Origin of the sequence: Aeromonas sp. FDAARGOS 1406 (genome assembly GCF_019048565.1) — a bacterium.
Classification (GTDB): Bacteria; Pseudomonadota; Gammaproteobacteria; order Enterobacterales; family Aeromonadaceae; genus Aeromonas; species Aeromonas caviae.
Genome location: NZ_CP077378.1, coordinates 3425001 through 3538105, shown reverse-complemented (window position 1 = coordinate 3538105; position 113105 = coordinate 3425001). Strand labels below are relative to the sequence as shown.

General features: G+C 62.9%; 94 protein-coding genes, 15 tRNA genes, 2 rRNA genes, 2 pseudogenes and 1 riboswitch (2 of these 114 cut by a window edge). Of the genes and pseudogenes, 30 read left to right on the top strand and 83 right to left on the bottom strand.

All coding sequences use genetic code 11. The annotated features are described in order from the left end of the window. Nucleotides 1-826 carry the 5' portion of an ATPase RavA stimulator ViaA gene (gene viaA / locus I6L36_RS16825; RefSeq protein ID WP_109112367.1) on the bottom strand. 629 nt of this gene lie to the left of the window's left edge, so 826 of the gene's 1455 nt are visible here — the first part of the coding sequence; it begins with the start codon at nucleotides 824-826; the stop codon falls past the left edge of the window. Between the two features lie 95 nt (nucleotides 827-921). Further along, nucleotides 922-2535, bottom strand: a complete 1614-nt coding sequence (locus I6L36_RS16820) for an ATPase RavA domain-containing protein (protein WP_041211041.1) — start codon at nucleotides 2533-2535, stop codon at nucleotides 922-924. Nucleotides 2536-2750: 215 nt separating this feature from the next. Between I6L36_RS16820 and I6L36_RS16815 the strand changes: the two genes are divergently transcribed. Both I6L36_RS16815 and rimI read left to right on the top strand, forming a co-directional pair. Beyond that, the gene (locus I6L36_RS16815) at nucleotides 2751-3188 is read left to right on the top strand and encodes a DNA polymerase III subunit psi (RefSeq protein WP_049635924.1); all 438 of its coding nucleotides are present in this window, start codon (nucleotides 2751-2753) and stop codon (nucleotides 3186-3188) included. A gap of 74 nt (nucleotides 3189-3262) precedes the next feature. After that, nucleotides 3263-3712, top strand: coding sequence for a ribosomal protein S18-alanine N-acetyltransferase (rimI, locus tag I6L36_RS16810; protein WP_103261185.1), 450 nt, complete (start codon nucleotides 3263-3265; stop codon nucleotides 3710-3712). 73 nt (nucleotides 3713-3785) lie between these two features. Here the strand turns inward: rimI and I6L36_RS16805 are convergent, their stop codons facing one another. Further along, complete coding sequence (locus tag I6L36_RS16805; RefSeq protein WP_109112366.1) at nucleotides 3786-4328, bottom strand: hypothetical protein; 543 nt, start codon at nucleotides 4326-4328, stop codon at nucleotides 3786-3788. Between the two features lie 181 nt (nucleotides 4329-4509). Here I6L36_RS16805 and I6L36_RS16800 point away from each other — a divergent pair, with 181 nt between their 5' ends. Continuing rightward, nucleotides 4510-6300 carry a long-chain fatty acid--CoA ligase gene (locus I6L36_RS16800; protein ID WP_109112365.1) on the top strand — a complete coding sequence of 597 codons (1791 nt, stop codon included), beginning with the start codon at nucleotides 4510-4512 and terminating at the stop codon, nucleotides 6298-6300. A 60-nt stretch (nucleotides 6301-6360) separates the two neighbouring features. Here I6L36_RS16800 and I6L36_RS16795 read toward each other — a convergent pair whose 3' ends face one another. From I6L36_RS16795 to I6L36_RS16775, 5 genes are all read right to left on the bottom strand, one after another. Beyond that, a complete protein-coding gene (locus I6L36_RS16795; protein ID WP_039039404.1) occupies nucleotides 6361-7575 on the bottom strand; it encodes an aldose 1-epimerase family protein in 1215 nt (404 codons plus the stop codon). A 216-nt stretch (nucleotides 7576-7791) separates the two neighbouring features. Further along, nucleotides 7792-8484 carry an aspartate/glutamate racemase family protein gene (locus I6L36_RS16790; RefSeq protein ID WP_109113254.1) on the bottom strand — a complete coding sequence of 231 codons (693 nt, stop codon included), beginning with the start codon at nucleotides 8482-8484 and terminating at the stop codon, nucleotides 7792-7794. Between the two features lie 91 nt (nucleotides 8485-8575). Next, nucleotides 8576-9778, bottom strand: coding sequence for an ISL3-like element ISAeme19 family transposase (locus tag I6L36_RS16785; RefSeq protein WP_080988673.1), 1203 nt, complete (start codon nucleotides 9776-9778; stop codon nucleotides 8576-8578). A gap of 153 nt (nucleotides 9779-9931) precedes the next feature. Beyond that, on the bottom strand, nucleotides 9932-10522 hold the full coding sequence (locus I6L36_RS16780; protein ID WP_010672906.1) for a LysE family translocator: 591 nt from the start codon (nucleotides 10520-10522) through the stop codon (nucleotides 9932-9934). Between the two features lie 102 nt (nucleotides 10523-10624). Further along, nucleotides 10625-11221: a LysE family translocator gene (locus I6L36_RS16775; protein ID WP_039039402.1), complete on the bottom strand. Its 597-nt coding sequence runs from the start codon at nucleotides 11219-11221 to the stop codon at nucleotides 10625-10627. Between the two features lie 116 nt (nucleotides 11222-11337). On the opposite strand from I6L36_RS16775, the gene I6L36_RS16770 reads away from it, so the two are divergent. The 3 genes from I6L36_RS16770 to I6L36_RS16760 all read left to right on the top strand — a co-directional run bounded on the left by I6L36_RS16770 (nucleotide 11338) and on the right by I6L36_RS16760 (nucleotide 14985). Further along, nucleotides 11338-12711, top strand: a complete 1374-nt coding sequence (locus tag I6L36_RS16770) for a PLP-dependent aminotransferase family protein (protein ID WP_109112596.1) — start codon at nucleotides 11338-11340, stop codon at nucleotides 12709-12711. Nucleotides 12712-12740: 29 nt separating this feature from the next. Continuing rightward, on the top strand, nucleotides 12741-13205 hold the full coding sequence (locus I6L36_RS16765; protein WP_041211035.1) for a hypothetical protein: 465 nt from the start codon (nucleotides 12741-12743) through the stop codon (nucleotides 13203-13205). Between the two features lie 142 nt (nucleotides 13206-13347). Continuing rightward, nucleotides 13348-14985, top strand: coding sequence for a hypothetical protein (locus tag I6L36_RS16760; RefSeq protein WP_109112597.1), 1638 nt, complete (start codon nucleotides 13348-13350; stop codon nucleotides 14983-14985). A 36-nt stretch (nucleotides 14986-15021) separates the two neighbouring features. Here I6L36_RS16760 and I6L36_RS16755 read toward each other — a convergent pair whose 3' ends face one another. The 3 genes from I6L36_RS16755 to I6L36_RS16745 form a co-directional block, all read right to left on the bottom strand. After that, on the bottom strand, nucleotides 15022-16335 hold the full coding sequence (locus I6L36_RS16755) for a sodium-dependent transporter (protein WP_041211033.1): 1314 nt from the start codon (nucleotides 16333-16335) through the stop codon (nucleotides 15022-15024). Nucleotides 16336-16747: 412 nt separating this feature from the next. After that, nucleotides 16748-18061: a sodium-dependent transporter gene (locus I6L36_RS16750; protein ID WP_109112598.1), complete on the bottom strand. Its 1314-nt coding sequence runs from the start codon at nucleotides 18059-18061 to the stop codon at nucleotides 16748-16750. A 209-nt stretch (nucleotides 18062-18270) separates the two neighbouring features. Continuing rightward, nucleotides 18271-19110, bottom strand: coding sequence for an isopenicillin N synthase family oxygenase (locus tag I6L36_RS16745; protein ID WP_010672899.1), 840 nt, complete (start codon nucleotides 19108-19110; stop codon nucleotides 18271-18273). 200 nt (nucleotides 19111-19310) lie between these two features. On the opposite strand from I6L36_RS16745, the gene I6L36_RS16740 reads away from it, so the two are divergent. Then, a complete protein-coding gene (locus tag I6L36_RS16740) occupies nucleotides 19311-19874 on the top strand; it encodes a DUF2799 domain-containing protein (RefSeq protein WP_042015786.1) in 564 nt (187 codons plus the stop codon). Between the two features lie 54 nt (nucleotides 19875-19928). Here the strand turns inward: I6L36_RS16740 and I6L36_RS16735 are convergent, their stop codons facing one another. Both I6L36_RS16735 and I6L36_RS16730 read right to left on the bottom strand, forming a co-directional pair. Beyond that, on the bottom strand, nucleotides 19929-20750 hold the full coding sequence (locus I6L36_RS16735; RefSeq protein WP_109112599.1) for a Cof-type HAD-IIB family hydrolase: 822 nt from the start codon (nucleotides 20748-20750) through the stop codon (nucleotides 19929-19931). Nucleotides 20751-20985: 235 nt separating this feature from the next. Then, nucleotides 20986-22223 (bottom strand): annotated as a pseudogene (locus tag I6L36_RS16730) (MFS transporter). 148 nt (nucleotides 22224-22371) lie between these two features. Between I6L36_RS16730 and I6L36_RS16725 the strand changes: the two are divergent. Next, nucleotides 22372-22995, top strand: coding sequence for a metalloregulator ArsR/SmtB family transcription factor (locus tag I6L36_RS16725; RefSeq protein WP_052816511.1), 624 nt, complete (start codon nucleotides 22372-22374; stop codon nucleotides 22993-22995). 309 nt (nucleotides 22996-23304) lie between these two features. Next, the gene (locus I6L36_RS16720; protein WP_010672894.1) at nucleotides 23305-23781 is read left to right on the top strand and encodes an Lrp/AsnC family transcriptional regulator; all 477 of its coding nucleotides are present in this window, start codon (nucleotides 23305-23307) and stop codon (nucleotides 23779-23781) included. Between the two features lie 136 nt (nucleotides 23782-23917). Here the strand turns inward: I6L36_RS16720 and I6L36_RS16715 are convergent, their stop codons facing one another. From I6L36_RS16715 to I6L36_RS16705, 3 genes are all read right to left on the bottom strand, one after another. Beyond that, the gene (locus I6L36_RS16715; RefSeq protein WP_109112600.1) at nucleotides 23918-24235 is read right to left on the bottom strand and encodes a hypothetical protein; all 318 of its coding nucleotides are present in this window, start codon (nucleotides 24233-24235) and stop codon (nucleotides 23918-23920) included. A 148-nt stretch (nucleotides 24236-24383) separates the two neighbouring features. Continuing rightward, on the bottom strand, nucleotides 24384-24614 hold the full coding sequence (locus tag I6L36_RS16710; RefSeq protein ID WP_052816514.1) for a hypothetical protein: 231 nt from the start codon (nucleotides 24612-24614) through the stop codon (nucleotides 24384-24386). Nucleotides 24615-24649: 35 nt separating this feature from the next. Continuing rightward, nucleotides 24650-25075, bottom strand: coding sequence for a MarR family winged helix-turn-helix transcriptional regulator (locus I6L36_RS16705; protein ID WP_029313694.1), 426 nt, complete (start codon nucleotides 25073-25075; stop codon nucleotides 24650-24652). 175 nt (nucleotides 25076-25250) lie between these two features. Between I6L36_RS16705 and I6L36_RS16700 the strand changes: the two genes are divergently transcribed. From I6L36_RS16700 to I6L36_RS16685, 4 genes and pseudogenes are all read left to right on the top strand, one after another. Next, a complete protein-coding gene (locus tag I6L36_RS16700; protein ID WP_109112601.1) occupies nucleotides 25251-26255 on the top strand; it encodes an NADP-dependent oxidoreductase in 1005 nt (334 codons plus the stop codon). A 178-nt stretch (nucleotides 26256-26433) separates the two neighbouring features. Further along, nucleotides 26434-26874, top strand: coding sequence for an NUDIX hydrolase (locus I6L36_RS16695; RefSeq protein ID WP_216986744.1), 441 nt, complete (start codon nucleotides 26434-26436; stop codon nucleotides 26872-26874). Nucleotides 26875-27047: 173 nt separating this feature from the next. After that, the gene (gene chrA / locus I6L36_RS16690) at nucleotides 27048-28190 is read left to right on the top strand and encodes a chromate efflux transporter (protein WP_109112621.1); all 1143 of its coding nucleotides are present in this window, start codon (nucleotides 27048-27050) and stop codon (nucleotides 28188-28190) included. A 137-nt stretch (nucleotides 28191-28327) separates the two neighbouring features. Then, nucleotides 28328-29183, top strand: a pseudogene (locus I6L36_RS16685) (GyrI-like domain-containing protein). A 69-nt stretch (nucleotides 29184-29252) separates the two neighbouring features. Here I6L36_RS16685 and msrB read toward each other — a convergent pair. The 4 genes from msrB to malQ form a co-directional block, all read right to left on the bottom strand. Next, a complete protein-coding gene (msrB, locus tag I6L36_RS16680; protein WP_010672886.1) occupies nucleotides 29253-29639 on the bottom strand; it encodes a peptide-methionine (R)-S-oxide reductase MsrB in 387 nt (128 codons plus the stop codon). Between the two features lie 56 nt (nucleotides 29640-29695). Beyond that, a complete protein-coding gene (glgX, locus tag I6L36_RS16675; RefSeq protein ID WP_109112617.1) occupies nucleotides 29696-31834 on the bottom strand; it encodes a glycogen debranching protein GlgX in 2139 nt (712 codons plus the stop codon). Beyond that, nucleotides 31834-34011 (bottom strand): 1,4-alpha-glucan branching protein GlgB, encoded by a 2178-nt coding sequence (gene glgB, locus I6L36_RS16670; RefSeq protein ID WP_109112618.1) that lies wholly within the window; start codon nucleotides 34009-34011, stop codon nucleotides 31834-31836. The genes glgX and glgB overlap by 1 nt, the downstream gene beginning before the upstream one ends. 82 nt (nucleotides 34012-34093) lie before the next feature. Beyond that, nucleotides 34094-36283, bottom strand: coding sequence for a 4-alpha-glucanotransferase (malQ, locus tag I6L36_RS16665; RefSeq protein WP_109112619.1), 2190 nt, complete (start codon nucleotides 36281-36283; stop codon nucleotides 34094-34096). A 346-nt stretch (nucleotides 36284-36629) separates the two neighbouring features. Between malQ and gap the strand changes: the two genes are divergently transcribed. Then, nucleotides 36630-37625 (top strand): type I glyceraldehyde-3-phosphate dehydrogenase, encoded by a 996-nt coding sequence (gap, locus tag I6L36_RS16660; protein ID WP_010672882.1) that lies wholly within the window; start codon nucleotides 36630-36632, stop codon nucleotides 37623-37625. A gap of 105 nt (nucleotides 37626-37730) precedes the next feature. Beyond that, on the top strand, nucleotides 37731-38591 hold the full coding sequence (locus tag I6L36_RS16655) for a D-hexose-6-phosphate mutarotase (RefSeq protein ID WP_041211019.1): 861 nt from the start codon (nucleotides 37731-37733) through the stop codon (nucleotides 38589-38591). Between the two features lie 70 nt (nucleotides 38592-38661). Here I6L36_RS16655 and nadA read toward each other — a convergent pair whose 3' ends face one another. After that, on the bottom strand, nucleotides 38662-39735 hold the full coding sequence (gene nadA, locus I6L36_RS16650) for a quinolinate synthase NadA (RefSeq protein WP_052816503.1): 1074 nt from the start codon (nucleotides 39733-39735) through the stop codon (nucleotides 38662-38664). A gap of 142 nt (nucleotides 39736-39877) precedes the next feature. Between nadA and I6L36_RS16645 the strand changes: the two genes are divergently transcribed. Continuing rightward, entirely contained in the window at nucleotides 39878-41983 is a 2106-nt protein-coding gene (locus I6L36_RS16645) for a methyl-accepting chemotaxis protein (protein ID WP_109112620.1), read from the top strand. A gap of 47 nt (nucleotides 41984-42030) precedes the next feature. Here the strand turns inward: I6L36_RS16645 and I6L36_RS16640 are convergent. The 27 genes from I6L36_RS16640 to ruvA form a co-directional block, all read right to left on the bottom strand. After that, nucleotides 42031-42106, bottom strand: a tRNA-Val gene (locus I6L36_RS16640). A gap of 19 nt (nucleotides 42107-42125) precedes the next feature. Continuing rightward, nucleotides 42126-42201: transfer RNA gene (locus I6L36_RS16635), tRNA-Lys, on the bottom strand. A gap of 21 nt (nucleotides 42202-42222) precedes the next feature. Continuing rightward, a tRNA-Val gene (locus I6L36_RS16630) sits at nucleotides 42223-42298 on the bottom strand. A 19-nt stretch (nucleotides 42299-42317) separates the two neighbouring features. Further along, nucleotides 42318-42393, bottom strand: a tRNA-Lys gene (locus tag I6L36_RS16625). A 21-nt stretch (nucleotides 42394-42414) separates the two neighbouring features. After that, nucleotides 42415-42490, bottom strand: a tRNA-Val gene (locus tag I6L36_RS16620). A gap of 19 nt (nucleotides 42491-42509) precedes the next feature. Then, nucleotides 42510-42585, bottom strand: a tRNA-Lys gene (locus tag I6L36_RS16615). Between the two features lie 21 nt (nucleotides 42586-42606). After that, a tRNA-Val gene (locus I6L36_RS16610) sits at nucleotides 42607-42682 on the bottom strand. A 19-nt stretch (nucleotides 42683-42701) separates the two neighbouring features. Beyond that, a tRNA-Lys gene (locus I6L36_RS16605) sits at nucleotides 42702-42777 on the bottom strand. A 21-nt stretch (nucleotides 42778-42798) separates the two neighbouring features. After that, nucleotides 42799-42874, bottom strand: a tRNA-Val gene (locus I6L36_RS16600). Nucleotides 42875-42893: 19 nt separating this feature from the next. Continuing rightward, nucleotides 42894-42969, bottom strand: a tRNA-Lys gene (locus I6L36_RS16595). Between the two features lie 48 nt (nucleotides 42970-43017). Beyond that, nucleotides 43018-43093 (bottom strand) — tRNA-Val (locus tag I6L36_RS16590). Nucleotides 43094-43112: 19 nt separating this feature from the next. Beyond that, nucleotides 43113-43188: transfer RNA gene (locus tag I6L36_RS16585), tRNA-Lys, on the bottom strand. 48 nt (nucleotides 43189-43236) lie between these two features. Then, nucleotides 43237-43312 (bottom strand) — tRNA-Val (locus I6L36_RS16580). Nucleotides 43313-43344: 32 nt separating this feature from the next. After that, nucleotides 43345-43420 (bottom strand) — tRNA-Lys (locus I6L36_RS16575). A gap of 174 nt (nucleotides 43421-43594) precedes the next feature. After that, nucleotides 43595-44404: a tol-pal system protein YbgF gene (ybgF, locus tag I6L36_RS16570; RefSeq protein ID WP_041211017.1), complete on the bottom strand. Its 810-nt coding sequence runs from the start codon at nucleotides 44402-44404 to the stop codon at nucleotides 43595-43597. A 157-nt stretch (nucleotides 44405-44561) separates the two neighbouring features. Beyond that, entirely contained in the window at nucleotides 44562-45086 is a 525-nt protein-coding gene (gene pal / locus I6L36_RS16565; RefSeq protein WP_010672877.1) for a peptidoglycan-associated lipoprotein Pal, read from the bottom strand. Nucleotides 45087-45134: 48 nt separating this feature from the next. Beyond that, entirely contained in the window at nucleotides 45135-46460 is a 1326-nt protein-coding gene (gene tolB / locus I6L36_RS16560) for a Tol-Pal system beta propeller repeat protein TolB (RefSeq protein ID WP_010672876.1), read from the bottom strand. Nucleotides 46461-46537: 77 nt separating this feature from the next. Further along, nucleotides 46538-47668 (bottom strand): cell envelope integrity protein TolA, encoded by a 1131-nt coding sequence (gene tolA / locus I6L36_RS16555; RefSeq protein ID WP_010672875.1) that lies wholly within the window; start codon nucleotides 47666-47668, stop codon nucleotides 46538-46540. A 5-nt stretch (nucleotides 47669-47673) separates the two neighbouring features. Continuing rightward, the gene (gene tolR / locus I6L36_RS16550; protein WP_069784929.1) at nucleotides 47674-48120 is read right to left on the bottom strand and encodes a protein TolR; all 447 of its coding nucleotides are present in this window, start codon (nucleotides 48118-48120) and stop codon (nucleotides 47674-47676) included. Then, a complete protein-coding gene (tolQ, locus tag I6L36_RS16545; RefSeq protein WP_010672873.1) occupies nucleotides 48120-48806 on the bottom strand; it encodes a protein TolQ in 687 nt (228 codons plus the stop codon). The genes tolR and tolQ overlap by 1 nt, the downstream gene beginning before the upstream one ends. Further along, nucleotides 48796-49203: a tol-pal system-associated acyl-CoA thioesterase gene (ybgC, locus tag I6L36_RS16540; RefSeq protein ID WP_010672872.1), complete on the bottom strand. Its 408-nt coding sequence runs from the start codon at nucleotides 49201-49203 to the stop codon at nucleotides 48796-48798. Before ybgC ends, tolQ begins: the two co-directional genes overlap by 11 nt. 286 nt (nucleotides 49204-49489) lie before the next feature. Continuing rightward, a complete protein-coding gene (locus tag I6L36_RS16535; RefSeq protein ID WP_039039483.1) occupies nucleotides 49490-49801 on the bottom strand; it encodes a cyd operon YbgE family protein in 312 nt (103 codons plus the stop codon). Beyond that, nucleotides 49788-49904 (bottom strand): cytochrome bd-I oxidase subunit CydX, encoded by a 117-nt coding sequence (cydX, locus tag I6L36_RS16530; protein ID WP_005331536.1) that lies wholly within the window; start codon nucleotides 49902-49904, stop codon nucleotides 49788-49790. The genes I6L36_RS16535 and cydX overlap by 14 nt, the downstream gene beginning before the upstream one ends. Before the next feature lie 14 nt (nucleotides 49905-49918). After that, nucleotides 49919-51055 (bottom strand): cytochrome d ubiquinol oxidase subunit II, encoded by a 1137-nt coding sequence (gene cydB / locus I6L36_RS16525; RefSeq protein ID WP_109112580.1) that lies wholly within the window; start codon nucleotides 51053-51055, stop codon nucleotides 49919-49921. A gap of 12 nt (nucleotides 51056-51067) precedes the next feature. Then, nucleotides 51068-52624, bottom strand: coding sequence for a cytochrome ubiquinol oxidase subunit I (locus I6L36_RS16520; RefSeq protein ID WP_010672869.1), 1557 nt, complete (start codon nucleotides 52622-52624; stop codon nucleotides 51068-51070). A gap of 940 nt (nucleotides 52625-53564) precedes the next feature. Continuing rightward, on the bottom strand, nucleotides 53565-54575 hold the full coding sequence (gene ruvB, locus I6L36_RS16515) for a Holliday junction branch migration DNA helicase RuvB (RefSeq protein ID WP_041211014.1): 1011 nt from the start codon (nucleotides 54573-54575) through the stop codon (nucleotides 53565-53567). An 8-nt stretch (nucleotides 54576-54583) separates the two neighbouring features. Then, on the bottom strand, nucleotides 54584-55198 hold the full coding sequence (gene ruvA, locus I6L36_RS16510; RefSeq protein ID WP_010672867.1) for a Holliday junction branch migration protein RuvA: 615 nt from the start codon (nucleotides 55196-55198) through the stop codon (nucleotides 54584-54586). A gap of 232 nt (nucleotides 55199-55430) precedes the next feature. On the opposite strand from ruvA, the gene I6L36_RS16505 reads away from it, so the two are divergent. From I6L36_RS16505 to I6L36_RS16495, 3 genes are all read left to right on the top strand, one after another. Next, nucleotides 55431-57440 (top strand): methyl-accepting chemotaxis protein, encoded by a 2010-nt coding sequence (locus tag I6L36_RS16505; RefSeq protein ID WP_069784931.1) that lies wholly within the window; start codon nucleotides 55431-55433, stop codon nucleotides 57438-57440. Between the two features lie 137 nt (nucleotides 57441-57577). Then, nucleotides 57578-59302, top strand: a complete 1725-nt coding sequence (locus I6L36_RS16500; RefSeq protein ID WP_109112582.1) for a proline--tRNA ligase — start codon at nucleotides 57578-57580, stop codon at nucleotides 59300-59302. 194 nt (nucleotides 59303-59496) lie between these two features. Next, nucleotides 59497-60126 (top strand): PolC-type DNA polymerase III, encoded by a 630-nt coding sequence (locus I6L36_RS16495; protein WP_039039479.1) that lies wholly within the window; start codon nucleotides 59497-59499, stop codon nucleotides 60124-60126. A 195-nt stretch (nucleotides 60127-60321) separates the two neighbouring features. Here I6L36_RS16495 and I6L36_RS16490 read toward each other — a convergent pair whose 3' ends face one another. The 3 genes from I6L36_RS16490 to I6L36_RS16480 form a co-directional block, all read right to left on the bottom strand. Further along, nucleotides 60322-61002: an SDR family oxidoreductase gene (locus I6L36_RS16490; RefSeq protein ID WP_041214522.1), complete on the bottom strand. Its 681-nt coding sequence runs from the start codon at nucleotides 61000-61002 to the stop codon at nucleotides 60322-60324. Between the two features lie 18 nt (nucleotides 61003-61020). Next, nucleotides 61021-61650 carry a TIGR04219 family outer membrane beta-barrel protein gene (locus I6L36_RS16485; RefSeq protein WP_010672862.1) on the bottom strand — a complete coding sequence of 210 codons (630 nt, stop codon included), beginning with the start codon at nucleotides 61648-61650 and terminating at the stop codon, nucleotides 61021-61023. Nucleotides 61651-61742: 92 nt separating this feature from the next. Further along, nucleotides 61743-62183: a copper chaperone PCu(A)C gene (locus tag I6L36_RS16480; RefSeq protein WP_039039478.1), complete on the bottom strand. Its 441-nt coding sequence runs from the start codon at nucleotides 62181-62183 to the stop codon at nucleotides 61743-61745. Nucleotides 62184-62272: 89 nt separating this feature from the next. Here I6L36_RS16480 and I6L36_RS16475 point away from each other — a divergent pair, with 89 nt between their 5' ends. Further along, nucleotides 62273-63022, top strand: coding sequence for an enoyl-CoA hydratase-related protein (locus tag I6L36_RS16475; protein WP_162540582.1), 750 nt, complete (start codon nucleotides 62273-62275; stop codon nucleotides 63020-63022). 2 nt (nucleotides 63023-63024) lie between these two features. Here I6L36_RS16475 and I6L36_RS16470 read toward each other — a convergent pair whose 3' ends face one another. Together I6L36_RS16470 and I6L36_RS16465 are read right to left on the bottom strand one after the other, a co-directional pair. Beyond that, on the bottom strand, nucleotides 63025-63453 hold the full coding sequence (locus tag I6L36_RS16470; RefSeq protein ID WP_109112505.1) for a DUF2753 family protein: 429 nt from the start codon (nucleotides 63451-63453) through the stop codon (nucleotides 63025-63027). 85 nt (nucleotides 63454-63538) lie between these two features. Next, nucleotides 63539-64246 (bottom strand): ParB-like protein, encoded by a 708-nt coding sequence (locus I6L36_RS16465; RefSeq protein WP_052814963.1) that lies wholly within the window; start codon nucleotides 64244-64246, stop codon nucleotides 63539-63541. 174 nt (nucleotides 64247-64420) lie between these two features. On the opposite strand from I6L36_RS16465, the gene I6L36_RS16460 reads away from it, so the two are divergent. The 3 genes from I6L36_RS16460 (at nucleotide 64421) to I6L36_RS16450 (ending at nucleotide 68146) form a co-directional block, all read left to right on the top strand. Beyond that, nucleotides 64421-66025 (top strand): ABC transporter substrate-binding protein, encoded by a 1605-nt coding sequence (locus I6L36_RS16460; RefSeq protein ID WP_045523355.1) that lies wholly within the window; start codon nucleotides 64421-64423, stop codon nucleotides 66023-66025. 110 nt (nucleotides 66026-66135) lie between these two features. Then, the gene (locus tag I6L36_RS16455; RefSeq protein WP_109112504.1) at nucleotides 66136-66435 is read left to right on the top strand and encodes a hypothetical protein; all 300 of its coding nucleotides are present in this window, start codon (nucleotides 66136-66138) and stop codon (nucleotides 66433-66435) included. A 151-nt stretch (nucleotides 66436-66586) separates the two neighbouring features. Next, nucleotides 66587-68146, top strand: a complete 1560-nt coding sequence (locus I6L36_RS16450; protein WP_109112503.1) for a PAS domain-containing methyl-accepting chemotaxis protein — start codon at nucleotides 66587-66589, stop codon at nucleotides 68144-68146. A 96-nt stretch (nucleotides 68147-68242) separates the two neighbouring features. Here the strand turns inward: I6L36_RS16450 and I6L36_RS16445 are convergent, their stop codons facing one another. Together I6L36_RS16445 and tpx are read right to left on the bottom strand one after the other, a co-directional pair. Next, nucleotides 68243-69463: a DEAD/DEAH box helicase gene (locus tag I6L36_RS16445; protein WP_049635949.1), complete on the bottom strand. Its 1221-nt coding sequence runs from the start codon at nucleotides 69461-69463 to the stop codon at nucleotides 68243-68245. 146 nt (nucleotides 69464-69609) lie between these two features. Next, nucleotides 69610-70110 carry a thiol peroxidase gene (tpx, locus tag I6L36_RS16440; protein WP_010672853.1) on the bottom strand — a complete coding sequence of 167 codons (501 nt, stop codon included), beginning with the start codon at nucleotides 70108-70110 and terminating at the stop codon, nucleotides 69610-69612. A 254-nt stretch (nucleotides 70111-70364) separates the two neighbouring features. Here tpx and I6L36_RS16435 point away from each other — a divergent pair, with 254 nt between their 5' ends. Beyond that, nucleotides 70365-72788 (top strand): zinc/cadmium/mercury/lead-transporting ATPase, encoded by a 2424-nt coding sequence (locus tag I6L36_RS16435; RefSeq protein WP_049635950.1) that lies wholly within the window; start codon nucleotides 70365-70367, stop codon nucleotides 72786-72788. Nucleotides 72789-72982: 194 nt separating this feature from the next. Here I6L36_RS16435 and pulA read toward each other — a convergent pair whose 3' ends face one another. Continuing rightward, nucleotides 72983-77035, bottom strand: a complete 4053-nt coding sequence (pulA, locus tag I6L36_RS16430) for a pullulanase-type alpha-1,6-glucosidase (protein WP_216986743.1) — start codon at nucleotides 77033-77035, stop codon at nucleotides 72983-72985. A 261-nt stretch (nucleotides 77036-77296) separates the two neighbouring features. Between pulA and I6L36_RS16425 the strand changes: the two genes are divergently transcribed. After that, entirely contained in the window at nucleotides 77297-77698 is a 402-nt protein-coding gene (locus tag I6L36_RS16425) for a hypothetical protein (protein WP_161469985.1), read from the top strand. Nucleotides 77699-77713: 15 nt separating this feature from the next. Here the strand turns inward: I6L36_RS16425 and dmeF are convergent, their stop codons facing one another. After that, a complete protein-coding gene (gene dmeF, locus I6L36_RS16420; RefSeq protein ID WP_216986742.1) occupies nucleotides 77714-78655 on the bottom strand; it encodes a CDF family Co(II)/Ni(II) efflux transporter DmeF in 942 nt (313 codons plus the stop codon). Between the two features lie 71 nt (nucleotides 78656-78726). Here dmeF and I6L36_RS16415 point away from each other — a divergent pair, with 71 nt between their 5' ends. Beyond that, complete coding sequence (locus I6L36_RS16415) at nucleotides 78727-79002, top strand: metal/formaldehyde-sensitive transcriptional repressor (protein WP_041214512.1); 276 nt, start codon at nucleotides 78727-78729, stop codon at nucleotides 79000-79002. A gap of 29 nt (nucleotides 79003-79031) precedes the next feature. On the opposite strand, the gene I6L36_RS22035 is transcribed toward I6L36_RS16415, so the two are convergent. From I6L36_RS22035 to I6L36_RS22200, 9 genes are read right to left on the bottom strand one after another with little or no spacing between them, the layout of a single operon-like run. Beyond that, entirely contained in the window at nucleotides 79032-79205 is a 174-nt protein-coding gene (locus I6L36_RS22035) for a cellulose synthase subunit BcsC-related outer membrane protein (RefSeq protein ID WP_201872258.1), read from the bottom strand. Nucleotides 79206-79236: 31 nt separating this feature from the next. Continuing rightward, nucleotides 79237-82473, bottom strand: coding sequence for a cellulose synthase complex outer membrane protein BcsC (bcsC, locus tag I6L36_RS16410; protein WP_254203442.1), 3237 nt, complete (start codon nucleotides 82471-82473; stop codon nucleotides 79237-79239). After that, nucleotides 82458-83567 (bottom strand): cellulose synthase complex periplasmic endoglucanase BcsZ, encoded by a 1110-nt coding sequence (gene bcsZ, locus I6L36_RS16405; RefSeq protein WP_254203441.1) that lies wholly within the window; start codon nucleotides 83565-83567, stop codon nucleotides 82458-82460. The genes bcsC and bcsZ overlap by 16 nt, the downstream gene beginning before the upstream one ends. 3 nt (nucleotides 83568-83570) lie before the next feature. Continuing rightward, nucleotides 83571-85796, bottom strand: a complete 2226-nt coding sequence (gene bcsB, locus I6L36_RS16400) for a cellulose biosynthesis cyclic di-GMP-binding regulatory protein BcsB (protein ID WP_216986741.1) — start codon at nucleotides 85794-85796, stop codon at nucleotides 83571-83573. Further along, nucleotides 85793-88360, bottom strand: coding sequence for a UDP-forming cellulose synthase catalytic subunit (gene bcsA / locus I6L36_RS16395; protein WP_216986740.1), 2568 nt, complete (start codon nucleotides 88358-88360; stop codon nucleotides 85793-85795). The genes bcsB and bcsA overlap by 4 nt, the downstream gene beginning before the upstream one ends. Then, the gene (gene bcsQ / locus I6L36_RS16390; RefSeq protein ID WP_104455264.1) at nucleotides 88357-89019 is read right to left on the bottom strand and encodes a cellulose biosynthesis protein BcsQ; all 663 of its coding nucleotides are present in this window, start codon (nucleotides 89017-89019) and stop codon (nucleotides 88357-88359) included. Before bcsQ ends, bcsA begins: the two co-directional genes overlap by 4 nt. Next, nucleotides 89016-89240 carry a cellulose biosynthesis protein BcsR gene (bcsR, locus tag I6L36_RS16385; RefSeq protein WP_104456057.1) on the bottom strand — a complete coding sequence of 75 codons (225 nt, stop codon included), beginning with the start codon at nucleotides 89238-89240 and terminating at the stop codon, nucleotides 89016-89018. The genes bcsQ and bcsR overlap by 4 nt, the downstream gene beginning before the upstream one ends. A gap of 14 nt (nucleotides 89241-89254) precedes the next feature. Continuing rightward, nucleotides 89255-90766: a cellulose biosynthesis protein BcsG gene (gene bcsG, locus I6L36_RS16380; RefSeq protein WP_254203440.1), complete on the bottom strand. Its 1512-nt coding sequence runs from the start codon at nucleotides 90764-90766 to the stop codon at nucleotides 89255-89257. 8 nt (nucleotides 90767-90774) lie between these two features. Then, entirely contained in the window at nucleotides 90775-90900 is a 126-nt protein-coding gene (locus I6L36_RS22200; protein ID WP_258555889.1) for a hypothetical protein, read from the bottom strand. A 392-nt stretch (nucleotides 90901-91292) separates the two neighbouring features. Here I6L36_RS22200 and I6L36_RS16375 point away from each other — a divergent pair, with 392 nt between their 5' ends. Next, on the top strand, nucleotides 91293-92489 hold the full coding sequence (locus I6L36_RS16375) for an amino acid aminotransferase (protein ID WP_109112889.1): 1197 nt from the start codon (nucleotides 91293-91295) through the stop codon (nucleotides 92487-92489). 31 nt (nucleotides 92490-92520) lie between these two features. Here the strand turns inward: I6L36_RS16375 and I6L36_RS16370 are convergent, their stop codons facing one another. Continuing rightward, a complete protein-coding gene (locus tag I6L36_RS16370; RefSeq protein WP_041205620.1) occupies nucleotides 92521-93858 on the bottom strand; it encodes an IS4-like element ISAeme15 family transposase in 1338 nt (445 codons plus the stop codon). Nucleotides 93859-93987: 129 nt separating this feature from the next. Here I6L36_RS16370 and I6L36_RS16365 point away from each other — a divergent pair, with 129 nt between their 5' ends. Then, nucleotides 93988-94833: a LysR family transcriptional regulator gene (locus I6L36_RS16365; RefSeq protein ID WP_180907171.1), complete on the top strand. Its 846-nt coding sequence runs from the start codon at nucleotides 93988-93990 to the stop codon at nucleotides 94831-94833. Nucleotides 94834-94849: 16 nt separating this feature from the next. Here the strand turns inward: I6L36_RS16365 and I6L36_RS16360 are convergent, their stop codons facing one another. From I6L36_RS16360 to I6L36_RS16330, 7 genes are all read right to left on the bottom strand, one after another. After that, entirely contained in the window at nucleotides 94850-95173 is a 324-nt protein-coding gene (locus tag I6L36_RS16360) for a DUF1820 family protein (RefSeq protein WP_010672837.1), read from the bottom strand. 117 nt (nucleotides 95174-95290) lie between these two features. Then, on the bottom strand, nucleotides 95291-96139 hold the full coding sequence (locus tag I6L36_RS16355) for a YjjW family glycine radical enzyme activase (RefSeq protein WP_049635970.1): 849 nt from the start codon (nucleotides 96137-96139) through the stop codon (nucleotides 95291-95293). Nucleotides 96140-96176: 37 nt separating this feature from the next. Beyond that, a complete protein-coding gene (locus I6L36_RS16350; RefSeq protein ID WP_124814337.1) occupies nucleotides 96177-97703 on the bottom strand; it encodes a YjjI family glycine radical enzyme in 1527 nt (508 codons plus the stop codon). Between the two features lie 122 nt (nucleotides 97704-97825). Then, nucleotides 97826-98161 carry an AzlD domain-containing protein gene (locus I6L36_RS16345; RefSeq protein ID WP_049635961.1) on the bottom strand — a complete coding sequence of 112 codons (336 nt, stop codon included), beginning with the start codon at nucleotides 98159-98161 and terminating at the stop codon, nucleotides 97826-97828. Nucleotides 98162-98163: 2 nt separating this feature from the next. After that, nucleotides 98164-98877, bottom strand: a complete 714-nt coding sequence (locus I6L36_RS16340) for an AzlC family ABC transporter permease (protein WP_109112891.1) — start codon at nucleotides 98875-98877, stop codon at nucleotides 98164-98166. Between the two features lie 121 nt (nucleotides 98878-98998). After that, complete coding sequence (locus I6L36_RS16335; RefSeq protein ID WP_029313677.1) at nucleotides 98999-99475, bottom strand: murein L,D-transpeptidase family protein; 477 nt, start codon at nucleotides 99473-99475, stop codon at nucleotides 98999-99001. Nucleotides 99476-99877: 402 nt separating this feature from the next. Continuing rightward, the gene (locus tag I6L36_RS16330; protein ID WP_109112758.1) at nucleotides 99878-101728 is read right to left on the bottom strand and encodes a M3 family metallopeptidase; all 1851 of its coding nucleotides are present in this window, start codon (nucleotides 101726-101728) and stop codon (nucleotides 99878-99880) included. A gap of 295 nt (nucleotides 101729-102023) precedes the next feature. Here I6L36_RS16330 and I6L36_RS16325 point away from each other — a divergent pair, with 295 nt between their 5' ends. Both I6L36_RS16325 and gbpA read left to right on the top strand, forming a co-directional pair. Beyond that, entirely contained in the window at nucleotides 102024-103703 is a 1680-nt protein-coding gene (locus I6L36_RS16325; protein ID WP_052816313.1) for a methyl-accepting chemotaxis protein, read from the top strand. 229 nt (nucleotides 103704-103932) lie between these two features. Continuing rightward, a riboswitch (cyclic di-GMP riboswitch) is annotated at nucleotides 103933-104018 on the top strand. Nucleotides 104019-104078: 60 nt separating this feature from the next. Further along, nucleotides 104079-105500: an N-acetylglucosamine-binding protein GbpA gene (gene gbpA / locus I6L36_RS16320; protein WP_109112757.1), complete on the top strand. Its 1422-nt coding sequence runs from the start codon at nucleotides 104079-104081 to the stop codon at nucleotides 105498-105500. A 111-nt stretch (nucleotides 105501-105611) separates the two neighbouring features. Here the strand turns inward: gbpA and cbl are convergent, their stop codons facing one another. From cbl to I6L36_RS16275, 9 genes are all read right to left on the bottom strand, one after another. Continuing rightward, on the bottom strand, nucleotides 105612-106559 hold the full coding sequence (gene cbl / locus I6L36_RS16315; RefSeq protein ID WP_010672828.1) for an HTH-type transcriptional regulator Cbl: 948 nt from the start codon (nucleotides 106557-106559) through the stop codon (nucleotides 105612-105614). A gap of 116 nt (nucleotides 106560-106675) precedes the next feature. Next, nucleotides 106676-107743, bottom strand: a complete 1068-nt coding sequence (locus tag I6L36_RS16310) for a sulfate/molybdate ABC transporter ATP-binding protein (protein WP_045523324.1) — start codon at nucleotides 107741-107743, stop codon at nucleotides 106676-106678. A gap of 31 nt (nucleotides 107744-107774) precedes the next feature. Next, the gene (gene cysW / locus I6L36_RS16305; protein ID WP_045523322.1) at nucleotides 107775-108668 is read right to left on the bottom strand and encodes a sulfate ABC transporter permease subunit CysW; all 894 of its coding nucleotides are present in this window, start codon (nucleotides 108666-108668) and stop codon (nucleotides 107775-107777) included. Further along, the gene (gene cysT, locus I6L36_RS16300; RefSeq protein WP_042864430.1) at nucleotides 108665-109504 is read right to left on the bottom strand and encodes a sulfate ABC transporter permease subunit CysT; all 840 of its coding nucleotides are present in this window, start codon (nucleotides 109502-109504) and stop codon (nucleotides 108665-108667) included. Before cysT ends, cysW begins: the two co-directional genes overlap by 4 nt. A gap of 269 nt (nucleotides 109505-109773) precedes the next feature. Further along, nucleotides 109774-110349 (bottom strand): alpha/beta hydrolase, encoded by a 576-nt coding sequence (locus I6L36_RS16295; RefSeq protein WP_109112756.1) that lies wholly within the window; start codon nucleotides 110347-110349, stop codon nucleotides 109774-109776. Nucleotides 110350-110388: 39 nt separating this feature from the next. After that, nucleotides 110389-111390: a sulfate ABC transporter substrate-binding protein gene (locus tag I6L36_RS16290; protein ID WP_042864432.1), complete on the bottom strand. Its 1002-nt coding sequence runs from the start codon at nucleotides 111388-111390 to the stop codon at nucleotides 110389-110391. Between the two features lie 410 nt (nucleotides 111391-111800). Continuing rightward, a tRNA-Asp gene (locus tag I6L36_RS16285) sits at nucleotides 111801-111877 on the bottom strand. Nucleotides 111878-111975: 98 nt separating this feature from the next. Continuing rightward, nucleotides 111976-112090: ribosomal RNA gene (rrf, locus tag I6L36_RS16280) — 5S ribosomal RNA — on the bottom strand. A gap of 83 nt (nucleotides 112091-112173) precedes the next feature. Then, nucleotides 112174-113105: ribosomal RNA gene (locus tag I6L36_RS16275) — 23S ribosomal RNA — on the bottom strand (it continues 1958 nt past the right edge of the window).

Genomic DNA, 113105 nt, shown 5'->3' with positions numbered 1-113105 from the left:
GCAGCGCCAGCATCACCGCCTCGCTCGGCAGGAGGCGCATCAGATCGCTGGCCGGGTGCACCCCCACCAGATCGTCGGGCACATCGTCACTTTGCACCTCCTCCAGCTCGTGCACAGGCACCGGCGGCAGCGTCCTGTCCTCGCTGCGCCGCTCCCGCTCGCTGCGCCCAAGCAGGGCGGCGATCTCCGCGAGCAAAGGCTCCTGCTGCAACATGCGGGCGTACTGCTTCACCAGCGCCAGGCTGCGCTTGTGCCAGCTCCCCTGGGCCAGATCCCAGAGCCCCCCGGCGGAGATCTGGTGCGGATCCAGGGCATCGGCCAGGGTCCGGTTGGCCAGCAGTTGATCCTCTATCTCCTGGCGCTGCTTCTCCCGCTCCGCCTCCGCTATCTGCTGCTGCAACTGCAACAGGCTGCCCACCAGGCTGGCACGCCACTTCTCGATGAAGAGCTGGCGCAACCCCTCGGTGGGCTGGGCCACTATCTGGCGCACCAGGCTGCGGGCATCCCCCGCAAAAGGGCTGTGCTGCTCAAGGGCTTCCAGCAGGGCGGGCAGGCGCCCCACCAGCTCCGGCAGGGGCAGTTGCCGATGGGCCTGATAGAGCAGGTATTCCCGCTCGAGAGCCACCGGCACCGGCTTGTGACGCATCTCCTCCCCAAGCTGTTCGCTCCAGGTCTGGATGCGCTTTCTGAGCAGCTTGCCCTGCAGGGGCGAGCGCTTGAGGAACTCGGAGATCTTGGGGGTGGAGGCAAGCAGCAGCGCCATCTCCCCCGCCAGCTCCCCCTCCCCCATGAGCAGCCCCAGGTCCATCATGCCGATCTCTAGCATGGGCCACCCCGGATGTTGAGATGTGATGGAGTATCATGCTGACGAAACATGTTTTTCATCCTGTTTATTTCACCAATCCCACGTCAGGCGCGACGTCACCCCTGTGCATCGAGAAGAGGCAGACGATCCCGCCACTGCTGCAGCTCGGCCCCCAGCCGCTCCAGGTCCCGGCTCAGCACGAAGAAGCTGTCCTCCACCTGACGCAACCAGTTGTCCCCCACGAACAGATGGGGCTGGTGACGGTCGAACAGGTTGCGCTGACCCTTGAGATTTTGCAGCACCCGGTTCACCTGGCCCGTCAGGTCGTCCAGGGCCGACAGCCAGGGGGCCATCACCACCTCGGGGATGGGGGTGCGCTCCACCAGCATCAGTGGCACGGGCTGGCGCTGGATATCCAGCACGTGCAGCCGCAACTGCTCGTCCAGCACCAGCTCGTAGTGCCCCTCCTTGGGGTTGCCGAGGGGCCAGCCCACCAGCGCCTCCCCGGTGGGGTGCCAGTGAGAGAGCAGGGTGCGATCGAAGGTGAGGGTGCCGGTGAGGCGCTCGGGATCGCTGCCATCCAGGGGCGCCGGGGTGAGCAGCTGGAAGTGCACCAGCTTGCCGAACGGCCTGGCGTTGGCCAGCGGCAGTTCGGTGCCGCGGGCGCGGCGGCCGAACCACTGCTTGCGCTTGACCGCCTTGCAGCCGATGCGCAGGGCGACCGCCCCCTGCAACTGCTTGAACTGCTCGCGCAGGGAGAGCAGCTCCCGGGTCAGCGCCAGTTGCTGGTAGCCGTAGAGGCGGGAAAACTCGCCGATCATCTCCAGCAGCGCGGTGCGGGAAGCCTCGTCGTGCCAGAGGCAATCCTTGAACAGCAGCAGATCCAGGGGAGCCACCTCGTCGCGGCCATTGAAGAAGGCGCTCGCCTTGATGAGCCGCACCGCCTTCTTCCAGCGCCGATCCGAGACATAGCAGCCGTGCCCGAGCTGACTGTCGAGCTGCTGGCGCAGCTGGTAGATGAGTTCGAAACAGGCGTCCGGCAGGCGCACCTGCTCGATGGCATCCTGCCAGGCGTCGTACTCTTCCCCCCGAATCTGCACCGAGGGGGTCAGGTTCTGATGGGACTGGCCATCGCTCGCCAGCATGGCCTGGAAGTTGGATTTCTCCTGCACCCTGTCCATCCAGACCCGCACCAGCATGCGGTCGTAGAGCGCCTCCAGCCCGCTGTCCGGGGCCGGCAGCTCGTTCGAGGCGGTGACCAGCAGCCGCATGGGAATGGGATGCTGGCTGTCGCCGTTGCGAAACTGGCGCTCGTTGATGGCGGTGAGCAAGGTGTTGAGGATGGCGGGGCCCGCCTTCCAGATCTCGTCGAGGAAGACCACCTCGGCCTCCGGCAGGTAGCCGCTGGTCAACCGCAGGTACTTGCCATCCTCCTTGAGCGCCTGGATGGAGAGGGGGCCGAACACCTCCTCCGGCGTACTGAAACGGGTCATCAGGTATTCGAAATGGCGGGCATCCTGAAACGCCAGCTTGAGGCGCCGCGCGATCAGGCTCTTGGCGATGCCCGGGGGGCCCAGCAGAAAGACGCTCTCGCCACTCAGGGCCGCCAGCAGGCCGAGCCGCAGGGCATCCTGGCGCTCATACAGTCCCTCACCAAGGGCGGAAAGGAGCCGTGGCAGGCGCTCATGAATGGGGGTGGCACGAACAGTATTCTGGGCTAAAGGCGGCATAGGCACAGTTCCGAAGCTGATAGGTCATCCGTGGTGACGGGGTCCGGCCTCTGGCCCCGCCCCACTCTCATTGTCTGTCATCTCTGCCCCCGGGGGGCGCTCGTTTGCCATCGCCACAGGGCGAAAAGCGCACGTCCGGGGTGCAGCAAATCCCGCGAGAGTGTACTCTGCGCATCATTATTTACCCCAACGCAGATCAAGAGTGAGCCTTCGCCATGCAAGATCCCCTGCTGGACCCGCTGCGCCAGCGCATTCTGGCCCGCATGGGCATCCCCCTCTGGCAACAGAGAGGCCGACTCCTGGCGGGAGGCACCAGCCCCGACGGCGCCGCACAGCCGGCAAACACGCCCGCCGACGAGGTGCTGGCCCCGCAGGAGACTGCCCCTCTGCCGACCGGCAAGCTCTGGCTGCTGGCAGAGACGCTGCCCGCGCCCTCCCTGCTCGGGGACATCTGCCGCTGGCTCGGCCTTGGCACGGACGAGGTCTCCCTGTTGTCCGAGATGCCTTCCCTACCCGCGGGGGCCACTTCGCCCCTGCTCTGGCTGACGGCGCCGGACCCTCGCTGGCCCGATGCCTTGGTCTGCCCGCTCAAGCCCGATGGGGCACACAAGCGCGCCCTCTGGCAGCAGTGCCGGCAGCGCCACACCCCTTGATGCTCACGACCATGGCACGGCCATGGTGTCCATCGCAAGCCTGAATCCCGTCCGGAGTGACCATGTCTGACCTCTTGCCCCACTTTCGCCCCCTGCTCGAATCCGACTTCGAAGCCATCTACCCCATCGAGCAGGCCGCCCACCAGGAGCCCTGGAGCCAGGCCAACCTGCTCTCCTGCTTCGGGCCGCGCTATCTCAACGGCCTGATGCTGGTGGACGGACGACCGGCCGGTTTCTACATCTCGGATCTGGTGGCGGGAGACAGCTCCCTGATGAACATCTGCGTACACCCCGATTTTCAGGGCAAGGGGCTGGGGCGGGCGCTGCTCAGGGAGTACCTGGCCCGCAGCAAGGCCAGCAAGGCCGAGGCCTGGTTCCTGGAGGTCAGGGCCGGCAACCGCACCGCCATCAACCTCTACGAGAGCGAGGGGTTTGCCGAGTATTGCCGCCGTGCCGACTACTATGGCACCGGGCAGGAGAGGGAGGATGCCGTGCTGATGTCCCGTCTGTTCGACTTCGGCTGACAACCCGCTGCAGACCGCTGTCAGCGGGCAACACCCTCTCTGACCTCCCTGACTCCCCCGCTTCGCTTCCCCCTCAGGGCAGGGGCGCGTTGTCGATGGAGGGGTCTTCCAGGCTCAGGGTCACCCTCAGCACGGCCTCGAAGGCGGCTCCCGAGAGAGGCATGAAGAAGCCGCGACCATAGGTGACGCCGGGCATCCAGATCTGTTCGATATCCACCGCGATCTTGATGGGGCGAAGCGGCTCACCCGGTCGCTGGACATAGATGCCAGGGGCCGTCGCAACCTGGGGGAAGCGGCGCAGAATGTGCTCGCTGCCATCCCCCGCATCCGGGTTGAGTCGCACCTTCACCAGCCCCGCCAGGGCGGATTGCATCTCGGGGGCACGCCACAGCCTGGGATTCAGCGCCTTGCAGCGTCGGCACTTGGCGCGCTCGATCACGTAGAGCAAGGGGTATCCTTCCCTCAGCGCCAGCCGCTGCGCCTGCTCATAGCCCTCGGCGCCGCTCAGCCAGGGATTCTCCTGCTTCCCCGCGCCCCCCAGCAGATACCAGAGGGCGCCTGCCCCCGCCAACAGCAGCAACACGCCGGTGAACAGGCTCTTGATCCCGATATTCATGGTGCAACTCCCTGAATGAATCCGATCCCTGCCCCCTATCATGCCTCACTCTCATCTGGTTGACGACTTTGTGATCCAGGACAAATGGCGCACACTTGTAAGCTGTAATGTTAGAGTTTAAACTCCAGCCCCGATTTTGGTGCCCCTGCGGGCGCACAACTGTTACTTGAGGATGCGTGAGATGTCGCAGTTTCATCTGGTTAGAGTGATGCGTGAGCGTATTGCCCGCCTTGGCAACAAGGCCGCCCTGCGCGTCCAGCAGGATGGCCAGTGGCGCGCCATCGGCTGGCGAACCCTGGGTCAGGCCATGGATTATTGCGCCCAGGGACTGATCCGGGCGGGCCACCAGTCCGGCGAGATGGTCGGCATCTATGCCCGCAACATGCCCGAGTGGACCCAGGCCGACCTCGGCATCCTGGCCGCCCGCGGCGTCAGCGTGCCCATCTACCCCACCAGCACCCTCGATCAGCTGCGCTACATCGTCAAGGATGCCGGCATCAGGATGCTGTTCGTGGGGGAGCAGCCCCAGTTCGATCAGGCGCTGCACCTCATCGACAGCGGCGAGATAAGCCACATCGTCGCCCTGGACGGCACCGTCGATCTGCGCGGCTGCGCCTCGGCCAGCCACTTCCAGGCCTTCCTCGTCTCCGGCAACCACCAACCCAGCGAGCAGGTGCTGCGCGAGCGCGAGCGCCACTACCGCATGGACGACCTGCTGACCCTCATCTACACCTCGGGCACCACGGGCGAACCCAAGGGGGTCATGCTCGATTTCGCCAACATGGCCGCCTGCTTCGAGATGCATGACGCTCGCCTCGACCTCAGCGAGCAGGATGTCTCCCTCTGCATGCTGCCGCTGAGCCATGTGTTCGAGCGTGCCTGGAGCTACTACGTGCTCTATTGCGGCGCCGAGAACGTCTACATTCGCGACCCGCAGAAGGTGATGGATGTCATCGGCGAGGTGAAGCCCACCGTGATGTGCGCCGTGCCCCGCCTCTACGAGAAGGCCTACGCCATGATCCAGGCCAAGGTCGCCCAGGCTCCGCGCCTGAGCCGCGCCCTGTTCGGCTGGGCCACCCGGGTGGGCAAACAGATGGTCGCCACCCGTCAGGCGGGCAAGTCCGCCTCTCCCCTGCTCTATGGCCAGCTCTGGCTTGCCGAGCGCCTGGTGTTTCGCAAACTGCGCGCCCGTTTCGGCGGTCGCACCCGCTTCCTGCCGGTGGCGGGCGCCCGTCTCGCGGACGAGGTGAATCTCTTCTTCCAGGCCATGGGGCTCAACCTCAAGTACGGCTACGGCATGACCGAGACCACCGCCACCGTCTGCTGCTATGAAGACACCCAGTTCAGGCTGGGCTCCATCGGCACGGCGCTAAACGGCATCGAGGTGAAACTCGGCGAGAACAACGAACTGCTGGTGCGCGCCCCCACCGTGATGCGTGGCTACTACAACAAGCCGGAGGCCACCGCCGAGGTGATGACCGAGGATGGCTTCCTGCGCACCGGCGATGCAGGCGAGCTGGATGACGAGGGCAACATCTACTTCACCGAGCGCTTGAAGGAGCTGATGAAGACCTCCAACGGCAAGTACGTGGCGCCGCAACTGGTCGAGGGGACCCTCGGCAAGGATCGCTTCATCGAGCAGATTGCCATCGTCGCCGATGCCCGCCACTTCGTGTCGGCGCTCATCGTGCCCTGCTTCGAATCCCTGGAGGAGTACGCCCGCTCCATCAACCTGCAGTACCAGTGCAAGACCGAGCTGCTGCGCCACTCCCGGGTGATGGAGTTCTTCGAGGCCCGCATTCAGGATCTGCAAAAGGAGCTGGCCAAGTTCGAGCAGGTGAAGAAGTTCACCCTGCTGCCGAGCGCCTTCTCCATGGAGCTCGGGGAGATCACCCCCACCATGAAGCTGCGCCGCAAGATCATCGAGGCCAAGTACCAGCGCGAGATAGAAGCCATGTACAGCCACGTCTGATCGACGGGCCTGATATGAAAAAGCCGCTCATGGAGCGGCTTTTTGCTGGGCGTCTCTCCCTTATGGCAGCTTGACCAGGGGTTGCTCGCGCAGCTCGGTGGCCCGACCGCCCTGGATCTTCTCCACCTGGGCCAGGGCCTGCTTCACTTCGTCGGCATTTTGCAGCAGGCGATAGGTCAGATCGAAGGTCTTGGTCTCCCCCGGCTGGATCTTGGGGACCAGCCCGAGCGGGCGCTGGTACTTGGTGCTGTAGGCATAGCTGGTACCGGGTTCGATGCCGGTCACATAGCCCTGGGCCCGGGTGTCGGTGTTCTTCCACAGGGTCAGCACCGGCAGCTGTCGGGTGTTGTAGCCCACCGCCACTCCGGCGTTGCCGGCCCGGTTGTTCAGCACTGCCAGGGTATTGCCGTCGGCGTCGCTGTAGGGCACCAGGTTGAACACCATCTCGTCGAAGCCCTTGGTGGGCCCCAGATAGGTTTGCCAACCCTTGAGTCCGGCCTTGGCGTAGTCATTGAACGGGGAGATCTGCTTCACCGGCGTGCTCACCCTGGCTCCCTCCTCCAGAATGGGAGCCCCGAAGTTGCCGTGATAGATGATCTGGTACTCGTTCTCGTAATCCGCGTGGTTGGTCAGCTTGTCCTGCAGGGCAAACTCCGCCTGACCGGGCACCACGCTCAGCTGGGTCCAGGTGACCAGTTCGCTCATCTTGAAGGTGCGCTCGTCCACCCGGCCCAGCACGTGGATGGCGTAGGGCGGCTCTTCGTCCACGGTCACGCTGACCACGGAGGCGGGAATGTTCTGCACCCGGCCATGGAGGCTCTTGAGGCGGCCGTCGTCATCCACCCCGGGATGACCCGTCCACTCGTAGCCGCAGCGCACCAGCATCTCGTTGAAGCCGTCGAGCCAGCCGAGGCCGCCACGGCTCTCGAGATCGATGAAGGCGGGGTTGACCACCTCCTTGACCGGTGAATCCCAGCCTAGGCGCAGATCCGCCGCCTTGACCTCCTTGATCCCCATGCCGCGGGTCGGCACCAGGGTGATCTTCATGACGCCGTTGTCGACGATGAGCAGATCCACCCCTTCCTGGCGGCCGCCGTGCAGGCGTTTCTTCTCGATGGTGAAGGGAACCGGACTCTTGATGCCGAGCTTCTCGCTGGTGATCTTCCAGTCGCCCACATCCAGCCCTTGCTGGGAGTCGGTCAGCAGAAATTCGGCGGCGTGACCCGCGGTGGCGCCCAGGGCGAGCAGCACGGCAATGGAGAGTTTCTTCAACATGGATTTATCCTCGTGTCTCTTGTTTTTGTGAAAGCTGAATCGTTTCAGTGATCGAAAACTAGGCGTCTGACGCCCCGGACTCAAGAGACAAAAAGAGGAAATGTGAGCCGATTGACAATAAAAACGGCTTCAACCCTGCTGAAATGAAGGCTGACTCACAGTTATGAAAGGAGGAAAAAACAGGCGGGCGCCGAGAGGGGCGCCGCCCGCACCACATCAGGCAAGTGCCAGCGTCACCGCGGCTTCGGCGTGGATGGCGGTGGTGTCATAGAGAGGCACGGCGGCCTGGCACGCCCCCACCAGCAGGGCGATTTCGGTGCAACCCAGGATCACCGCCTGGGCACCGGCCTGTGCCAGATCGGCGATGATGGCCAGATACTCGGCCTGAGACGACTCGCGAATATCGCCGAGGCAGAGCTCGTCATAGATGATGCGGTGCACCCGCTCCCGTGCAGCGTCATCAGGCACCAGCACCTCCAGCCCGAAGCGCTCCTGGAGCCGCCCCTTGTAGAAATCCTGCTCCATGGTGAAGCGGGTGCCGAGCAAGCCTACCCGGGTCACCCCGTCGGCCTGGAGGCGATGGGCCGTGGCATCGGCGATGTGGAGCAGGGGAATGTCGATGGCGGCCTCGATCTCCGGCGCCACCTTGTGCATGGTGTTGGTCCCGATCAGCAGGAAATCGGCGCCACCGGCCTGGATGGCCCTGGCCTCGGCCGCCAGCAGACGGGCGGTGGCGGGCCAGTCACCGGCGTTCTGCAACCGCTCTATCCCGGCAAAATCCACGCTGCTCAGCAGCACCCGCGCCGAGTGCAGACCGCCGAGCCGCTCGCGTACCCCCCGGTTGAGGGCCTGGTAATAGCTGACGGTGGACTCCCAGCTCATGCCACCCAGCAGACCGATACATTTCATGGGATCTCCTTATGTAACCCGATGGTGCAAACCAATGCTGCAATCCCTCAGGGGGCGCGTTTGATCGCACCGCCCCGGCAATAAAAAAGGTTCATCGCGGCTTTCCGGGGAAGGCCGCCTTGATTTTCAGAAAAAAGTATTCTGAGTCCCTAAATCCATATGCCATGCGCTTTATCACTTTGATCTTGTTGTTCACCCCTTCCAGCACACTCGTGTGCATCGGGTAGTTTGCACTCGCCAGGATCCCCCGCATATATTTCGATAAATTTCGACCAAATCGTTGCAGCGGCGCTAGCCCGCTTTCCTTCACCTGCCGCATCCAGCTCCGCCATCGTCGCCATCCTTCCCACACGCTCGGCGCATACCAGATGCCCTTCAACGCCTCTTTCAGCACGTACACCATCGCCAGCGGTTGATTCGCCGCCAACAGCTCCTGCAACTTCACATCCTGTTTTTCACTCAGCTTCGCCCGATTACGTAGCAGCAACCAACGCGCACTTTTGACCACTTTTCGCGCCGGTTTATCGCTTTTCAGTGCATTCGCCTGCTCCACTCGCACCCGGTCCACCACCTCTCGGCCATAGCGAGCCACCACGTGGAACAGGTCGTAGACCACCTCCGCCTGCGGGCAGTGTTGCTTCACCTCCAGGTCGAACGCCGTGTTCATGTCCATCGCCACCGCCTCAATCTGCTGGCATCGCTCGCCGAGCTGCTCGAAGAAGGGACGGATAGCGGCCCGACTGTTGCCGTGCCCCACCCACAGGACGCGGGTTCGCTCGGCATCCATGATCACGGTGGCATAGCGGTGTCCCTTGTGCAGGGCAAACTCATCCATCACCAGCCGCCGCACCTCCCCAAGTTCGATGGTGCCCACACTAGTCTGCAAACGGCGCTTGTCGATCTCCTTGATGGTGTGCCAACCGACCCCGGTGAGCTGGCTGACATGGCGGATGGGGAGGTACTGAACGAGCGCTTCAATCCAGCACTGCATGCGCCGGGTGAGGCGGGAGCCAGAGGGGAGCCAGTCGATATGTTCACTGACGCGACCACAGCGCAGACAGTCGACGCGGCGAACAGGCAGTTGTAACCAGACTTGTCGGTCAAATAGGTCTCGCTCACGCACCCGGCGGATACGTTGGTCGTGGATCAATGGCGTGGGTTGCAGGCATCGGCGACAACGGGGCAAGAAGTCGGCGCGAGGCTCAAGGGTAAACAGGGTGTGATGGTTGGCAGAAAGCGCTTGGGCGATGACGGTATAACCTGGCCAGAAGGAGGTAATATCAATATGATGCACGGCGACAGCAGGGTGATGGTGGTGGTGTGTTTGGCGACAACCAGTTTACCAGCACCCTGTCTGTCAACTTCCACTTTCCCAGGATCCCGCGAAGAACCATAAAAAAGGCCCCGAAGGGCCAACAAGACAGCCGGTAAAGGCTCAGGCCGAGGCCTAAACCCAGATCATCAGCACGCAGGCCGCCGTGGCGAGCCCCATGCCCAGATTGAAACGACGCCAGCCGGTGGCGGTGCGGATGAGGCGGCGCACCTGGGCACCGAACAGCACCCAGAAGGCACCGGTATAGAGGCCGGTCACGAAGAAAATGCCGAGCACCCAGCCCGCGGACGGCCAGTAAGCCTCCCCCGCCAGGGTGAAGCCGCTGATGGCGGAGAGCGCCATCATCCAGGCCTTGGGGTTGAGCAGTTGCAGCATGGCCCCCTGATGGGCCGGGATGAGCGGCCGGTTCCCCTCCGCCGGGCCACTGGCGTTGGCCACCTTCCAGGCCAGCCAGAGCAGGTAGGCCGACCCCACCAGCTTGAGGCCGTCGTGCAGCAGGGGCAGACGCTCGAACACCACCCCGAGCCCCAGGGCCGTGGCCAGGATCATCAGGTTGATGCCCCCCACCACCCCCACCAGCAGAGGCACGGAGCGGCGAAACCCCTGGGCGGCCCCGGCACTGGTGAGCAGCATGTTGTTGGGGCCCGGCGTGCCACAGGTGATAAGGGCAAAGCCCGCCAGGGGGAGCAACCAGTTCAGATCCATCTCAACCTCGTTCAGATACGGCAAGCCTCCTAATATGCAGAGCCGACGCCCTGACGACAAGGTCAGCAATGCATTTTCTTTGCATGAATAATCAAGGTGCTGTTAATACCAGAGCATCACCACGCACAGGGCTGTCAAGGCACCCAGGCTGCCGTTGAGACGACGCCACCCCTTGTCCGAGTTGATCCAGCGGCTGAGCTGATGGCCAAACATCACCCAGGCGAAGCAGACCGGGAACCCCGCCATGGGGAAGACACTCATGATGCCCCACATGCTCGGCCAGTAGTCGCTCCCCGGCAGGCTGAACAGACTGATGGCCGAGATCCCCATCATCCACGCCTTGGGATTGAGGAACTGGAAGCCCAGCCCTTCAAGCAGGGTCAAGGGCCGGGCACGGCTGGCGGGATCTCCGGGGGCGCCTGCCACCGCGATGCGCCACGCCAGCCACAGCAGGTAAAGGCTGCCCAGCACCTGCAGGCTCAGCTTGAGCAGGGGCCAGCGCTCGAACAGCGGATAGAAGCCGAGCGCCAGCACCAGTTGCAACACAGGCTGGCCCACCGCCACCCCGATGAGATGGGGCAGGGTGCGCCGCACGCCGAAGTTGGCGCCGGACGCCGTCAACATCAGGTTGTTCGGCCCGGGCGTGCCGCAGGTGAGCAGGGCGAAGCCAAACAGGGTGGCATACCATTCGATGGTCATGGGGAGACTCCTTTCTCGCCACATTGTACCGATACAATGTGTGCTTGTTGGTTGTGTATAGGCTGATAATCACGCTATATTGCGGACAATATTGGATCAATGGATTTATTGTCACCATGACAATCTGGACGCCCGACCTCACCCCTTTCGAGGGGCCCCTCTACCTCAAACTGGTCAAGGCCATCGAGCAGGCCATCTCCACAGGCATCCTCTCACCCGAGACCCGGCTGCCGACCCACAGGGCCCTGGCAGACAAGCTGGGGGTCACCGTGGGCACCGTCACCCGCGCCTACACCGAGGCGGAGCGACGGGGCCTGCTGGCAGCCCGGGTCGGGCACGGCACCTGGGTCAGGGGAGCGGCGGATCCCGCCAACGAATGGGTGATCCGCAATGAAGACAGCCAGCGCATCGAGCTGTGGCAGAACCTCCCGGTCCAGCTGGACAGGGGCGCCATCATCAGGCCCCTGCTCACCGAGCTGGCGCAGGGGGATCTCAACGGCCTGCTCGGCTATGACAAGGAGGCGGGACGCCCCGCACAGCGCCAGCTGTTCGTCGACTGGCTCGCCGAGCAAGGCATCACGGCGAGCGAAGATCGCCTGCTGTTCAGCCATGGTGCCCAGCACGGCATCATGCTGGCCCTGCTGGCCACCGGCTGCGTGGGAGAGACCCTGTTTTGCGAGGGACTGAGCTACCCCGGCATGCTGGGCAATGCACGCCAGCTCAAGAATCAGGTGGTGGGACTGGCGATGGATGAGGAGGGACTGCTGCCAGAGGCGCTGGATGCCGCGTGCCGTACCCGCCGGGCCAAGCTGCTCTACCTCACCCCCACCCTGCAAAACCCCACCACGGCCACCATGAGCCTGGCGCGACGCGACGCCATCGTCGCCATCGCCCGTCGCCACGATCTGCTGATCGTCGAGGATGACGTCAACGGCCTGCTGCCCGAAAGTGCGCTCCCTCCCCTGGTCAACCTGGCACCGGAGCGGGTCATCTACCTCGGCAGTCTCGCCAAGATCGCCTGCGGCGGCCTGCGGGTCGGCTTCGTGTTGTCCCCTCCCGCCCTTCGCAACGGCTTCGCCCAGGCGATGCGGCTGTCGAGCTGGATGGTGAGTCCGCTGCTCATCGAGCTGGCCTGCAAGCTGGTGAGCCAGCGCCAGATCATGCCGCTCATCGAACACCAGCGAAAAATCCTGGCGCGCCGGGGTGAGCTCCTGCGCCACCTGTTGCCGGGAGCGCGCTGGCAGGCGGGGTCCATGCACGCCTGGCTGCCGCTGCCCGAGCCCTGGCGCAGCCAGGAGTTTGCGGAGGCCGCCAACGCCCTTGACGTGGGGGTCGCCAGCGGAGAACACTTCGCCGCCGGCCAGTTTGCCGCCCCGCAGGGAGTACGCCTCAGCCTGAGCCAGCCCGCCACCGACGCCCGCGTCGCCGAAGGGCTGGAGCGCCTCGCCGGGCTGCTGAGGGGCACGCCGCCCACCAATCCCCTGCTATAGTCATTGACCCTGGCACCCGAGGAGCCTTCATGTCTGCCGTCCGTCCCGCCCTGCTGATCGCGACCCTGCTGCTGGGAGGCTGCGCCTCCCCGGCCCATCAACAGCTTGGCGCCGCCCTGAGCGGACTGGAGGGGGAGCTGACGCGGCTGGAGGAGGAGTTGGCAGCCATGAACGGCCTTCACTATCAAAAAGCCATCGACGCCCCGGTGGCGCTGCGCCGCTATCTCAAGGCCCCCGCACCGACGGCAGAGGGGCTGGTGCCCGTGCAGAGCCGACTGCAAGATGGCCCTCTGCTGCGCTACGACTACCGGCTGCCCGCCGGAATGACGCAGCTGCCCACCGACAACCCCTGCCTGCGCTACGAGTTCGAGCTGCGCCGCCTCGGGCGCTTGGGCCAGCTCGAGCTCGCCTGGCAGGGAGAGTCGGGCGCCGGGGAGCTGCGTGTCCCCCAGCGGGACTGCCCCTTCTCGGCCAGGGGGCCCGGCCTTCAGTGATGCTTTCTTTGCCCTGCCCAAGGCTGGCACTGAGCCATTCCTGACCCAGGTGGGGTATTGACCCCCTCTGGCTCTCGCGGGAGAGTGGAGGCTAACTTTGAATCCAACCTCTCCACCCCCGACCGGCGAAGGAGCGTCAAAGATGCAGATCCTCCTCATCGAAGACGATGCCATGATGGGCTCGACCCTCACCCAGGGACTGAGTGATCTGGGGCTGCCCCCCACCGAGCTGTTCCACTGCAAAGAGATTGCAAGCCTGCCCGCCCTGCTGTGCCAGCACGCCTTTGATGCCATTCTTTGCCGCCAGTATCACCACCAGGCCCACGAGGGCGTCAGGCTGCTGCATGAAGCACACCACCTGGGCCTGCTCGCGCCCGGCTGCGTGCTCCTGCTGCTGGAGCAGGACGAGGACACCGGCCAGTTCCCCCCCTCCGACCTCTATTTCGCCCTGCGTCTGGCCGTGCCCTTCACCACGGAGCAGTTGGCGCACAGCCTGCAAGCGCTGCTGGCACTGACCACGGTGACCCGCCCCCTGGCCACCCCCATGGCGCTCAGGGAGTGGCGCAGCGCCTGCGCCCAGTGCGAGGATCTGCTTTACCGGCACGCCAGCCACAAGGGGCTGGAAGCACAGATGGACAGGGTAAAGGGCTACATGCTGCTGCAAGCCGGGGAACGGGTGCAGGCCGCCCAGCACTACGCCATCTGCACCACGGAGCACGATGCCTGGTGGCCACGCCAGGGACTGAACCAGGCTCTGCTCGGGCTGAACCGGGTGGAGAGCGCCCACAAGGATCTGGCCCGCAACCGGGAGCGACTGCCCCCCGTCATCCATCAGGCGCTGGTTCTCGCCTGCCAACTGCACGAGGCGCAGTGGGATCCGGCCTGGGAAACCTTGTCAGGCTTGCTGCAACGCTGCCCCTGGCAGCCGCAGTGGCGCCAGCTAGCCATTTTGCTGGCCTTGCTGCGAAGGGATGAAGGTCAGGTGCTGGCGCAGGCCACCGATTTCATCCTGCGCTACTTCCCCAAACAGACGTTTCGCCACTCTGTCGAACGCTGCCTGCTGGATGCGACCCTGGCGGTGCTCTGGCATCCACCGGGAGAGGCCAGAGTTCATGGGCTGCAGCAAGCGCTGGAGGAGCTCGGTCAGCAGGCCGTGACCCTGCGTGCCCACGAGGAGGGGCTGCTGCGCGCCCTGATGCTGGGTCTGGATTATCGATTCGATGACGCCTTGATGCTGCTGGCCAAGCACCCGCCGGAGGCGGCGCGGGACAATCACCTCAACCAGTTGCTCGGGGTGGCCGTCAGCCAGTTCTGCGGGCTTCCCCACCATGCCCAGCGTTATCTGGCCCAGCTCGGCCAGTATCAGGGGCCGGTGGCACAGACCCCGCTGCTGCAGGGGCTCATTTTGCAGGTGGTCGACGATCTGGCGCGGCAACTGGCGCAGCGGGAGCAGCAGCTGACCCAGCTGCGCGAGGAGCGGCAACGGGCCATGACCACGGGTCAGCTCCAGCTCGCCGTGCAGAGCGCACTGACCCTGCAGGAGCGATTCCCGGCCCAGGCGGGGGATGCCTGGCAACTGCTGGTATTGCTGACCCAGTGCTGGCCCGCTGGCATGGCGGCCCCGGCGGTGGCCCGCCTGGTGGACAGGCTGGAGCAGCGTCTCAACCACAGTGCCGCCTTCCTGGAACACCATGGGAACGCCTATCGGGAGACCCTGCAACAGGTGAGATCCCACCTGGCCCCCAAACTGCCGCCCCTCGGTCCCCATCAGGGCCTATAGCCATCCAGGGCGGTGCATGCCGCCCTGGCAGGTGTGTTACAACAAGCCCCGCACCAGGATCCCCGCGATCAGCAGGGGGGCAACCAGCCGCCAGCACCAGAGCAGCGCACCACGCATCAGCGGCGAGAGATCCGCAGGCACAATACTGTCCCCCAGCTTCCAGCCAAGCAGCAGGGTCAGCACCAGACCGAACAGGGGCATCATCAGGTTGGAGGTGAGGTAATCCAACAGATCGAACAGGGTTTTGCCAAACAGGGTGTAGTCCGCCCAGGGCCCGAATGACAGACTGACCGGAATGCCGCAGGCCATGATGAGCAGGGTCAGGACCCGACAGGCATTGCGGCGCGACCAGCCCCACTCCTCGGTGGTGAAGCGCACCAGGTGCTCCAGCATGGAGATGGAGGAGGAGAGCGCCGCCACCAGCAGCAGCAGGAAGAAGATCACCGCCAGCCCCTGACCGAACGGCAGGTGGTTGAACACCGCCGGCATGGTCATGAAGGTGAGGCCGGGGCCGGCGGCAGGATCGATGCCGGTGGAGGCCAGCACCGGGAAGATCATCAGCCCCGCCAGCACCGAGATGCAGCTCGCCAGGGTGACCACCCAGACCCCGGAGCGCAGCGCCCCGTCACTGCTCGGCAGGTAGGCGCCATAGGTGGTGTGTACCCCGAGGCCAATGGAGAGGGAGAAGAACGCCAGCCCCAGGGCGTCGAGCACCCCCTGCCCCGTCAGGTGGGAAAAGTCGGGCATCAGGAACTGGCGTACCCCGGCCATGGCCCCCGGCATGGAGAGCCCAGTCACCACCAGGAGCAGCATCATCACGAACAGGGCCGGCATCATCCAGCGCAGCGCCCGCTCCACCCCTTGTTGCAGCCCTCCCTGCACGAACCACCAGGTGAGCCCGGCGAAGACGAGATGGGTGAGGGCCGGCCAGAGGGGATCGCTCACATAACCGGTAAAGAGTGCGGTGAGGGTGCTCGCCTCACTCAGGTTGAGCTCGCCGCCCACGGCCAGGGCCGCATAGCCCACGGTCCAGCCCCCCACCACGCTGTAGAAGCTGTAGATGAAGAAGCCACACAGGATCCCCATGTAACCCATCCAGCGCCAGTTCGGCCCCACCAGCTTGTGGAAGGCGCCGAGCACGCCGCGCTGGCTGCGGCTGCCGAGCAGGGTCTCCCCCACCAGCACCGCGACCCCCAGGGTGAAGCTGAAGAGCAGGAACACCAGCAGGAAGGCACCGCCCCCGTTGGTGGCTGTCACATAGGGAAACTTCCAGATGGCGCCAAGGCCGATCGCCGAGCCGGCGGCCGCCAGCACATGACCAATACGGGAAGACCACTGAACCTGGCTCATACAACCTCCGGGCAAGACAACATCAGTTCGATACTCCATGGCTAGACGCGGTGTGCGCCGCAACAAAAAAGGCCGCCTGAGGGCGACCTTTGCAATGAACAGTCAGACAAACGACACCTGCAAGGTCACCTCTCCAGGAAGGGGCTAAATCGGCCACAGAGAGCGATAAGGGGTGACATGGGAGGGCGACGCCTGCACGGTAAAAAGGAGCCACAGCCTAAACCATGGCAAGAGAAGTTGACAGGAAATAGTCTAAAACAGAACCAAAAACAGATTTAACCAAAATAAAATATCGAAATTTCAGATCGTTACTCTGTTTATTTTTAAATAGCGGACTTTTATAAAGAGTCAATCCTGCCACCCCACTCCCCAGCCAGCCCGGTTGGGGAGTGGCAGAGATGACCAACCCTCCCTACACCAGGCCGCGCACCAGAATGCCGCCAATGAGCAGGGGAGCCAGCCAGCGCCAGCAGCCCATCAGCAGGGCTCGCCAGTGGGGAGCCAGCCCTTCGGGCAGCGCCTGGCGACCGAGCCGCCAGCCCAGCAGCAGCGTCAGGGCCAGCCCGAACAGGGGCATCATCAGGTTGGAGGTGATGAAGTCCAGCAACTCGAAGATGTTCTTGCCAAACAGGGTCAGGGTGGCCCAGGGACCGAACGACAGGCTCACCGGGATGCCACCCGCCATCACCAGGGCAATGACCAGGTTGCACGCCGCGCGGCGGGACCAGCCCAGGCTCTCGCACAGGAAGCACTGCAAATGCTCCAGCAGGGAGATGGAGGAGGAGAGCGCCGCCACCACCAGCAGGGAGAAGAACACCACCGCCAGCCCCTGGCCGAAGGGCAGTTGCTGGAACACCGCCGGCATGGTCATGAAGGTGAGGCCCGGGCCCGAGGCCGGGTCAATACCGGTCGCCGCCAGTACCGGGAAGATCATCAGGCCCGCCAGCACGGCGATGACGCTCGCCAGCAGCACTACCCAGAGGCTGGAGCGACCGACCCCTTCGCTGGAAGGCAGGTAGGCGCCATAGGTGGTGTGGATGCCAAGGCCGATGGAGAGGGAGAAAAAGGCCAGCCCCATGGCGTCCAGCACACCCGACATGCCGAGCTTGCTGAAATCGGGCATCAGGAAGTGGCGCACCCCGCCCATGGCGCCCGGCAGGGTGAGGCCGAAGGCCACCAGCAGCAAGATCATGATGAAGAGGGCCGGCATCATCCAGCGCAGGGTGCGCTCCACCCCTTGTTGCACGCCGCCCCGCACGAACCACCAGGTCAAGCCGGCAAACAGCAGGTGGGTCAGCACCGGCCAGAGCGGATCACCGACGTAGTCGTTGAAACGGGCGGTCAGTGCCGCGCCGTCCCCCTGTTGCAGCTCCCCCGCCAGGGCCATGCCCGTGTACCCCAGGGTCCAGCCGCCCACCACGCTGTAGAAACAGAAGATGAGCAGGCTGCACAGCAAGCCCATGGCACCGACCCAGCGCCAGCGCCTGCCCATCAGTTCACCAAAGGCGCCCACCACCCCGCGCCGGGTCAGGCTGCCGATCAAGGTCTCCCCCATCAGCACCGCCACCCCCAGGGTGAAGCTGAACAACAGAAAGACCAGCAGGAAGGCGCCGCCACCGTTGGCGGCGGTGACATAAGGGAACTTCCAGATGGCGCCGAGACCGACCGCGGAACCTGCGGCGGCCAGGATGTAACCGAGCCGGGATGACCATTGGGGCTGCTTCATAAGAACTCCACGGGAAGGGCCTGCCAGCGAGGCACGAAATGGCGCTCAGAGTACGCCCGCGGGCGCGCAATCACTCGGCGTATATCCGATATAAAACTCAGTTTTTAGCATCATTAACCAATAAAGTTCGGATAATCCACCAATCGCGCCACAAAATAAAAACCGGAGCGGGGATGCTCCGGTTTGTTGTCTGCCCGGGTCTGGCGGGATTAGATGACCCCCAGCTCCCGCAACCGCTCCATCAGATAGCTGTGGGCGGTGTGACGCTCCGAGAGCACCACATCCGGACGGGGGTGCAAGAAGAGCGGCAAGGAGATGCGGGACTTGGCGGCACTGCCCCCGGTCGGGTTGATGACCCTGTGGGTGGTGGAGGGGTAGTAGCCGCGGGAGGCCTCCTGCAGCATGTCACCGATGTTGATGATGAGGGTGCCGAAATCGCAGGGCACGTCCATCCACTCCCCGTCTGAACCTTTCACCTGCAGGCCCGGCTCGTTGGAGGCGGGCAGAATGGTCAGCAGGTTGATGTCTTCATGGGCGGCGGCACGGATGGCGCCCGGCTCCTCGGTGCCGTCGAAGGGCGGGTAGTGCAGCACCCGCAGCAGGGTCTTGTGGCTCTCTTCGATCATGGAGGAGAGCGGGCAGCTGTAGTGGGCGGCGATGTCACCCGGGGTGTGCTGCTCCACCCAGCCCAGCAGCTCGGCGGCCAGATCGTTGGCGAGGCGGTAGTACTCCATCGCCTGCTCTTTCAGCTCTGCCGGCATCTGGCCCCAGGGATAGATGTGGAAGTACTCCTTGATGTCCTTCTGGCTGTGGCCCTTGGCCACCTCGGACACCGAGGGCGGGAAGTAGCCGTCCTGGGTCTCGCGATTGAACAGGAAATCCTGCTTCTGTTCGCTCATGAAGAAGCGATACCAGTTGTCATAGATGGACTGCACCAGCTCCTTCGGGATGGGGTGGTGAGTCAGCACTCCGAAGCCGGTGGTGCGCAGGGATTCGGTGAAGCGCTCGGCCGCATCGGGGGAGCGATAATCGACGGTCAGGACTTTCATTGTTTTTATGTTACATGCCAGTTAAAAGTAGGCGCAGTTTACCCTGCCTCCCCCGGCAAGAAAAGGCTGCCGGAAGCCCGTCTACAACGGCTTGAAAATACTGATAAAAACATCATGATACGGCCCCCTCGCCCGGTGCTTGTCCCGGACGGGCCTCCTCTTCTAGAATGCCCCACCCCCTTTGCTGTCGGAGCCCCCTCATGTCCCCCAAGATCCTGTTGTTGACCCTTCCCTTCCTGCTCGCCGGGTGCAGTTCCCTCTCGGAGGAGGAGTGCCGTGCCATGAGCTGGTACAACCAGGGCTATCAGGACGGGGAGCAGGGCAAGACCCGAAGCGCCACCCGCGACTATCAGAAGACCTGCGGGGAGTACGGCCTCAGGGTGGATGAGGCGGAGTGGCAGCGCGGCTACGCCAAGGGGCTGGAGCTCTATTGCATCCCCGAGCTTGCCTACAGCAAGGGACGGGAAGGGAGCGAATACCTGGGGGTCTGCCCCAACGACACCAGCTTCCTCACCCAGTTCGAGCGCGGCCGCAAGGAGTACCTGCTGGAGCAGCGCCTCGGCGAATTGCAGCAGGAGCTGGAGCGCACCGAGCGGAGCATCCACCAGCTGGATCAGCAGATCCGGGGCGAGAGCGACAGCCGCCAGCGCGACTACTACCGTGCCCAGCGCGAGCGCGCCATCCGTCACTACGAAGGGGTGTACCGGGACTACAACCGGCTGCGCTTCCCGGATCGGGTGATCCAGTTCTCCTTCGGGAGCTGACAAAAAGGGGCCGACATGGCCCCTTTCTGTTTATGCCGCAGACTGTTTTTCCCCTCAGGCGGGCAGGACCCAGCGCTGCAACGCCAGGGCGATGCCATCCTCGTTGTGATCCGCGGTGACCCGGTCTGCATGGGCCTGGATCTGGGGCGCCGCATTGCCCATGGCCACCGCCAGCCCCACCTGCTCGAACATGCTGATGTCGTTGTTGTTGTCGCCAAAGGCCACCAGGTTCTCCATGGCGATCCCCTCGCTCGCCGCCCACTGGGCCAGCCGGTTGCCCTTGCTGCAACCTGGCTGCACCAGCTCCACCGCATAGGGGGCCGCCCAGTCACGGGTGAAGGGCAGTCTCTCCACCACCTCCCCGACGAAACGGTGCAACCGGCCGGGATCCTGGTTGAACAACTCCAGCTTCCAGATGGGGGACTGCAACCAGGACTCGATATCCTCGGCGGGCAGCAGGGAGACCTTGAGGTGATCCGGCTGGGTTGCCGACCAGCGCCGCATCCGGCCCACGTGCTCCTCGCAGCCCAGGTAGCCGATGCCGTCCCCCAGGTGGAACAGCGCCCCCATCTGCTGGGCCTGCACCTCCTCCAGCAGGGTGGTGAGAGGCGCCACGGCCAGGGGATCCCCGGCGAGGATCCTCTCCTGCACCGGATCATAGAGGTAGGCACCGTTGCTGCAGATGATGGGGGTGTCAAGGGCCAGCTCGTGGTGGAAGGGACGGGCCGTCATGAAGTGGCGACCCGTCACCAGCAGCACCTTGATGTCGTGGGCCCGGGCCTGGGCCAGGGCAGCCCGGGTAGCGGACGAGATCTTGTGATCCCGGTTCAGCAGGGTACCGTCCATGTCCAATGCAATGGCCTGATAACGACTCATATCACCTCCAAGAATGTCGAGACGGGTGCGGCGCCATCCCCTCCCGTTTCCAGTGCCATGACGACACATCTCACCGCCGGGAATGCGGACTGGGCATCGCAAGGCCCATGATGGGAGACGCGCTCGCCGGGGGGCGGGAACAGCGGAGCAAAGAGCCATACCGTCCCAGACTCGGCGCCGCGATGCAAGTCCGGCCCGCCATCCCGTCGCCGAACTGTGATCCCCGCGCCCTTCGTCAGCCCGCCTCGGCGCACCCGGCCACGGCGTTTCGCCTGTCCGCCCGTCTGCGCAATCCGTAGAAACCGAGGGCACAGATCACGCCGCAGAGGCCGGCCAGGTAGAAGGGCCACTCGGTCCCCGCCAGCAGCACCAGGCTGCCCAGCACCACCGCCAGGATCTCGCTGCCCACCGCCAGACCGCGGTAGAGCCCCATCGCCTGCCCCTGCTGGCTGGCATGGCTGCGGTTGGAGACCGCCACCGAGGTGGCCAGCTCCCCCAGACTCATGCCGATGCCGGCCGGGATGAAGGTGAGCGCGAGCCCCCACCACTGGGTCGGCAGGATGAACATCAGCATGCCCGCCGCCATCACCAGGTGGCCGACGATGCCAAGGGAGCTGCCGCGCCAGTGCCGTGCCAGCTGCTCCCGATCCAGGAGCCCAGCATCATGGGCACGCTCACCAGCACGGCGGCCTGGGCCAGTTGCACCGGATCCCATGCCAGCCGCTCCACCAGCCAGACATTGAAGTAGGTGAAGTAGAGCTGCACCGCCCCGTAGCTTGCCAGGGTCAGGGAAAAGTAGGGCAGGAGACGAGGTTGCAGCAGCAGTTGGCGGGTCGAGAGGGGAGCCTCATCCCGGGTCGCCGGCACCGGGGGACGATTGGGCAGCAGCCAGAGCACCAGCAGCAGGTTGATCACCGTCATCCCCACCGCCAGCCAGGCCGCCAGGCTGTAATCCCCCGAGACCACGGCCGCATAGCCTCCGATCATGGGACCCACCACCCAACCCAGGTTCATGCCGATGTTGATGCGTGCGAAGTTGCGTGCCTTGGTCCTGGCCGTGCTCATGTCCGCCGCCATCGCCTGCACGATGGCGATGTCGCCGTTGAAGAAGCCCTCCACCACCCGGCTCAGCAGCAAGAGCGGCAGGGAACGCCAGGCGATGCCGAGGGCCATCAGCACATACCCCGCCAGCACCCCCACCAGACAGAGGGTCAGCACCGGCTTGCGCCCATGACGATCGGAGAGACGGCCAAGCAAGGGGGCCCCCAACAGTTGAAACAACGGATAGAGCCCCATGATGACGCCAAGCCACACCTTGCGGCTCCAGTCCGACGCCTGTGGCGTCAGCATGCCCTGGGCCGGATCCAGCAGCAGCGGCGCCAGGACGGGGGAAGGCAGGCTGAACCCCGCCACCGCCAGCGTCACCGTCATCACCAATACCCAGAGGGTCGCCTGTCCCTTGATCCCTTCCATCTTCGCCTCATTAAATAAAGTTATCGGTTTATTTATATTGTGAGGGGTCGTCCATTAAGTAAAGCAGATTGTTGATTTAAATCTCCCTGCTAACCATAATGACCTCATCCAGGCGGTCACCGCACCGATACCCACCACCGGAGCCCCCATGAACGCCAGTACCGACAAGATCCTCTATCTGCTGAAAACCCGCGGCCCCCAGAGCGCCGCCGAACTCGGCGACCAGTTGCAGATGACGTCCATGGGGGCGCGCCAGCACCTGATGGCCCTGGAGTCCGAGGGCTGGGTGGGGTTTAGCGACGAGGCCCGCGGCCGCGGTCGCCCGGTGCGCCTGTGGCACCTCACCGACCAGGCCTGGCAACGCTTCCCCGACACCCATGGCGATCTGACCCTGCAGCTGATCGACGACATCCGGCAGGTGTTTGGCGACGCGGGCATGGAGCAGCTCATCACGCGGCGGGAGCAGCAGATGCAGGCACGCTATGAATCCAGGCTAACCCAGCCGGCGCTGGCAGACAGGCTGATGACGCTCAAGGCGCTGCGCACCCAGGAGGGGTATATGGCGGACATGTCGCAGGAGGAGGACGGCAGCTGGCTGTGGTGGGAGAGTCACTGCCCCATCTGCAGTGCGGCCAGAGCCTGTCGGGGCTTTTGCCGCAGCGAGCTGGCGCTGTTTCGCCGGTTGCTGGCGCCGGCCGAGGTGGAGCGGGAGCAGTATCTGCTGGAGGGGGACAACCGCTGCCTCTATCGCATCCGGCCGCCCCGCCCCTGAGCGGGCGGAACGCAAAAACAACAAAGCAGGCGCCGGGATGCCTGCTTTGTTGCCTTCGGGGAGGGGGTGCTCTCGTTCCAGCCCGTTGTTTCCCGATAAGGTCGAACGGCTGATGGGGCTCTTGACCCGGTAAGGTCCTTCACCACAGGTACCTGGTCGGGCGCCTGTCTTGCCACCGGAAGATGTAACCATGGTACTCCCCGCGATGCGGTGAGTGGTTGTGAAGTAGCAGGTATTTTCAGTTGTTTTTGCAATAGTTCACCCTTAATCTAGGAAAAGTGGATTAGTAATTGCGAAGAGGTACGGAGAATGCTGAAACTTGATCGTATAGACAGGCATATTCTGGAGCTGATGCAGGAAAATGGCCGCATCAGCAACCTGGAGCTGGCCGAGCTGGTCGGGCTCTCTCCCTCCCCCTGCTCGCGCCGGGTCAAGGCGCTGGAGGATGCCGGTCTCATCGATACCCATGTCACCCTGCTCAATGCCCGCCAGCTGGGGCTGACCCTCACCGCCTACATTCACATCTCCATGGACAGGCACACTCCGGAACGGTTCGAGAACTTCGATCGCGCCGTCAAGGATCTGCCCGAGGTGCTGGAGTGCGACCTCATCACCGGCAACGATGCGGATTACCAGCTCAAGGTGGTGGTGCGGGACATGGAGCACTACCAGCACTTCCTGCTGGACAAGCTGACCCACATCTCCGGCGTGACCGGGGTGCGTTCGAGCTTCGTGCTGCGCCGCATCAAACACAAGACCGCCCTGCCCCTCAACCACCTGGGCTGACAACCCACCCCGCATCCGGGGAGCACCAAAAGTAAGAGGAGGCCCGGGCCTCCTCTTCTTGTCTCTGCTATCAAGGGCATTCGCGGTCAACACCGCCCCGCGGGCGCCATCGCGCCGCCAGGTGGTGGACGCCTCGTCATGCCTCGACCTGGCTGACGTCCTGCACCTGCAGCAACCAGCCGCTCTGCTCCTGCAGGGGTTCGCCGCGCAGCCGCAGCCGCTCACCGGTCGACACCCACTGCCCTTTGGGCAGAGAGATTTCCAGGCTCTCGCTGCCGTTGTCGAACACCCAGCGATCGGCGCCCAACGACTCCATCAAGTACCCTTCCATCTCCACTCTGGACTCGGCCTGCCAGGAGGGGGAGGCGGTATCACGGCTCTCGATGAAATCCCCCTGCACACCAAAGCTGGCAAGCCCCCACAGAATGGAGAGCACGACGATGGATGATTGCATCTCTCTCTCCTGTTGGTTTGCTACCTTGAGGGCCAGTATGGGAAGAGAAAAATGAGTGCACCATGAACAAGGTGCCAAAGTGCTGGCAAGATCGCGAAAAAAACCGGCCCCATGGCCGGTCATGTCATTTTATGTCGTACAGGTCACACTACTTGGCCGCTTTTTCTGCCATCCGTGCAGCCCTTGGTTTATTTGTCCACATGGCCACCCCGCGGTGATCCGCACAGATCCCCTCGTCGGTGACCGCCCGCACCCGGACCCCGTCCTTGCAGATGGCCTGCCAGGCATCGGCATCGTCGATCTGCAACTCGGAACGGGGATAGGAGGTATCGGCGCAGGCGCACAGCAGGATGGCAAACAGAGGGAGCAGGGATTGCATGGGTTTCATCGGGTCACTCCTGACGGGGAAAGGGATCAGCGCCCCAGCTGCGCCGCCACGCGATCGCAAAGCTGCTTGAGCTGGGCCAACTCAGCATCGGCCAGATCCACCTGGTTGCGCAAGCTGTCCGCCAGACAGCACTCCCTGACCTCCTGCTGCAACTGGCGTCCCGCCTCGGTCAGGCTGATGCACTTTTGCCGCTCATCCTCGTGGGAGACGGTGCGGGTCAGCCACCCCTTGCTCTCCAGCCGCTTGACGATGGGGGTCAGGGTGCCCGCATCCAGTCCGGTCTCCTGCCCTATCTCCTTGAGGCTGACCTCGTCCCGGGCCCAGAGCGAGAGCATCACCAGGTACTGGGTATAGGTGAGATCCAGCTTGTCCAGCAGCGGCCGATAGGCACGCATCACCGCATTGGAGGCGCTGTAGAGGGCAAAACAGACCTGCTTTTTCAATTCGCTCATGGAGGACCTCGCTGACGACAAGGGGGCAGTATACCCCATCAACTTCGGGGCTGAATAGTTTGCACACAAAACAGTTGCCAGCCTCCGCGCTCAGGGCTACCCTAATTTTAGTTTGCACACAAACAAAAATACCAGGCCGCCGCCCGACGCGCGGCCCCACTGCCGGAGAATGCCCATGAATGCCATCAGCCATCAAATCCAACTGCTGCGTCGCCCCACCGGTCTCCCCACCCTGGAGGACTTCGCCCTCCGGGACGTGCCCCTGCCCGCCCTGCAGGAGGGAGAGGTACAGGTCGCCAACCAGTGGCTGTCGGTGGACCCCTACATGCGCGGCCGCATGAGCGAGGCCAAGAGCTACGTTCCTCCCTTCCCCCTCAACGGTCCCCTCGACGGCGGCGCCATCGGCACGGTACAGGCATCGCGCCACCCCGATTTCAAGGTGGGGGACAAGGTGAGCAGCATGCTGGGCTGGCGGGATGCCTTCGTGGCAAACGCCGCCCAGCTCACCCGCCTGCCCGACACCACCCTGCCGCCCCAGCGCTTCCTCGGCGCCCTCGGCATGCCGGGCATGACCGCCTGGGCGGGCCTGCACAAGGTGGCACACCTGAAGGCCGGTGAAACCCTGCTGGTCTCGGCGGCCTCCGGAGCGGTCGGCACCATGGCGGTCCAGCTCGCCAAGCAGGCGGGGGCCAGGGTCATCGGCTCCACCGGCTCGGCCGACAAGGTCGCCTACCTCAAGACCCTGGGTGCCGATGCGGTGATCAACTACCGGGAGACCCCTGATCTCGACGCCGAGCTGGCCCGCCTCGCCCCAGAAGGCATCCACGTCCACTTCGAGAACGTGGGGGGCGCCATGCTGGATGCCGCCCTCAACCACCTGGTGGTGCACGGGCGCATCGTGCTGTGCGGCCTCATCGAGCAGTACAACAGCAACGGCCAGGCCAGCGGCCCGCGCAACCTCTCCCAGGTGATCCGCAAGCGCATCCTGATGCAGGGGCTGCTGGTCTCCGATCACTGGCAGCACTACGGGGCGTTCCTGGCCGAGGCCATGCCGGCCTTCGAGGCGGGCACCCTCCAGGCCGAGGAGACCGTCAGCGAGGGGCTGGCCAGCATGCCGCAAGCCTTTATCGGACTGTTCCAGGGCCGCAATACCGGCAAGATGCTGGTCAGACTGCCCTGATCCGGGGGCATTTTCCATCTGTTTAACAGATAGAATGTCGCCAGACCCATCCATTTAAGCGATGGAGAATCGGCATCCGATCGCCCTTGAACAGGCGGCTTGCACAACGGGCCCATCACCCCTAAGGTGGGCCCGTTTTCCCTGGCGCACCCCGCCGTCTCAGCAAGGAGCCTCCCCTATGTCTACCCCCTATCCCCGCGTCGGTGTCGGCGTCATTCTCACCAATGGCCAGGGCCAGGTACTGCTTGGCAAGCGCAAGGGCAGCCATGCCCCCTACTGGTCCATCGCTGGCGGTCATCTGGAATTGGGGAAGACCTTCGAGTCGGCAGCCATCCGGGAGGTGGCGGAGGAGACCGGCTTCGTCATCCGCCAGCCTCGCGTCATCGCCGTCACCAACAACCTGGAGACCTGGCGCGAGAGCGGCCTGCACTACATCTCGGTCACCCTGCTGGCAGAGGTGGACGGGGAGCCGCAACTGCTGGAGCCGGAAAAATGCGAGGGCTGGATCTGGTGCGACCCGCACACTCTGCCCGAACCTCACTTCGATGCCAGTCGCCAGTCCATCGCCTGCTGGCTGGCGGGACAATGCTACCAGCCCCAGGCACAACCTGCCCCCTGACCCTCACCGGCAGGCTGCCGCGCGTCACCCCGGTACCTCTCGTCAGCTGGCGGAGGCGACCCGTCACCCCGCCAGCCCCTGTTGATGGCAGGCTGCGCAGGAGGGCGTACCGTCACCAAACTGTCACTTTTTTGTCATATTATCCGGGCCAGGATGATGACGAGGAGGGGAAGATGGGACAGGTATTCATGCAGTTCTTGTGGCTGGGATGCATCAGTTTTGGCGGGCCGGCCGCCCATATCGGCTATTTTCAGCGCACCTTTGTCCAGCGGCTGGGCTGGCTGAACCAGGCCGAGTTCGCCCAGTTGCTGGCCCTGTGCCAACTGCTGCCGGGTCCGGCCTCCAGCCAGCTCGGCTTTGCCATCGGTCGCCACCGCGCCGGCATCGGCGGCGCCCTGGCCGCCTTCGTCGGCTTTACCCTCCCCTCCTTCCTGCTGTTGCTGGCGGCCGCCGTCGGTCTGGGTCAGCTTGCGGGCAACCTCTGGCTGGACGCCGCCCTGCACGGCCTCAAGCTGCTGGCGCTCGTCGTGGTGGCGGATGCCGTGCTCACCATGAGCCGCCAGTTCTGCAAGACGGCGCTGCAACAGGGGGTCATGGTGGCCACCGCCGCCGCCCTCTGGTGCGCCCCCGGTCTTCTGACCCAGGTCGCCATGCTGCTCGGCGCGGCCCTGCTCTGTGCCCTGCGCGACCCCCGCCCGGGGAGTCAGCCCCCCGCGTCCACTCCGGCTCGCCAGCCTCACTGGCCGACCCTGCTGCTGTTCGCCCTGCTGTTCGTCGGCCTGCCACTGGTGGCGAGCGGCCCCGTCAGCCAGTTGCTGGCCGAGTTTTACCGGGCAGGCAGCCTGGTGTTTGGCGGTGGTCACGTGGTGCTGCCCCTGTTGCAGGAGAGCCTGGGTCACCACCTGAGCGAGCAGCAGTTCCTGACCGGCTACGGCCTGGCCCAACTGGTACCCGGCCCCATGTTCACCCTGGCCACCTACCTGGGCGCCGTGCTGCTGCCCGCCACTCCCCTCATCGGGGCGCTGCTGGCGACCCTGGCGCTCTTCCTGCCGGGTTTCTTGCTGCTCTGGGCGCTGGGCCCCTGCTGGCAGCACTGGCTGGCCCGCCCCCGTCTGGCGGGGGCCGTGGCCGGTATCAACGCCGCCGTGGTGGGGCTGCTGCTGGCTGCCCTCTATCAGCCGGTGTGGCAGAGCGCCGTGCTCTCCCCCACCGATCTGGCGCTGGCCGCCGTCGGCTTCTACCTGCTGCGGGTGCCACGGCTCCCCGTTCTGCCCCTCGCAGCCATGCTGACGGCGGCTGCCCTGCTGCTGGCCTGACGAACCCGCGACAAGTCAGGCAGCGCCCGCCGGGCTGGCGGTCATGGCTCTTATCCCCGAGGGGAGGCAAAGAGAGCAAGATCCGTCAGGACAGCTCGGGCCCGTTGGCCGATAGTGGGCAGCACAGAGGAGAGACCATGGATCACAACCAGACAGAGGCCTACCGCCGACGCTTTCAAACGGTGACAGAGCACATCGAACGCCATCTCGACGACGACCTGTCGCTGGAGCGGCTCAGCGCCGTGGCGCACTTTTCGCCCTTTCACTTTCATCGGCAATTTGCCGCTTACTGCGGCGTGCCGCTGGGGCGTTACATCCAGCTGCTGCGGCTGAAGCAGGCCTCTTACCGGTTGGCATTCGCGCCTCTGGACAAGGTGACTGATATCGCCCTCGATGCCAGCTTCCAGCATGGCGAATCTTTCAGTCGCGCCTTCAAGCAGACGTTCGGCCTGACGCCCAGCCAGTTCAGGCAGCACCCGGACTGGGCCAACTGGCATCGCTGCCTGCCACGGCCCCCCACAAAGAGGATTGACCCCATGCGAGTCGACATCATCCAGTTCCCGCAGACCGCCGTCGCCGCCCTGACCCATCAGGGCCTGCCCGAGCGCATCAACGACACCGCGGCGCGCTTCATCCAGTGGCGCAAGGCCACGGGCGGCTCCCCGGTCGCCACCAGCCGGACCTATGGCCTGGCGCCGGACGACCCCGCCACGACGGAGGGTGCGGCGTTTCGCTTTACCCTCTGTGGCAGCGTCGAGTCCCCCGTCGCCGAGGACAATGAGTGGGGCGTGAAGAATGCCCTCATCCCCCGTGGTACGCCACCACAGCTCCCACGACCTCCTGGCCGACTGTGCCCGGGCGCTCTACCGCGACTGGCTGCCCGCCAGCGGCGAAGAGCTGCGGGATTTTCCGCTCTTCTTCCACTACCACAACTTTGTACACGAGGTGCCCACCCATGAGCTGGTCACCGACATCTACCTGCCGCTGGCATAGCCCGGCACCTGACAGGGGGAGATAAAAAAGCGGCGCCTCCGAAGGGAGGCCCGCTGGTCGTGTCGGGGATCAGGCGTCGGGCTCGAAATCCAGGCTCAGGCTGTTGACGCAGTAGCGCTGGCCGGTCTCGGTCGGCCCGTCGGGGAAGACGTGGCCGAGGTGGGAGCCGCACTGGCTGCAGGTGATCTCCACCCGCTTCATGCCGTGGCTGTTGTCCTCGGTGTAGGTCACCGTCCCCTCGATGGCCCGGTCGAACGAGGGCCAGCCGCAGCCCGCGTCGAACTTGGCTCCTGAGTGGAACAGCACCTGCTTGCAGCAGACGCAGTGGTAATCGCCGCTCTTGCGGTTGTGCAGCAGGGCACCGCTGTAGGGACGCTCGGTCCCTTTCTCCCAGCAGACGTGGAACTGCTCTGCACTCAGCTTGTCGCGCCACTGTTCAGGGTTGTTACTGCTCATTCCGGCTCCTCACCACTGATAACGGTGCCCAGCATACCCAGTCAGGGCGCCTGGCTCTACCCCGCCAGCGGGAACTGTGATCCCGTTGGCAACACGGCGACAACATCCGCTGCCACCACCCCTTCACTCGCCAGCACCGCCGCCGGCAGGGCGACCCGCTCCAGCAGCTTGAGGGAGTGGGCACGCCCCACCGCCACCTGCCGCTTGATGTCGTCCGGCAGGAAGGGCAGGCCGTCGTTGGTGGCGGTGTCGATGGTCTGGATCCACTCCATGCCCTCCCCCGGCGGCGGCAGGCGGAACTGGATGTCATAGTCGCTGGCGTTGAACAGCACGTACCAGCGCTCCCCGGTGCAGCCGATCATGCCGATGTCCATGGCAAACGCCTGCCCCATGGGGGCGTGCCAGTCCTGATCGGTGAGCTGATGGCCGTCCGGGTGATACCAGTTCACCTGGTGACAGCTGGTCGCCTTGCCGTTCCAGCCGTCGTCGCTCAGTTGCAGGTTGGAGAAGACCCCGGACTCCGCCCGCAGCGCCATCATCTGGCGGGTGAAAGCGAGCAGCCGCTCGTCCTCCGGACGCAGTTGCCAGTTCACCCAGCTTATCTGGTTGTCCTGACAGTAGGCGTTGTTGTTGCCGAGCTGGCTGCGGCCCATCTCGTCCCCGGCCAGGAAGTGGGGCGTCCCCTGTGACAGCAGCAGGGTGGCGATGAGGTTGCGCTTCTGCTGCTGGCGCAGGTTGTTGATGCGCGGGTCCAGGGTCGGCCCCTCCACCCCGTGGTTGCTGGAGAGGTTGTTGCCGTGGCCGTCCCGGTTGTCCTCGCCGTTGGCCTGGTTGTGGCGCTGGTTGTAGGAGACCAGATCCTCGAGGGTGAAGCCGTCGTGATAGCAGAGGTAGTTGACGCTGGTGTGGGGGGAGCGCCAGTTCTTCGGGAAGAGATCCCGCGAGCCCACCAGACGGGTGGCAAAATCCCCCATCTTGCCCGCATCCCCGCGCCAGAAGGCGCGCACCGTGTCGCGGTAACGATCGTTGATCTCCAGCCACTGGCTCGGAAACTGGCCGAGACGATAGCCGAAGGGGCCGATGTCCCAGGGTTCGGCAATGAGCCTGACCCGCGCCAGCACGGGATCCGCCATCATGGCCTTGAAGAAGGCGCTCATGGGATCGAACTCCCCTGCTTCCCGCGCCAGGGTGACCGCCAGATCGAAGCGGAAACCGTCCACCTGCATCTCGGTGACCCAGTAGCGCAGGGCATCGAGCACCAGCCGCAGGGTGTTGGGGTGATCCAGATTGACACTGTTGCCGCAGCCGGTGACGTTGGCGTGGCGATGGTAATCCGGACCATGGGCACCCGACTCGAAGGCGTAGTAGCCCGCGTTGTCAAACCCCTTGAGGGAGAGCATGGGGCCGTCGAAGCCCGACTCCGCGGTGTGGTTGTAGACCACATCCAGGATCACCTCGAGCCCGGCCCGGTGCAGCTCGCGCACCATGGTCTTGAACTCGGTCACCGCATCCTTCGCCCCGTAGCGCGGTTCGGGCGCGAAGAAGGCGATGGGGTTGTAGCCCCAGTAGTTGGTCAGCCCCAGCTGCTCGAGCCTGGGCTCGGACATGAAGGCCGCCACCGGCATCAGCTGGACCGAGGTCACCCCCAGGCCCTGCAGATGCTCGATCATAAGCGGGTGGCTGATGCCCAGATAGGTGCCCTGCAACGCCTTGGGGATGCCGGGGTGCTGGCGGGTGAACCCCTTGACGTGGGTCTCGTAGAGCACGACCCGCTCCGGCGGGATGCCGGGCTTGCCGACCCCCTGCCAGTCGAAGGCATCGTCCACCACCACCGACTTGCCCACCATGGCCGCGCTGTCCCCCTCGTAGAGGGCATCGTCCCAGTAGGTAGGACGGCTGAGCGCCCGGGCATAGGGGTCTATAAGCAGCTTGTCCGGGTCGAACAGCAACCCCTCCTGGGGAGAGCCATGCACTCGGTAGCCATAGCGCTGACCGGCCTTGACACCGCGCACGTGGCCGAACCAGTACTGGCCGCGCCGACCGGGCAAGGGGAGACGCGCCAGCTCCTGCTCCTCTTCGTCGAACAGGCAGAGCTCCACCTTGTCCGATTGGGGAGCCCAGACACAGAAGTGGCAGCCCGTCTCGTCCAGACGGGCGCCAAGCGGGTGATCTACCCCGTTTTCCATTTCAAACATCAGGACTCCTGTTTGATGAACAAGGTCGCGAGCGGCGGCAAGTCCAGCACCAGGCTGTGTGCCATCCCCTGCCAGGGGGTCGCCTCGGCGACGAAGACCAGACCCACATCATAGTTGCTGCCCCAGTAATGCTCGCTGTCGGTGTTGAGCACCACCCGATAGCGACCGGCAGCCGGCACCCCGAGACGGTAACCGATGCGCGGCACCGGGGTGAAGTTGCAGGCCACCACCAGCGGATGGGCCCCCAGCTTGTCGGCCCGCAGCCAGGCGAAGATGCTGTTGTCGGCATCGTTGTGATCCAGCCAGCGGAAACCGGCCTGTTCATAATCCGCCTGATACAAGGCAGGTTCATGACGATAGAGGTGGTTGAGATCCCGGATCAGCCGCTGCTGGCCGCCGTGCCTGGGGTACTGCAACAGGTGCCAGGGCAGCTGGGCATCATGATTCCACTCGTTGCTCTGGGCGATCTCGGTGCCCATGAAGTTGAGCTTCTTGCCGGGGTGGGCATACATGAAGCCCATGTAGGCGCGCAGGTTGGCGGCCTGCTGCCACTCGTCCCCCGGCATCTTGTAGAGCAGGGAGTGCTTGCCGTGGACCACCTCGTCGTGGGAGAGGGACAGAATGAAGTTCTCGTCATAGTGGTACACCATGGAGAAGGTCATGTCGTTGTGGTGGTAGCGACGGTGAATGGGCTCTTTTTGCATGTAGCTGAGGGTGTCGTGCATCCAGCCCATATTCCACTTGAAGCCAAACCCCAGGCCACCGAGGAAGGTGGGACGGGAGACCCCGGCAAAGGCGGTGGACTCCTCGGCGATGGTCATGGCGTGGGGGTACTTGCCGTACACCTCCTCGTTGGTCCACTTCAAGAGGCTGATCGCCTCGTAGTTGTGGTTGCCGCCATCGACGTTGGGCACCCACTCACCGGCGTTGCGGGAGTAATCCAGATAGAGCATGGAGGCGACCGCATCCACCCGCAGGCCGTCTATGTGGAACTTGTCGAGCCAGAACAGGGCGCTGGCCACCAGGAACTGGCGCACGGTGTCGCGACCGAAGTCATAGATGTAGGAGTTCCAGTCCGGGTGCCAGCCACGGCGCGGATCTTCGTACTCGTAGAGCGGCGTGCCGTCGAAGCGGGCCAGGCCGTGGGCATCGGACGGGAAGTGGGCGGGCACCCAATCCAGAATCACGCCGATCCCCGCCTGGTGGCACTGATCCACGAAGTATTTGAAATCGTCGGCCGTGCCGTAGCGGCTGGTGGGGGAGAACATGCCCACCGGCTGGTAGCCCCAGGAGCCGCTGAAGGGATGCTCGGAGACTGGCAGCAGCTCGATGTGGGTGTACTCCATCTCCTTGATGTAATCCACCAGTTCCACCGCCAGCTCACGCCAGCTAAGGCTGTCGCCGTTGGAGTGGCGCTTCCAGGAGCCCACGTGCAGCTCGTAGATGGAGAGGGGCTGTTCGCGCTTGTCATTGAGCTGGCTCTCGCGCCAGGCGGCGTCCTGCCACTGGTACTGGCCGTGGTCATAGACCACGGAGGCGAACGAGGGGTACTGCTCGCAGTAGAAGCCCACCGGGTCGCTCTTGTGGGGCAGGCGATTGCCCGCCGGGTCCTTGAGTTCGAACTTGTAGCGATCCCCGGCCTTGAGCCCCGGCACGAACAGCACCCAGTGGCCGCACTGGCTGCGCTGCATGGGGTGACGGCGGCCATCCCAGAAGTTGAAATCCCCGATGAGGCTCACCGCCGTGGCGCTCGGCGCGTAGACGGCAAAGCGTACCCCTTCTACCTGCTGGCCGAGGTGCGTCACGGTGCGCAACTGGGCGCCGAGGGTGTGGTAGAGGTTTTCCGGTTGCCAGGTGAGTTCCGCCAGCCCTTCCCAGGCGGCAGCCTGGAACTGATAGGGGTCGATGATGTCGGCACTGGCGTCGGCGTAGGTCGCGATCAGCTGGTAGGGGAAGGGATTCTTGCGGCGGGTGAAAACAGTTTCAAAGAGGCCCGCTTCGTCAGCGGCGGTCAGGGTGGCAACTATCTTGCCTGACTTGAGATCCCTGACCCGGACCTCGAGTGCATCGGGCAACCAGGCGGTGAGTTTCAGGCCTGGCCCATCCGGATTGGCCAGCAGGCCTAGATGGGAGAAGGGATCGGCACAGCGGGCGGCAACCAAACGTTCAACGGGCATCGACATTTCCTTTGATGGCTGAACATCCGCTTCGGCCGAAGCCGAAGCGGATGAAAGTGAGTCACATGTTGGCGTTCAAGGCTCAACGGCTGGCCTCGTCACGGGCCCGGCTCATCTTGCCCGCCAGATTCTTGAGCGCCTCGTCGGCGAAGATATCCTCCAGATCCCGGGAGAGCTTGCGACGCCAGTTGGGGTACTCGTAGCTGGTACCCGGCACGTTGACCGGCTTGTCCATCTCCAGCCAGTCTTCGAGCTGGGTGCTGAACAGGGCACAACTGCCGCGGGACATGTGCAGTTGCAGACCGTGGTTGAGCTCGGTGTTCATGCCGACCCAGTTCACATCGTGACTGATATTGCCAGAGATGACCCCATGAGCATGCAGGCTGTCAAGGATCCGCTGCTTGGCCTGGTGGCGATCAGCATACAGGGTCTTGAGTACGTCTTCATCCGGGTACAGGCCCAGTTCGCGTCCCAGCGCCAGATCGTCGCAGTGCCAGAAGCCTTTGAGGGTCGGCATGTCGTGGGTGGTCAGGGCGGACATCGCCTGCTCGGCGTAGTGCGCCGGGGAGATGAAGCCGCCATCGTCCTTGGAGCGCTCGAAGAAGAACACCTTGTAGGAGTGGACGCCGTTCTCTTTCAGGGTCACGTCGATCCCCTCCGGCACGGTACCGAGATCCTCGCCGATCAGCAGGCACTGGTTGCGATGAGACTCGAGGGCCAGGATCCCCAGCAGATCGTTCACCGGGTAATAGATGTAGGCCCCCTTGGCGGCGGACTCTCCGGGCGGCACCCACCACAGGCGCAGCAAGGCCATCACGTGGTCGATGCGCAGGGCGCCGCAGGAGCGCATGTTGGCACGGAACAGATCCACCATGGGCTGGTAGGCGGCCTCGAACAGCTGGTTCGGGTTCATGGGGGGCAGGCCCCAGTTCTGGCCGAGGGGGCCAAGAATGTCGGGCGGTGCACCGACCGAGGCTTTCGGGCAGTAGAGATCCCGGTTTGCCCAGATCTCGGTGGAACCTTCAGAGACGCCGACCGCCAGATCCCGGTAGATCCCCATCACCATGCCGGCGGCCTTGGCGCGGGCATCGGCCCGGGCCAGCTGCTCGTCAGCCAGGAACTGCAGATAGAGATAGAAGGCCACATCCTGCTGGTGCTCGGCCATCCAGGCCGCCACTTCGGGGTTGTGGTAATCGCGCAGCGCCTCGGGCCAGACCGGCCAGCCCCAGGCATTCTCGCCCTTGGCATAGAAGTGGGCCTGAAGGGCGTCAAACGCTGCCTGCTGTTGCAGGCTGTCACCGCCGGCAGCCACGAAGGCATCGAACGCAGCCTGACGCTCGGCGCTGAAGCTGGCCTGGTCGAACACCTGGCGCAGCATCCCGATCTTGGTCTGGATGACGCCGGTGTAATCCACATTGTCCTTGACCCGCAGGGAGGTGAGGTGCTGCTGGAAGGCCGGGCTCGCCACTTCCGCTTTCAGGCGATCGTTGCCCAGGAATTCGGGTACCGCTTCCACATCGATATAGGCGACGTTGAGCCAGCGACGGGAAGAGGGGCTGTAGGGGCTGGCGCTCTCCGGGTTGGCCGGATAGAGAGCATGAATGGGGTTGAGGCCGACGAAGTGGGCGCCCCAGGCGGCGGCTTTCTCCACCAGCTGACCGAGATCGCTGAAGTCGCCGATGCCCCAGTTGTGGCGGCTGCGCAGGCAGTAGAGCTGCACGCTCGGGCCCCACACCTTGCGACCATTGGCGATGGGCGCCTGCTTGTAGCAGGACTTGGGGGCGACGATGAGACGCATGGTGGCCAGCGGCTCGTCATTGCCCTCTTCGAGCAGGATGAGCTGGTGATAACCCAGCGCCGGCTGGACATCCAGGGTGACGCGATAGGCCTGGCACTCCATCTCCTCGAACTCGGCCACCCCGACCAGCTCACCCTCGATGGGAGTGAATTGACCGGACAGCACGGCACCCTGCTCCTGCTGGAGCTGCCAGGTGAGGGCGTCGTTGACGAATTCGATGGGCAGACGGACTTCGAGGCTGATGGGCTCGCCGCTGCGGACCACCATCACGGGATCCAGTGGCCGCAGCCAGTGCTGGCGATGCTCCTGCTCCAGCTGCTCGGTCAGGGCGGCCTCGTCGTCGACGCGGTAACCCATGGCGCCCAGCATGGCGGCCTTGCTCTCTTCGGATACCAGGGCCGGCTGGCCCCAGGCATCAACATACTCACTGGCAATGCCTTTGGCGGCAGCCAGCTGTTCAATCAGGGTGGTCATAGTTTGAGAATTCCCGCTGTGGATTCTGTCTACGCTATTTTGTGATTAATTTTTATGGTTGGTATTTGAACAGTGGCTCTTTGGCCATGCTAAACCGCGCACATTTTTACATATCTCCCCGGCTGGATGTGTGACCGGGCAGGCACTATTGTTGTTCTCTGCCACCGACTTTGCTGATGATGCATTCAACAAAAGTTGGTAGCCAGTTACATAAACCGAAAATAAATTTCACAGTTTTTCATGATATAGCGCAATTTCGCGCAGATTGTTGGTTGACTCGCGAGGGAGTTCTAGTAAATTTACAAACGGAATTTTCTTTGACTACTGAACAGTTAGGTAACCAATTATGACTATCAAAGTAGGTATTAACGGTTTTGGCCGTATCGGTCGTTTCGTTTTCCGTCTGGCCGCTGAGCGTGCTGACATCGAAGTGGTTGGTATCAACGACCTGATCGACGTTGACTACATGGCTTACATGCTGAAGTACGACTCCACTCACGGTCGCTTCAAGGGCACTGTTGAAGTCAAAGACGGCAACCTGATCGTCAACGGCAAAACCGTACGTGTTACCGCTGAACGTGACCCGGCCAACCTGAAATGGGGCGAAATCGGTGTTGACGTTGTTGCCGAAGCAACCGGTCTGTTCCTGACCGACGAAACCGCTCGCAAGCACATCGCTGCCGGTGCCAAGAAAGTCGTACTGACCGGTCCGTCCAAAGACGCTACCCCGATGTTCGTCATGGGCGTCAACCAGGATTCCTACGCTGGCCAGGACATCGTTTCCAACGCTTCCTGCACCACCAACTGCCTGGCCCCCATCGCCAAGGTTCTGAACGATACCTTCGGTATCGAATCCGGCCTGATGACCACCGTTCACGCTACCACTGCTACCCAGAAGACCGTTGATGGTCCGTCTGCCAAAGACTGGCGCGGTGGCCGCGGTGCGGCTCAGAACATCATCCCGTCCTCTACCGGTGCTGCCAAGGCTGTTGGCGTGGTCATCCCGGAACTGAACGGCAAGCTGACCGGCATGGCCTTCCGCGTTCCGACTCCGGACGTGTCCGTTGTTGACCTGACCGTCAACCTGAAGAAAGAAGCGTCCTACGCTGAAATCTGCCAGGCCATGAAGGCTGCCTCCGAAGGCGCCATGAAGGGCGTGCTGGGCTACACCGAAGACGAAGTGGTTTCCACCGACTTCCTGGGTGAGCGTCAGACTTCCGTGTTCGATGCCAAGGCTGGTATCCAGCTGAATAAGACCTTCGTAAAAGTCGTCTCCTGGTACGACAACGAAATGGGCTACTCCAGCAAGGTTCTGGACCTGATCGCTCACATCTCCAAGTAATTTGGGATGCGCAATCGCGTAGCTTGAAAAAAGGCGGCCAATGGCCGCCTTTTTGTATTCTGAATCACGGACCCTTTCTGAATGTCCCCGAGCACTGGAGCCTTTATGACACCGACACGTACGCTGACTGCCCACTGCACCCTGAGCCAGGATGGCCTGCCCCTGCTGACCATAGACAATGAGCACGCCAGGGCCGAGATAAGCCTGTTTGGCGCCCACGTGCTGCGTTACCAACGCCATGGTGAGCCGGCCTCTCTCTGGCTCAGCGACAAGGCGATACTGGATGGCAGTAAGCCCATTCGCGGCGGCATTCCCCTCTGCTGGCCCTGGTTCGGCCCCTCCCCCGCTCGCGTTGGCAGCGGCAAGCCGGCTCATGGCTTCGCACGCAACTGCCTGTGGACGCTGGATGGGGTCTCCGATCACGGGGATGGCACACTCGTCCACCTCTCCCTGCGTGACAACGATGCCAGCAGGACGCTCTGGCCCCATGCCTTCGAGCTGGAGCTGGACGTACTGGTCGGCAAGGAGCTTTCCCTGGTGCTGACCACCCGCAACACCGGCAAGTCAGCGCTCACCTACAATGCCGCCCTGCACACCTACCTGCAGATCAGTGCGCCGGAAGCGGTGACCGTGACCGGCCTCGGCGAACCCTATCTGGACAAGCTGACCGGCCGAAACGAACTGCAACAGGGCGCGCTGACCGTCACCGCAGCCATGGATCGCATCTACCGCCAGCCCGATGCCATGGTCAGCGTGCAGGATGGTGAGCGCACCACCCGGGTGGTCAACGGCAACCACGACAGCGTGGTGGTCTGGACTCCCTGGCAGGAAGGGGCCAGCGCCATGGCCGACATGAGTGACGACGGTTATCGCACCATGCTCTGTGTCGAGGCGGCCATCACCGCCGAGGACGGGATCACCGTCCCGCCCGACGAGGAGCACAGCTTCTCCACCGTCATCATCTGACGATACAGATGACGGATAAATAAAGAGGGCTCCCGCGGGAGCCCTCTTTGCATCTTGCCATCAGAGTCAGTCAGGCGTTGCCCTGGGTCTTGAGCTTGAGCTCCGCGGCGAAATCCAGCATGCGGTCGAGCGGGACAAGCGCTTTGAGACGCAGTGCCTCATCCACATGGATCTCGTGACGCTCGGCACCGTCGGTCAGGGCTTCCTTGATGGCCACCAGGCCGTTCATCGCCATCCAGGGGCAGTGGGCGCAGCTGCGACAAGTGGCACCATCACCGCCGGTGGGCGCCTCCACCATCTCTTTCTCCGGGCAGGCCTGCTGCATCTTGTAGAAGATGCCGCGATCGGTCGCCACGATCAGTTTCTGCTGGGGCAGCTCTTTGGCGGCCTTGATGAGCTGGCTGGTGGAACCCACTGCATCCGCCAGCTCGATGACGGAGGCCGGGGACTCCGGGTGCACCAGCACGGCGGCATCCGGGTTCTGGGCCTTGAGCTCGCGCAGCGCCTTGGCCTTGAACTCGTCGTGCACGATGCAGTGACCCTGCCAGCGCAGCATCTCGGCCCCTGTCTTCTTCTCGATGTAGGCGCCGAGGTGTCTGTCCGGGCCCCAGATGATCTTGTGACCCTGACTGTCCAGATGTTCGACGATCTCCAGCGCAATGCTGGAGGTGACCACCCAGTCGGCCCGCGCTTTCACCGCTGCCGAGGTATTGGCATAGACCACCACGATGTGATCGGGGTGGGCATCGCAGAAGGCGGAGAACTGGTCGATGGGACAACCCAGATCGAGGGAGCACTCGGCCTCCAGCGTCGGCATCAGCACCCGCTTGTGGGGGCTCAGGATCTTGGAGGTCTCTCCCATAAAGCGCACACCGGCCACGATCAGGGTCTGGGCCGCATGGTCGCGACCGAAGCGGGCCATCTCCAGGGAGTCACCCACGAAGCCACCGGTGGCTTCTGCCAGGGCCTGGATCTCGGGATCCGTGTAGTAATGGGCAACCAGCACGGCCTGGCGCGCCTCGAGCAGCACCTTGATCTCGGCGATCAGGGTCGCCTTCTGCTCGGGAGTCAGGGGCTGTGGTTTGGCCGGGAAGGGGTAGTCCATCTCGACTACCGGCGGAATACTGCTCAGTGCATTGCTCATTGCGACTGTTCCATCAACGCTCGGGAAGGCCAAAATTATAACCAGAAGCCGTGCACAAACCCATCAACAAATCCAGTACAGTACAACTGTCAGGACCCGCTCCGACCATATCGTTGTCATTCTTGCCAAAAGGAGTTGTCGAATGAAACAACGTTCGCTCAAGACCAAGTTGTTGTTGCTCACGCTGGGACTTTTTCTCGCCAGTGGCGTCGCCATGACATGGATACAGTCCTCCTCGCTGAACGGCCTGCGCGATGACATCATGGCGCAGACCCGTGGCGCCCTGGAGCAGGAGGTTTCCCGTTCCCTGCAATTCCAGGCAGAGCGGTATGCCGTGCAGATCGAAGACCAGTTGCAGCAGGCCTATCAGATACCGCTCGGCATGGCGGCGCAGCTTGAAGGAAGCATGGCCCAGCCGGACCAGCGGCTGAGTCGCCCGCAAGTGGAGCTCCTACTTGGCAGCCGCCTGCACCAGGCAAACGGGATCAGCTCCATCTACGCCCAGTTCGAACCCAACGGTTACGACGAACAGGACGCCGACTGGCAGACGGGCGCCAGCCATTCGGTTGCCGGCAAGGGCAGTCTCGAGGTCTACTTCACCCGGGAACATAACGGAAACATCGCGCAGCAGACCATAGATGCCGCCACCAGTGACGCCAAGTTCGACACCTCGCGCAATGAATTCGGCATTCGCAACAGCGAGTGGTATCTCTGCGGTCGCGAGACACGTCGCCCCTGCCTGATGGAACCCTACCTCTACGAGATAAGCCCTGGTCAGAAGATGCTGATGACCAGCCTGACGGTGCCCGTCCTCAAGGATGGCAAGTTTGCCGGGATCACCGGGGTCGACATGAACCTGCCCATCTTCCAGCAACTGGCCGAGCACCTTGGCAAGAGCCTCTATGACAACCAGGCCGAGGTCACCCTGGTCAGCAAGACGGGCTTCATCGTCGGCAGCAACCGCCATTCGGACAAACTGGGGCGCCCCCTGACAGAGGCCGGACTGGTTGCCCCGAATGGACACCCCGCCGATACCGACAGCGATTTCATCCTGCAGCAGCCCATACGGATCGAGGCTGCCGACAACCAGTGGTGGCTGATGATCAAGGTGCCCAAGGCCCTCGCCCTCAGCCAGGCCAACACCATCAGCCAGCAGCTCGGCAGCCTGTTGCAGGCGACCCAGCAGCAGCAGCTGATCGCCATCGTTGTCATCACCCTGGTGGCCCTGGGGCTGCTTGTCTGGTTCATCCAGACCATCACGGCGCCCCTCTCCCTCATCAGCCGCCACGTCTCCCACCTCGCCAGCAATGAGGGCGACCTGACCCAGCAGATGCGCATCGACACCCACCAGGAGCTCATCGAGCTTGGCAGGCATCTCAATGCCTTCCTCGGCAAGCTGAGGGCCATGGTGCAGGGCAGCAAGCAGATTGGGCAACAGGTGCATCAGCAGGCCAGGGGCATGAAACAGACGGCCGATGCCATGCGCAGCAGCCTGGATGATCAGAGCCTGGAGCTGGAGAGCGTGGTCAGCGCCATGCACGAGATGAGCACCACGGCAGTCAGCGTGGCGGGCTATGCGGAACAGGCGGCGCAGGAGTCGGAAGCGGCGACCCACCATGTCAGCACGGCCCAGCAGACATTGAGCAGGGCCCGCAACGAGATCCATACCCTGGTTGAGGACATGCATCAGGCCGACAAGGCAGTCGCCCAGGTCGCCCAGCGCAGCACCAATATCAGCCACATCCTCGATGTGATCCGGGCCATTGCCGAACAGACCAACCTGCTGGCCCTCAACGCAGCCATCGAGGCGGCGCGGGCCGGCGACATGGGCAGGGGGTTTGCCGTCGTGGCGGACGAGGTGAGGGCGCTGGCCAACAAGACCCGCTCATCCACCGACGAGATAGGGCAGCTCATCGGCAGCCTGCAAACCGAGGTCACCAGTAGCCAGCAGTTGATGAGCACGGGGATCGCCCGCTCGGTGAGCACGGTTGAAGGCACGGAGCAGGCCTTCGAGGCACTCAATCAGGTGGTCACCCAGATCCAGCAGATCCATGATCACATCAGCCAGGTGGCGACCGCCGCCGAGCAGCAGAGTGCCGTGAGCGACACCATCAACCAGAACCTGATGCGCATCGGCGACGCCGCCACCACCCTGGGACAAGAGGCCAATGCCAGCCAGCGCCTGAGCGAGGCACTGGAACAGGCGGCCACCACCCTGGCAAGCGAGCTGGATCGACTGCGAACCTGATGGGAGACGGAAACGAAAAAGCCCGCATCGCTGCGGGCTTTTCTATATGGTGGTCGTTACTGGGCTCGAACCAGTGACCCCCTCCTTGTAAGGGAGGTGCTCTCCCAGCTGAGCTAAACGACCTGGGATAAGACTGAAATGATGGTGGGTCGTGCTGGATTCGAACCAGCGACCAATTGATTAAAAGTCAACTGCTCTACCGACTGAGCTAACGACCCATCGAAATCATTTTTAAAGCATGGTGGTCGTTACTGGGCTCGAACCAGTGACCCCCTCCTTGTAAGGGAGGTGCTCTCCCAGCTGAGCTAAACGACCTGGGATAAGACTGAAATGATGGTGGGTCGTGCTGGATTCGAACCAGCGACCAATTGATTAAAAGTCAACTGCTCTACCGACTGAGCTAACGACCCATCTAAATCATTTTTAAAGCATGGTGGTCGTTACTGGGCTCGAACCAGTGACCCCCTCCTTGTAAGGGAGGTGCTCTCCCAGCTGAGCTAAACGACCTGGGATATGACTGAAATGATGGTGGGTCGTGCTGGATTCGAACCAGCGACCAATTGATTAAAAGTCAACTGCTCTACCGACTGAGCTAACGACCCATCTAAATCATTTTTAAAGCATGGTGGTCGTTACTGGGCTCGAACCAGTGACCCCCTCCTTGTAAGGGAGGTGCTCTCCCAGCTGAGCTAAACGACCTGGGATAAGACTGAAATGATGGTGGGTCGTGCTGGATTCGAACCAGCGACCAATTGATTAAAAGTCAACTGCTCTACCGACTGAGCTAACGACCCATCTAAATCATTTTTAAAGCATGGTGGTCGTTACTGGGCTCGAACCAGTGACCCCCTCCTTGTAAGGGAGGTGCTCTCCCAGCTGAGCTAAACGACCTGGGATTCAATGTTCAGAGTGGTGGGTCGTGTAGGGTTCGAACCTACGACCAATTGATTAAGAGTCAACTGCTCTACCGACTGAGCTAACGACCCACATCCTGAACCTTTCACCAACCGCATGTGGCGGCCAGTATTACAACATGGTGGTCGTTACTGGGCTCGAACCAGTGACCCCCTCCTTGTAAGGGAGGTGCTCTCCCAGCTGAGCTAAACGACCTGGGATTCAATGTTCAGAGTGGTGGGTCGTGTAGGGTTCGAACCTACGACCAATTGATTAAGAGTCAACTGCTCTACCGACTGAGCTAACGACCCACATCCTGAACCTTTCACGAACCGCATGTGGCGGCCAGTGTTACAACATGGTGGTCGTTACTGGGCTCGAACCAGTGACCCCCTCCTTGTAAGGGAGGTGCTCTCCCAGCTGAGCTAAACGACCTGGGAATATTGTCTTCACCTGCTGTGAAGAAATGGTGGGTCGTGCTGGATTCGAACCAGCGACCAATTGATTAAAAGTCAACTGCTCTACCGACTGAGCTAACGACCCTCACCACGACCAGTGCCGACTGCATTACTGCTCCGGCTCTGACGGCGGCCTATATTACGGATTTATCATCCTGGCGCAATAGAAAAATCTTAAATTAAATCTGATTGTTCACTGCGCATACAAAGCACGCCGGTATTTACAAGAGTGTTACGAAAACAGTGACATGCAGCAATGTCACAGCTTGGCCAGACTCTGTTTGGCCAGCTGGGCCGGCGAGGTGTTGGGGTAACCCTTGATCACCTGCTCATAGAAGGCCTTGGCCTCTGCTTTCTTGCCGTCAAGCTGGGCGAGCATGCCGAGTTTCAGCAGGGCATCGGCCCGCTTGGGTGACTTGCTGTATTTGTTCGCCACCGTGGAAAACTGGCTCGCGGCCCCCGCCCTGTCACCCTTGTTGAACATCAGCTGGCCGAGCCAGTAGTGGGCATTGGGAACATAGCTGGAGTTCGGGAACTGCTTGATGAACCCTTCGAAGGCAGGAATGGCCTTGTCGTAGTTCTTCTCCTTGAGCACCATGTTCACGGCTGCGTCGTAGGCCTGGTTCTCATCCTGGTTGGTGGAGTAGTTGGCAGCCGCGGCAGGAGGCGTTGCAGCACCTGCAGCAGGTGTTGCGGGCGCGGCGGCAGGCTGGCTGTTGGCCACCTTGTCGAGCTCTTGGTAGAGTTGGCGCTGGCGCTCCTGGGACTGCTCCATCTGGTAGGTCTGCTGTTCCAGCTGACCACGCAGCTCGGAGACCTCCCCTTGCAGGGAGTCGACCTGTTGCTGCAGTTCGGCCTGCAGACGCAGACGGGCGTTGAGGGTACGCTCCAGCAGAGCAACCCGGTCTTCCAGGCTGCCGGTCGGTACGATGGCACCATTGTTGCCGCTCAGCACTACGCCGCTGCTGCCAGAATCCCCGCTCAGATCGCTCACGGGTGCTGCCGCTTGCGCATTCAAAGCAACCAACACGGCCAGCGCAACACCAGCTTGCTTGTACACAGATTTCATTCGGATCAAACCTTAGCGTTTAGTGCAAATAAAACGGCCAGCGCATAGTCGCTCGCTGATACAGATTTCATTCGGATCAAACCTTGACGTTTAGTGCAAATAAAACGGCCATCGAAATGGCCGCTTGCATATAAACGAACTTCGTTCGACTCAAACCTTAGTAAACCAGGACCGCACGGCGGTTCTTGGCAAAGGCTTCCTCGGTGTGGGACAGATCCAGCGGCTTCTCTTCGCCATAGCTGACGATGGAGAGCTGCTCGGCCTGCACACCCAGGGTTTGCAGATACTTGGCAACAGCCTTGGCACGACGCTCACCCAGCGCGATGTTGTATTCCGGCGTACCGCGCTCGTCGGCGTGGCCTTCGATCAGTACCTTGACGCTCGGACGTTCACGCAGGTAGCTGGCGTGGGCATCCAGCAGGTCGGCGTACTGACCCTGAATGTCGTAACCATCGTACGGGAAGTAGATCACGTTGTCGCGTTGCAGCGCTTCGAACTTCTGACGCATCTGCTCTTCCGGGGACAACATGCCGTTGGCGCCGCCGGTTTGTACACCGCCCATGCCGTCGGTCATGCCGGACTCGGCGCCAGCGGCGTCGGAGTCGGAAGAGGAGCTACAGGCAGCCAGGGTGAACAGTGGCAGTGCGATGGCCAGACCCTTGAGCAGTTTATTGAGTTGCATGCTATTTCCTTAAACCTTTATAACAAAACAAAAAACAATCGATTTTTATCAATTCAAGAAGGGCGACCAAGCTGGTGCACGAATTTCACCGCTACTGGTCGGAAGCACTGCCTTGAAGCGACCGTCGGTCGACACCAATGCAAGACTCTTACGACCCTGATAGATGGTGGCATAAATGATCATGCTGCCATTGGGAGCCACACTTGGCGATTCATCCAGAGCACTCTGGGTCAGTACCAGCATGGCTCCATTTTCCATATCCTGGCGAGCGATGCGATATTGTCCCTGAACCCGGGTCACCATCACCATGGACTTGCCGTCCGGTGTGATGGATGCCCCCTGGTTGGAATCCCCTTCCCAGGTCATCCGGCGAGTCATGCCAGTCGCCAAATTTACGCTATAAATCTGGGGTTTGCCACCACGTTCAGAGGTGAACAGCAAAGTTTGACCGTCCGGCATCCAGGAGGGTTCGGTGTCGATGGTACGGTTATTTGTGACTCGGGTGAGTTGCTTGCTAGCAACATCAACGACATAGATGTCAGGCTGCCCATCTTTGGACAGAACAATAGCCAAACGACGACCATCTGGAGACCACTCCGGCGCACCGTTGATGCCACGGAAGCTGGTGATCAGACTGCGCTGCTGGGTGTAGATGTCCTGCACATAGATCTCGGACTTCTGGTTCTCGAAGCTCACGTAAGCCAGCTTGCTGCCATCCGGCGACCAGGCCGGGGACATCAGGGGTTCACGGGAGCGCAGCAGGGTCTTCTCGTTGTAGCCGTCGTAGTCGGAGATCCGCAGCTGATACGGGAACTGGGTGCCCTGCTGCACGGAGACATAGGCCAGACGAGTCAGGAAGGCGCCACGCTCACCGGTCAGACGCTCGTAGACGATGTCGGAGATGCGGTGGGCAAACTGGCGCATCTGGGCACCCGGGATGGTCGCCATGCGGCTGTCCAGGATGTAACCGTTCGCTTCACCGCCCTGGGTCTTGGCCAGCTGGCCTTTCAGGACGTCGACCAGCTCGAAGTTGATCTTGTAGGTACCATCACCCACGGCGGCGATGGAGCCGACCACCACGGCTTCGACCCCCTGGGAAGCCCAGGGTGCGAAGTTGATCTCGCCGCTGGTGCTCGGCGTCTGCGGCATCTGGCCACGAGCCAGCGGCTTGAACTTGCCGCTGCGCATCAGGTCGTTGGAGACCACTTCCGCGATATCCTGCGGCAACTGGCCATTGCCCTCCCACTTGAAGGGGGCGATGGCGATGGGGCGCGCACTGTCGATACCGCCGGTGATGACGATGTCCAAGGCCGCCTGAGCACTCTGGCCCAGCAACAAACAGCCAACCAAAGCAAAAAACACTTTTCTTATCATGGCTTAAACTCTCAGTTCCAATTTGAGACTCAGTTCTCTGATCAACAACCCTTGCCAATCAAAGCAGAAACACTCTCTTAAATCGTTGGCGCTAGCTGAAGGCGTAGATCCTTCATCAATTCGAATGCCGCCGGATCCTTCGGCACCGGCAACTGGTTGGCCTTCAGAACCGCCGCCTTGCCGGAGCGACAGACCGCCGGATCACCCTGACCGTTGTCCACCGAGATGACGAAGCCGCTACTGGCCAACTTGACACCGATAGTACATGTTTTGCCCCGCATGGTGGGATCCAAAATCATGTAGCGCTCGACCGTGGCCTTGATGAGGGCGGCATACTTGTCGACCTCACCCTTGGCGGCTGCCGATGCGGCCTGACTGCGCGCATTGGCCTCGGCGGCCAGCTGCTGCTCCATCATGGCTTCCATCTCTTTTTGCAACTTGGCCTCTTCGGCCGCCTTGCGCTTGCGCTCCGCCTCAATCTTGGCCTTTCTGTCGGCCTCGGCCTTCGCCTTCTTCTCTGCGTCAGCTTTTGCCTTCTTGTCAGCCTCTTCCTTCGCCTTCTTCTCGGCCTCGGCCTTGGCTTTCTTCTCGGCTTCCGCCTTCGCCTTTTTCTCGGCTTCGGCCTTGGCCTTCTTCTCGGCTTCCGCTTTCTTGGCCTTGGCCTCTTCCGCCTTGGCTTTCTCTTCAGCCTGCTTCTTCTCCAGCTCTTCTTTTTTCTTCTTGAGCGCCAGCGCCTTGGCCTCTTCCGCCGCCTTGCGTTCGGCTTCGGCCTTCTTGGTCTTCTGCTCTTCCAGCTTGCGGGCTTCCTCGGCTTTCTGGGCCTTCTCTTCCGCCTGCTTCTGTTCAGCCTCTTTCTTCTGCTTGTCGGCTTCGGCCTTGCGGGTCGCCTCTTCGGCCTGCTTGCGCTTGGTCTCGGCGATACGCAGACGCTCCTGCTCCTGTGCCAGCTCGCGTTTGACGCGCTCAGCGTCTTCCTTGTCCTTCTGCTGCTGTGCAGCCTTGGGCTGGGCCTGCTTCTGCTGCTGGACCTGCTGCATCTGCTGCTCCAGCATTTCGCTGTCCATCATGACCGCGTTGACGATCTGTCCCTTGGACTCGGGGCGCTTGGGTTTGCTGAAGTCGACACCGACCAGCAGGATGATGCCGATGATCAGATGCAGCAGCAGCGACGCGACGAGATAACCGGAAATACCACGCTTCACATCCATCTCCGTCAGTTCACCGGATCCGTCATCAGACCAACCTGAGGCACACCGGCTTTCTTGAGGGCCACCATCAGCAGGATCACCTCCTCGTAGCGTACGGACTTGTCACCGGCGACCACCACGGGCGCGTTCTGGTTGATGGCCAGATAGCCCATAGCCTTCTCGGTGATGTACTGCTGCATCGCCTCTGGGGTGCCGCTCGGTACGGGTTCGTCATCCGCCTCGCCGGCCTTGATGACGTACTCACCCTCGGTATTGACGCTGACGATGAAAGGCGGCTTGGCGTCTTCCGGCAACTGCTCGGACTCCGCCTGGGGCAGGTCGACCTTGACCCCCTGCGTGATCACGGGCGTGACCGCCATGAAGATGATGAGCAGCACCAGCATGACGTCGATATAGGGCACCACGTTGATCTCGGCGACCTTCTTGCGTTTGAGCCGCTGATAGGTTTGCATTACTTCTCACCCTGCTGTGCGATTTGGCGGTTCAGAATGGTGGTGAACTCGTCCATGAAGTTGGCGTAGGCGTTTTCCAGCCGTTCGACCTTGTTGGTGAAGCGGTTGTAGAAGATAACGGCCGGGATGGCGGCAAACAGACCCATGGCGGTGGCGATCAGCGCCTCCGCGATACCCGGTGCCACCATCTGCAGGGTCGCCTGCTGAACCTGACCCAGAGCGATAAAGGCGTTCATGATCCCCCAGACGGTACCGAACAGACCGATATAGGGGCTGATGGAGCCGATGGTCGCCAAGACCGGCAGGTTGGACTCGAGATCGTCCACTGCTCGGGACAGGGAGACGCGCATGGCACGATAGGTACCGTCCATCACCGCATCCTGACCACGGGCACCGGCCTTGAGCAGGCGGGCATACTCCTTGAAGCCGGAGTAGAAGATGTCTTCCATGCCTTCGATGTCGTCACGACGGGAGGAGGACTCCTGGTAGAGACGATTGAGGTCGACCCCGGACCAGAATCTATCTTCAAACTGCTCCGAGGCGAGGTTGGCCGCCTTGATGGCCTTGGAGCGCTGGATGATCAGCGCCCAGGAGACGACCGACATGCCCATCAGGGTCATCATGACCAGTTTCACCAACAGACTGGCTTGCCAGAACAGGCCAATAAACGAAATTTCAGCGTGCACTTAACAGCACTCCCTTGATTTTTTCAGGTATTGCAACAGGTTTCATTTGCGGATGACTGACACAGGCGATCTGTACCATGGCCTGAGTGATCAGCCGTCCATCAGCCGCCAGGATCTGCTGTGAAAAACGCATGGAAGCGCGTTTCACTTCAGTTACTTGCGTCATTACGGTCAGCAGTTCATTGAAACGGGCCGCCGCGCGGAAGTCGATTTCGGTGCGACTCACCACAAACGCGATCCCCGCCTGCAGCAGGACATCCTGTTCGATGCCGCCTGCGCGCAGGAATTCGGTGCGGGCCCGTTCCATAAACTTGAGATAATTGGCGTTGTAGACGATGCCTCCGGCATCCGTGTCTTCGTAGTAGACACGCACCGGAAACTCAGAGACTTCCCCCATAAAAATCTGTGATCCATTCGACAGTCAGATGGGGGGCTATCATAGCGCAGGGCTGAATAGGAAAGAAGCAGGGGGAGACAGGGAAATCCCCTCTCCCCCTGTTTTTTATGGCGTGCTGCGGCGCCGACAGGCCGAAGACCACAGGGCTGTCAGCATCACAAGAAAAGCGGACAAGAGAAGTGGCTGCGAGCGGCGTGACAAGCGAGGTTCTGTCGCTCTGACCGGGCGGCGGCACGCCCCTCAAAAAAGAAGAAGGAGGTGGGCTCATGCCGACCTCCTTCATCATTTATGGCAGGTAGTAGCTGCTGGTCAGCCAGAGCCCGCAGAGCAGGCTGGGCAGGGCGAGCCAGGGGAAGAACAGCACGCGGCCCACCAGGCTGCGCGGGTGAAACCCCAGTCCATGCATGACACCGCAACAGACCGCCCACATCAGCCAGGGCGCAAGCCAGAGGCCGTGCTCACTGGTGTTGGCCGCGACCAGGTTGGGCGCCTGCAAGATGGCGACAGCCAGCAGGGCCGCCGCCAGCAGCATCAGACCTTGCCATGGCTGGCGCTCCAGAGGAGCGGCCAGCCGGGCGAGCCTGTCACTTGTCTTCATCAATCTGACGATCCAGGTTCTCGGTGTGCTCCAGCCAGAGCGCATTGATAATCCCAAACGCACAGGCCAGCAGCAGCCCCAGGATCCAGGTGAAATACCACATATCAGGGCACCTTCTTAGTAGAGCGATTGTTGGTTGTCTTCGATGTGCTTGTTACTCACCCGGCCGAACATCTTGATGTAGGTCCAGATGGTGTAAGCCAGCACGGTCGGCACGAAGACGACTGCGACTACCGTCATCACCTTGAGGGTGTTGAAGGAGGCGGTGGAATCCCACATGGTCAGGCTCTGGGACGGCTCGAGGCTCGAGGGCATCACGAACGGGAACATGGAGAAGCCCGCGGTCAGGATGATGCCGGCGATGGCCAGGGAGGAGAACAAGAACGCCACCCAACCCTTGTCCAGCTTGGCCGCCACGGCGGTCAGCAGACACATCACCAGACCCAGCACGGGTGCGGCAATCATCCAGGGATAGAGGTTGTAGTTCTGCATCCAGGCACCGGACTGCACCACGACTTCTTTATGAAGCGGGTTGGTGACGGCGTCGGTGGCGACGGAGCCCACGATCACGTAGCCATCCATGCCGCTTACCCAGACGCCGGCCAGGGCGAACAGCACCAGGGTCAGCAGGGAGAAGATCATGGCGGCGGTGCGGGAACGGGCCAGCACTTCCCCCTCGGTCTTCATCATCAGCCAGGTCGCACCCTGAGTGATGATCATGAAGAGGCTCACCAGACCAGCCAGCAGGCCGAACGGATTGAGCAGGCCGAAGAAGTTGCCGTGATAGGTCATCATCAGGAACTGGTTGAAGCTGAACGGTACACCCTGCAGCAGGTTGCCGAACGCCACCCCGAAGATGACGGGGGGAATGGCACTACCGGCGAACAGAGCCCAGTCCCAGTTGGAGCGCCACTTGGCGTCTTCCTGCAGGGAGCGGTACTTGAAGCCGACCGGACGGAAGAACAGCGCCATCAGGGTCAGGATCATGGCGATGTAGAAGCCGGAGAAGGCCGCCGCATAGACCATGGGCCAGGCGGCGAACAGGGCGCCACCGGCGGTCACCAGCCAGACCTGGTTGCCTTCCCAGTGCGGCCCCATGGTGTTGAGCATCACGCGACGCTCCACATCCTTCTTGCCGACGAAGGGGAGCAGGGCGCCCACCCCCATATCGAAACCGTCGGTGATGGCAAACCCGATCAGCAGCACGCCGACCAGCACCCACCAGACCAGACGCAACAGTTCGTAATCAAACATGGGTCACTCTCCTTATGCCTTGCTCTGTTCGAAGTGGTACTTGCCCGTCTTCAGGCTGCTTGGGCCCAGGCGCGCATACTTGAACATCAGGTACATCTCGATGATCAGCAGTACGGTGTAGAACAGGAAGATCCCGATCAGAGAGAACCAGATCTCGGACGCAGGAATATTGGATGCAGAGACATAAGTCGGCAGCATCTCGGCGATGGTCCAGGGTTGACGACCATATTCAGCGACAAACCAGCCCGCCTCGATGGCGATCCAGGGCAGCGGAATGCCGTACAGCAGCGCCTTGAGCAGCCACTTGCGCTCGCCGATCTTGTGGCGGGTGCTGTCATAGAAGGCCAGACCGATCAGCACCAGCATCAGGATGCCGCAGGCAACCATGATGCGGAAGGCGAAGAACAGCGGCAGTACCTGCGGAATGGAGTCATCCACGGCAGCCTTGATCTGCTCGTCGGTGGCGTCGGTCACGTTGGGGGTGTAACGCTTGAGCAGCAGACCGTAGCCCAGATCCTGCTTCACTTCGTCGAAGCGGGCGCGGGTATCGTCGGACTTGTCACCGGATTGCAGCTTGGTCAGCAGGTCGTAGGCGGTCATGCCGTTGCGCACGCGCAGCTCATGCTCGCTCTTGAGATCCTTGAGACCAGTCACCTGACCGTCGAGGGAACGGGTGGCGATGATGCCGAGGGCATAGGGGATCTTGATAGCGTAGTCGGTGCGCATCTCCTCCTGGTTCGGGATCCCGAACAGGGTAAAGGATGCCGGAGCCGGCTCCGTGTTCCACTCGGCCTCGATGGCCGCCAGTTTCACCTTCTGCACTTCCCCGGTCTCGTAGCCGGACTCGTCACCCAGCACCAGCACGGAGAGGATGGAGGCCATGCCGAACGCGGCTGCGATGGCGAAGGAGCGACGAGCGAACGCCACATCACGATTCTTCAGCAGGTAATAGGAGGAGATCCCGAGCACGAACATGGCGCCCGTGGTATAGCCTGCCGCCACGGTGTGGACGAACTTGACCTGTGCAACCGGGTTGAACACCAGGTCGGCGAAGCTCACCATCTCCATGCGCATGGATTCGAAGTTGAACTCGGCACCCACCGGGTTCTGCATCCAGCCGTTGGCGACCAGGATCCACAGTGCGGAGAGGTTGGTCCCGAGCGCCATCAGCCAGGTAGCCGCCAGGTGCTGGCGCTTGCTGAGACGATCCCAACCGAAGAAGAACATACCGACGAAGGTGGACTCCAGGAAGAAGGCCATCAAGCCTTCGATGGCCAGCGGGGCCCCGAAGATGTCGCCGACATAGTGGGAGTAGTAAGCCCAGTTGGTACCGAACTGAAACTCCATGGTGAGCCCGGTGGTAACCCCGAGGGCAAAGTTGATACCGAACAACTTGCCCCAGAACTTGGTCATGTCCCGGTACACTGTGTTGTTGGTCATCACATAGACAGACTCCATGATCGCCAGGATGAAGGCCATCCCCAGCGTCAAGGGTACAAACAGGAAGTGATAAAGGGCCGTCGCAGCAAATTGGAACCGCGATAGGTCTACCACATGCTCAGCAATCATGATGTTTCCTCACCGATTATTGGCACGGCTATTTTAAGTTTTAAGGACAAAGCTTCCATTGGAAGTCCCCGAACGGTCGGTCACCCCTCGCGGACTAACCGGATTCGACTGCCACCACATTAACAACAAGGCAATATACAGGAACAAAAAAAGCTAATGTTTAACATCTAATAAACAATAACCAGGGTTCTATTCCCGCCTATAATGATCGCTGTTTTATATCACCTTTATTTGATTGAAATCAATGTAAAACCACCCTCAATACATGTTTTTTCAAGGTAACTTATGGGGCTTTTCCCATTAATTATGGGAGCTTCATCACAAAAAACACCAAGTCGTAAATAATTGATTTAAATCAATTTTATGACACATTAAAATAGTTTCAATTCTGTTAAACAAATACGCAACCCCGGAAATAAAGCCCTCGCATCTCGATTATTTCAATAAATGGCCAGGCTCATCCAAAAATCAATTTAAACCCAGTAAAAACACATGTTTATGCGGATTGACACCCCCACCAAAATCATTAGTTTATCTAATCAAAAGCCCATAGATTTTCTTGTTTGCCCCACCCGGAAAGAGCTCCTACAATGCGCCTCGCAGTGAGGGCATACCTCTGAATACAGGCCGGTCATTCCGGGTTCCCGGTACGTATTCGATGAACATTTCGAACCTGTTTGTTGGGATTAATGATGAAAAAGTTTGTTGCCAAGACCATCCGTTACTACAAGCTTTCTTTCGTTCAACTCTATCAAATGAACCGACTCTGATGCCTCGCGACGGCTCCTCTGTTTTTTCCCGACCGGTCTGCAGACGCGCTCACTGTCTGTGAACATCCATCCTGAATTGTCTTTGCCCACCGCCTGTGCCGTGGGCTTTTTTTTTGCCCGCAAAACAAAAAGCCGCCTCAAGGGCGGCTTTTTGGTTCATATCGCAACGTCTACTGATCTGCCGGTCGTTCCAGGCCAAAGTGTGCGTAGGCTCTCTGAGTTGCGATCCGCCCTCTGGGTGTACGTTGCAGATAGCCTTGCTGGATCAGATAAGGTTCCAGCACGTCTTCTATGGTGTCCTTCTCCTCACCGATGGCGGCGGCCAGGTTGTCGAGCCCGACGGGCCCCCCCATAAACTTGTCGATGACGGCCAACAATAGCTTGCGATCCATGAAGTCGAAACCTTCGTTGTCCACATCCAGCATGTCCATGGCACGGGCCGCAATGGGTCCGTCAATTCGCCCGTCAGACTTCACCTGGGCAAAATCCCGTACCCGCCTTAACAAACGGTTAGCAATCCGCGGTGTCCCCCGGGAGCGACGGGCTACCTCGAGAGCGCCGTCTTCCGTCATGTCGAGCCCGAGGCAGCGGGCGCTGCGAGAGACGATGTCGGTCAGGTCCTTGACGTTGTAAAACTCGAGGCGCTGCACGATGCCAAACCGGTCACGCAGGGGGCTGGTGAGGGAGCCGGCCCGGGTGGTGGCACCGATCAGGGTGAAGGGAGGGAGATCGAGCTTGATGGAGCGGGCCGCTGGCCCCTCCCCTATCATGATGTCGAGCTGGTAGTCCTCCATGGCCGGATAGAGCACCTCCTCCACCACCGGGCTGAGACGGTGGATCTCGTCGATGAAGAGTACATCGTTCGGTTCCAGGTTGGTGAGGAGCGCCGCCAGATCGCCGGCCTTCTCCAGCACGGGGCCCGAGGTGGTCTTGATGTTGACCCCCATCTCGTTGGCGACGATGTTGGCCAGCGTGGTCTTGCCAAGGCCGGGAGGCCCGAAGATCAGCAGATGATCGAGGGCCTCCCCGCGCTGGCGGGCGGCCTCGATGAAGATCTCCATCTGATCGCAGACATGATCCTGTCCGGTGTAATCGGCCAGCTTTCTGGGCCGGATGGCCCGATCGATGATCTCGTCCTCACGGGCGGCACCGGCCGAGATGAGGCGATCCGCTTCAATCATTGTCTACCTCACACCAGGCTGCGCAGGGATTCACGAATGATCTCCTCTACCGACATGCCGTCGGCGGCCACCTTGCTGACGATCTGGCTGGCCTGCTGCGGCTTGTAGCCGAGGGCCACCAGTGCACTGGCCGCCTCCTCGCTCGCATCCGGGGCACGCAGCGGGCTCTCTTTCGCGGGCAGGGTGATTTCGGCCGGGGAGAAGAGATCGTGGCTGACCCAGCCCTTGAGGCGGTCTTTCATCTCCACCACCAGGCGCTCGGCGGTCTTCTTGCCCACGCCGGGCAACTTGACCAGGGAGCTTATCTCCTCGCGCTCGACGCTCATCACAAACTGGGTGGCCGTCATGCCGGAGAGAATGGCCAGTGCCAGCTTGGGGCCGACCCCGTTGGTCTTGATCAGCTCGCGAAACAGCGCCCGCTCCTGTTTGTGGTTGAAGCCGTAGAGCAGCTGGGCATCTTCACGCACCACGAAGTGGGTGTGAATGACGGCCTCCTTCCCGAGTTCGGGCAGATCATAGAAGCAGCTCATGGGCATATGAACCTCATATCCCACCCCTCCGACTTCCAGCAACACCTCGGGGGGTTGCTTCTCGATGATGACGCCTCTCAAGCGACCGATCATGTTCTTTTCCTCGCCACGCAGACTCTCGCAAATTGGGTCATAGCATAAAGAATAACTGGATAAGTATCCAGCATAGGTCCATGCAGATCATGGGATGACCAGCTCTTCATACCCGGCCATTTCCCTCGTTCAGAACACTGTCTGTCACTTTATTTTCCATCGGGGATGGCACATCTTCGTCATTGATTGAACACTGAAATGGTCTTGTTCGGCACCAGGGAAGGCTTGAATCATGAAAATCGTCACCACATCCAACCTCGGACTCACCATTCTGCTCGGCTGCACCCTGGGCATGGGGGCGATCGGCTGGTATGGCAGCCAGCGGCTGACTGATCTGCTCTCCTACGTCCTGGGTGCCGCCTGGCAGACGGCAGATGGTGCCATGGAGGGCTCCATCGAACTCGGCAACCAGTCGCTCTATATCCAGAAGATGCTCTCGGGGATCCCCCTCGACGCACCGGAGCTGCAACGGGCAAAAGAGGCGGCCAGCGACGCTTTGCGCCGGGTGGAGCAAGGCGGGCTCATCGATGCGGCAGCCATCACCACGCTGAAGCAGCATGAGCAGACCTATCAGCAAGAGCAGGCACAGCTGCTGACTCTCTATCGCACCTTCACGAGCGCCGATGAGGCGCTGCGTGCCAGTTCTGAACGCATGTCACGCCTCTCGACCAGGCTGGAGGTGATCGGTGACGAGGCCGTCGAGAGCCTCACCCGCTCACCGGATCAGGCCATCAGCTGGAACGGCGGCCTCGCGACCCGCTGGCAGGCGGCCGATGGCGGCATGGAGGCCAACATCGGATTCTTGCGCCAGCTCTATGCGCTGGAGAAGATGCAGAGCGAAGGCCCTACTCCTGCCATCCAGGCCGAGCTGGCACAAGCCACCCGCTTCTATCAGGACGCGGTTGACGGCATGCTGGCAACCGGCCAGTTCGATGTGCCCGGTGACGGGGAGTTTGCAGGCCAAATGCTCTCCACCCAGTATCGCGCCCTGCAAGCCGACAATGCCCGCCTGATCCGTGAATGGACCACAGCCCTGAGCGCTTATCAGAACCAGCTGGCCCGTTACGAGCACAGTGCCGACCAGCTCAGGCTGGCTCTGGTCGAGGTCGAGGCCCAGGGGGACGCCACCGTCGAGGATCAGGTTCACCAGCTCAACGCCATCATCGACTACACCAAGGGACTCATCCTGGGGGGCTTGCTGCTCAGCCTGCTGATCGTCACCTGCTGCGGCTTCTGGCTGGTTCGCACCATTGTTCGCCCGCTACTCCAGGTCGACAAGCGCATGCAGGACATCGCCGCCGGGGAGGGAGATCTCAATGCCCGCATCAACCTCTCACGCGACGACGAGATTGGTTCCCTGGCCGGCAGCGTGGATCGCTTCATCGAGAAGCTGCAGAAGATGATCAGCGCCACCATGGACAACAACCGGCACATCAACCAGCACGTGCACACCTCGGTCAACCGGGTCCAGGCCATCAGCCAGAGCAGCCGCCAGACCGCAGCGCATGCCCAGGCGCTGCACCACGACAGCGAGCGGATGGTGCAGGTGGCCACCACCATCTCGGACAACTGCAACCTGGCGGCACACAACGCCAACGAGGTGCGCCAGCTCACCACGCAAAGCAGCCAGTATGTCTCCTCCGCCACCGCCGGCATGCAGCGGGTGGTCATGGAGGTGGGTGAATGTGCCACCGCCATCAACGCCCTCAAGGAGCAGGCAGGGCAGATTGGCCAGATCATCTCCACCATCAGCAATATCTCGGAGCAGACCAACCTGCTGGCACTCAATGCCGCCATCGAAGCCGCCCGGGCGGGCGAGATGGGGCGCGGTTTTGCCGTGGTGGCCGACGAGGTGCGCACCCTGGCCAATCGCACCGCCACCTCCAGCGCCGAGATAACGGACGTGATCAACAGCATCCAGCAGCAGACAGAGCAGGCCTATCTGATGATGCAACGCAACCTGAAAACCGTGGAATCGGGTATGGCGGACTCCGACAACACCAAACAGATCCTGTTCAAGGTAGAAGAGGCCATCGATCAGCTCGCCGACATGGTGCAACAGGTGGCAGAGGCGACCAGCCAGCTCTCCCACACCCTGGGGCACACCACGGGCAAGGTTTCGGATATCAGCCTGCAAGCCCAGACGGGCGAACAGGAAGCCCAGGAGTGCCTGCAACTGGCCTCCTCCCTCCATCAGGCCAGCCAGCAGCAACAGCAGTTGCTGTCGCAATTTCGGGTCTAGTGCGGGCGGAGCAAGGCCCCCGCCCTCCCCCCAGCGCCGCTGAATTTAGCCCTTGGGCCGGGGGGCTTCGCCTGTTAAAATTCCGCACTTGAAATTTTCCAGGGCCAAGCCGCCCGAACTAGCGAAGGTCTACCGCGATGCGTACCAGCCAATATCTGCTTTCCACTCTCAAGGAAACCCCCTCCGACGCTGAAGTTGTCAGCCACCAGCTGATGCTGCGCGCCGGGATGATCCGCAAACTCGCTTCCGGCATGTACGCCTGGCTGCCGACCGGCCTGCGGGTCCTGAAGAAGATTGAAAACATCGTCCGCGAAGAGATGAACAATGCGGGTGCCGTCGAAGTGTCCATGCCGGTGGTACAGCCCGCCGAGCTGTGGCAGGAGTCCGGCCGCTGGGATGACTACGGCCCCGAGCTGTGCCGCCTGACCGACCGTCACAACCGCCCCTTCGTGCTGGGTCCGACCCACGAAGAGGTGATCACCGCGCTGGTCCGTTACGAAGTGAACAGCTACAAGCAACTGCCGCTGAATCTGTACCAGATCCAGACCAAGTTCCGCGATGAAGTGCGCCCCCGTTTCGGCGTGATGCGTGGCCGCGAATTCCTGATGAAGGATGCCTACTCCTTCCACATCGACAAGGCCTCCCTGGTCGATACCTATGAGAAGATGCATGCGGCCTACTGCACCGCCTTCACTCGCATGGGTCTGAACTTCCGCCCGGTGCAGGCCGATACCGGCTCCATCGGGGGCACCGGCTCCCACGAATTCCAGGTGCTGGCTGAGAGCGGTGAAGACTTGATCGCCTTCTCCGATACATCCGATTACGCCGCCAACATCGAGATGGCCGAAGCCCTGGCACCGGCTGGCGAGCGCGCTGCCGCAACCAAAGCCCTGACCAAGGTGGCTACCCCGGCCGTCCACACCATCGATGAAGTAGCCGCTTTCCTGAACGTGGCGCCGACCGCCATCGCCAAGACCCTGCTGGTACTGGCCGAGGAAGACGAGCACGGCAAACAGGCCGTCATCGCCCTGGTACTGCGTGGCGACCACGAGCTGAACGAAATCAAGGCCGAGAAGCTTTCTGGCGTGGCTAACCCGCTGACCTTCGCCAACGACGAGCAGATCAAAGCGGCCGCCGGTTGCGATGCCGGTTCCATCGGCCCGGTCGACTTTGCCGGTCGCATCATCGTCGATCGCAGCGCCGCCCATCTGGCGGACTTCGTCTGCGGCGCCAACGAGACCGGCTTCCACCTGACCGGCGCCAACTGGGATCGCGACATCACCTCTTTTGAGGTTGCCGACCTGCGCAACGTGGTAGAAGGCGACCCGAGCCCGTGCGGCCAGGGCAAGCTGCTGCTCAAGCGCGGTATCGAAGTGGGCCACATCTTCCAGCTGGGCACCAAGTACTCCGAAGCGATGAAGGCGAGCGTGCTGAACGAAGGCGGCAAGTCCGTCACCATGGAGATGGGTTGCTACGGTATCGGGGTTTCCCGCCTGGTGGCTGCCGCCATCGAGCAGAACAACGACCAGTACGGCATCATCTGGCCGGATGCCATCGCCCCGTTCGAAGTAGCCATCGTGCCGATGAACATGCACAAGTCCGAGCGCGTGGCCGAGCAGGCGCAGCAGTTCTACGCCGAGCTCAAAGCCGCCGGTGTGGACGTGCTGTTTGACGACCGCAAGGAGCGCCCGGGTGTGATGTTCGCCGACATGGAGCTGATCGGTGTGCCCCACGCCATCGTCATCGGTGACCGTGGTCTCGACAACGGCGTGGTGGAGTACAAGTGCCGCCGCTCCGGCGAGAAGCAGGAAGTGGCCATCGGCGAGATCGTTGCCCTGCTCAAGGCCAAGCTGGGTCGCTGATAACGCGACACCGCCTTTCGCTTTTCAGAGGAAAGCCCCGAGTGCCACGGCACTCGGGGCTTTTTATATGGCTCTCAGCCATGATGCACAAAAATGCGTCTCCAGCGTGAACCAATGAGATAACTGCATTGCCCTGTACACGGCACGGCTGATTTCCTAGACTGGCGCTCTTTACCGAGCTTGCCCGAGAAGTTATGTCCATCGCCTCAGCCAATACCGTTGTCGTGCTCGACTTCGAGACCACAGGGCTTTCACCCGGACAAGGGGATAGAGCCATCGAGATCGGTGCCGTCAGAATCAAGGATGGCCATATCAGTGAGCGTTTCTCGGCATTGATGAATCCGGGCTTCAACGTGAGCAGCTTCATCGAGCAATATACCGGGATCAGCAATGCCATGCTGAAACAGGCTCCCCCCTGTAACGAGGTGATGGCGGATTTCGTCGACTTTATCGGTGATGACAATCTGGTCGCCCACAACGCCTCCTTCGACAAGCGCTTTCTGGATGCGGAAATAGAGCGATTGCCGGCGCAATACCGCGGCCAGTTCGCCTGTTCCCTGCTGCTATCGAGGCGCCTGTTTCCCGATGCCCCGGATCACAAGCTGGGTACCCTGGTGCAATACCGGAGCCTGCCTAATGACGGGGTGTTTCACCGTGCCCTGGCGGATGCAGAGGTGACGGCCCACCTCTGGCTTGCCTTGTTGGAAGAGCTGGCGTGTCGACATGGCATTATCGACCCGGACTTTGAATTGCTGCTGACCCTTGGCAAGAAGCCAAAACAGGTGATTCCATCCTTCCTGCGGGAATATGCGACTCGGAAATAATATGTGCCGACATGCATCATCAATCATCCATGCCATGTCGGCACTGAATTTACCCGCCTTCAAATCCATGATGGCCCGGCATAAAGAGAGGCAGGCAAGCAGATAATTTAGCACTGCACATCAATGAAAAAGCGCGCCATCTGGCGCGCTTTTTGTTTCTGCTGTCCCGGGCGGCAAAGGCCGGAGCCCACTACCTCAACTATTGCGACCGATAAAGAGATCGGTCACATGGCAGCTGCTTCTCGCGGCCAGCGCATCCAGCATGTAGGCTGCAGCGTCTTCCGGCGTCATGAAGCCACTCGAATCCACGTGATCCGAATTCTCCCAGAACTCGCTGCGGATCCCGCTCGGATAGAGGTTCACCAGTCGCAGGGGAGCACTCTTCAGCTCGGCCCGCAAGGATTCGAGAAAGCCGCGCATGCCCCATTTGGAGGCGCAATAGAGGCTCTCGTTGGCCTTGCCGGTCTGGGCGGCAGAGGAGAGCACATTCGCCAGCACGCCGCCCTTGTCACCGATGAGGCGCACCGTCTGCTGGGCCACCAGTATGGTGGAGATGAGATTGCTCTCCACCACCCGGCGGATCTGCTCGGCGGTGTAGACACCCACCGGGCCGAACTCGCCGACACCGGCACAGTGGATCACCATGTCGGGCAGGCCGCCCCACTCCACCGCAGCGGCAAAGGCGACATCCACCTCTTCGTGGTGCGCCAGATCGGCGGCAATGCCGATCACCGCCTTGCCGAGCAGCTCTTCCTGCTCCTGCAGTTTCTGGTAACGGCGACCCATCATGGAAACCTGATGGCCGCGTTCAACCAGCCCTATGGTCAGGGCGCGGCCCAGTCCGGACCCCGCGCCAGTCACTATGATGTGGCCCATGTGTGCTCCTCAGGGAGATCAGAAGGTGAATTCACCACCGATGAACCAGCCGTCGATGGTCTGATCGACGCGATCGAAGTCCATCTCGGCCTCACGCCAGCCGGCGCGGATCTTGAGCGGCACGGAAGAGAACTTGTAGGAGCCGCCCAGACGGTAGTCGTAGTTGTCGGCATCCTGCACCCGCATATCGCCAAACGCCGCAAAGCCGGTCCCCGGGATGCGTACTTCACCCCCGGTGTAGGCCATCAGCACATCCTTGTCATAGGAGTAGTGCTGGGTGTTGAAATCACCGTCGTAGCGACGACCGGTCAGACCCAGATCGATCTGGAACAGATCGTTGTTGAACAGGCGATAGTAGAGGCTCAGGTCGTAAGCCAGCAGATCGTTGTTGAAGCTGCCACCGCTGCTGCTGAAGTCGGACATTTCAAACTTGGCGTTGGGCAGCAGCAGGATGCCGTGCTCCAGTTGCAGGTAGCCGCTCCAGTTGTAGTTCTCGTCGTAGCTGCCATCGGCACCCACGCTGCTGACCTGGCCACTTCCCTGGGCATTCCACAGATCGGCACCCGCCGCAAAACGCCAGTCATTGGCGGCCATGGCCCCATGGCTGAGCAGAGCCATCACAGTGCCGGCAATCAGGGTCTTCTTCATCACTTCGCTCCATTTTGGACTGGAAAGGCCATCATTTTACCCGCTGGGCAAGGAATACCTAGAGTAAAAAGCTGAACAAGCGTCCATAAATGTCAGTGCTTCATCCCTTTCATGGGTTCGACCGGCTTCACGGGCAGGCTCAGTGACAGCGTCTGACCATCGTCCAGGGTCAGGGTCAGCGGGAAGGGCGTGCCCTGGGCCAGGGTATGGATGTCGAACAACATGATGTGCAGGCTGCCGGGCTTGAGCACGGCCTCCCCCTTGGCCGGGATCTCGATGCTCTCCACCTGGCGCATCTTCATGACGCCGTTCTCGTGCAAATGGGTGTGCAGCTCGACACGGCCCGCCTCAGGGGACGCTCCCGCCACCAGTTTCACCGGTTTGTCCCCATCGTTCCTGAGCACCATGAACGCCGCCGTGTTCGGCGAGCCAGGGGGCAGCAGGCGCACATAACCATCGACCGCGTCGACCTTGGCCAGGGCCGGGGCGGCCAGAAGCAGTGCCATGGTGGAATAAAACGCACGTTTAAACATGGTTGAAATCCTTTTATGATGTTGTTAAACGAGACAAAGCTTACCCCTGTGGCAAGCTTTTGACAGCCCCCGACAACAAGGATTCAGACATGGCCCTCACAATTCTGGCCGAACAGCAGGACGGCTTGCTCACCCTGACCTTCAATCGACCGGAAAAGCGCAATGCCCTCAACACGGAGACGTATCTGGCGCTGACCGACGCACTGCGCCAGGCCGCCTGGGACGAAGAGGTCCATGTGCTGCTGTTGCAGGGCCAGGCGGAGTGCTTCACCGCCGGCAACGATCTGGACGACTTTGTTGGCAAGCACGCCCTTGAGCCGGACGATCCCATCCTGCAATTTCTGCACACCCTGGCCGACTTCCCCAAACCGGTGATCGCCGCCGTGGGCGGCCCGGCAGTCGGCATCGGCACTACCCTGCTGCTGCACTGCGACCTGGTCTATCTGGCTGACAACGCCCGGCTGCAGCTGCCTTTCGTCGAGCTGGGACTGGTGCCGGAGTTTGCCGCCAGCCTGCTGCTGCCACGCGCCGTAGGTCACCTCAAGGCGGCGGAGCTGTTGCTGCTGGCAGAGGCCATAGATGGAGAAGAGGCGCTGCGTCTCGGGCTCGCCAACCGGGTGCTGGCCCCGGCGGACCTGCTCCCCTTCGCTCGGGAGCAAGGGCTGAAACTGGCGGCCAAGCCGCCGATGGCGCTCCAGAAGAGCAAGGCGCTGCTCAAGCAGGAGCTCAAACAGGCGGTGCATTTCGTCATCGACCTGGAAGCGCGCGCCTTCGCCCAGGCCCTGCAAGGGGAAGAGGCGCAAAACCGCATCGCCAGCAAGCTGCAAAAACGGCGCTGAACTCAGTTGAGACGGAACCGGCTTATCAGCTCACAGCCCTGCACCCTGTCCTGCACCTGGATAAGCCGGGCGATCTCCGGATTGGGGTGGCGCTTCAAGAAGGAGAGCAGGGCGGCGCGGCAGCAGCCCAGCTCGCTGATGAGAGATTCGCACTCCCGGTTGGGGCACTGGGGCACCAGGGCGGTGACCAGCTCGGAGGCGAGCTTGAGGTAGCGCAGTTCATAGGCGGGCTCTTCCATGGCACGCCAGAAGTCGGCCATGCGGTGACAGGTGGCGACCCGCATGCTGGCCAGTTCGTCCAGATCCCCGGAGGCCAGCTCATACACTTCCCCCAGGGCCTGCTGATAGAGGCAGATCGCCGTGCCCAGAGCCCCCATGCCAAGGGCATTCTCCGCCTCCAGCATGTAACGTTGCCAGTTCTGATGTTCCATGTTCCTCTCCTTTGCCGACACGAGTGGAGTCTGTATCATGGCCAATCGAGAACAAATATCAACCAGACCCTTTGTGCAGGATCCCTCAACCCGCCGTTCTGGGCTGATTGACGCGACACTGCTTGCCGGGGTAACCAGGCAGATCCGCCGCCTTGCTGCTGCACGCCAGCCGTTTGGCTTCGGCGAGGCGATCCGCGAGGTTGACCTCATCGATCGGCTGCCAGGCCATCTGCTGGCCGAGCCAGCTGGCCCAGGCAAACTCGACGAAGTAGACCTGATCCTTCTTGCTGAAGTAGCCCGCATCCTGCAACAGCCCCGCCAGGGTGCGGTAGGGATAATCCGGCAATTCACCGATATGACCGGGCAACTGCTCGGGAGTCAGGGGTTGACCCCGTTCATCCTTGAGCCAGGCCCAGTGGTTGTTCTGCATCTGGCTCCAGAAATTGGCCCTGTCCTGCAACCGTGCAATCACCTTGACCCTGACCTGCTTCACCCCCTGCTGCCACAGCGCCTTGGTCAGGTGGTGCCTGTCCACCAGCCAGTAACCCCCATCCGGCGCGATGACGATGGGGATCTCTTTCTTTTTCATCAGTTTGTCGAGCTGCTTCTCGCTCTTGTCCGCCAGCTCCCGGGCAGTTGTATCCACCTGCAACTGCCCCACGCCGCCCTGGGTGGGGTGCAGCGCCTCTATGTTCACCTCGCACCAGCTTCCCACCGGGCTGCTCTTCTCGCACGGGGCCAACGCCCAAGCGCCCTGGCTCAGCACGCAGACCAACAAGATCCATGCTCTCATCATTCTCTCCTTTTCCTAGCGCTCACGGCGCCCCTTCGTTGACAGCCGCATCGGATATCAATGGGACTCATGCTGGCGGTCTGACCAGCAAAGGGGATATCATGATTTCCCATCTGCCGGCGATGCATTCTCGCCGAGTTTTCTCCCCGCTTCACACATTTTGAAGGATTCACCATGAAAGGATGGAGCCCCCTGCTGGCCCTGCTGGGCTGTGCCTGCGTCCAGGCTGCCGATGTGCCGCCCGGCACCCCACTCGCCGCCGAACAGGCCGTCGTCCGTCATCTCAAGGATGAACCGGCGAGCCTGAGCCCTCTCAAGCTGGTGGGACTGCCGGAGCTGCAGGTCCTCAGAGACCTTTACGAGGGGCTGCTGACCCAGGGGCCGGACGGCAAGGTACTGCCCGGGGTGGCATCCCGCTGGGACAACGAGGGGAACCAGACATTCACCTTCCACCTGAGGCCGGATGCCCGCTGGTCCAACGGCGACCCCGTGCGCGCCGCCGACTTCGTCTATGGCTGGCGCAAGCTGGTTGACCCCAGGGAAGCCGCCACTTTCGCCTGGTTCGCCCAGCTCGCCCGCTTCGACAAGGTGGACGACATAGTGGCAGGCAAGCTGGCCCCCGATGCGCTCGGGGTGGAGGCCGTCGATGACCATACCCTGAAGGTGACCCTCTCCCAGCCGGTGCCCTATTTCCTGAGCCTGCTGACCCACCCCAGCCTGTCGCCCCTGCACCAGGCCAGCATGGAACAATATGGCAACCAGTGGACCCAGCCCGGCAAGCTGGTGGGCAACGGCGCCTTCGTGCTGAGTCACCGGGTGGTGAACGAGAAACTGGAGCTGACGCCCAATCCCTACTACTGGGATCGCGCCCACACGGTGCTGACCCGCGTCACCTTCGTGCCCATCAACCAGGAGAGCGCGGCCACCCACCGCTATCTGGCCGGGGATCTGCACATCACCGAATCCTTCCCCAAGGAGCAGTACCAGAGCCTGATGGCCCAGATCCCGGGGGAGGTCTATACCCCGGAACAGCTCGGCACCTACTACTACGCCTTCAACACCCAGCGCCCGCCCCTCAATGATGTGCGGGTGCGCCAGGCGCTCTCCTACACCATCGACAGGGGCCTGATTGCCGACAAGGTGCTGGGCACCGGGGAGAAACCGGCCTACCACTTCACCCCGGACGTGACCGCCGACTTCGACCCCAAGCCCAATCTGCTCTCCACCAGCAGTCAGCAGGCGCTGGACGAGCGTGCCAGAGCCCTGCTGAAAGAAGCGGGCTACGGCCCAAGCAATCCCCTCAAGCTGACCTTGCTCTACAACACGGCGGAAATTCACAAGAAGATGGCGCTGGCCATCGCCAACCTGTGGAAACAGAAGCTGGGGGCCCGGGTCGAGCTCACCAACCAGGAGTGGAAAACCTATCTCGACAGCCGTCAAAGCGGCCAGTTCGAGGTGATCCGCTCCTCCTGGGTCGCCGATTACAACGACCCCTCCGCCTTCCTCGGGCTCTGGGGATCGGGCCACAGCGGCAACATGGCCCGGTTCGCCAACCCGGCTTACGACAAGCTGCTGGCGCAGGCGGCCAACAGTCAGGATCCCGCAGAACGGGCCCGCCTGTTCGATGAGGCCGAGGCCATCTTGCAGAAGGAGGCCCCCATCGCCCCCATCTACCAGTACACCAATGCCCGGCTCATCAAGCCCTGGCTCAAGGGGTATCCCATCAACAACCCGGAAGACGTGGCCTACAGCCGTCAGCTCTACCTCGTCAAACACTGAGTCCGGGGAGGGGTCGGGACATCTGACCCCTCCTGGCACTGTTCCTGTTCAAGTTCCCGGCATAAAATGCCGCCTCTTTTCATTCATCAACCCCGTGATCCGATCCTGCCATGCGTGCTCTGCTCCTGATTGCCCTGTTTGTTGCCCTTCCCGCCAAGGCCGCCGATGAAACCGAATGCCGCCAGGCCTTCCTCGAATGGATGTTGAGCCAGCAGAAGCAGTTCAGCGACCGCAAGGCCAGCAAGATGGAGCGGCGCAATGCCGAACGAGCCATCGATCAGGCCCGGGATGCCTTCGCCAAGCAGGAGAGTTTCTGCCAGGCCATGGCCTGGGTCGCCAGCACAGAAGACAATGACCCCCGCTTCAAGCCGAGGACGGGGGAGATCCACGACTTCACTCCCCGCGGCTGAGCCGCCATCTACGACTTTTTTCAGCCTTTCCCGTGTTGATTTATTGACCCAAGCCAAGGTGGTGTAACAGTCCACATCTACAATGACGCCGTAACAATCACAAAAATAAAAAATAATTTTATCAGTTACTTGGCTCATTCAGGATGCGCACATGACCACAACCCGGCACGAAGGGGAGATCCGTTTCCCCGATCACATATCACTGATCTCGACCACGGATCCCGCCAGTCACATCACTTATGCCAACCAGCACTTTTGCGATGTGGCGGGCTACAGCGCGACCGAAATGGAAGGGGAGCCCCACAATCTGGTCCGCCACCCCGACATGCCCAAGGCCGCGTTCGCCGACATGTGGCGCCGCCTGCAACAAGGAAAGAGCTGGATGGGGCTGGTAAAGAACCGCGCCAAGAGTGGTCAGTTCTACTGGGTCAACGCCTACGTCACGCCGATTCTCAACGATCAGCAGCAGATCATCGAATACCAGTCTGTCCGCACCCGTCCCCAGGATCACGACATCGCCTGGGCAGAGCAGCTCTATGCCCGGATCCGTGACGGCAAGGCACTGCCCTGGCTGACCCGGCTGACTCTGGAGCCGGGGCAGCTGTGTCTACTGCTCTCTGGCACCGCCCTGCTCGGCATGGGGGCCAGTCTGGTCACCGGCCAGCCGGGGTGGGGCGTCATCACCCTGCTCTGCTTGCTGGCCCAGATGGGACATGGCAGGCATCTGCAACGGCGGCTGGCCAGGCTGCTGACCATGGCGGGCGAGGAGCAGGGCAGCGCCCTTTGCCAGGTACTCTATGCCAGGCGTCAGGACAGCCTGGCCGCCCTTGAACTGCTGCTGCGCATGAAGAAGGCGGAGCTGCGCGCCGTGGTGGGTCGCAGCGCGGACACCAACCAGCAGATCCTGCAGGCGGCGGAGGATGACAGGGGGCATATCCAGACCATAGACACTCACCTGCAACAGCAGCGGGCCCAGAGCGAGCAACTGGCGGCGGCCATCACCCAGATGAGCCAGTCCATCCGCGATGTGGCTGACAATGCCCACCAGGCCAATGCGCTGGTGGGCGAGGTCCAGCAGGTGTCCGCCAGTGGCCAGCAGGCGCTGGCCACCACCCGGGATTCGGTCGACAGGCTTCATCAGGAGCTGGACGCCAGCCAGGGCGTGCTGGCGCGCCTGACCCAGGACAGCCAGAAGATCAACGGCATTCTGGAGGTGATCGGGCAGATTGCGGATCAGACCAACCTGCTCTCCCTCAATGCGGCCATCGAGGCGGCACGGGCCGGTGAACAGGGGCGCGGCTTTGCGGTGGTGGCCGACGAGATACGGGCCCTGGCCCAGAAGACCCGCAGCTCCACCGGCGAGATAAGCGACATGATAGGGGCGCTGCAACAGAGCACCCGGCAACTGTCCGATGGCATGGAGCAGGGGGCCCAGACATCAGTGCTCTGCCAGCAGCACATGGGGGCCACCGCCGAGGTGCTCGACCAGATCAACCGGATGCTGGCCCGGGTGACCCACACCAGCGACGAGATAGCCCAGGCGGTGAGCCAGCAGGCGGATGTCACCAGCACCCTGGATCAGGGGATCCACCAGATCCACCAACTGGCGAGCCACACCGCGGACAACAGCCGTCAGGCCCTCGATGGCATCACCCTGCTGGTGGAGCGGCTGCAAAACCTCTCCCGCCTGATCAACCAGTTCCACGACTGACCCCCTTGCCGTGTAGTTTGGCGCGCCTCCGGGCGCGCTGCCGATCTCTCCTCTCCTTCACGACGACAGGCTCCCGCCGGGGGCAAGAAGTCCGTCTCAGGATTTGCCCTTGAACTGCTTGATGCTGCGCTTGCCCTGGGTGCGACGGTTCGCCTGCTTGTCTCTTGGCGCCCGTTTGCTCTCCCCGCTGGCGGGTTTGTCGGTCACCGGGAAACCTGCCAGCGCCGCCAGGGGCAGGGGCCGACCGGTCAGGGCCCGGATCCCCTCGAGCGCCTCCCCATCCCCGTGGCAGGTAAGGGAGATGGCCAGACCGCTCTGTCCGGCACGGGCGGTACGACCGATACGATGCACGTAGACGGGCGCATGGTCCGGCAGATCCAGATTGATCACCACGGGCAATGCCTCCACGTGGATGCCGCGCGCCATCAGGTCCGTGGCCACCAGCACCCGCACCCTGCCCTCCTTGAAATCCGCCAGCGCCTGCTCCCGCGTGGCCTGATCCTTGTTTCCATGCAGGGCCGCCACCGTCATGCCAGCCCTGGCCAGTTTCTTGGCCACCCCGTCCGCGTCGTCCCTGGCACTGATGAAGACCAGCACCTGGGGCCACTCTCCGGCCTCCAGCAGGGCGATCAGCGCAGGCACCTTGCTGCTCCTGTTGACCAGATAGAGCCGCTCCTCGATGTCGCTCACCAGGCTGTTGAGCGGCTCGGCCTCGATGCGCACCGGATCCTGCAGCAGGCCCGAGGCCAGGCTCTCCAGCTCGACCGGCAAGGTGGCGGAGAAGAGCATCTGCTGCCGCGCCTCCGGCATCGCCTTCATCAGCCACTGGATATCGGGCCAGAACCCCATCTCCAGCAGGCGATCCGCCTCATCCAGCACCAGCATGCGCAGGGCACCCAGCCCCAGCGTCTGCTGGGCCAGCAAGTCCCGCAACCGTCCGGGGGTCGCCACCAGCAGTTGGGGGCCGAGAGCCAGTTCCTGCTCCTGCCACTCCTGGGCCACCCCGCCACACAGGGTCAGAAGGCGCACCCCCAACCCGTCGGCAATCTCCTGCAGGGCGGCGCTCACCTGGCTTGCCAGCTCCCGGGTGGGGACCAGTACCAATCCCTGTACCCGGTCACTGGCTGCGTCCAGCCTCTGCAGCAGCGGCAGGCCGAATGCCAGGGTCTTGCCACTGCCGGTCCTGGCCAGGGCAAGCAGATCCCGTCCTGACAAGGCAGCAGGAATGGCTAGCTGCTGAATGGGGGTCGGTTTTTCCAGCGCTGCGGGCAGCAGGGGCAACAGGGCGGGGGCAAGGGCGAGTTCGTCAAACGTCATGGGGATCGCAGATACAGGCTGAACGAGGATGTGGAGGCGAAGTCTAGCCAGACCCACCCCATAAGTAAAAGGTTCGGGAGCGCAATAAAAACGGCCTGCCCCGTGTGAACGGGGCAGGCCGTCAGGCAATCAGCCTGTGGCGCGACTTACAGAACGGCCAGGGCGGCGGCGTAGTTCGGCTCGTCGGCGACTTCAGCCACCAGCTCGCTGTGCAGCACCTTGTCGTGCTCATCCAGTACCACGATGGCACGGGCAGCCAGACCCACCAGCGGGCCGGAGGAGAAGGCCACGCCGTAGTCCTGCAGGAAGGAGACGCCACGCAGGGTGGAGAGGTTCACCACCTTGTCCAGACCCTCGGCGCCGCAGAAACGGGCCTGGGCGAACGGCAGGTCGGCAGAGATGCACAGCACGACGGTGTTGTTCAGGGCGCTTGCCTGCTCGTTGAACTTGCGCACGGAAGTGGCGCAGGTCGGGGTGTCGACGCTCGGGAAGATGTTCAGGATCTTGCGCTTGCCGGCGAAGGTCGCCAGGGTCGCATCGGACAGATCGCCAGCAACCAGGGAGAAGGGCTTGGCCTGCTCACCGGCAACGGGGAAGTGGCCGGAGACGGAGACGGGGTTGCCTTGCAGGGTGACGGTATTGCTCATGTTAGGTCCTTGATGATTGATGTGGGATCCAGGGTCCCCAGTATAGGCCCGCCACGGGATGACAAACACCCGCTAATGAAAGGGATTTGGCATCCCTTTGCATCCCCCCTGCTCCAGAGGCAGCTCAGCGGCCACTGACATGGCCCCGGACAAAGAGGAGAAGAGGGCTTGACCTTGGACTTTACACCAAGGTTTACACTCGGCTCAGTCATCCAGGATCCCGCAGGGGCGGGATCCCTCAAGAGGAACGCATCATGAGCAAATCCTGCTGCAGCCATCAACACGCCGCCGCCCCCATCAAGGCCGTCAGCAAGGCCGCCACCCCACAGGCCGGGCACAGCCACACCAGCCACTGCTGCGACAACGGGGCACAGGCCAGTGGTGTCGCCAACCCGACCCGCCACGATCATCAGGGGCAAAGTGGCGCAGACGGCCCGGGGGATGAAGAGCCCCCCAGAGGCACTTGCGCCACCGACACAGCCCACGACCACGATCATCATGAGCAGGGGCACGAGCACGCCCATACGGCCGCCGCGACCGAGCCGCCGCTGGCTAGCCCCGAGCAAAACAGCCGCCGCCACAGCTGGCAGGTGCTGGGCATGGATTGTCCCAGCTGTGCACGCAAGATAGAGACCGCCGTCAGCCGGGTGGAGGGCGTACAGCAGGCTCGGGTGCTGTTTGCCACCGAGAAGCTGGTGGTGGATCTGGCCCCCGGCCTCTCCCCCGATCCCGTCACCGCCGCCGTGCTGGCCGCCGGCTTCCAGCTCAAAGGGGGAGCTCAGAACACGGCTCGCAGCGAACCGGGCCGCAGCCCTCTGATGCAGAGAGTCAGCAACCTGCTCGGCAAATACTGGCAGCCCCTGTCGCTCGCCGGCTTGATGGGGATGGCGGCCCTGCTGCCGAACCAGCTCGGTCAGCCGCTCTTTACCCTGGCCACCCTCTGGGGGCTGTGGCCCGTCGCCCGCAAGGCGTGGGCACTGACCAGAAGCGGCTCTCCCTTCGCCATCGAGACCCTGATGACGGTCGCCGCCGTGGGGGCCCTCTTCCTCGGCGAAACCGCCGAAGCGGCCATGGTGCTGCTGCTCTTCATGCTGGGGGAACATCTGGAAGCCTATGCCGCCGGCCGCGCCCGCGCCGGGGTCACCGCCCTGATGGCGCTGGTGCCCGACAAGGCGCTGCGCATCCGCACCACTGCCGAGGGCGAGGTGCGGGAAGAGGTCGCTGCCGACCAGCTGCGCCCCGGTGACATCATCGAAATCGCCCCGGGTACCCGCCTGGCCGCCGATGCCCGCCTGCTCGACCCCCTCGGCGCCTTTGACGAGAGCGCCCTGACCGGCGAATCCATCCCGGTGGAGCGCCGCCGGGGTGACAAGGTCCCCGCCGGCAGTCTGGCGGCGGACCGGGTGCTGCGCCTCGAGGTGGTGTCCGAACCCGGCAACAACGCCATCGACCGCATCCTGCATCTCATTGAGGAGGCCGAGACCCAGCGCGCCCCCATCGAGCGCTTCATCGACCGCTTCAGTCGCTGGTATACCCCGGCCATGATGCTGGTCGCCCTGCTGGTGGTGCTGGTACCGCCGCTCGCCTTCGGCCAGAGCTGGGACGAGTGGGTCTATCGCGGGCTGGCGCTGCTGCTGATCGGCTGCCCCTGCGCCCTGGTCATCTCCACCCCGGCGGCGGTCACCTCGGCACTGGCGGCAGCCACCCGGCAGGGTGCCCTCATCAAGGGGGGCGCCGCGCTGGAGCGGTTGGCCCACATCGATACCCTGGCCTTCGACAAGACCGGCACCCTGACCCTGGGCAAGCCGCAGCTGACCGAACTGGTGAGCCTCGATGGCCAGCCGGAGGCCGAACTGCTGGCGCTGGCGGCCGCCATCGAGCAGGGCTCCCACCACCCGCTGGCCCGCGCCGTGGTGACGGCGGCAGGGAAGCGGGGTCTTGCCCTGGCGGCGGCCCAGGATCTGCGCGCCCTGCCCGGCATGGGGGTAGAGGGTCGCATCGACGGCGCTCTCTGGCAATTGCTGGCGCCGAGTCGGGTCGCCTCCCTCGATGACGCAACACGGGGCCGGGTCGCCGCCCTGGAGCTGCAAGGCAAGACAGTGGTGGTGCTCGGTCAGCCCGACGCCGCCCCGGCCGCCCTGCTGGCCCTGCGCGACCAGATCCGGCCGGAAGCGGCTGCGGCGCTGCAAGAGCTCAACCAGCTCGGCCTGCAGAGCATCATGCTGACCGGGGACAACCCCCGCGCCGCCGAGGCGATCGCCACCGAGCTCGGCATGGGCTGGCGCGCCGGCCTGCTGCCGGAAGGCAAGGTAGAGGAGATAAGCCAGCTCGCCAGCACCCGCAAGGTGGCCATGATCGGCGACGGCATCAACGATGCACCGGCCATGAAGCGGGCCAGCATCGGCATCGCCATGGGAGGCGGCACCGACGTGGCGCTGGAAACCGCCGATGCGGCGCTGACCCACAACCAGCTCGGCGGGGTCGCCGCCATGATCCGGCTCTCCCGCGCGGCGCTGGCCAACATCCACCAGAACATCGCGCTGGCGCTGGGGCTCAAGGCCATCTTCCTGGTCACCAGCCTGCTCGGCATCACCGGCCTGTGGATTGCGGTGCTGGCCGACACCGGCGCCACCGCCCTGGTCACCGCCAACGCCCTGCGCCTGCTGCGAAAACGCTAGTCCGGCCGTAAACTGCACAACCAACAGCCGCTCCAACGGGGCGGCTTTTTTATTGCCTCGCCCACGAGCAAAGAAAAAGCGCGGCTGCCGGTCGGCAGTCGCGCTTTGCTTACTCTCTCGGTGTTATCCCGCCCTTGGCGAGGCGGAATTCAACCCGGGGCTGCCGAGCCAGCCCCGGGCTCGATGGGAAAGACTTACTTGGCGCTGCACTCCTGGATGATGACGCTGCCCACCTCGCCGGAAGTCTGGGTCGGGTCAACCTTCACCAGGAAGCTCCACAGACCCTGTTCCAGCGTGATGCTGTTGTTGCCCATGCCACCGTCGCCGTGCTGGAGCGGGTAAACCTGCTCGGGCTCCAGTGCGATCAGGGTGCCACCGGCATCCTTCACGAAGAACTGCTTGCTCCAGTTGCCATCGTCGTTGGCAAACTTGAAGTCAAAGCTGCCCGCGTAGTTGAAGGCGGCCTGATAGATGGCGAGGTTACCTTCCATCCCCTTGTAGCTCAGCTGGTAGGCCGGCTGGGCGTTCCAGTCGCTCAGACTGCCGCGCACATAGAGCGGGAAGCCGAGCGGATTGCCCGCGACGGTATCCAGCACCTTGCAGCTCTGCGCCGGTTCGGTGTAGCTGACACTCAGGGTGGGCTTGTCCTTGTTCATGGCGGTGAAGACAAACTTGTAGGTGCCAGCCTTCTCCACGTTGAACGGCAGATCCCCGCCATTGGCACAGAGCGTATTGACCTGGCCGGTCGCAAGCTGGTCGGTATCGCTGCACTTGCCGTAATTGACGGGGCCGCTCCACTCGTTGCCAGCGATCTTCACCTGGGTCGACCCCAGCTGATCCGCCGTCACCTCGGTGGTGAACTCATAGGTGAAGTTGCCACTGAAGTTCATCTTGTTGACCGGATCCCACTGATTCAGGAAACCGCGCACGAACACCTCGGTGTCACCGAAGGGAGGCAAGGTGCTCAGATCCGTCTTCTTGCTCACCGGCAGCCCCGCGCCCTGAGCACCGCTCTGCGGCTTGACGAACACCGCCGCCGACCAGGCGCCAAGGGTCAGCTGACCGCTGTCATTGGCCGCACCGCTGGCGATGCTGTCGGAGTCACGGTGGGCACCGCTCAGGACCATGCCGGTCAGATCGATGGGCTGATCCTTGCCGTCACGGAAATCGCCGATGCTCTGGGGCTGATTGGTGGCGTTGATCATCACCACCAGGCCGTCGATGGCCGGATCCAGATCCGCACCGGCGCCCACCCCGTCATCCACGCTCATCACGATGAGACCCGGGATCTGCTCAGGGCCGGTGTTGCGGAAGTCGACCCGCTTGATCACCTCGGCGCCGCTGCCAAGACGCAGCAGACGAGAAGATTGACGCAGTTCGGAGAGCTCCTGGTAGAAGTTCACCATCTGATGCATCTCGGCCGAACCCGGCTTGGCGTGCTGGCCGAGCACCTGCTCGATCAGCTCGTAGTTGGCCTCGTCCTTGTCCTTGCGCGGCAGCCCTTTGTCAAAATTATTGTCACTTAAGCCGTAGTCAACCCGGTTGTACCAGTCACCGGAGTCGTAGCTGTCCCGCTCCATGGACTTGGAGCGCAGCAGCTCGACACCCGCGTGGGTGAAGGGAATGCCCTGACCCAGCATGGCAGTCGCCAGAGAGACCCCCTGCATCCGCACCAGGTCGGCCCCGGCGGGTGCCTTGTACACCAGGTTGTCGAACAGGGTCTGGTTGTCGTGCTTGTCGACATAGTTCTGGATTTCGGTCGGATCCTGGGCATAGCCCGCCGGTTGACCGTTGTAGTCGATGTCGGAGCCTTTCTTCGGAATGCCGTCCTTGTCGGTCAGCACGAACTCCTTGAGGTTGCCCGCCATGCCGAGGCGCACCAGATCGGACTGATGCAGAGCGGTGGCGAGATCGACGCCGTCCAGCTCGTTGGCATCCACCAGGGCGCCGTTGCCAAAGCCCTGGGCCTTGCGAATGGCTTCGCCGCCGTCGAACGGGCTGCCGCCGCGCACCGCATCACGCAGCCGGTCGGAGAAGGAGCCGATGCCGGTACCGGCCAGGTGCTTCTGGGTCGCCTGCACGAAGCGCTTGTCATCCTGTACCTCGCCGAAGTTCCACCCCTCGCCGTAGAAGTACATGTCCGGATTGACCTTCTTCACCTCGGCCAGGGCCTGCACCATCTGATCTTTCGGGTGATGGCCCATGAGGTCGAAGCGGAAGGCATCGATCTTGTAGTCCCGTGCCCAGGTGACCAGGGAGTCATCCATCAGCTTGGCGAACATGGCGTGTTCCGGCGCCGTGTTGGAGCAGCAGGTGGAGTTTTCCACTGAACCGGTCTCCGGATTGAGGCGCTGGTAGTACCAGGGCACAATCTTGTCGAGCACGGATTTGGAACCGAGACCCGCTTCGTTGGTGTGGTTGTAGACCACGTCCATCACCACGTTCATGCCGATGTTCTGCTTGATGGCCTGCACCATCTCGCGGAACTCCTTGATCCGGGTCGTCCCCTCCGCATTGGTGGCGTAGGAGCCTTCCGGGGTGGTGTAGTGGTAGGGGTCATAGCCCCAGTTGAAGGAGTCCACCCCGCGCAGATAGCCGTACAGCTCCTGCACCACGGGGTTCTCCTTGCTGTCGCTGGCTTGCAGATCACCGAGCACGGCTTCGATGGTCTCACCGCCACCACAGTGGCTGGCAAACCTGGAGTTCTTGACCTCGGGATTGACCTCGCACAGCTTGCTGAAGTCATCACCGATGTTGGCCACCTTGGCCGGATCCTCGTTGACGGTGGCGATGTCGAACACCGGCAGCAGGTGCAGGTGGCTGACGCCGCTCTTGGCCAGGGATTTCAGGTGGGTGACGGGCACGCTGTCGCTGTCGGTCAGCCCGAGGAACTTGCCGCGGTGATCCACCGGCGTCGACTCGTCGTTGCCGGTCAGATCCCGGACGTGGGCCTCATAGATGGTGATGTCGGCGGGGTTCTTCTGGCTGTGGGGCGCCTTGAGGCTGTCCCAGCCTTCCGGCTTGAGGGCCGGATCGTCGAGATCCACCACCTGGCTGAACTCGGAGTTCATCGCCAGGCTCAGGGAGTAGGGGTCGGTCACCTGATAGGATTCCAGCTTGCGGCTGACCGGGTGATAGACCTGGATATCGTAGCGGTAGTATTTGCCGACAAGATCGCTGCCCCCCTGCACGCTCCAGCTGCCGCTGGCCTCGTCCAGGGTCATGGCGCGCTCGCCAAGCGACTTGTGCTGCTCGTCGAACAGCGCCAGCTTGACCGACTTGGCGGTCGGCGCCCAGAGCCGGAAGGTGACATTGCCCCCCTCCACCACGGCGCCGTAGGCCAGCTTGGTGGCCGCTTCGCTGTAAAGGGCATCGAGGGCACCGGCACTCTGCACCAGGGTCGCCCCCTGCAGGATGCCGTCCGCATCGGTCCCGATGGCGACCAACTCACCCTTGAGCAGAGGCTTGAGATCTTTCCCCGCAGGCAGGGCGAAGGCGGCGGCATCCTTGAGATGCGGGTATTTGGCCTGCTGCTCTTCGGTCAGGCTGGTCGGAGTCAGCTTGAGGTAGGGGAAATCGAATACACCCTCGCTGTTTGCGGTGATGGTGCCTGACTCTGTGTAGTAGAGGCGCACATAGGGCTTGTCCTTGCCCCCTTGCCAAATCAGGGTGTTGTCGTCGATGAGATGAGCACTGGCCCCCGCCACGCCGAAGGCGGCGGTGAAGGCTTCCGCCCGGCTGCCGAAGATCTCGTTCTTGCCGGCGACGATGGCCACGGTGCGATCCGGGTGATCACTGAAGACCACCTTCATGTCGCTGCCGGTCAGGTTCGCGAGATCGCCGTTGCGGGCGATGAAGTTGATGCAGCCTTCCATCTTGGAGAGCGGCACGACCCAGGCCGGACCAAAACTGTCCGCCGCGGACGGCGTCTTGCTCTTGTCATCCCAACCGGTGTTGAGGCCGCCCTCCGAGGTCGAGTTGCAGGCGTCGTTGTTCCACAGGTGCAGGCTGTGGCTGGCGAACGGGCCGGTGACACCGCGCGCCGCGCTGGTCTGGGTATCCACCAGGGCGATGACCGCTTCGTCGGGGCCGGCCGTCAGCAGTTCGGCCGGGGGCTGGACGTTGGGAAGACGAGCGACGGGCTCATCCTGAGGGGCAGGAGCAGAAGAACTGTTGTCGTTACAGCCTGACAAAAGCGCGAGCAGTGAGGCTGTTACCAGCGCCACTTTGGTCTTTTTCATATCCATTTTTTTATAATTCCCGCTGTAGTTAGTCTCGATATCCGAGTACCCGGTCATTGCCGAGCGGTGTCATATTAATCAGCGGGAATTGCCGTAAATGTGAGCGGATGGGCAAAAAAAACCAATCCGCATCAACAAGATAACGTTTTCATAACGAAAACTCGATCGCGCTCACAGACCTGGCACCGCTTTCGGCCCATACCAGCGGAAAGAGGGGAGCGAGTGACGAAATCAATGTCCAATCAAATGGATAGAGGGGGCTGGGTGATGAAACGGATTGAGGAGCAGGCCAGGCGGCTGGACCAGGAGTATCAGGGCATTGCCCAGTTGTTCGATCAGTTCTGCCAGCAGGCCGGCGTGCTCGCCGAACGCTATCACTTCTTCAACTGGCCGGATTATGAAGAGAGCCCGCCCCTCGCCCGCGCCTTCACCCTGCTGGGGGAACCACGGGAGCTGCGGCTGCGCTGTCAACCCGGCGAGGGGGGTTCCCTGAACGGCCTCCTCCAGGTGTGTGGCGAGGAAGGCAAGGTCCACGCCAGCCTGGGCTTTCGTGCCGACGGCCACCTGCTGCTGGAGCCGGGCCGCCTGCTCGACGACCCGCCGGGACTGCTGCTGAGGCTGATGCTGGGCTGCCTCTGGCAGGATCAGGGGAGCGAGCCTCCCCGCTGACCCCCGCCAGGGGCGTCAGTCGGCAGACACTTCGATGGTCAGGTGCACCAGCTCCTCGTGGATGGCGAGGCGCTCGCGGATCACCTGTGCCGGGACCGGGGTTGCCATCTGCAACGACATCGCGGCGGCATACTGCATCTGCCCCACCCGCCAGACGTGCAGATCGCGGATCTCGGCGCCAGGCAGCTCGGCGATCACCTCGCGGATCTCGTCCACCAGGGGCGCATCCATCTCCGCATCCAGCAAGACGCGCCCGGTATCACGCAGCAGCCCCCTGGCCCACACCGCCACCAGCACGGCCCCGGCGATGCCCATCAGGGGATCCAGCCAGTCCGCCCCCCACAACATGCCTCCCACCAGCGCCAGAATCGCCAGCACCGAGGTGGCCGCGTCCGCCAGCACGTGGAGGTAGGCGGCGCGCAGGTTGAGATCCTGATGGCCGTGGTGGTGATCGTGCGAGTGGTCGTGATGACCGTGATGGTGGTCGTGACCATGGTTATGGCCGTGATCGTCCCTGAGCAGCCAGGCACAGGCCAGATTCACCAGCAGGCCCAGCAGGGCAATGCCGATCGCCTGCTGATAATGGATGGGGCTCGGGTCCAGCAACCTGGCCACCGACTCGAACAGCATCAATCCCGCCACCCCCACCAGCAGCAGGGCGCTGCTGAAGCCCCCCAGCACCTCTATCTTCCAGGTACCGAAGCTGAACCTGTGATCCCGCGCGAAGTGGCGGGCAGCGCGATAGGCCAGCACCGAGAGGCCGAGGGCCAGGGCATGGGAGCTCATGTGCCAGCCGTCGGCCAGCAGCGCCATGGAGTTGTAGAACCAGCCGCCACCGATCTCCGCCACCATCATGACGACAGTGAGCAGCACGGCCCAGCGGGTCTTCTGTTCGGCCAGGGGATTCCCTTCGTGGACGACGGGGTGGTGGCAGTGGGATGAGGCGAGGGATGGCATGGATTTCTCCTGAAAACGAGGATGCCATATACTATACCCCAGTATAGTTTTATTGATCGAGAGGATCCTGGATGTCACACACGGTTCACGACAAGAAGAAGCTGCTGGCACGGGTCAGGCGCATCAAGGGGCAGACCGGTGCCCTGGAGAGCGCTCTGGAACAGGAAACAGACTGCGCCGCCATCCTGCAGCAGATCGCCGCCATCCGCGGCGCCGTCAACGGCCTGATGCTGGAGGTACTGGAGGGGCACATGCGCGAGCATCTTGGCGCCGAGGAGGCGACCCATGCCGAGCGGCTGGAGGATCTGGATCAGGTGGTGAGGGTACTGCGTTCCTATCTGAAATAAGGGCGCCCGGTGATGACGGGCGCCCCCTGTCAGTCGAAGTCCGCGTAGGGAGTGAGAGGCCTTGGCGGCATATCGAGATCCCCTTGCCAGGGCTTGAAGGTGTAGCGCAGGAACAGGGTGACATGGCTGGGGGCATAGTCATCCGCCTGCTGGATGTCCACCCGGCCACCGATGCGCCAGTGCTCCGTCAGCCTGTGTTCCACCACGCCATTCAGGGTGTAGCCGAATCCACTGCTACTGCCCCCCTTTCACAGGCGCATTTCTGTCTGGCAAACCGCTTGGCAACAGGCCTTCCAGCGGGTAGCGGCGACTGTCGTCGGTACGGGCGTAGGACCAGGATCCCGATCCCCCCAGCTCCCACGACCAGTCCGGGGTTCGCTGCCGGTAGCTGACCGGCACCGAGAGCGAGAAGTACCCCTGCGGGCTGTAATACCCCCCCTGCCCCAGGGTATAGCCCCCCAGATCCTGCTGGTAGTGCCACAGCATGGTGCTTAGCCCCACGCTGGCACGGCGATGGGTCTCGTTGACGAACTTGTAATAGCCCCCTCCCATGAGCCGGGTGCGCCAGTTGTCGGGCACGTTCTTGCCGGTCAGCAGGTGCTGCTGGGCGCTGCCCCAGAACCCGACGGCCCCTCCCAGATCCCGGCTGAGATCGAGGCGGATCCCGTTCGCCCGCACCCCGCCCCAGCTGATGCCCGTGCCCGGATCCACCGTTCCCCCATAGGAGAGCAGCGAGCTGCTGACGGGCCGACGCGAGAGGGTCATCCCCCACCCCAGCGTGTGCCAGTCACCGGTCAAGGTGGCGCCACCAACCCAGTCCACCACCTCGAAACCGAGGGGCGTGGTCCCCAGATCGAACGCCCAGGCCCCCCGCTGCCAGCCTGCCGCCAGGGTGGTCCCCCGGCTCTGCTGGTGCGCGTCCCCGCGACAGTCCCTGGCCGCACAGGTACCGAACTGCGCCCGGTAAGGGGAGTCCGGCAGATCTCCGGCATCCATGTCGACCAGTTCAAGGCGGCCGAAGGCGGTACCACCGGCCAGCGGCGTATCCAGTTGCGCCATCTGGGTCAGCGCCCGCAAATCCGAGTAGCCCCCGGTACCGCTGGAGCCCCAGTAATCGCTGTCGAGGGAGAAGGTGGTCTGGCTCTGCCGGTAATGCCTGTCGAGATCGCTGCGCAGGCCGGATGTCAGCCACCCCTCCCCATCCTGACTGCGGGCCAGCCGGGTCAGCTCGCCCCCCTCCAGATCCTCGCGGGGGGCCAGACCTGCGGCCACCAGCCCCTTGCGATCCCGCACCAGGGCCTCTTCCACATCATGCTCGGCAAAGCGCTGGCGGGCGGCATCGCGCCAGAACAGTGCCGCCTGCTGGGAGGCCGGTTGCAGCGCCACCAGGGGTTCGTAGTCGGTGAAGATGGCGCGGGCTGTCTCGCCCTCTCCCAGCGCCTGATAGAGATTGGCTACCCGGCGGTAGTAGTTGGCCCCCTCCGGGGGCAGCGGGCTGACCGGCCAGGCGGGCAGCCAGTGACGGGCCTTTGCCAGATCGCCCCTGGCCTGGGCCAGTTCGGCCATGCCAAGCCTGGCCTCGGGCTGTTGCGGCGTGCGGGCAAGCACCTCCTGATAGCGCTGCTCCGCCAGTGCATAGGCCCCCCGATCCGTGGCCCACTCCGCCAGCATCAGGCTCGCCTCTTCATCCGGCTGCAACGGCTGAAGCAGGCGTTCGGCCCCCTCATCATCCCCGGCCTCGTGACGCGCCCTCGCCCTGGCGAGCACCTCGTCACGGGCGAGGCGCAGATCCAGCGCATCCATGTCCTGTGTCCAGACGGACCTAGGGATGGCGGCCAGCACCCCTCTCGCCTCCACCGTCTTGTCCTGCCCCGAGAGATAGAGGGCGGTGGCGTAGCGCAGAGTGGCGTCCTGGGGCCGCGCCGCCAGCCGTTCCCGCAAGAGCCGCTCCCCGCTACCGGCTTCCCCGAGGCGGGCCCGGGTATCGGCTACTCGATAGGCCAGCCACACCTCTTCCGGGGTCAGCGCGAGTGCCTGCTCGCGAAGGCGCAGCGCCGCCGCCACCTTGCCGGTCCGATCGAGCTGATCGGCCTCCTCCTGCAACAGCCCGGCCTTGAGCCGCCGCCTTTCGGCCTGCATCCCGGGGGTGCCCTGCTGCTCCAGCAGGGCCAGGGCACGCGCCGGATCCTGCTCCTTGTAGAGATCGAACAGGCGGGCCAGGGCCCGCTCCCGCGCGCTCCCCATGGCGAGCGCCTTGCGATAGGCGGACTCCGCGTCGGCATCGCGATGACGGCCACGCTCGCTGTCTCCGAGCCCCAGCCAGGCTTCGGGCTCACGCCCATCCTGGGCGATGGCACGGCGATACAGGGTCGCCGCCTCATCCCACTGCTCCCGTTCCAGGGCGCTGCGCCCCTGGCTCACCAGCAGCCAGTAGCGGTTGGTGGCCAGCAGGCTGCGCCATTTGTCCTTGTCGGTCACCTCGGGGTGTGCCAGCACCCGTTCAAACTGGGCGATGGCCAGCGCTCGCTGATCGTTGCGGGAGTAGGCCTGCCCGAGGGCCCCCATGAGTTCGGGATCCCCCGGGTTGGCAGCCAGGGCACGCTGCAAGCGGGAGATGGAGGCACCACCTCCCGCCGTGCTTGCGAGCGCCGACTGGCGTGCACGATAGGCAGGCGAGGCCCACTTCTCCTCCTGGGTAGCGAGCAGCTGTTCCGCCTTGGTGGTATCCCCTTCGCCAAAGAGCACCATGTACTCCTGCAAGGCAGCGATGCTCCCGGGACCGATGGGCAGGGATTCGATGTCCGCGAGCCAGATCTCGGCGGCCTCGTCCCGCTGATAGGGGTCTCGCGCCATCTCGCGCAACAGGTTCTGCGCCCCCTGACGCCGACCCTCCGCCAGATAGAGGCGAGCCAGCCCGCCCCGCACTCTGGGCTCACCCGGATATTGCCGGTTGAGTGCCTCCAGGGCCGCCAGCCCCTTTGCCTTCATGGCCGGGATCCGTGTCTGCAACAGGGCATAATCCACCGCCACGTCGAGATTGGGGGGCAAGTCACCGGAGAACAGGGAGCGATAGAGACGCTCGGCCTCCTCCAGCCTGCCGGCGCTGGTCAGCAGCCTCGCCTGTTGCAGTTGCTGGCGCCTGGCCGGTTCGTTCAGGGCCAGGTTGGCCATGCCCTGACGATAGAGCGCAGAGCCGGGGTCTTGCTTGCCAAGGCGGGCCAGCAGTGTCCCGGCCTCCTTGACCTTGCCCTGGCGCAGGGCCTGACGGGCCTGGGCTGCCAGCAGCTCCGGATGATCGGGCTCCACCAGGGAGAGAGAATAGAGGCTGTTGCTGACGAGATCTTCCCGCCCACGGGCCTCGCCAATCCTGACCTGCTCCAGCAGCCAGGCCACCGGCTGTACCGTCCCTTGCGCCAGGGCTCCGCTCATCAGGCAGGCGAGCAGGCACCCCAGGGTCACTCTGCCTGACATGACTCGCTCCAATCCGGCTGCAGGGTACCGTCGGCGGCAAAGCGATAACGCCCCTGATCCCAGCCTGCGCCGAACAGGGTCAGCACGCTGCCGTAGTAGGCATCCGCATCCAGCCCGTGATCGGAGACCTGCTTGCGCAAGGTGACCTGCACCGGCAAGCCCCGTGACAGGGGCAGGAGGGCGGCGGCAAAGCCGCTCGGCCCCTTGCCCTGAACCTGTCCACTTTGGCTGGAGACCCGCTCGGGCAGATGACCCGATTCGGTCAGCTGCGCCAGCATGGGGGCAAAGTGGGCCACCAGAGAAGCCCTGGCGGGATCCTCCTCGCTCAACATGCCGAGCCAGAGATAGACGCGGATGGCGTCATAGCCACCGGTGTCGCCCTTGTCCGCCGTCACCTGCCACCCCTTCTCCCCCTGCCAATCCACCCAGTCCGGGGCAAAGCCACGGGGCGCACTCTCCTGCAACAATTTGGGCAAGAGGGCCCGCATCTCGCCCCAGGGCCCCTTGAAGGAGGCGAATCTGGCCAGCAGTTGTGGAGGCAGATAGCTGGGGTTGAGGGTCCAGCGTCCCTCCCCCTCATAGCCTTTCGCCCCGGGCAGCAACACGGGGCCGAGACCCGGCAGCGTGGCGACCTCTTCCCGGGCGATACGGCGCAGCAACAGGGTGCCGAGGGCAGAGTAGCTGTGGTTGTCCCACAGGCGACCCGCCTCCAGCAGGCTGTAGGCTATCCAGAGATCCGAATCGGACGCGCTGTTCGCATCCAGCACGCCCCAGTTGCCGTCCTGCTGCCTGCCCCAGAGCCAGGATGGCAGGAAGCCGGTCAGATCCCCGCGGGCGAGCTGCCGCTCCGTCCAGTCAAGCAGGCGGGCAAAGGTCTCCCTGTCATCGTTGACCAGGGCGAAGAAGAGGGCATAGCTCTGGCCTTCCGAGGTGGTGATGCGGCGCCCCTCGGCAGGGTCGATGACCCTGCCCTCTTCGCTGATGTAGTGCTGGCGAAAGTGATCCCACTCCGGCCAGTGGCAGACGGCCTGCGCCGGGAGGGAACAAAGGGCCCAGAGGAGCAGGGCACCACAGACATTTTTCATCTGAGTCATCTCTTAATCTTCCTTCAGACGGCGGCGGCTGGCACTGGCAAGCAGCACCCGCAGGCCCCAGCCCAGTACCAGCATGCAGAGCAGGGTCAGCCCGGCAAGACGCACCGGATAACGGGCAAACAGTTGCCAGAGACGCTCCCACCACGGCAGGTAGCCCACCTCGTAGCGATCCCCCACCACCAGGCTCTTCACCCCGGATTCCCGGATGATGGCCACCGAGCCCGCCACCTGATCGCGCAGGGTACGGGTCTGCAGAGCCTCATTGAGCAATGTGACCCCCGCCGGTCCATCCGCCAGCAAGGCCACCAGGCTGCGCTGATCATGGGTCGGCGATTGCAGCCCCAGGATGACGGCGATGGCCCGGTTGCCCGTCATGCCCACCCGGGCCTGGGGCTGGCGATCGGCCATGGTGTGCAGCAGATCCCCCTTGTGCTGGCGGGTTGGCTCGTTGACCCAGCTGCGCGTGGATTGCAGCAGGGCGTCGGGAGCCAGATCCCCTCGAAACTCCTCCGGCAGGGTGCCGATGAGCAGGGTATCCCGATCCGCGGTGCGCGCCCGCTCCCAGTCGTCCAGAACCTGCAGGGAGAGCGCCGGATACCCGGTCTCAGCCCCGATGGCACCGACGGCATCGAGCAAGGTGGTGATCTGCCCGGGATGGGGTCTGGCTGGCATGACAATCTGGGTGTCGGAGAGATCCGCCATCCTGCTGAACGGGAAGCCGGCATAGGCGAACGCCTTGAGATCGGGCATCTCGATGAAGTGGCGATAGCCGGTGAAGTCGATGGTGGAGCCCTCGTCGATGCGCACCTGATGGGCTGGCGGCATCACCAGGTCGCAACGGCCATCCTCCGTTCCTCCCATGTATTGCTGGGCATACTCGAACGAGAAGCTCAGGCTGTTGGCCTGGGTGGTCTTGAGCCCGGGCATGCGCAGCGCCATGGTGTCGCCATCGTCGGCAAACCAGAGCGGCAGGGTCAGCAACCGCTCACTCTTGATCTCGCCGGGCTCGAGCGTGAACGACTTCATGAGCTGGCCGTTGACCCCCACATCCAACCGGGAACCGTCGCGCAGGGTGGGCGAGGTGTGGTGATACTTCAGCTCCGTCCTGATGCCGTTCTCCCCCAGCAGATAGAGATCTGGCGGCAGGCGCAGCGTCAGGCTCATGGGCCACAGCGTGCGCCCCGTTGCCTGCAACTGGCCCGGGTACTCCGTCAGTTCATCAAAGCGCATCTTGCGATCCAGTCGCACCCAGTTCGGGGCATCGTAGGGCTGACGCGGGGAGAGCGGCTTCACCTCGTCCACCATGACGCTCTGGCCACGCAGCATGACATCGCCTCGCACCAGCCCCTGCACCGCCGTCAGCAGGTCCTGCTGATCCCGCCCCAGGATCAGCAGCAGCTTCACATAGGGGTTGTCGGGGGAGCTGATCATGTCGATGGTGGGCCCCTTCACCTCGGGATAGTCCACCAGGAAATCGGGGCGCGCGTCATTGGTGGCAAAGATCACGGCGTTGCGATCCGGCAACTGGTTGATGAGCACCGGGAAATGCTGGCCCCGCCACTGGGCCTTGGTGCCGAACCAGGAGGCCAGCACCGCCGCCGCCTGCTGCTGCTCCGGGGGCACTGAGCCCGTGAACACCATGGGCAGAGTCAGCTTGCCATTGTCCCGCACGTCGAGGAACGGCATGGGGAAGAAGGAGAGCTCGTTGCGCACCGGCAGGGTCTGCAACTGCAGGGTCAGCTTGCTGTCCCGGTTGACGTTGAGCCAGAGGGTATCGCTCGCCGGGTTCTCGCACACTTTCCGATAGTGGCCGACGAAGCTCACCTTGAGGCGGTTGAAATCCTTGGCATAGCGGGGATCCAGCTCGATGCTGGCATGGGTCATCGTCCCCATCTGATCCTGGTTGAGGGCCGTCACCCCCATCAGCTCGTCATTGAGATAGACCTTGACCTGGGAGATGAGCGGCAGCAGGGAGGGCGATGGCGTGAAGTTCAGATCCAGGGTGGCCCGGGTCACCACCTCGTCCCGCCGCACGGTGAAGTCGGCCAGTCCGTCTGGCGCATTGCCGCGCAGGGACAGGGTGCCTGGCGATGATGCCATCTGTTCGAAGCTCATCCCCTGGGTGCGCACCGGAGCGGGAACGGGCGGCAGGGGGCCGACGACCTCGGCGGCGGTCGCACCCTGTGCCATCAGCAGGAGAGGAATAAGGTAGCGTTGTGGTTTCATCATCCTTTCACTGTCTGTGAGGTCGGAGTCCCGGCCCGGAAATCTGGGGAGACGCGACGGGGAACGAAGGAGAGGAGCCAGCGAGCCAGCTTCTCGAGGAGGATACAAACAAAGCCGATGGGTGAGGTACGGGCCAGACGCCAGTAAGCTCCCCAGCCGAGCAGGGTAATGTCGATCAGGCTGTGGAGGGGGCGATCCTTGCCCAGACGCTGCTGCCACAGGGACCAGGTATCGGCCCGGGCGAAGGTGCACTGGATGAACTCGACATGCTGTGCCTGCGCCATGGGTTCCAGCTCCAGTCCCAGCTTGCAGCCGAACACCCGCTGCACCTTGGCGGCGAACGCCTGCTCCCGTTGGTCATGGCGCAGCAGCAACCAGACCCTCTCCTTGTCGGCCAGGGGCAGGGGCGCCTCGAGCAGCACCCCGACCCCCCCGTTGGAGTAATCCCTGACAGTACAGGGGTAGAGGTGACCGTTCGCCAGCCTGATGGCCGCAGGCATCACCATCTCCACCCTGGGATTGGCACGGACCTGCCGCGACTCGAAGGCCACCGCCAGGGCGCCGCCCAGTATGGTCATGTTGTAGAGGGTCCAGATCATGCTGAGGATCAGGGTCGGCACCTCGTCGGCAGGGCCGGTGCCGATGCGCCAGAGGCCGAACCCCAGCCCGCACAGATTGAGCAGGATCAGCAGCAGATAGGGGCGGGAGACCGACAGATCGAGGAACACCTCCTCCGTCATACCCCCCTTGGCGGTCACGTTGAACGTCCCCTTGTGGGGTGCAAAGAGCGCCACCGTGGTCGGCCTGGCGATGTACCAGGCCAGCACCGTCTCATAGACCTCGCCCCAGAAGGAGTGGCGGACCTTGCCCTGCAACCGGGAGTTGGTCAGGGCGCTGTGGAAGATGTGCGGCAACATGTAGAGGGCGATGGCCGCCGCCGGGGCATAGATGATGTAGGCGTGCAGGATAAGGAAGGCGAGCGGCGCCGTCAGGAAGATGAGCCTCGGTATGCCCGAGAGGAAGTGCAGCATGGCATTGAAGTAGCAAAGCCGCTGCCCCAGCTTGAGCCCCTTGCCGAAGAGGGGGTTGTCCAGACGCAGGATCTGCACCATGCCGCGCGCCCACCGGATGCGCTGACCGATGTGGGCAGAGAGGCTTTCGGTGGCCAGCCCCGCCGCCAGCGGGATCCGGATATAGGCCGAGGTGTAGCCGAGGCGGTGCAGCCGCAGGGAGGTGTGGGCATCCTCGGTGACCGTCTCCACCGCGATGCCGCCGATCTCGTCAAGGGCGGTGCGCTTGATGACGGCGCAGGAACCGCAGAAGAAGCTGGCGTCCCACATATCGTTGCCATCCTGCACCAGGCCGTAGAAGAGGGCCCCCTCGTTCGGCATCTTGCGAAACCGTTGCAGGTTGTGTTCGAACGGATCGGCGGAGAAGAAGTGGTGGGGGGTCTGGACCACGCCCAGACGGGGATCCCGGTAGAACCAGCCCACCGTCATCTGCAGGAAGGAGCGGGTCGGCAGGTGGTCACAGTCGAAGATGGCGACCAGATCCCCGGTGGCCATCTTGAGGGCGTGATTGATGTTGCCCGCCTTGGCGTGCTCATGGGTCGACCGGGCCACATAGCGGATCCCGGCCTCCTCGGCGAAATCGCGAAACGCCGCCCGCCCCCCGTCGTCAAGCAGCCAGATGGTCAGCTTGTCGGCGGGCCAGTCGAGCCCCATGGCGGCGTAGACAGTCCCCTTCACGATGGCGAGATCCTCGTTGTAGGTGGGGATCATCAGATCCACGCTGGGCCACTGGGCCGGATCCGCCGGCAGTTGTGCCGGGGGGCGGTGCAGGGGCCATGCGGTCTGCCAGTAGCCGAGCAGCAGCACCAGCCAGGCATAGGTCTCGGCGGCCAGCAGCAGCAGGCCGCAGGCCAGGCTGACGGGGTCGAACCAGTCGAGGGTCGAGGTGTAGCGCCACCAGATGTAGCGGCAGGAGATGGTGAGGGAGAGCACCATCATCATCAGCATGGGATAACGGCCCGGCACAGCCCGCAGGATGAAGGCCATGGCCGCCAGCAGGAGGACGAACACCAGTTGCGCCTGCAGGGTGAACGGCAGGGTGACGCAGAGCAGGGAGAGGCTCCCGGCCACCACGCAGAGCAGCACGCTCTTCCAGCGCGCCTCGCGGGGCGTGGCCCTGGCGGCGGCCAGCCCTTTCTCCTCCTGGCGGGCCAGGAAGCCCCCGAGAGCCTGAGTGCCCCTATGCCAGATCCGCTGCCAGGAGGCAGGCCAGCGCAGAGGGATGGGCTGTGGGCGACGCACTATCATCCAGAGGCTCTGCAACAGAACGCGCAGGGGATCCCCCACCCGGGGGTGCGTCAGCTGGGGATAGAGCCCCCGGGCATGGCCCAGCACCCATTGCCAGCCATGACGCTCGAGGGGGAAGAGAGCCCAGGCCAGCAGCCAGCCCAGGGTCAATGCGGCCGCCCCCGGGCGGGAAGCCCCCCGCTCACGCAGTGCGCGATAGCGCTGCGAGCACCAGAGGCCCGCAGCCGGCGTCAGCAGCCGCACTCTCATCGGGGGGCCTCCCCCTCTGCCAGACACCAGGTCGCCAGGGCGGCCAGCTCGTGGGCAACCAGACTGGTGGGGGCATAGCGGCCGACCGGCAGCTTGGCGGCCATGGCCTCCGCCATGGCTTCGTCCCTGTGCAGATGAAGATTGAGCAGAGGGAGCCCCCCTGCCAGCCAGAGATCCAGCAGCCCCTGCTGCAGGGCCCGCTGGCTGGAGAACTGGGTCACCAGCAGACGCTCATCGGCCGCCCAGGGGTGGCGGTGAAGCCGCACATGGCAGTTGGCATCCGCATTGACCACCAGCAAGCGCCTGCAGGGGATGACGGGGGCCATGCCCAGGGGCAGATCCAGCAGCACCAGATCATAGCCATCGATCCCCGCCAGCCACTCGGCCGACGCCCCCTCCTCCCCGCCATGGGAGAGCAGATCCAGTCCCTCCTCCCGGCGGTGAAGCGCACCTCGCCACTCCCGCGCCGGCTGGGTCAGCCGGCTCCAGCCTCCCGGATCGTCATGGGGCAGGCCAAGGTGGATGCCAAGCTGATTGTCCGGGCAGAGATCCACCGCCAGCACCCTTGCCCCCTGCTCATGGGCAGCCTGGGCCAGTCCGGCCACGATGGCGGTGGTCCCCACACCTCCCCGGATCCCCTGCAGGGCGATCACCTTCATGCAGACCTCCCCTCGCCAGTCCCCTCGGGCCCTTTCACTGCCACCTCCGCCAGCAGGGGGAAGCGTGCGCACAAGGCGGCGAGCCGCTCCCTGGCGGCAATATCCTGATAGGAGAGGCTGACACCAAAGGCCTGCTGGACCATGGCCACGTCATTGATCACCGTGCCCTCCACCAGGACGCCGAAGGGGGTCTGCATGTCTGATTGCCGTTCGCTGCGCATCGTCACTTCCGGTCTCATTGGGGATAGGGGACCCAGTCCCCCTGCCCCAGCTTGATGTGGTACTTGCCCTGATATTCGATCACCACCGAGCCCTGGTTCTCGGACACCGACGGGGTCTGCGGCAGATCGCCCAGCAGGGCATCCCAATCAATGGTCTCGCTCCCGAACACATCCTTCCCCACCAGCCTGGAGACCAGTTCTGATACCGCCAGGAAGCTGCTGGGGGTGTCCACGTTGCGGGTCGCCTCGTGGGGCGCCTTGGTACCGAGCAGGGCAACCCCCACCGGCACCTGGGTGATGCTCGGACTGGGAATGTCCCGCAGCCCGGCCATCTGCATCTTGTCGCCGGTGAGAGCTGCGCCGTGCTCAGGCACCATCACCACGGCCACCTTGCGGCCGGATTGCTCCAGCGTCGTCATGAAGTCGTCCAGCTGATCCAGCAGGGTCTTGAGCCTCGCCTTGTAGGGCGCTATCTGGCGGCTCGCCACATAGCGGTTGCCATCGTGCAGGGCGATGAGGTTGAAGAAGGTGACGTTGCGTGCCGCCTGACTCTGTGTCCGCTCGTTCAGCCAACGGCCGAACAGGGCATCCCCGCGATAGATGGGCTCGCCATCGAAGGAGGCGAGGTCATGGGCCAACCCCTTCTTGTCCATGGGAGTCACATCCAGCCCGGCATACTGCTGCAGGCCGGTCAGGTAGTTGCCAAAATCCCCCGAGTGATCCATGGCCACCTGTTTGGCAAAGCCGAGCTGGGCCAGGTTCTCGAACAGCAGGCATTGCTTCGGCGCCGTCACATAGAGCCCCTGGTGGCTGGTCTGCCCGCAACTGGCCCGCAGCAGGCGAATGGAGCTCGGGCCGCTGTAGGAGGTGGCGGAGTTGAAGCGGTTGAAGCGAATGTCGAAGTGGGACCAGACCGGATGCCCGCTCAGGCCGCTCGCCTCCACGTCACGCCAGGCCAGGGAGCAGACATTGATGATGAGCACATCGAAGGGGGTCGCCTGGGCTGGCAGGCTCTCCGTGAAGTGCGCCAGTCTCTCCTGCTCCTCCCGATAGAAGTCATCGAGATAGGCGTTGAGGTTCTCGTTGGTCGGCGGGGCACTCTGGTCAAGCTGCTCCTCCATGGGCAGCACTGAAGAGCGGGTCTCCTCCCGGGACGTGTTCAGGGCATGCTCGCTCGCCCCCTTGCTGCTCGCGAAGGGATTGCTCACCTGGGGCGAGACCCAGAGCCAGAGCAGCGCCAGCAGGATCCAGGGGGTGAAGCGCAGCCACTGGGCGATGAACAGATAGAGTGTCAGCAGCACGAACCCCGCGCCGACCATCTCCCAATTGATGAAACGCCCGAGCAACTCCGCCCAGTAATCCAGGGTGAAGGAGAAGACCTGGCTGCCCTGGGCACGAATGCTCTCTATCCCCGGCAACCAGGTATCGTGATAGAAGATCCCCGCCCCCACCGGCAACGCCAGCCAGTGCCGCGCACGGCGCCACCCGACCCTTGGCAGGGGAAAGATCAGGAAGGCGGCAAACACCAGGTTGATCAGGGGGTCGAAGTTGAGATATCCCCCCAGAGCAGGGCGAACTTGGCAAGAAAATAGACATTCCAGCCACCCAGGCCATGCCAGTCCAGCCAGGGAGAATCGGCATCAGAAACGTGTCGGGTCATCGGCGATGAGTCACCTGTTATCGTGGGCCCCCCGAAGGGGCCGGGCACACTGCAATGGTTGTCAAAAGAATAGCCTGACTATTATGCAACTATTAATTTGTCTCAGGTGGCGCTGAACCTGACTCCCCCGGATGGGTGTAAGGGGAATGAGAGGGGCCGTATGTATCCATATATTATCCAAACGATCCCGATAAGGCAGCCTTCTCTGACAAAATGGGAGGAACGTGCAGACGGGATGCAGGATCCTGACAAGGGCCCCGCGCTTACCACTGCGACAGACTTTGTCAGCCCTGTCGCCATCTCGAACAACTTGAGGCCACCTCTGGATTGCGCCATCATATCGGCCCGGCTGATGGCCGGCCGAATTGGACAGTCAACTTCAAGGACCCCCCATGTTTGAACACGTCGATGCCTATGCTGGCGACCCCATACTGACGCTAGTCGAGACCTTCCATAAAGATACCCGCGAGCAGAAGGTGAACCTGGGGATTGGCCTCTATTACGACGAGCAGGGCCGCATTCCGCTGCTGCCGTCGGTGCAGCAGGCCGAAGCGCAGCGCGCCGCCGCCCCGGCCCCGCGCCCCTACCAGCCGATGGAAGGCGCCGCCAACTACCGCACTGCGGTGCAGCACCTGCTGTTTGGCGCCGAGCACGAAGCGGTCAAGGCGGGTCGCATCGCCACCATCCAGACCATCGGCGGCTCCGGCGCGCTGAAGATCGGCGCCGATCTGCTCAAGCGCTACTTCCCGACCTCCGAGGTGTGGGTCAGCAATCCCACCTGGGACAACCACAAGGCGATGTTCGAGGGGGCCGGTATCAAGGTGCACGACTACCCCTATTACGATGCGGCCACCGGCGGCGTGCAGTTCGACGCCATGATCGACTGCCTGAGCAGCCTGCCTGCGAAAAGCATCGTGCTGCTGCACCCCTGCTGCCACAACCCGACCGGGGTGGATCTCTCCCGTGCCCAGTGGGACCAGGTGATCGCCCTGGTGGTCGAGAAGAACCTGATCCCCTTCATGGACATCGCCTATCAGGGCTTCGGTGACGGGCTGGAAGAGGATGCCTACGCCATTCGTGCCATGGTGGCCGCCGGCGTCAGCTTCTTCGTCAGCAACTCCTTCTCCAAGAACCTCTCCTTCTACGGCGAGCGCTGCGGCGGCCTGTCGGTCATCTGCCAGGATGCCGAAGAGGCGAGCCGGGTGCTGGGCCAGATGAAGGCCACCGTACGCCGCAACTACTCCAGCCCCCCCACCCACGGCGGCCAGATCACCGCGGCGGTGATGAGCCAGCCCGAACTGCATGCCATGTGGGTCGGTGAGGTGACCGAGATGCGCACCCGCATCAAGGCCATGCGCCAGAAGCTGTTCGAGGTGCTGAGTGCCAAGGTGCCGGGCCGCGATTTTGGCTACTTCATCAACCAGCGCGGCATGTTCAGCTACACCGGCTTCACGCCGGAGCAGGTGGACCGCCTTCGGGAAGAGTTCGCCGTCTACCTGGTGCGCTCCGGTCGCATGTGCGTGGCGGGCCTCAACAGCCGCAACGTCGACTACGTGGCCGACGCCATGGCCGCAGTGCTCAAGGGCTAAGCCCGCAAGCCCCGCTCAGGCGCAATGCTGTTCACTTAAGCGGAGCCGCATTGCGATTTACCGGAAAACGGGTCTTTGATATCTTCACCGCCCTGGGTCTCGATGGCCTGGGGCGTTTTTCTATGAACATGACGCCTATGCAGCCCCGCAACTCCGCCAACCTCCGTGGCGTATGGGCTGGCGATAACGCGCCCGCCATCACTGCCATCTGGTTCGCGATGAACTGACAGGCAAACTTAAAGCTCACCTCATTGGGCGCTCGCTGATGGGCTACGGCGGCCTGGCTGGCCTCCCGCCTGACCAGATTGTATCCAAGCAGCAATCCCCACAGCTCCTGATAGACCAAGTCCACTTTCTTGCTTCTCAGCGTGATGGCGTTGTGCTGCATCGCGCTTTTGATATCCCGGTATCCCAGCTCGATTTCCCAGCGCTCGTGGTACAGGGTCGCCACCTGAGCTGCACTGAATCGCGCCACGGGCAGGGAGGTAAAGACCGTTTTCTCCTTGCCTGCCACCTCATAGGTCACTGCGCGAACTTGCCAGTGTGTCGGCAACGCCGGGTTTTTCTTGCTAGCCTGAGGCGAGACCGTCATTTGCAACAGACGGTCACCGTCGCCATAGCGCTCAAGTTCCGTGTATACCAGCCCCTTGCGTTCCGGGATGAGCCAGTGACGGTCGGTGTCTTCGGCCTGAATACGCAGCAACAGGTCGGCACCGAAGAAGCCTTTATCCAGCAGGGTCACTGACTTGTCCGGCAATGAGTGAATGAACTCGCTGGCCAGGGGGATTTCCCCTTTGCGGTACGGGCTGATGGCCGCGTTGGCAATGACATGCGAGCGGACATTCATGAGCGTGACCAACCGCAGCATCGGGTAGGGTGTCTGCCGGTTGGTTGAGGTGTTACCCGAGCCGAAATGTGCTCTGAGTTCAGGCATATCCTGGGTTCGGAACAGGGCCCCATCGATGGCAAAGACCTGTAAACCGTGCCAATGGTCTTCAGGATAACGTTCCCGCCCCCACACATCGGCGCACTGTTTGAACAGCCACTCGAGCGGCTGTTTGCCGAGTCGCTGACGGGCCTGAGACAGGGCACTGTCCGCGAGCAAGGCATCATTGGCCAACCCTTCTGCACAGATGTTGAGGCGCCGAGCGACCTCGGAGATGGGCTCATTGCGGAAAAAGGCCATCCCCACGACGAGCCACAAGACCATATCAGAAGGTAAGCGGCGTCGGCGGATAGTGGCCTTTTCAGACAAGGCGGCAGCGGCAGTAATCCATTCGTCGGGAATATGGTCGGCAAAAATGGCCAGCCGAGCCAGCATGTCGCCAGATGCCTCAACAACATCGTTCAGATCGTTTGCAATAGACATAAAAAATCCGGAACTAGTGATTGGTTCCGGATTGTCCTACAGCAGAAGGATCGGTCAATGGATCCTTAACTGATCAGCATTGCCGCTCAGGCGGGGCTTTTCATTTGTCCCCTTGCCCGTGGAACCGTGATGGATCTCATTGCCCTCTCCCGCCTCGGCGGTCGCCACCTGGTGACCCTGCATCTGCTGCTCGACACCCGCAGTGTCACCCGCAGCGCCGAGCGCCTCTGCACCACCCCCTCCACTGTCAGCAAGACCCTCAACCAGTTGCGCGAACTGCTGGGGGAGCTCAACGGCCTCACCAGCCAGGAAGGATTTGCCCCTGCCAACTGGCAGGGGGAGCTGAACCTGGCGATGCGGGAGAGCAGCATGATCTGGCCCATGGGGGCCGTACTGGGTCAGTTGATGCAGGAGGTGCCGGGGCTGATGCCCGTCGTGCGTAACAAGGACGAGCAGGGACTGGCTGCTCTGGCGGCGGGCAAGCTCGACTTCGTGATCCTGCCCCACGATCAGAGCCAGCCCGGGGTCAATCAGTCCGGCCTCGTCTGGGAAACCTTGCGGGAGGACGAGCTGGTCTGCCTGATGCGCGCGGATCATCCGGCGTTGATGCGCCCCTGGGATCTCGATGCCTACCTGAGCTGGCGCCACATCGCCATTCGCGATCAGGAGCTGGCCGATCCCTTCTTCGAGCAGAGTCTGGCCCAGCGCCAGGTACGGCGCAGACTGGGGGCCACCCTGCCGGATTTTGGCAGCGCCGCCGCCCTGCTGCGCCAGAGCGATCTCATTCTCACGGCCGTGAAGGGCTGGGCTACCCGGGCTTGTACCCAGGGGTTGGTGAGCCGCCCTGTCCCCTTCGATTACGGCGCCGTGACCCACAGCCTGGTGTGGTATGGCCCCCTGGGGGAAGATCCCGCCCTGCGCTGGTTCCGTCAGCGCATCCTGCAACTGGCCCGGGAGCTGGACGCCCCACAATGATGCCTGGCGGCAGGACTCAGGGCTTCTTGGTATAGATGGGGCCTGGGAAAGAGGTGACGTTGTTGCCCAGTTCGGTGATGCGGGCGGCCCCCTGCTTGCGCACCTGATCGACCCGCAGCACGTGGTGCATGGGAATAAGGGTGCGTGTGACGTCGGCAAATTCGCTCTTCAGCTTCTCGTGGCTGGGGTCGACGATGAGCGCCGTGTGGTTGTCCCACACGAAGTGGGCGATCTCGATGAAGCCGAACAGCTGGCCCTGATTCACCTCTCTTACATAGACTTCGTAACGCTCGCTGTGACAAATGAACTGCACTCGATAAAGGGCGTTGGATTCACTCATGGGTATCTGTTGGTGATGGACGGTTTGCCCATTCTAGCCGTCCCCTCGGACAGCCCCTATAGACAGAGTTCACAGTTGCGTCATATCGGGTCTCAGCATCCCGACGTGCTGCAGAGCTCAGATCGCAGGCAGCATCACCGACCCAAACCCCTTGGCCTTCAATGCGTTGGCCAGCACTGTCAGGTCAGCCGACCCGGCTTCTGGCCATGACAGCGCCTCCCCTCGCACCCCGTGGTGGCGAAAGCCGTTGAGGCGGATGGGCACGGGCCCCAGCGACAGCAAAAAGGTCGTCAACGCCTCCTCCAGCGCGCCGGTGGCATCGAGAAAATCGCTCCGCCCCGGCACCAGCAACAGCCGCACCTCCGCCAGCTTGCCCGCCTGCGCCAGCAGTTGCAGCGATGCCAGCACCCGCTCGCGGCCCCACCCGGTCAGGGCCAGATGCACAGGCTCGCGCCACCCCTTGAGGTCTATCATGGCGCCGTCCAGCACCGGCAACAGCCGCTGCCAACCCGTTTCTCCCAGGGATCCGTTGCTGTCGAGCAGGCAGGTGAGACGGGCCAGATCCGGCGCAGCCTTGATGGCCGTGAACAGGGCGATCACGAACGGCAACTGGGTGGTCGCCTCCCCGCCGGAGACGGTGACGCCGGTGAGCAGCGGGCCATAGCGGCGCAGCAGGGCCAGCACCTCGGCCACCGACATCTGGCGCGTCTTGGGGCTGGCGTGGCGAGGGCAGACATCGAGGCAACGGTCGCAGTGGGTACAAAGCTCGGCTTGCCAGCTCACCCGCCCCTCCTGCATCGCCAGGGCTCTGCCCGGGCAACCGGGCACGCAGTCACCGCAGTGATCGCACAACCCCATGGTGTGGGGGTTGTGGCAGCCGGGGCAGCGGAAGTTGCAGCCCTGCAAAAACAGCACCAGCCGGTTGCCGGGGCCGTCCACGCAGGAGAAGGGCAGCCAGCGGCTCACCATCGCCCTGAGCTCGGCCCCCTTCTGCATGCCGTTCTCAGTGCTCATTCAAGAGGGTCTCGATAGCCACCACCCGCGGTGCCCGCTGGCGGATCCCGGTCAGCTCGCTCGCCTCGGCGCCGAGGCAGGTGGTCTGCAGCCGCGAGCCTTCTGCCGCGAAGCGGGCCACATCGCGCTTGCGGATCATGTAGCCGGTCACCCGCACCAGATCGCTGTCCGCCACGTTGGCACTGAATTCGCGCATACCGAGGGCGAAGGCCCCCTTGCAGAGTTGCAGCAGCGCCTGCGGGTTCTGGCGTATGGTGGGATCCAGGGTCAGGATCTCGCTGATCCCGGAGTGATAAAAGCCGTGGTGGGGCGCCAGGGCCAGCAGGTGACTGGCGGGATCCGGCTCCTCGCCATAGGGGATCCGTACCCCCGGGGTCACGCCCCTGTCCACGCTGAGTCCCCCCTGGGAGTGGAGCAGGGCACGGCCGCCCCAGGCATGGGTCTGGCCCCTCCTGGCCACCCACTCGGAGAGGCGGGCCGAGATGCGATAGCCAAGCTGGTTGGCCTCATCGTCATGGCCATAGCGCCACGGCAAGCCTCCCTTCTCCATCAGCAGGTTCACCGCCTCCGCCATGCCAAAGATGCCGAACATGGGGACGAAGCGCGTCTCCTCGATCAGCCCCTCTTCCACCAGGAAGCTGTCGAAGAAACCCGACTCCCGGTGCAGGAAGGCGGCGCGCGCCTCGATGAGCCGCGAGGCCTGCTCGCAGTAGTGAGGCAGTGTGCGCGCCATGAAATCCTCAACCCCTGCGCTCTGCCCGGCCACGCCCTTGAGGGAAAGCCGCACCAGGGTATTGGCACCGCCCCCCAGGGGCAGGGCGTTGTAGCAACTGACGATGCCAAAGCCACGTTCGTCGAAGGTGTCCCTGTGCAGCGGATAGTTGACGATGTGGGGCTTGCTGCAGGCCGAGATGTTCTCGACCCCTTGCAGCAACAGGTTGTCCGGGGTCTGCACCGGGTCGTGGAACAGACTGAGATTCGGCGCCACCTGCTGGAGTTCCCTGTCGATGCGCAGGATCAGCCGGCAGATCCGGTTGTCGTCGGGGCCGATGTTGACGTGCATGAAGGCATCCGGCAGCACCCGATCCAGATAGATCCAGAAGGCCTTCAGCTTGCGATGGAGCGTTTCATCATCCAGCTCACCGACGAAGGGCAGCAGCAGGTGATCGAGGCGCCCCAGCCAGACCGGCATGCCGGTGACGGAGGGCACGTGGTGGTAGAGGATGCGCAGGGCATCGAGGGCCTCGTCGAAGTCCAGGGGGGGCGCCAGCTCCAGCCAGGCCGAGCCCTGGCGCAGAAACCGCTCGTAATCCGGCAGCACATAGCGCGGTTTGTGGGGAGCGTGTCCCTCGAACATGTCGCACAGCACCCCTTGTGCCATGGCATCCTGCACGGCGGCAGGCAACTCGGGGTAAGGCAACGCGTTTTCGGCGGCGAGCGCCAGGGCGTGGCTCTTCTGGGCCGGTGACAGCAGGGGGTCGCGCACGATGCGCTGGCAGGTTTCGGTGAAGGACATGGTTCACTCCGTGGCGGGTGGAACCAAAATCCTCACACTTGAGAGGCCTTTTTTGAAGTGACATTCCCAACAGGGCGGATATCCCATCAAGACATCCGCCATGCAGGATCACGGCACATCCTTCACCAGGGCCAGAACAGGGCCACGCCCCCCAGCCAGCGCAGCAGGAAGAAGCCCCCCATGCCGACGACCACCACCACCAGGGTAGGCAGGCGCAGCAGGGTCAACACCGTCACCAGCAGGGTGGCGGCCAGGTAGTCCGGATCCCAGTCCAGCCCGCGGCCGGGCTCATAGCTGAAGACGATGGGCAGCCAGATGGCGGTCAGCACCGACTGGGCCGAGAAGCTGAGGAAAGCCCCCATTTCGGCCCCCGGCTGATAGCGGGTCAACCGCGAGAAGAAGGCAAAACGGTTGAAGAAAGTGATCAGAGCCAGCAGCCCTATCATCAGCCAGCCCATGATCACCTCCTCATCCGGTGCAGCACATAGCCCACCACCATGCCGGCCAGGGCCGAGACGATGATGTGGATCTCCGCCAGCAGCGGCTTGGTGACGAGCGCCGTCCCGCCGCTCACCAGAGTGGCCGCCACCATGGGCAGGTTCTTCATGGCGGGGAGCGTCATGGCGATAAAGGTGGCGGCGATGGCAAAATCGAGCCCCATCTTGTCCAGCCCCTCGATGTACTGGCCGGCGGCGATGCCGAGCAGGGTCGCCAGGTTCCAGAACAGATAGAAGACAAAGCCCGCGATGAGCGCATAGGCGGGATTGAAGGCGCCGCTGCGCTCCCTCTCTTTCAGCGCCACCGCAAACATCTCGTCGGTCAGGAAGAAGGCGAGGCTGGCCCGCCAGCGCAGGGAGAGCGGCAGCACGTCGCGCCGGAAGGTGAAGCCATAGAGCAGATGCTGGGAGGTGATCACCATGGTGGAGCCCATGATGGGCAGCAGCGGCGTCCCCGCCCCAAACAAGGTGGTGGCCGAGAGCTGGGCCGCCCCCGCATAGACCAGCAGCGACATCAGCTGTGCCTGGAGCGGGCTCATACCCGCCTGAAGCGCCAGGGCGCCGCACAGTATTCCCCAAGGGATGACGGAAATGGAGAGCGGGAGCATATCCAGGGTGGCGCGCCACCAGAGCGCCCCCGTGCGCTCGGGCACAGGGAGGCGGGTTTCCGACATCATGGGATCATCCTTGTCACAGCCAATGCGAACCGGAAAAACTAGCACGGCGCAGGAGGCAGTGTCACGTCATGGTCTGCAACAAATGCAACGCCCGCATGAGAGCGGGCGTTGGCAGGCGGGATCAGGGCTCGATGATGATGGGGGTGCCTGGCTCGATGGCGTTCCAGATCTCGTCCATCTCGTGGTTCAGCACCGCGATGCAGCCATTGGTCCAGTTGGACGGCTGCACCCTGCGATCCCCCAGACTGTTGCGCTGGCCGTGGATCATGATCATGCCGCCCGGGTTCACACCCAGCTCGTTGGCGCGCTTGATGTCGTCCAGATTCGGGTAGTTGATGTGAATGGCCTTGTAGAAACCGGAGTTGCTCTTCTTGTAGTCCAGGGTATAGCGACCTTCCGGGGTACGCTGATCCCCCTCACGCTGCTTGTGTCCTTTGGGAGCCGGGCCCAGGGCAATCCAGTAGCGCTTCACTTCCTTGCCATCCTTCATCAGGGTCAGGCTGTAACTCGACTTCTTCACCACCACCATATCGGCGGACAGAGTGGCAAAACTCAACGCGGGCCACAGCCCCAGCAAACACAGCAATACGGCTCTCACTATCCATCCCTCTGCGAGCCTTCTGGGCTCTCTTGTTAGCAAATCATCTGAATGTCGCCACTCTCTGGTGGCGAGCGAGCGCCATGATATGGGATCGCCGTGAATACTCAATATATCGGGAGAAACATATCTGTGGCCAGCAGGGGGAAATGGCCGTCAACCCGCCATGCAGAGGCCCTGCCAAGGGCTGGGCGTCGTCTCTTGCCTGCAACCGGGCACCTCAGCGCAGGTCGTCAAGGCCAGGAAGATGGCGCAGGGAGAAAAACCAGCGGGCAGCGCCGCCGCCAGTGACACTTGAGCCTGTCCACCCGCCAATCCCCGGCTGGCACCATGGGGTCAGGCCATCTCAACGCACAAGAAAAGAGCCCCTGATGGGGCTCTTTTGACTGTGCAACACCGGGCTCAGGCCTGGGTCACTGGTTCGGCGGTCTCAAGGCGCCGGATCCAGGCCTCGAACTCTGCCAGCATGCGCGCCTCGGACTCGCTGTTGTCGGCGATAAGCTCGGCCCCGTGCACCACCCGGATATGGGCGTCGAGGGGCGTCCCCTCCCCTGCCGGTGGGCGCTGCCGCGCCGCCGCCATGCACGTCTGTGCCTGTTGCCACGCCTCGGCGGAGCTCCGGTTGCACGCCTCGGCCAGCGGCACCGCGCTGAAACCCTCGCCGGTGAGGCTCTGCAGCGTCTCGTCATGGGTCATGCCGTTGCCCGGCCCCCAGTAGTGGGCGGCCAGATCCGGCCCGATGCGCGGGTTGTCGGTGAGGTAGCCGTCGCGCCTCAGGAAATAGGCGCGGGTCTGCTCCACCGCCATCAGTGCCAGCAGATAGCCGTGATAGGCGCAGGCCGACTCCTGGTTCAGAAGGTGCGGGATGGCCAGCAGCGGGCGCGGGCTATCCACCCCCAGGATCTTGCGCTCCCATCTGCGGGCCAGGGCCAGCACGGTGGCCGGGGTGCGCTCGCTCTCTGCCATGGCGTAGAGATCCCGCTCGAAGTAGGCCACCAGCGCAATCTGGCGCTCGTTGAAGGCGCGAAATGGCTGGCGCGCTTCAATCATGGCCTGGATAAGCGCATCGGGGATGGGTTCTCCCGCCGCGTTTCTGGCGTAGCGCTTGAGCCAGTCCGCGTCGTCCAGCAGGCTGTCGCAGAACATGGACTGGGTCTCGGCATAGGCCATGGAGGTGGGCGGAAACTCCTGGGAGAAGCAGGGGGCGTTGCCGGTGACGTTGGCAAAGTGCGCCGCGTGGCCGCCCTCATGGAACAAGGTGTTGAGCCCGCTCCAGCCGCTGCCCACCTGGGCCGGATTGGCCAGGCTGGTGAAATTGACCACCGCCGGCACCCACTCCCCTTCCTGCCAGAAGCTCGGCACCGGGCCATGACAGAAGCCGTTCTCGTATTTTCCCTCCCGGGTCAGCAGATCCAGGGTGAGGGTGGCACCGCGATACTGGATGCCGAGCCGGCGGAAGCTCTCGACCCAATCCTTCAGCGCCCGGGAGAAGGGCACGTAAGGGTCGAGCTGGCGGGTCACGTCGCCGCTCACGCTGTAGCGCAGGTTCTGGGGCAGCAGGGCTGCGTCCCCCTTGGCCGCTTTCAGCTCCGCCAGACTCTGGTGCAAGCGGGCATCGGTACGGGCGATGAAGTCGTCGAGAATGGCAAACAGCTGCTCCGGGCTCATCTGCTCGTTCTTGTGCACCTTGTAATCGAAGTAGTCGCGATAACCCATGGCACGGGCGAAGCGGTTGCGCAGCGCGACGATGTCAAGATAGCCGTTGTCGACCACCCACTGCTCCAGGGTGTGGAACATGGCGAGCGCGCTCTGGCGCACCGCCTCGTCGCTGCTGGCGGCCAGCGCCGTGCTGGCGGCGGGCAGGCTGCCGGGGACCTGGCGGCCCTGCTCATCCAGCAAGGTGAGCTTCAGCCCCTTGCGACGGGCGAAGAGATCCGCCTCGGCGGCCACCAGCTCGTCCATCAGGGCGGAGGCAGCGGGATCTTCGATGACGTTGCACTCGAAGAAGGCGATCCAGCCCCCCAGGCCGCTCCTGAGATCCGCCTCTTCGGCCTGGGCATGCATCTCCCGCAGCACGGGCAGGCGGGCAGGATCGGCACAGAACGCCTTGTAGGCCTGTTCGGCCGCGGTGAAGCCTGCCTGATCGTCGCTGGTGCCCATGTAGGTGGACCAGAACAGGTCCTCCTTGCGTCTGTGCACCTGCAGGTAATCGGCATTGAGCTGGTTGAGATAATTCCTGGCAATGGAACTCATAACTTCCCTCTTGTTATGGGACAACCACGGGGGCGCCCACTCCTTTTTGGTGAAATGCCAACCCATTCACACTTCTTGCAAATGGAGCAGACAAATTGTGCGCCGGGATGCGCGCCATCACGCTATCAAAAGCGAGGGTTTCTGTCTGCTGGCTATACTGGTTGTCAAACTGCTCAATTGGCTGTTTTTCATCGCAACCCATTGAAAGTTAATGGGATGTTAAAAACAACAATAATCAGGTCCGGCCGCTAGAACGGCCACAATCAGACCCGCATGGGAAAGTAAGGATAAGACTATGTTCAAGCTCGGTGATATTGCCGTGAGTCGCAAACTGATGCTGCTGCTCTCACTGGCCCTGGTCGGCTTCATCGCACTGCTGCTCATCTCGGCCAGTGCCCTGCACCGCAATCTGATGAGTGAACGGGAAGCCAGGCTGCAGGCGGTGCTGGACCTGGCCATGAGCCGGATCCAGGCCCTGGCCGCCACCCTCCCCCCGGAGCAGGCCAAGGCACAGGCCAAGGCCATGCTCGACAGCATGCGCTTTGACGGGGACAACTACCTGTTCGTGCTGGATGAAGATCGTCGGGTGGTGGTGCATCCCGCCAAACCCGAGCTGGTCGGCCAGCAGATGGGCAACAACCCTGCCGAGTCCCACTGGCAGCACATGGTGGATCTCGGCAAGGGCGGCCACCAGGGCAGGCTGGAGTATCAGTGGGTCTCCCCGTCCGGCGAGGCGGCCCAGAAGATGTCGCTGGTGACGGGCTACCAGCCCTGGGGCTGGATCCTGGGCTCCGGTGTGTTGTTGCAGGACATTGAGGCCACCATGTGGTCCCAATATGAGTGGATGGGTGGCGCCACCTTGCTGGTGATCCTGTTGATGGGGCTGCTGGGACTCGCCATCAGCCGCTCCATCGTCAATCCCCTGGCCGAGATCAACAAGGCCATGGCCCGGGTCGCAGCTGGCGATCTGGTGGTCAGCATCCCGGTGCTGGGCAGAGATGAGCTCGGCGCCGTCGCCAGCTCCACCAACCAGGGGCTGGATGCCATCCGCCGCGCCCTGCTGGAGGCAAGCCAGGGGGCCCGCAACGTGGCGGATGCCGCCCTGCGCATCGCAGCCTCCGCCGAACAGACCAACCAGGCGGTCAACAGTCAGCGGGATCAGCTCGCCCAGCTCGCCACCGCCATGAACGAGATGAGCGCCACCATCGCCGACGTGGCGGGTCACGCCGAGAATACGGCCCGCGACACCCAGGATGCCACCAGCGAGGCCGGGCTCGGCAACCAGGATGTCCATGCCAGCGTGCACGGCATCCAGGCGCTGGCCACCGAGGTGGATCAGGCCACCTCGCAGGTCAACCAGCTCAAGGAGGGAGTGATGCAGATAAGCGAGGTGACGGCGGTCATCAGCGCCATCTCGGAGCAGACCAACCTGCTGGCCCTCAACGCCGCCATCGAGGCGGCCCGGGCTGGCGAGCAGGGTCGTGGCTTCGCCGTGGTGGCCGACGAGGTGCGCCAGCTGGCCAGTCGCACCCGCCACTCCACCGAGGAGATCCAGGGTACCATCACCCAGTTGCAGCAACGGGCTGTCACCGCCGCCAACGCCATGGACGCCAGCCGCAAGCTGGCGGAGAGCAGCGTCAACCAGTCCGAGAAGGCGGGGCAGGATCTCTCCCTCATCGTCAATCACATCCAGCACGTGAGTGACATGGCGACCCAGATCGCCACGGCGGCGGAGCAGCAGAGCATGGTGGCGGAAGACATGAACCGCAACGTCAGCGGCATCAACGACTCGGCACTAGAGATGTCCCAGGCGGCCTCCCAGTTGGCCCAGGAGAGCGAACTGCTGGCCGGTCTCTCCCGAAGCCTCGACGAGCGACTGGCGGTGTTCAAGCTGGACAACGCCCAAGCCCAGGACAGGATGATGCGACCGACCCAGGCGTCCTCTTCCCGAGCAGGCATGCAACCCCGCCACTGAGTGGCCCCGTGAGCCCCTGCCAGGCTTGCAGGGGCTCCTTACCTGTCATGGCCACTGGAGCCTCTCCCGGGCCACCCTCTCGCACTGAACCAGCGCGCAGATCCCGATGGAGTGATCTGCAGCTGATGCGCTGCTCCGATGAGATGGCACTGTCAATTTTTACACTTAATTTTTTAACAAAATATAGTCATGATGAGTGGTCGCCACAGGCGGCACCATGATCCTTTCTGTAGTCATTTGGCAAACTGGTTGAAAGGCCAGGACGCAAAGCCTCCGGTCTAAAGACAAGCTGTCCAGGATAGCGGGGTTGCAGCACCGTGTTTCGGGGAACTCCCCTGCCAACGTGACTGCCCACATCACCGAACAGAGGAATGTATGGCAGCAAATATCCGACTCACCCATCTCGCGGCTGCACTGACGCTGCTGGCCAGTGGCGGCGTGCTCGCTCACGGCTACATCAGCCAGCCCGAAGGGCGCAACTACCTGTGCAAGACAGGGGGCAACAGCCAGTGTGGCGCCATCCAGTGGGAACCCCAGAGCCTGGAAGCCCCCTCCGGCTTCCCCGATGGCGGCCCCGCCGACGGCCAGATAGCCTCGGCCGGTCACCCCCAATTCGGCGAGCTCAACACCCAGACCCTCGATCGCTGGACCAAACGTGAGGTGCAGGCCGGTCCCTTCGCCATCAGCTGGACCTTCACTGCCAACCACGTGACCCGCAACTGGCGCTACTACCTCACCAAGCAGGACTGGAACCCGAACCAGCCCCTCACCCGGGATGCGTTCGATCTCAATCCCTTCTGCGTCATCGAGGGCAACATGGTGCAGCCCCCCAAACAGGTGACCCATCAGTGCACCCTGCCCGCACGTACCGGTTATCAGGTCATTCTCGGGGTGTGGGAGGTAGGGGATACCGCCAACAGCTTCTACAACCTGATCGACGCCCGGTTCAAGGATGGCACCCAGCCCCCGCTGACCTGGAGCCAGGGAGGGACCATCTATCCCTCCATCGACCTGGTGGCGGGTGACAAAGCCAGAACCCGGGTGTTCGATGCCAATGGCGAGCGCACCGATCTCCAGACCGAGCTGACCATCGCCAGCGCCGGGCAGGGCCAGAAGAACAACTGGGCCCACGCCCTGGCGAGCAAGATCAACGCCGAGCAGAGCCAGATCCGTGCGGGCCAGCAAGGCACGGACGGCCAGTTCAACCCCGTCTATGGCCAGAACCCGGTCTACCTCAAGGCTGGCAGCAACCTGCAACGGGTCGAGATCCAGCTTGAGCAACAGCAGCCCCCGGTGGAGAACGGGATCAGCGTGAGCGGTCTGGCGAGCGACTACACGCTCGACAACGGCAAGCTCACCCTGACTTTCACCGTCACGGCCCAGGGGGATCTCGCCATCACCAACACCCTCTATGACCACGGCGGTGTCGCCAGGGGACAGAGCAGTGCCGACATCAAGGACGGCAGCCAGAGTTTCTCCATGGCGCTGACCGGCTTGAGTGCAGGCCACCATCAGCTGGTGATCGAGGGCAAACCCAAGGCCGGTGGTGACGCGGTGCAGCAGACCCTGGACCTCATGTTCAAGGATCCGGCAAGCGGGGGCGATTACCAGTTCACCTTCCCGGACGGCCTCAAGTCCTACACCGCCGGAACCCGGGTGCTGCAGCCGAAGAACGGCAAGGTCTATCAGTGCAAACCCTTCCCCTACAGCGGCTGGTGCAGCCAGTGGGCGAGCACGGCCACCCAGTATGAACCGGGCGTAGGCTCCCACTGGCAGGAGGCCTGGACAGCGCAGTGATGGGACGTCTCCGACCTGGCGAGAACCCGCTCGGCGTTTCCCGTGCCAGATCAGGTCAACATCAAACAAACGGGGAGCCCATGGCTCCCCGTTTTTCATCCACCCCTCGGTTCAAATCTGGTAATCGAGCAGGGGCTCGTTGCTCATGGCACGGGCCTGGATCTCCGCCAGCGCCAGCTCGGGGTTGCAGAGCTGGATGAACTGCCAGGCAAAGTTGTGCTGGAACTGCCCCTGCTTGAGGCCGATCCAGGCGGTGTGCGGCGCAAACAACCGACTGCCGTCCAGTTGCACCAGTCCCTTGTCCCGCTGGGAATCGAACGCCATGTCCGCCAGTATGCCCACCCCCATCTCCAACTCGACATAGGTCTTGATGACGTCGGAGTCCTGGGCGGTCAGCAGGATCTGCGGCACTATGCCCGCCTCGGCAAAGGCATCATCCACCCGTGCCCGACCGGTGAGGCCGGCCTGATAGGTGACGATGGGCCAGTGGGCCAGAGCGGCCAGGGTCAGCTCCCGCTCGGCGGTGAGGGGGTGCTGCTCCGGCACGACGATATTGTGGTGCCAGCGGTAGTAGGGAAAGGCCACCACCCCTTCGCTCTTGTCGAGCTGCTCGCTGCTGATGCCGATGTCCACCTCACCGGTCTGCACCAGCCGCACTATCTCCTCCGGGCTCCCCTGACGCAGCTCCAGCTGTACCAGGGGAAATTGCTCCCGAAACGCCTTCACTACCCTCGGCAGGGCATAACGGGCCTGGGTATGAGTGGTCGCGATGAGCAGCCGGCCCGAGTCGCGATTGGCAAAGGTGCTCGCCAGTTTGCGGATGTTGTCGGCATCCCCCAGGATACGCTCGGCGATCACCAGCAACTCCTTGCCCGGCTCGGTCATACCGAGCAGACGCTTGCCATAGCGAATGAAAAGGGCGAGCCCCAGCTCCTCCTCCAACTCGCGAATGTGGCGGCTGACCCCGGACTGGGAAGTAAAGAGGGCATTGGCCACGTCGGTCAGGTTGTAATCCCGTCGTGCCGCCTCCCGAATGATTCGCAATTGCTGAAAGTTCACCTCATCGCCTCCTGCGCTGAGTGGCGGTGGCTCGTGCCACCGTCCTCTTGTTATGGATTGCCGGGATCATGGCCCGGCAGCAAGCCTGACAGAGGGCAGCACCTCGCGGCTTGCCCTCAGATCTGGTAGTCGGGATAGAGCTGTGCCTGCCTGGCCACCAGGCGCACCCCCTGGCCGGGAGCAAAAGCGCGGGCGGCCTCCTTGCTCAGTTCGGCCTCGTAGTGGGCGCCTCCCGTCTCCCCATCGCCACGCAGTTCCACCCGGATGCGCGGCCCCATGGGCAGCAGGCGGGTAATGGTGGCGCGAATGCCACCGGGGGCATCCGAGGGCAGGATCTCCAGCTCGTGGGGGCGCACATAGGCAATGGCCGCACTCCCTTCTGCCAGATGGGAGGGGATGGGGCCACCCAGTTGCTGTTCACCGATGCCGAGCCCCTGCCCGGCCACCCTGCCACGAAACAGGTTCACGCTGCCAAGGAAGCTGTGCACGAAGGCACTGGCGGGCTGATCATACACTTCGGCAGGGGTGCCAATCTGCTCTACCTTGCCGGCGTTCATCAGCACCACCCGATCCGCCACCTCCAGGGCCTCTTCCTGATCGTGGGTCACGAACAGACTGGTGACATGCAGCTCGTCGTGAAGCTCACGCAGCCAGCGGCGCAGCTCCTTGCGCACCTGGGCATCGAGGGCGCCGAAAGGCTCGTCCAGCAGCAGCACCTTGGGCTGCACCGCCAGGGCCCGGGCCAGGGCGACCCGCTGGCGCTGACCACCGGAGAGCTGGGTCGGGTAGCGTGCCGCGACGTGGCTGAGCTGCACCAGATCCAGCAGCTCCTTGACCCGGGTGCGGATGGCCGCCTCGTCCGGGCGTTCGCTGCGCGGCTTGACCCTCAGGCCAAAGGCCACGTTCTCGAACACCGTCATGTGGCGAAACAGGGCGTAGTGCTGGAACACGAAGCCAACGTTGCGCTCGCGCACATGGAGATCCGAGGCATCCTCACCGCGGATGATGACGCTGCCATTGTCCGCCTGCTCCAGCCCGGCGATGATCCGCAGCAAGGTGGTCTTGCCGCAGCCGGAGGGGCCGAGCAGGGCGACCAGCTCACCGTCGTGAAAATCGAGGTTGATGTCGGCCAGCGCCGCGTACTGATTGAAATGCTTGTTGAGCCCTTGAACCTGAATGCTCATGAATGCCTCTCCTATAACCGTTAATTCGGGATCAATGGGACTGGGTCGGTTGGCCGCGCAGCCTGGCCAGCAGGGTCTCACCCAGCAGGGTGAAGATCCCGAACAGCGCCAGCAGGCTGGCCACCGCGAAGGCGGCACCGGTCTGGTACTCGTTGTAAAGGATCTCGATGTGCAGCGGCAGCGTGTTGGTCTGGCCGCGAATGTGGCCGGAAACCACGGAGACAGCGCCAAACTCCCCCACCGCCCGGGCGGTACAGAGCAGCAGGCCATACATCAGGCTCCAGCGAATGCCGGGCAGGGTCACCCGCCAGAACATCTGCAACCCGCTCGCCCCCAGCATGATGGCGGCCTCCTCTTCCTCCGGGCCCCGCGCCTCCATCTGGGGCAACAGCTCGCGCACCACGAAGGGCACAGTGATGAAGGTGGTCGCCAGGATTATCCCCGGGGTAGCGAAAATGATCTTGATGTCGTGCTCGCTGAGCCACTCGCCAAACCAGCCGCGACTGCCGAACAGCAGCACGAACATCAAGCCCGCGATGACCGGCGAGACCGAGAACGGCAGATCGATGAGGGTGATAAGCAGTTGCCGGCCAGGAAAGCGGAACCGGGCGATGGCCCAGGCGGCGGCCAGCCCGAACAGCAGGTTCAGGGGCACCGAGCAGAGCGTCACCAGGGCGGTCAGCCCCAGGGCGCTCAGGGCATCCGGCTCGCTGATGGCGTGCCAGAAGAAGGCCAGACCCGGGCTCAGCGCCTGGATGAAGACGGTGGCCAGCGGCAACAGCAGCAAGGCGGCAAACCAGCCCAGACCGACTGTGACCAGCAGCCATTTGACCCAGACCGGTTCATGGGTCACCGGGGGATGACGCGCCGGGGTGGCCGGAACGGACTCCTGGGCCTGATCGAGATGTGCAGTAGAGGCGTTCATATACGGCTTCCTCCGATGCGAGCCCAGCTCCAGGCTTGCAACTTGTTGATGAGCAACAGCAGCACAAAGGAAATGAGCAGCATGACGGACGCAATGGCCGATGCACCGGCGTAGTCATACTCCTCCAGGTGACTCATGATCATGAGGGGGGCAATCTCGGACACCATGGGGAGGTTCCCGGCAATGAAGATGACAGAGCCGTACTCCCCCACGCCGCGAGCAAACGCTAGGGCAAAACCGGTGAGCAGCGCAGGTACCAGGGTCGGCCACAGTACCCGGATGAAGGTCTGCCAGCGGTTGGCACCCAGGCTCGCGGCCGCCTCCTCTTGCTCGCTCTCCGCTTCCCGCAGCACCGGCTGCAGGGTACGCACCACAAAGGGCAGCCCGATAAAGGTCAGGGCAATGACCACCCCTATGGGGTTGTAGGCAAGCTCGATGCCCAGCGGAGCGACCCATTGGCCAATCCAGCCGTTGGGGGCAAAGATGGCGCACAGGGCGATGCCGGAGACGGCAGTCGGCATGGCAAAGGGCAGGTCGATCAGCGCATCCACCAGTCTGCGGCCGGGGAAGGTATAGCGCACCAGTACCCAGGCCAGTATCAGACCGAACAGACTGTTGAGCAGGGCGGCAATGAAGGCGGCGCCAAAGCTCAGGCGAAAGGAGGCGAGCACCCGGGGGGAGCCGATCACCTGCCAGAACTCGGCGGCACTCAGGTTGTTGACCGCAAACAGCACCAGTGCCGAGAGCGGCAGCAGCACCAGTATGCCCAGATAGAGCAGACTGAAGCCCAGCGTTGGCCCCAGGCCTGGCAGGACGGAATAAGAACTGAATCGCATAACACATCCGTTTGTTATAAATACTTTGGATGTGACGATTTTGCTCACGGCGGCCAGGGACAACAAACACCAATAATGCCTTTGCTAAGCACTTTTTTATCTAACAATGGTGGAACAAGGCTTTTAGAGCGATAAGCATAAAAAAAGGTCTTTTATATAAATAAAAGACCTAAAAGACGGAGCGGTAAAACCGGGAACATGCAAAGTCAGTCACGCTGGCCAAGTTGCCAGCCCGTCTGGAAATCGTGCCGAGACAATCCGAGGGTCCCTCATCTAAAACTGAGTGCGGCCTGCTTGCCCCACTCGGCAGGAGCAGGCTCCACCACCATTTCGGCACGGCGGTATAGGGTGCCGAGCAAAGCGAGCCCCTGGTGCCACTCCCCATGGCCGGACTGGGCATTGATATGGCCCACCTCCCCCGCATCGAACAAGGGCACCTGCCACTGCCGGCTCCAGAACTCTGCCCGCTCGAAACTCATCCAGGGGTCATTGCGGCTGGCGATCAACTGGGCAGAGACCTTGATGGACCCCGCCAACACCTCATCCGGGATACCGAAACGGGCAGGATCGGCAGGGGCAACGATGAAGATGGAAGAAACCTTGTCTGGTTGCAGTCTGGCGGCAGCGATGGCCGTCAGAGCGCCGAAGGAGTGAGCGACCAGGTGGACCCGGCTGCGCCGGCTCCTGAGCTTGCTCGCCAGCTTGGCGCTCCAGACCGTTAGATCCGGCTTGTCCCAGGGCAGACCCATCATTCTCTGCCACTGGGGAAATTGCTGGTGCCAGCGGCTCTGCCAGTGATCCGGCCCACTGTTGTGCAGACCGGGAACCAGAAGGACCTTGTTCATCGTGGTACTCCTATCTGTTGTCACAGGGGCCTGTGTCTCTTAGCGGCCCGGTTGGTAAATCTGGTCAAACGATCCGCCCTGGGCGAAGTGCTTCTTCTGTGCCTTGTCCCAATCTCCTTCCAGATCCTTGACAGTGAAGAGCGTCAGGTTGGGGAACTGGGCCGCTGTCTCCTTCAGGATCGCCGGATTGCTCGGACGATAGTGGTATTTGGCGATGATGCGCTGCCCTTCGTCGGAGTAGAGATACTCGAGGTAAGCCTTAGAGACGGCCTCGGTACCATGCTTCTTGGCTACCTTGTCCACAACGGCTACCGGCGGCTCGGCCAGGATGGAGACCGAGGGCACCACCAGTTCGAACTTGTCGCTGGTGCCCGGCTGATTGAGCACCAGCAACGCTTCATTTTCCCAGGCCAGCAACACATCCCCGAGCCCGCGTTCGATGAAGCTGGTGGTGGCGCCACGTGCCCCGGAGTCCAGCACCTTCACATTCTTGAACAGATCGCTGACAAACTGTTTGGCGCCCTCTTCAGTGCCGCTTTTCTTCAGGGCATAGCCCCAGGCAGCCAGATAATTCCAGCGCGCACCGCCGGAGGTCTTGGGGTTGGGGGTGATGATGGCGACATCCTTGCGCACCAGGTCGCCCCAATCCTTGATCTGCTTGGGATTCCCCTTGCGCACCAGGAAGACGATGGTGGAGGTATAGGGAGAGGCATTGTTGGCCAAACGCCCTTCCCAGTCGCTGGCGGTGAGACCTGCCTTGGCCACCGCATCGACGTCATAGGCCAGCGCCAGGGAGACCACGTCAGCCTCCAGTCCGTCCACCACGGCACGAGCCTGTTTGCCTGAGCCACCGTGTGACTGGCTCACCACCACATCGTCGCCGGTTTTGGCCTTCCACTCCTTGGCAAAGGCACTGTTGTACTCCTGGAACAGCTCCCGCGTCGGGTCATAGGAGACATTCAGCAGACGCACCTCGGCGGCCTGGACCTGACCGAGAGCCAGCAGGGAGAGAACGGTGAGAGCGGTCATTCGCAGTTTCATGGTGATACTCCATATCGTTGGGTTGAGTACAGCATGCCCGCTTATGCATATTCCATGAAGAAAGAAAAAGCGCTTTGCTTATCTCTTATCCGCATATGAGCTCCCGATGGTCCTCTGGCACTCTCGGCCAGAGCGTATTCGCGTGCTTGCGATGCTCATCTCCAGACACGACAAAGCCCGGTCGATTGGCCGGGTTGGGAAAAGATGGAGGAACAAAGGTAAACCAGAGCGAAGGGTAAGCCCTGGGTAAAGGGACAATGCCAGACACGCAATCACCACAGGGGGGAAGAGGCGGGTTGTCCGTGACAAGTGGCGATTCAGATCCGCCGGTTGCCTCTTGTTCCCTGAGCTCGTACCCAGATGCCAGAAAACAAAAAGGCCTTCCCGTCAGGGAAGGCCTTTCAATTTAGTGGCGGAGCGGACGGGACTCGAACCCGCGACCCCCGGCGTGACAGGCCGGTATTCTAACCGACTGAACTACCGCTCCGCATTCGGTTAGCTTTCGCTAAATCTTTTGCTGCTTGTTTGTGAGGTGTCATCCTCGCAGCCAGTAACGTGATTTTTCACGTCACCGTTTAATTGGGTGCCTGGCAGTGTCCTACTCTCGCATGGCGAATGCCACACTACCATCGGCGCTACAGCGTTTCACTTCTGAGTTCGGCATGGGGTCAGGTGGTTCCACTGCGCTATTGCCGCCAGGCAAATTCTTCAATCTAAGAAAGCTGATTTTGTTGTTCGTTCTCGGTATCTGCTACAAGCCTTAGAACACTTCTTGGGTGTTGTATGGTTAAGCCTCACGGGTAATTAGTATGGGTTAGCTCAACGTATCGCTACGCTTACACACCCCACCTATCAACGTTGTGGTCTCCAACGGCCCTTTAGGACCCTCAAGGGGTCAGGGATGACTCATCTCAGGGCTCGCTTCCCGCTTAGATGCTTTCAGCGGTTATCGATTCCGAACTTAGCTACCGGGCAGTGCCACTGGCGTGACAACCCGAACACCAGAGGTTCGTTCACTCCGGTCCTCTCGTACTAGGAGCAACTCCCTTCAATCATCCAACGCCCACGGCAGATAGGGACCGAACTGTCTCACGACGTTCTGAACCCAGCTCGCGTACCACTTTAAATGGCGAACAGCCATACCCTTGGGACCGACTTCAGCCCCAGGATGTGATGAGCCGACATCGAGGTGCCAAACACCGCCGTCGATATGAACTCTTGGGCGGTATCAGCCTGTTATCCCCGGAGTACCTTTTATCCGTTGAGCGATGGCCCTTCCATTCAGAACCACCGGATCACTATGACCTACTTTCGTACCTGCTCGACCTGTCCGTCTCGCAGTTAAGCTGGCTTATGCCATTGCACTAACCTCCTGATGTCCGACCAGGATTAGCCAACCTTCGTGCTCCTCCGTTACTCTTTGGGAGGAGACCGCCCCAGTCAAACTACCCACCAGGCACTGTCCGCGAGCCCGATTCAGGGCCCTGCGTTAGAACATCAAACATACAAGGGTGGTATTTCAAGGACGGCTCCAGCGCAACTGGCGTCACGCCTTCAAAGCCTCCCACCTATCCTACACATGTAGGTTCAATGTTCAGTGCCAAGCTGTAGTAAAGGTTCACGGGGTCTTTCCGTCTAGCCGCGGGTACACCGCATCTTCACGGCGAATTCGATTTCACTGAGTCTCGGGTGGAGACAGCATGGCCATGGTTACA

What these genes read in the sequence shown, in the direction of transcription:
- I6L36_RS16425 (WP_161469985.1), top strand. Translation starts at nt 77,297, where the DNA reads ATGAAACGGATTGAGGAGCAGGCCAGGCGGCTGGACCAGGAGTATCAG.
- I6L36_RS16330 (WP_109112758.1), bottom strand. Translation starts at nt 101,728, where the DNA reads ATGAGTTCCATTGCCAGGAATTATCTCAACCAGCTCAATGCCGATTAC.
- I6L36_RS16500 (WP_109112582.1), top strand. Translation starts at nt 57,578, where the DNA reads ATGCGTACCAGCCAATATCTGCTTTCCACTCTCAAGGAAACCCCCTCC.
- I6L36_RS16360 (WP_010672837.1), bottom strand. Translation starts at nt 95,173, where the DNA reads ATGAGTGAATCCAACGCCCTTTATCGAGTGCAGTTCATTTGTCACAGC.
- I6L36_RS16485 (WP_010672862.1), bottom strand. Translation starts at nt 61,650, where the DNA reads ATGAAGAAGACCCTGATTGCCGGCACTGTGATGGCTCTGCTCAGCCAT.
- I6L36_RS16815 (WP_049635924.1), top strand. Translation starts at nt 2,751, where the DNA reads ATGCAAGATCCCCTGCTGGACCCGCTGCGCCAGCGCATTCTGGCCCGC.
- I6L36_RS16295 (WP_109112756.1), bottom strand. Translation starts at nt 110,349, where the DNA reads ATGAACAAGGTCCTTCTGGTTCCCGGTCTGCACAACAGTGGGCCGGAT.
- bcsB (WP_216986741.1), bottom strand. Translation starts at nt 85,796, where the DNA reads ATGATGAAACCACAACGCTACCTTATTCCTCTCCTGCTGATGGCACAG.
- bcsC (WP_254203442.1), bottom strand. Translation starts at nt 82,473, where the DNA reads ATGTCAGGCAGAGTGACCCTGGGGTGCCTGCTCGCCTGCCTGATGAGC.
- I6L36_RS16760 (WP_109112597.1), top strand. Translation starts at nt 13,348, where the DNA reads ATGCAGATCCTCCTCATCGAAGACGATGCCATGATGGGCTCGACCCTC.
- I6L36_RS16805 (WP_109112366.1), bottom strand. Translation starts at nt 4,328, where the DNA reads ATGAATATCGGGATCAAGAGCCTGTTCACCGGCGTGTTGCTGCTGTTG.
- I6L36_RS16450 (WP_109112503.1), top strand. Translation starts at nt 66,587, where the DNA reads ATGACCACAACCCGGCACGAAGGGGAGATCCGTTTCCCCGATCACATA.
- cysW (WP_045523322.1), bottom strand. Translation starts at nt 108,668, where the DNA reads ATGAACGCCTCTACTGCACATCTCGATCAGGCCCAGGAGTCCGTTCCG.
- I6L36_RS16340 (WP_109112891.1), bottom strand. Translation starts at nt 98,877, where the DNA reads ATGATGTCGGAAACCCGCCTCCCTGTGCCCGAGCGCACGGGGGCGCTC.
- I6L36_RS16490 (WP_041214522.1), bottom strand. Translation starts at nt 61,002, where the DNA reads ATGGGCCACATCATAGTGACTGGCGCGGGGTCCGGACTGGGCCGCGCC.
- I6L36_RS16715 (WP_109112600.1), bottom strand. Translation starts at nt 24,235, where the DNA reads ATGCAATCATCCATCGTCGTGCTCTCCATTCTGTGGGGGCTTGCCAGC.
- I6L36_RS16645 (WP_109112620.1), top strand. Translation starts at nt 39,878, where the DNA reads ATGAAACAACGTTCGCTCAAGACCAAGTTGTTGTTGCTCACGCTGGGA.
- I6L36_RS16655 (WP_041211019.1), top strand. Translation starts at nt 37,731, where the DNA reads ATGACACCGACACGTACGCTGACTGCCCACTGCACCCTGAGCCAGGAT.
- pulA (WP_216986743.1), bottom strand. Translation starts at nt 77,035, where the DNA reads ATGGATATGAAAAAGACCAAAGTGGCGCTGGTAACAGCCTCACTGCTC.
- I6L36_RS16495 (WP_039039479.1), top strand. Translation starts at nt 59,497, where the DNA reads ATGTCCATCGCCTCAGCCAATACCGTTGTCGTGCTCGACTTCGAGACC.
- gap (WP_010672882.1), top strand. Translation starts at nt 36,630, where the DNA reads ATGACTATCAAAGTAGGTATTAACGGTTTTGGCCGTATCGGTCGTTTC.
- glgB (WP_109112618.1), bottom strand. Translation starts at nt 34,011, where the DNA reads ATGCCCGTTGAACGTTTGGTTGCCGCCCGCTGTGCCGATCCCTTCTCC.
- I6L36_RS16445 (WP_049635949.1), bottom strand. Translation starts at nt 69,463, where the DNA reads ATGACGTTTGACGAACTCGCCCTTGCCCCCGCCCTGTTGCCCCTGCTG.
- I6L36_RS16765 (WP_041211035.1), top strand. Translation starts at nt 12,741, where the DNA reads ATGTCTGCCGTCCGTCCCGCCCTGCTGATCGCGACCCTGCTGCTGGGA.
- tolR (WP_069784929.1), bottom strand. Translation starts at nt 48,120, where the DNA reads ATGCAAACCTATCAGCGGCTCAAACGCAAGAAGGTCGCCGAGATCAAC.
- I6L36_RS16460 (WP_045523355.1), top strand. Translation starts at nt 64,421, where the DNA reads ATGAAAGGATGGAGCCCCCTGCTGGCCCTGCTGGGCTGTGCCTGCGTC.
- I6L36_RS16310 (WP_045523324.1), bottom strand. Translation starts at nt 107,743, where the DNA reads ATGAGCATTCAGGTTCAAGGGCTCAACAAGCATTTCAATCAGTACGCG.
- I6L36_RS22200 (WP_258555889.1), bottom strand. Translation starts at nt 90,900, where the DNA reads ATGACCCGACACGTTTCTGATGCCGATTCTCCCTGGCTGGACTGGCAT.
- I6L36_RS16505 (WP_069784931.1), top strand. Translation starts at nt 55,431, where the DNA reads ATGAAAATCGTCACCACATCCAACCTCGGACTCACCATTCTGCTCGGC.
- I6L36_RS16435 (WP_049635950.1), top strand. Translation starts at nt 70,365, where the DNA reads ATGAGCAAATCCTGCTGCAGCCATCAACACGCCGCCGCCCCCATCAAG.
- I6L36_RS16740 (WP_042015786.1), top strand. Translation starts at nt 19,311, where the DNA reads ATGTCCCCCAAGATCCTGTTGTTGACCCTTCCCTTCCTGCTCGCCGGG.
- I6L36_RS16470 (WP_109112505.1), bottom strand. Translation starts at nt 63,453, where the DNA reads ATGGAACATCAGAACTGGCAACGTTACATGCTGGAGGCGGAGAATGCC.
- I6L36_RS16465 (WP_052814963.1), bottom strand. Translation starts at nt 64,246, where the DNA reads ATGAGAGCATGGATCTTGTTGGTCTGCGTGCTGAGCCAGGGCGCTTGG.
- cydX (WP_005331536.1), bottom strand. Translation starts at nt 49,904, where the DNA reads ATGTGGTATTTCACCTGGATCCTGGGGCTGCTGCTGGCCTGTGCGTTT.
- I6L36_RS16770 (WP_109112596.1), top strand. Translation starts at nt 11,338, where the DNA reads ATGACAATCTGGACGCCCGACCTCACCCCTTTCGAGGGGCCCCTCTAC.
- I6L36_RS16695 (WP_216986744.1), top strand. Translation starts at nt 26,434, where the DNA reads ATGTCTACCCCCTATCCCCGCGTCGGTGTCGGCGTCATTCTCACCAAT.
- I6L36_RS16775 (WP_039039402.1), bottom strand. Translation starts at nt 11,221, where the DNA reads ATGACCATCGAATGGTATGCCACCCTGTTTGGCTTCGCCCTGCTCACC.
- I6L36_RS16700 (WP_109112601.1), top strand. Translation starts at nt 25,251, where the DNA reads ATGAATGCCATCAGCCATCAAATCCAACTGCTGCGTCGCCCCACCGGT.
- I6L36_RS16325 (WP_052816313.1), top strand. Translation starts at nt 102,024, where the DNA reads ATGTTCAAGCTCGGTGATATTGCCGTGAGTCGCAAACTGATGCTGCTG.
- glgX (WP_109112617.1), bottom strand. Translation starts at nt 31,834, where the DNA reads ATGTTTGAAATGGAAAACGGGGTAGATCACCCGCTTGGCGCCCGTCTG.
- I6L36_RS16725 (WP_052816511.1), top strand. Translation starts at nt 22,372, where the DNA reads ATGAACGCCAGTACCGACAAGATCCTCTATCTGCTGAAAACCCGCGGC.
- I6L36_RS16455 (WP_109112504.1), top strand. Translation starts at nt 66,136, where the DNA reads ATGCGTGCTCTGCTCCTGATTGCCCTGTTTGTTGCCCTTCCCGCCAAG.
- I6L36_RS16475 (WP_162540582.1), top strand. Translation starts at nt 62,273, where the DNA reads ATGGCCCTCACAATTCTGGCCGAACAGCAGGACGGCTTGCTCACCCTG.
- I6L36_RS16795 (WP_039039404.1), bottom strand. Translation starts at nt 7,575, where the DNA reads ATGTTGAAGAAACTCTCCATTGCCGTGCTGCTCGCCCTGGGCGCCACC.
- ybgF (WP_041211017.1), bottom strand. Translation starts at nt 44,404, where the DNA reads ATGAAATCTGTGTACAAGCAAGCTGGTGTTGCGCTGGCCGTGTTGGTT.
- I6L36_RS16520 (WP_010672869.1), bottom strand. Translation starts at nt 52,624, where the DNA reads ATGATTGCTGAGCATGTGGTAGACCTATCGCGGTTCCAATTTGCTGCG.
- I6L36_RS16535 (WP_039039483.1), bottom strand. Translation starts at nt 49,801, where the DNA reads ATGAAGACAAGTGACAGGCTCGCCCGGCTGGCCGCTCCTCTGGAGCGC.
- I6L36_RS16705 (WP_029313694.1), bottom strand. Translation starts at nt 25,075, where the DNA reads ATGAGCGAATTGAAAAAGCAGGTCTGTTTTGCCCTCTACAGCGCCTCC.
- I6L36_RS16755 (WP_041211033.1), bottom strand. Translation starts at nt 16,335, where the DNA reads ATGAGCCAGGTTCAGTGGTCTTCCCGTATTGGTCATGTGCTGGCGGCC.
- bcsA (WP_216986740.1), bottom strand. Translation starts at nt 88,360, where the DNA reads ATGAGAGTGCGGCTGCTGACGCCGGCTGCGGGCCTCTGGTGCTCGCAG.
- nadA (WP_052816503.1), bottom strand. Translation starts at nt 39,735, where the DNA reads ATGAGCAATGCACTGAGCAGTATTCCGCCGGTAGTCGAGATGGACTAC.
- I6L36_RS16820 (WP_041211041.1), bottom strand. Translation starts at nt 2,535, where the DNA reads ATGCCGCCTTTAGCCCAGAATACTGTTCGTGCCACCCCCATTCATGAG.
- I6L36_RS16365 (WP_180907171.1), top strand. Translation starts at nt 93,988, where the DNA reads ATGGATCTCATTGCCCTCTCCCGCCTCGGCGGTCGCCACCTGGTGACC.
- I6L36_RS16480 (WP_039039478.1), bottom strand. Translation starts at nt 62,183, where the DNA reads ATGTTTAAACGTGCGTTTTATTCCACCATGGCACTGCTTCTGGCCGCC.
- dmeF (WP_216986742.1), bottom strand. Translation starts at nt 78,655, where the DNA reads ATGCCATCCCTCGCCTCATCCCACTGCCACCACCCCGTCGTCCACGAA.
- malQ (WP_109112619.1), bottom strand. Translation starts at nt 36,283, where the DNA reads ATGACCACCCTGATTGAACAGCTGGCTGCCGCCAAAGGCATTGCCAGT.
- I6L36_RS16710 (WP_052816514.1), bottom strand. Translation starts at nt 24,614, where the DNA reads ATGCAATCCCTGCTCCCTCTGTTTGCCATCCTGCTGTGCGCCTGCGCC.
- tpx (WP_010672853.1), bottom strand. Translation starts at nt 70,110, where the DNA reads ATGAGCAATACCGTCACCCTGCAAGGCAACCCCGTCTCCGTCTCCGGC.
- I6L36_RS16800 (WP_109112365.1), top strand. Translation starts at nt 4,510, where the DNA reads ATGTCGCAGTTTCATCTGGTTAGAGTGATGCGTGAGCGTATTGCCCGC.
- cydB (WP_109112580.1), bottom strand. Translation starts at nt 51,055, where the DNA reads ATGTTTGATTACGAACTGTTGCGTCTGGTCTGGTGGGTGCTGGTCGGC.
- bcsZ (WP_254203441.1), bottom strand. Translation starts at nt 83,567, where the DNA reads ATGACTCAGATGAAAAATGTCTGTGGTGCCCTGCTCCTCTGGGCCCTT.
- I6L36_RS16350 (WP_124814337.1), bottom strand. Translation starts at nt 97,703, where the DNA reads ATGTCCTTCACCGAAACCTGCCAGCGCATCGTGCGCGACCCCCTGCTG.
- I6L36_RS16415 (WP_041214512.1), top strand. Translation starts at nt 78,727, where the DNA reads ATGTCACACACGGTTCACGACAAGAAGAAGCTGCTGGCACGGGTCAGG.
- I6L36_RS16345 (WP_049635961.1), bottom strand. Translation starts at nt 98,161, where the DNA reads ATGGGCTGGCTGATGATAGGGCTGCTGGCTCTGATCACTTTCTTCAAC.
- msrB (WP_010672886.1), bottom strand. Translation starts at nt 29,639, where the DNA reads ATGAGCAGTAACAACCCTGAACAGTGGCGCGACAAGCTGAGTGCAGAG.
- ruvB (WP_041211014.1), bottom strand. Translation starts at nt 54,575, where the DNA reads ATGATTGAAGCGGATCGCCTCATCTCGGCCGGTGCCGCCCGTGAGGAC.
- cysT (WP_042864430.1), bottom strand. Translation starts at nt 109,504, where the DNA reads ATGCGATTCAGTTCTTATTCCGTCCTGCCAGGCCTGGGGCCAACGCTG.
- bcsQ (WP_104455264.1), bottom strand. Translation starts at nt 89,019, where the DNA reads ATGAAGGTGATCGCCCTGCAGGGGATCCGGGGAGGTGTGGGGACCACC.
- I6L36_RS16735 (WP_109112599.1), bottom strand. Translation starts at nt 20,750, where the DNA reads ATGAGTCGTTATCAGGCCATTGCATTGGACATGGACGGTACCCTGCTG.
- pal (WP_010672877.1), bottom strand. Translation starts at nt 45,086, where the DNA reads ATGCAACTCAATAAACTGCTCAAGGGTCTGGCCATCGCACTGCCACTG.
- I6L36_RS16370 (WP_041205620.1), bottom strand. Translation starts at nt 93,858, where the DNA reads ATGTCTATTGCAAACGATCTGAACGATGTTGTTGAGGCATCTGGCGAC.
- I6L36_RS16790 (WP_109113254.1), bottom strand. Translation starts at nt 8,484, where the DNA reads ATGAAATGTATCGGTCTGCTGGGTGGCATGAGCTGGGAGTCCACCGTC.
- I6L36_RS16290 (WP_042864432.1), bottom strand. Translation starts at nt 111,390, where the DNA reads ATGAAACTGCGAATGACCGCTCTCACCGTTCTCTCCCTGCTGGCTCTC.
- I6L36_RS16720 (WP_010672894.1), top strand. Translation starts at nt 23,305, where the DNA reads ATGCTGAAACTTGATCGTATAGACAGGCATATTCTGGAGCTGATGCAG.
- I6L36_RS16745 (WP_010672899.1), bottom strand. Translation starts at nt 19,110, where the DNA reads ATGAAAGTCCTGACCGTCGATTATCGCTCCCCCGATGCGGCCGAGCGC.
- bcsR (WP_104456057.1), bottom strand. Translation starts at nt 89,240, where the DNA reads ATGCGCAGCGAACGGCAATCAGACATGCAGACCCCCTTCGGCGTCCTG.
- tolB (WP_010672876.1), bottom strand. Translation starts at nt 46,460, where the DNA reads ATGATAAGAAAAGTGTTTTTTGCTTTGGTTGGCTGTTTGTTGCTGGGC.
- I6L36_RS16375 (WP_109112889.1), top strand. Translation starts at nt 91,293, where the DNA reads ATGTTTGAACACGTCGATGCCTATGCTGGCGACCCCATACTGACGCTA.
- ybgC (WP_010672872.1), bottom strand. Translation starts at nt 49,203, where the DNA reads ATGGGGGAAGTCTCTGAGTTTCCGGTGCGTGTCTACTACGAAGACACG.
- I6L36_RS16780 (WP_010672906.1), bottom strand. Translation starts at nt 10,522, where the DNA reads ATGGATCTGAACTGGTTGCTCCCCCTGGCGGGCTTTGCCCTTATCACC.
- I6L36_RS16750 (WP_109112598.1), bottom strand. Translation starts at nt 18,061, where the DNA reads ATGAAGCAGCCCCAATGGTCATCCCGGCTCGGTTACATCCTGGCCGCC.
- gbpA (WP_109112757.1), top strand. Translation starts at nt 104,079, where the DNA reads ATGGCAGCAAATATCCGACTCACCCATCTCGCGGCTGCACTGACGCTG.
- ruvA (WP_010672867.1), bottom strand. Translation starts at nt 55,198, where the DNA reads ATGATCGGTCGCTTGAGAGGCGTCATCATCGAGAAGCAACCCCCCGAG.
- chrA (WP_109112621.1), top strand. Translation starts at nt 27,048, where the DNA reads ATGGGACAGGTATTCATGCAGTTCTTGTGGCTGGGATGCATCAGTTTT.
- tolA (WP_010672875.1), bottom strand. Translation starts at nt 47,668, where the DNA reads ATGGATGTGAAGCGTGGTATTTCCGGTTATCTCGTCGCGTCGCTGCTG.